This is a genomic window from Streptomyces sp. 5K101, from assembly GCF_046506645.1.
Lineage (GTDB): Bacteria > Actinomycetota > Actinomycetes > Streptomycetales > Streptomycetaceae > Streptomyces.
The window spans coordinates 455,772-568,027 of the sequence record NZ_JBKFFO010000001.1 but is presented as its reverse complement, the minus strand read 5'-3'; the positions used below and the strand labels follow the sequence as shown (position 1 = coordinate 568,027).

General features: G+C 71.8%; 101 protein-coding genes, 1 other RNA gene and 9 pseudogenes (2 of these 111 cut by a window edge). 61 read left to right on the top strand and 50 right to left on the bottom strand.

Annotated features, from left to right (window positions below):
• On the bottom strand, nt 1-1,029 hold the 5' portion of the coding sequence (locus tag ACLB9X_RS02575) for a hypothetical protein (RefSeq protein ID WP_410358516.1). Its footprint begins 186 nt before the window's first position; 1,029 of the gene's 1,215 nt are visible here — the first part of the coding sequence; it begins with the start codon at nt 1,027-1,029; its stop codon lies off the left edge, out of view.
• Nucleotides 1,030-1,212: 183 nt separating this feature from the next.
• Between ACLB9X_RS02575 and ACLB9X_RS02570 the strand changes: the two genes are divergently transcribed.
• From ACLB9X_RS02570 to ACLB9X_RS02550, 5 genes are all read left to right on the top strand, one after another.
• Complete coding sequence (locus ACLB9X_RS02570; protein WP_410358515.1) at nt 1,213-2,265, top strand: ABC transporter substrate-binding protein; 1,053 nt, start codon at nt 1,213-1,215, stop codon at nt 2,263-2,265.
• A gap of 182 nt (nt 2,266-2,447) precedes the next feature.
• Nucleotides 2,448-3,287: a Nif3-like dinuclear metal center hexameric protein gene (locus tag ACLB9X_RS02565; RefSeq protein ID WP_410358514.1), complete on the top strand. Its 840-nt coding sequence runs from the start codon at nt 2,448-2,450 to the stop codon at nt 3,285-3,287.
• Entirely contained in the window at nt 3,284-4,027 is a 744-nt protein-coding gene (locus ACLB9X_RS02560) for a zinc ribbon domain-containing protein (protein ID WP_410358614.1), read from the top strand. Before ACLB9X_RS02565 ends, ACLB9X_RS02560 begins: the two co-directional genes overlap by 4 nt.
• Nucleotides 4,028-4,035: 8 nt before the next feature.
• The gene (locus ACLB9X_RS02555; protein WP_410358513.1) at nt 4,036-5,331 is read left to right on the top strand and encodes a bifunctional RNase H/acid phosphatase; all 1,296 of its coding nucleotides are present in this window, start codon (nt 4,036-4,038) and stop codon (nt 5,329-5,331) included.
• Nucleotides 5,332-6,035: 704 nt separating this feature from the next.
• Nucleotides 6,036-6,887 carry a GNAT family N-acetyltransferase gene (locus tag ACLB9X_RS02550; RefSeq protein WP_410358512.1) on the top strand — a complete coding sequence of 284 codons (852 nt, stop codon included), beginning with the start codon at nt 6,036-6,038 and terminating at the stop codon, nt 6,885-6,887.
• Between the two features lie 16 nt (nt 6,888-6,903).
• On the opposite strand, the gene eda is transcribed toward ACLB9X_RS02550, so the two are convergent.
• Complete coding sequence (eda, locus tag ACLB9X_RS02545; RefSeq protein WP_410358511.1) at nt 6,904-7,554, bottom strand: bifunctional 4-hydroxy-2-oxoglutarate aldolase/2-dehydro-3-deoxy-phosphogluconate aldolase; 651 nt, start codon at nt 7,552-7,554, stop codon at nt 6,904-6,906.
• A 60-nt stretch (nt 7,555-7,614) separates the two neighbouring features.
• A complete protein-coding gene (gene yaaA / locus ACLB9X_RS02540) occupies nt 7,615-8,379 on the bottom strand; it encodes a peroxide stress protein YaaA (protein ID WP_410358510.1) in 765 nt (254 codons plus the stop codon).
• A 192-nt stretch (nt 8,380-8,571) separates the two neighbouring features.
• Between yaaA and ACLB9X_RS02535 the strand changes: the two genes are divergently transcribed.
• From ACLB9X_RS02535 to ACLB9X_RS02525, 3 genes and pseudogenes are all read left to right on the top strand, one after another.
• Nucleotides 8,572-10,017 carry an RNB domain-containing ribonuclease gene (locus tag ACLB9X_RS02535; RefSeq protein ID WP_410358509.1) on the top strand — a complete coding sequence of 482 codons (1,446 nt, stop codon included), beginning with the start codon at nt 8,572-8,574 and terminating at the stop codon, nt 10,015-10,017.
• Between the two features lie 143 nt (nt 10,018-10,160).
• Nucleotides 10,161-10,563, top strand: an RNA gene (gene rnpB / locus ACLB9X_RS02530) — RNase P RNA component class A.
• A 671-nt stretch (nt 10,564-11,234) separates the two neighbouring features.
• Nucleotides 11,235-11,594, top strand: a pseudogene (locus ACLB9X_RS02525) (alpha/beta hydrolase family protein); the annotation flags it as partial.
• Nucleotides 11,595-11,677: 83 nt separating this feature from the next.
• On the opposite strand, the pseudogene ACLB9X_RS02520 reads toward ACLB9X_RS02525, so the two are convergent.
• Nucleotides 11,678-12,280: pseudogene (locus ACLB9X_RS02520) on the bottom strand (DUF1360 domain-containing protein).
• Complete coding sequence (locus ACLB9X_RS02515) at nt 12,255-13,211, bottom strand: Rieske 2Fe-2S domain-containing protein (RefSeq protein ID WP_410358613.1); 957 nt, start codon at nt 13,209-13,211, stop codon at nt 12,255-12,257. The pseudogene ACLB9X_RS02520 and the gene ACLB9X_RS02515 overlap by 26 nt, the downstream one beginning before the upstream one ends.
• Before the next feature lie 403 nt (nt 13,212-13,614).
• Here ACLB9X_RS02515 and ACLB9X_RS02510 point away from each other — a divergent pair, with 403 nt between their 5' ends.
• The 4 genes from ACLB9X_RS02510 to ACLB9X_RS02495 all read left to right on the top strand — a co-directional run bounded on the left by ACLB9X_RS02510 (nt 13,615) and on the right by ACLB9X_RS02495 (nt 15,826).
• Nucleotides 13,615-13,872 carry a hypothetical protein gene (locus ACLB9X_RS02510; protein ID WP_410358508.1) on the top strand — a complete coding sequence of 86 codons (258 nt, stop codon included), beginning with the start codon at nt 13,615-13,617 and terminating at the stop codon, nt 13,870-13,872.
• Nucleotides 13,873-13,996: 124 nt separating this feature from the next.
• Nucleotides 13,997-14,731, top strand: a complete 735-nt coding sequence (locus ACLB9X_RS02505) for a YqjF family protein (protein ID WP_410358507.1) — start codon at nt 13,997-13,999, stop codon at nt 14,729-14,731.
• Between the two features lie 70 nt (nt 14,732-14,801).
• On the top strand, nt 14,802-15,374 hold the full coding sequence (locus tag ACLB9X_RS02500) for a hypothetical protein (protein ID WP_410358506.1): 573 nt from the start codon (nt 14,802-14,804) through the stop codon (nt 15,372-15,374).
• Between the two features lie 47 nt (nt 15,375-15,421).
• On the top strand, nt 15,422-15,826 hold the full coding sequence (locus ACLB9X_RS02495; RefSeq protein ID WP_410358505.1) for a hypothetical protein: 405 nt from the start codon (nt 15,422-15,424) through the stop codon (nt 15,824-15,826).
• 68 nt (nt 15,827-15,894) lie between these two features.
• On the opposite strand, the gene ACLB9X_RS02490 is transcribed toward ACLB9X_RS02495, so the two are convergent.
• On the bottom strand, nt 15,895-16,428 hold the full coding sequence (locus ACLB9X_RS02490; protein ID WP_410358504.1) for a hypothetical protein: 534 nt from the start codon (nt 16,426-16,428) through the stop codon (nt 15,895-15,897).
• Nucleotides 16,429-16,702: 274 nt separating this feature from the next.
• Between ACLB9X_RS02490 and ACLB9X_RS02485 the strand changes: the two genes are divergently transcribed.
• On the top strand, nt 16,703-17,362 hold the full coding sequence (locus ACLB9X_RS02485) for a Rho termination factor N-terminal domain-containing protein (protein ID WP_410358503.1): 660 nt from the start codon (nt 16,703-16,705) through the stop codon (nt 17,360-17,362).
• A gap of 203 nt (nt 17,363-17,565) precedes the next feature.
• Here ACLB9X_RS02485 and ACLB9X_RS02480 read toward each other — a convergent pair whose 3' ends face one another.
• Complete coding sequence (locus tag ACLB9X_RS02480) at nt 17,566-18,279, bottom strand: GAF and ANTAR domain-containing protein (protein WP_218516372.1); 714 nt, start codon at nt 18,277-18,279, stop codon at nt 17,566-17,568.
• Nucleotides 18,280-19,139: 860 nt separating this feature from the next.
• Here ACLB9X_RS02480 and ACLB9X_RS02475 point away from each other — a divergent pair.
• Nucleotides 19,140-20,519, top strand: coding sequence for a cytochrome ubiquinol oxidase subunit I (locus ACLB9X_RS02475; protein ID WP_410358502.1), 1,380 nt, complete (start codon nt 19,140-19,142; stop codon nt 20,517-20,519).
• Nucleotides 20,520-20,548: 29 nt separating this feature from the next.
• The gene (locus tag ACLB9X_RS02470; RefSeq protein WP_410358501.1) at nt 20,549-21,595 is read left to right on the top strand and encodes a cytochrome d ubiquinol oxidase subunit II; all 1,047 of its coding nucleotides are present in this window, start codon (nt 20,549-20,551) and stop codon (nt 21,593-21,595) included.
• A 161-nt stretch (nt 21,596-21,756) separates the two neighbouring features.
• Here ACLB9X_RS02470 and sdhB read toward each other — a convergent pair.
• The 8 genes and pseudogenes from sdhB to ACLB9X_RS02430 all read right to left on the bottom strand — a co-directional run.
• Nucleotides 21,757-22,215, bottom strand: a pseudogene (gene sdhB, locus ACLB9X_RS02465) (succinate dehydrogenase iron-sulfur subunit); the annotation flags it as partial.
• Nucleotides 22,121-22,702: pseudogene (locus tag ACLB9X_RS02460) on the bottom strand (cytochrome c oxidase subunit II); the annotation flags it as partial. The pseudogenes sdhB and ACLB9X_RS02460, both read right to left, overlap by 95 nt.
• 120 nt (nt 22,703-22,822) lie before the next feature.
• Complete coding sequence (locus ACLB9X_RS02455) at nt 22,823-23,200, bottom strand: hemerythrin domain-containing protein (protein WP_410358612.1); 378 nt, start codon at nt 23,198-23,200, stop codon at nt 22,823-22,825.
• Between the two features lie 61 nt (nt 23,201-23,261).
• A complete protein-coding gene (locus ACLB9X_RS02450) occupies nt 23,262-24,089 on the bottom strand; it encodes a cytochrome c oxidase assembly protein (RefSeq protein ID WP_410358500.1) in 828 nt (275 codons plus the stop codon).
• Complete coding sequence (locus ACLB9X_RS02445; RefSeq protein WP_410358499.1) at nt 24,086-24,577, bottom strand: DUF2243 domain-containing protein; 492 nt, start codon at nt 24,575-24,577, stop codon at nt 24,086-24,088. The genes ACLB9X_RS02450 and ACLB9X_RS02445 overlap by 4 nt, the downstream gene beginning before the upstream one ends.
• A gap of 306 nt (nt 24,578-24,883) precedes the next feature.
• Nucleotides 24,884-25,147, bottom strand: coding sequence for a hypothetical protein (locus ACLB9X_RS02440; RefSeq protein ID WP_410358498.1), 264 nt, complete (start codon nt 25,145-25,147; stop codon nt 24,884-24,886).
• 83 nt (nt 25,148-25,230) lie between these two features.
• A complete protein-coding gene (locus tag ACLB9X_RS02435; protein WP_410358497.1) occupies nt 25,231-25,905 on the bottom strand; it encodes a hemerythrin domain-containing protein in 675 nt (224 codons plus the stop codon).
• 158 nt (nt 25,906-26,063) lie between these two features.
• Entirely contained in the window at nt 26,064-26,720 is a 657-nt protein-coding gene (locus ACLB9X_RS02430; RefSeq protein ID WP_410358496.1) for a RecQ family zinc-binding domain-containing protein, read from the bottom strand.
• A 357-nt stretch (nt 26,721-27,077) separates the two neighbouring features.
• On the opposite strand from ACLB9X_RS02430, the gene ACLB9X_RS02425 reads away from it, so the two are divergent.
• The 4 genes from ACLB9X_RS02425 (at nt 27,078) to ACLB9X_RS02410 (ending at nt 30,011) form a co-directional block, all read left to right on the top strand.
• Nucleotides 27,078-27,653: a hemerythrin domain-containing protein gene (locus ACLB9X_RS02425; RefSeq protein ID WP_410358611.1), complete on the top strand. Its 576-nt coding sequence runs from the start codon at nt 27,078-27,080 to the stop codon at nt 27,651-27,653.
• A 275-nt stretch (nt 27,654-27,928) separates the two neighbouring features.
• Complete coding sequence (locus ACLB9X_RS02420) at nt 27,929-28,396, top strand: hypothetical protein (protein WP_410358495.1); 468 nt, start codon at nt 27,929-27,931, stop codon at nt 28,394-28,396.
• Complete coding sequence (locus ACLB9X_RS02415) at nt 28,393-29,568, top strand: zinc-dependent alcohol dehydrogenase (protein WP_410358494.1); 1,176 nt, start codon at nt 28,393-28,395, stop codon at nt 29,566-29,568. The genes ACLB9X_RS02420 and ACLB9X_RS02415 overlap by 4 nt, the downstream gene beginning before the upstream one ends.
• Before the next feature lie 149 nt (nt 29,569-29,717).
• On the top strand, nt 29,718-30,011 hold the full coding sequence (locus tag ACLB9X_RS02410) for a hypothetical protein (protein WP_410358493.1): 294 nt from the start codon (nt 29,718-29,720) through the stop codon (nt 30,009-30,011).
• 59 nt (nt 30,012-30,070) lie between these two features.
• On the opposite strand, the gene ACLB9X_RS02405 is transcribed toward ACLB9X_RS02410, so the two are convergent.
• The 5 genes from ACLB9X_RS02405 to ACLB9X_RS02385 all read right to left on the bottom strand — a co-directional run bounded on the left by ACLB9X_RS02405 (nt 30,071) and on the right by ACLB9X_RS02385 (nt 33,075).
• Nucleotides 30,071-30,565, bottom strand: coding sequence for a hypothetical protein (locus tag ACLB9X_RS02405; RefSeq protein WP_410358492.1), 495 nt, complete (start codon nt 30,563-30,565; stop codon nt 30,071-30,073).
• Nucleotides 30,566-31,149: 584 nt separating this feature from the next.
• Nucleotides 31,150-31,614, bottom strand: a complete 465-nt coding sequence (locus tag ACLB9X_RS02400; protein WP_410358491.1) for a ParA family protein — start codon at nt 31,612-31,614, stop codon at nt 31,150-31,152.
• Nucleotides 31,568-31,867, bottom strand: coding sequence for a hypothetical protein (locus ACLB9X_RS02395; protein WP_410358490.1), 300 nt, complete (start codon nt 31,865-31,867; stop codon nt 31,568-31,570). The genes ACLB9X_RS02400 and ACLB9X_RS02395 overlap by 47 nt, the downstream gene beginning before the upstream one ends.
• A gap of 183 nt (nt 31,868-32,050) precedes the next feature.
• Nucleotides 32,051-32,623 carry a helix-turn-helix domain-containing protein gene (locus tag ACLB9X_RS02390; RefSeq protein WP_410358489.1) on the bottom strand — a complete coding sequence of 191 codons (573 nt, stop codon included), beginning with the start codon at nt 32,621-32,623 and terminating at the stop codon, nt 32,051-32,053.
• A complete protein-coding gene (locus tag ACLB9X_RS02385) occupies nt 32,620-33,075 on the bottom strand; it encodes a hypothetical protein (protein ID WP_410358488.1) in 456 nt (151 codons plus the stop codon). The genes ACLB9X_RS02390 and ACLB9X_RS02385 overlap by 4 nt, the downstream gene beginning before the upstream one ends.
• Nucleotides 33,076-33,114: 39 nt before the next feature.
• Here ACLB9X_RS02385 and ACLB9X_RS02380 point away from each other — a divergent pair, with 39 nt between their 5' ends.
• Nucleotides 33,115-33,288 (top strand): hypothetical protein, encoded by a 174-nt coding sequence (locus tag ACLB9X_RS02380; RefSeq protein WP_410358487.1) that lies wholly within the window; start codon nt 33,115-33,117, stop codon nt 33,286-33,288.
• Between the two features lie 528 nt (nt 33,289-33,816).
• Nucleotides 33,817-33,942: pseudogene (locus ACLB9X_RS02375) on the top strand (osmotically inducible protein OsmC); the annotation flags it as partial.
• Between the two features lie 129 nt (nt 33,943-34,071).
• On the opposite strand, the gene ACLB9X_RS02370 reads toward ACLB9X_RS02375, so the two are convergent.
• From ACLB9X_RS02370 to ACLB9X_RS02355, 4 genes and pseudogenes are all read right to left on the bottom strand, one after another.
• Complete coding sequence (locus ACLB9X_RS02370) at nt 34,072-34,635, bottom strand: CGNR zinc finger domain-containing protein (protein WP_410358485.1); 564 nt, start codon at nt 34,633-34,635, stop codon at nt 34,072-34,074.
• Nucleotides 34,636-34,911: 276 nt separating this feature from the next.
• A pseudogene (locus ACLB9X_RS02365) lies at nt 34,912-35,308 on the bottom strand (ATP-binding cassette domain-containing protein); the annotation flags it as partial.
• Between the two features lie 79 nt (nt 35,309-35,387).
• A pseudogene (locus ACLB9X_RS02360) lies at nt 35,388-36,978 on the bottom strand (ABC-F family ATP-binding cassette domain-containing protein).
• Between the two features lie 408 nt (nt 36,979-37,386).
• Nucleotides 37,387-38,286 carry an Lrp/AsnC family transcriptional regulator gene (locus ACLB9X_RS02355; RefSeq protein ID WP_410358484.1) on the bottom strand — a complete coding sequence of 300 codons (900 nt, stop codon included), beginning with the start codon at nt 38,284-38,286 and terminating at the stop codon, nt 37,387-37,389.
• Between the two features lie 199 nt (nt 38,287-38,485).
• Between ACLB9X_RS02355 and ACLB9X_RS02350 the strand changes: the two genes are divergently transcribed.
• The 3 genes from ACLB9X_RS02350 (at nt 38,486) to ACLB9X_RS02340 (ending at nt 40,721) form a co-directional block, all read left to right on the top strand.
• Entirely contained in the window at nt 38,486-39,487 is a 1,002-nt protein-coding gene (locus tag ACLB9X_RS02350; RefSeq protein WP_410358483.1) for a C-terminal binding protein, read from the top strand.
• Complete coding sequence (locus ACLB9X_RS02345; protein ID WP_410358482.1) at nt 39,484-40,287, top strand: class II aldolase/adducin family protein; 804 nt, start codon at nt 39,484-39,486, stop codon at nt 40,285-40,287. Before ACLB9X_RS02350 ends, ACLB9X_RS02345 begins: the two co-directional genes overlap by 4 nt.
• Before the next feature lie 110 nt (nt 40,288-40,397).
• On the top strand, nt 40,398-40,721 hold the full coding sequence (locus tag ACLB9X_RS02340; protein WP_410358610.1) for a nuclear transport factor 2 family protein: 324 nt from the start codon (nt 40,398-40,400) through the stop codon (nt 40,719-40,721).
• 390 nt (nt 40,722-41,111) lie between these two features.
• Here ACLB9X_RS02340 and ACLB9X_RS02335 read toward each other — a convergent pair whose 3' ends face one another.
• Nucleotides 41,112-41,891, bottom strand: coding sequence for an SDR family oxidoreductase (locus tag ACLB9X_RS02335; RefSeq protein WP_410358481.1), 780 nt, complete (start codon nt 41,889-41,891; stop codon nt 41,112-41,114).
• Between the two features lie 132 nt (nt 41,892-42,023).
• Between ACLB9X_RS02335 and ACLB9X_RS02330 the strand changes: the two genes are divergently transcribed.
• Nucleotides 42,024-43,658 carry an alkaline phosphatase D family protein gene (locus tag ACLB9X_RS02330; RefSeq protein ID WP_410358480.1) on the top strand — a complete coding sequence of 545 codons (1,635 nt, stop codon included), beginning with the start codon at nt 42,024-42,026 and terminating at the stop codon, nt 43,656-43,658.
• A 3-nt stretch (nt 43,659-43,661) separates the two neighbouring features.
• Here ACLB9X_RS02330 and ACLB9X_RS02325 read toward each other — a convergent pair.
• Nucleotides 43,662-43,769: pseudogene (locus ACLB9X_RS02325) on the bottom strand (gfo/Idh/MocA family oxidoreductase); the annotation flags it as partial.
• A 110-nt stretch (nt 43,770-43,879) separates the two neighbouring features.
• Here ACLB9X_RS02325 and ACLB9X_RS02320 point away from each other — a divergent pair.
• The 3 genes from ACLB9X_RS02320 to ACLB9X_RS02310 all read left to right on the top strand — a co-directional run bounded on the left by ACLB9X_RS02320 (nt 43,880) and on the right by ACLB9X_RS02310 (nt 47,424).
• Nucleotides 43,880-45,205, top strand: a complete 1,326-nt coding sequence (locus tag ACLB9X_RS02320; RefSeq protein WP_410358609.1) for a multidrug effflux MFS transporter — start codon at nt 43,880-43,882, stop codon at nt 45,203-45,205.
• A gap of 128 nt (nt 45,206-45,333) precedes the next feature.
• Nucleotides 45,334-46,350 (top strand): small ribosomal subunit Rsm22 family protein, encoded by a 1,017-nt coding sequence (locus ACLB9X_RS02315; RefSeq protein ID WP_410358478.1) that lies wholly within the window; start codon nt 45,334-45,336, stop codon nt 46,348-46,350.
• 306 nt (nt 46,351-46,656) lie between these two features.
• The gene (locus ACLB9X_RS02310) at nt 46,657-47,424 is read left to right on the top strand and encodes a bifunctional DNA primase/polymerase (protein ID WP_410358477.1); all 768 of its coding nucleotides are present in this window, start codon (nt 46,657-46,659) and stop codon (nt 47,422-47,424) included.
• A gap of 120 nt (nt 47,425-47,544) precedes the next feature.
• On the opposite strand, the gene ACLB9X_RS02305 is transcribed toward ACLB9X_RS02310, so the two are convergent.
• On the bottom strand, nt 47,545-48,534 hold the full coding sequence (locus ACLB9X_RS02305; RefSeq protein ID WP_410358476.1) for a hypothetical protein: 990 nt from the start codon (nt 48,532-48,534) through the stop codon (nt 47,545-47,547).
• A 164-nt stretch (nt 48,535-48,698) separates the two neighbouring features.
• Here ACLB9X_RS02305 and ACLB9X_RS02300 point away from each other — a divergent pair, with 164 nt between their 5' ends.
• A complete protein-coding gene (locus ACLB9X_RS02300) occupies nt 48,699-49,463 on the top strand; it encodes a PhzF family phenazine biosynthesis protein (protein WP_410358475.1) in 765 nt (254 codons plus the stop codon).
• 73 nt (nt 49,464-49,536) lie between these two features.
• On the opposite strand, the gene ACLB9X_RS02295 is transcribed toward ACLB9X_RS02300, so the two are convergent.
• Together ACLB9X_RS02295 and map are read right to left on the bottom strand one after the other, a co-directional pair.
• Nucleotides 49,537-50,196: a heme oxygenase (biliverdin-producing) gene (locus ACLB9X_RS02295; RefSeq protein WP_410358474.1), complete on the bottom strand. Its 660-nt coding sequence runs from the start codon at nt 50,194-50,196 to the stop codon at nt 49,537-49,539.
• 92 nt (nt 50,197-50,288) lie between these two features.
• Nucleotides 50,289-51,146, bottom strand: a complete 858-nt coding sequence (gene map, locus ACLB9X_RS02290) for a type I methionyl aminopeptidase (RefSeq protein ID WP_410358473.1) — start codon at nt 51,144-51,146, stop codon at nt 50,289-50,291.
• A gap of 89 nt (nt 51,147-51,235) precedes the next feature.
• On the opposite strand from map, the gene ACLB9X_RS02285 reads away from it, so the two are divergent.
• Nucleotides 51,236-51,463, top strand: a complete 228-nt coding sequence (locus tag ACLB9X_RS02285; RefSeq protein ID WP_410358472.1) for a hypothetical protein — start codon at nt 51,236-51,238, stop codon at nt 51,461-51,463.
• Between the two features lie 47 nt (nt 51,464-51,510).
• Here the strand turns inward: ACLB9X_RS02285 and ACLB9X_RS02280 are convergent, their stop codons facing one another.
• Nucleotides 51,511-52,788: an MFS transporter gene (locus tag ACLB9X_RS02280; RefSeq protein ID WP_410358471.1), complete on the bottom strand. Its 1,278-nt coding sequence runs from the start codon at nt 52,786-52,788 to the stop codon at nt 51,511-51,513.
• An 84-nt stretch (nt 52,789-52,872) separates the two neighbouring features.
• A complete protein-coding gene (locus tag ACLB9X_RS02275) occupies nt 52,873-53,493 on the bottom strand; it encodes a hypothetical protein (protein ID WP_410358470.1) in 621 nt (206 codons plus the stop codon).
• Between the two features lie 95 nt (nt 53,494-53,588).
• Here ACLB9X_RS02275 and npdG point away from each other — a divergent pair, with 95 nt between their 5' ends.
• Nucleotides 53,589-54,302, top strand: a complete 714-nt coding sequence (gene npdG / locus ACLB9X_RS02270; RefSeq protein ID WP_410358469.1) for an NADPH-dependent F420 reductase — start codon at nt 53,589-53,591, stop codon at nt 54,300-54,302.
• A 109-nt stretch (nt 54,303-54,411) separates the two neighbouring features.
• The gene (locus ACLB9X_RS02265; protein ID WP_410358468.1) at nt 54,412-54,600 is read left to right on the top strand and encodes a hypothetical protein; all 189 of its coding nucleotides are present in this window, start codon (nt 54,412-54,414) and stop codon (nt 54,598-54,600) included.
• 57 nt (nt 54,601-54,657) lie between these two features.
• Here the strand turns inward: ACLB9X_RS02265 and ACLB9X_RS02260 are convergent, their stop codons facing one another.
• The 3 genes from ACLB9X_RS02260 to panB form a co-directional block, all read right to left on the bottom strand.
• Nucleotides 54,658-55,455 carry a site-2 protease family protein gene (locus ACLB9X_RS02260; protein ID WP_410358467.1) on the bottom strand — a complete coding sequence of 266 codons (798 nt, stop codon included), beginning with the start codon at nt 55,453-55,455 and terminating at the stop codon, nt 54,658-54,660.
• A gap of 283 nt (nt 55,456-55,738) precedes the next feature.
• On the bottom strand, nt 55,739-56,107 hold the full coding sequence (locus ACLB9X_RS02255) for a cupin domain-containing protein (protein WP_410358466.1): 369 nt from the start codon (nt 56,105-56,107) through the stop codon (nt 55,739-55,741).
• A gap of 145 nt (nt 56,108-56,252) precedes the next feature.
• Nucleotides 56,253-57,125 (bottom strand): 3-methyl-2-oxobutanoate hydroxymethyltransferase, encoded by an 873-nt coding sequence (gene panB / locus ACLB9X_RS02250; protein WP_410358465.1) that lies wholly within the window; start codon nt 57,123-57,125, stop codon nt 56,253-56,255.
• 156 nt (nt 57,126-57,281) lie between these two features.
• Between panB and ACLB9X_RS02245 the strand changes: the two genes are divergently transcribed.
• The 6 genes and pseudogenes from ACLB9X_RS02245 (at nt 57,282) to ACLB9X_RS02220 (ending at nt 64,160) form a co-directional block, all read left to right on the top strand.
• Nucleotides 57,282-58,889, top strand: a complete 1,608-nt coding sequence (locus ACLB9X_RS02245) for an MFS transporter (protein ID WP_410358464.1) — start codon at nt 57,282-57,284, stop codon at nt 58,887-58,889.
• 341 nt (nt 58,890-59,230) lie between these two features.
• The gene (locus ACLB9X_RS02240; protein WP_410358463.1) at nt 59,231-59,734 is read left to right on the top strand and encodes a TetR/AcrR family transcriptional regulator; all 504 of its coding nucleotides are present in this window, start codon (nt 59,231-59,233) and stop codon (nt 59,732-59,734) included.
• Between the two features lie 265 nt (nt 59,735-59,999).
• A complete protein-coding gene (locus tag ACLB9X_RS02235; RefSeq protein WP_410358462.1) occupies nt 60,000-61,025 on the top strand; it encodes an endonuclease/exonuclease/phosphatase family protein in 1,026 nt (341 codons plus the stop codon).
• A gap of 392 nt (nt 61,026-61,417) precedes the next feature.
• Nucleotides 61,418-62,041, top strand: a pseudogene (locus tag ACLB9X_RS02230) (MFS transporter); the annotation flags it as partial.
• Nucleotides 62,042-62,109: 68 nt separating this feature from the next.
• The gene (locus tag ACLB9X_RS02225; protein ID WP_410358461.1) at nt 62,110-63,501 is read left to right on the top strand and encodes a tyrosine-type recombinase/integrase; all 1,392 of its coding nucleotides are present in this window, start codon (nt 62,110-62,112) and stop codon (nt 63,499-63,501) included.
• A complete protein-coding gene (locus tag ACLB9X_RS02220; RefSeq protein WP_410358460.1) occupies nt 63,498-64,160 on the top strand; it encodes a hypothetical protein in 663 nt (220 codons plus the stop codon). Before ACLB9X_RS02225 ends, ACLB9X_RS02220 begins: the two co-directional genes overlap by 4 nt.
• Before the next feature lie 252 nt (nt 64,161-64,412).
• Here the strand turns inward: ACLB9X_RS02220 and ACLB9X_RS02215 are convergent, their stop codons facing one another.
• Together ACLB9X_RS02215 and ACLB9X_RS02210 are read right to left on the bottom strand one after the other, a co-directional pair.
• On the bottom strand, nt 64,413-65,864 hold the full coding sequence (locus ACLB9X_RS02215; RefSeq protein ID WP_410358459.1) for a hypothetical protein: 1,452 nt from the start codon (nt 65,862-65,864) through the stop codon (nt 64,413-64,415).
• Between the two features lie 493 nt (nt 65,865-66,357).
• Nucleotides 66,358-66,945 (bottom strand): hypothetical protein, encoded by a 588-nt coding sequence (locus tag ACLB9X_RS02210; protein WP_410358458.1) that lies wholly within the window; start codon nt 66,943-66,945, stop codon nt 66,358-66,360.
• A 1,450-nt stretch (nt 66,946-68,395) separates the two neighbouring features.
• Between ACLB9X_RS02210 and ACLB9X_RS02205 the strand changes: the two genes are divergently transcribed.
• The 19 genes from ACLB9X_RS02205 (at nt 68,396) to ACLB9X_RS02115 (ending at nt 91,996) form a co-directional block, all read left to right on the top strand.
• On the top strand, nt 68,396-70,648 hold the full coding sequence (locus ACLB9X_RS02205) for an endonuclease (protein ID WP_410358457.1): 2,253 nt from the start codon (nt 68,396-68,398) through the stop codon (nt 70,646-70,648).
• Nucleotides 70,649-70,662: 14 nt separating this feature from the next.
• Nucleotides 70,663-73,305 carry a DUF4157 domain-containing protein gene (locus tag ACLB9X_RS02200; RefSeq protein WP_410358456.1) on the top strand — a complete coding sequence of 881 codons (2,643 nt, stop codon included), beginning with the start codon at nt 70,663-70,665 and terminating at the stop codon, nt 73,303-73,305.
• Nucleotides 73,306-73,310: 5 nt separating this feature from the next.
• Nucleotides 73,311-75,425: an ATP-binding protein gene (locus tag ACLB9X_RS02195; RefSeq protein ID WP_410358455.1), complete on the top strand. Its 2,115-nt coding sequence runs from the start codon at nt 73,311-73,313 to the stop codon at nt 75,423-75,425.
• Nucleotides 75,426-75,428: 3 nt separating this feature from the next.
• Nucleotides 75,429-76,262 carry a Pvc16 family protein gene (locus ACLB9X_RS02190; protein ID WP_410358454.1) on the top strand — a complete coding sequence of 278 codons (834 nt, stop codon included), beginning with the start codon at nt 75,429-75,431 and terminating at the stop codon, nt 76,260-76,262.
• Between the two features lie 19 nt (nt 76,263-76,281).
• The gene (locus ACLB9X_RS02185; protein WP_410358453.1) at nt 76,282-77,433 is read left to right on the top strand and encodes a phage tail sheath subtilisin-like domain-containing protein; all 1,152 of its coding nucleotides are present in this window, start codon (nt 76,282-76,284) and stop codon (nt 77,431-77,433) included.
• Nucleotides 77,434-77,477: 44 nt separating this feature from the next.
• Nucleotides 77,478-77,918, top strand: coding sequence for a phage tail protein (locus ACLB9X_RS02180; protein WP_410358452.1), 441 nt, complete (start codon nt 77,478-77,480; stop codon nt 77,916-77,918).
• Nucleotides 77,919-77,923: 5 nt separating this feature from the next.
• Nucleotides 77,924-78,286: a hypothetical protein gene (locus ACLB9X_RS02175; protein WP_410358451.1), complete on the top strand. Its 363-nt coding sequence runs from the start codon at nt 77,924-77,926 to the stop codon at nt 78,284-78,286.
• 157 nt (nt 78,287-78,443) lie between these two features.
• Entirely contained in the window at nt 78,444-79,418 is a 975-nt protein-coding gene (locus ACLB9X_RS02170; protein ID WP_410358450.1) for a DUF4157 domain-containing protein, read from the top strand.
• 1 nt (nt 79,419) lies between these two features.
• On the top strand, nt 79,420-80,166 hold the full coding sequence (locus tag ACLB9X_RS02165) for a CIS tube protein (RefSeq protein ID WP_410358449.1): 747 nt from the start codon (nt 79,420-79,422) through the stop codon (nt 80,164-80,166).
• Complete coding sequence (locus ACLB9X_RS02160) at nt 80,163-81,881, top strand: phage baseplate assembly protein V (protein ID WP_410358448.1); 1,719 nt, start codon at nt 80,163-80,165, stop codon at nt 81,879-81,881. Before ACLB9X_RS02165 ends, ACLB9X_RS02160 begins: the two co-directional genes overlap by 4 nt.
• A 13-nt stretch (nt 81,882-81,894) precedes the next feature.
• Entirely contained in the window at nt 81,895-82,239 is a 345-nt protein-coding gene (locus ACLB9X_RS02155) for a hypothetical protein (RefSeq protein ID WP_410358447.1), read from the top strand.
• Nucleotides 82,240-82,251: 12 nt separating this feature from the next.
• Nucleotides 82,252-82,638: a GPW/gp25 family protein gene (locus ACLB9X_RS02150; protein WP_410358446.1), complete on the top strand. Its 387-nt coding sequence runs from the start codon at nt 82,252-82,254 to the stop codon at nt 82,636-82,638.
• On the top strand, nt 82,635-84,716 hold the full coding sequence (locus tag ACLB9X_RS02145) for a putative baseplate assembly protein (RefSeq protein WP_410358445.1): 2,082 nt from the start codon (nt 82,635-82,637) through the stop codon (nt 84,714-84,716). The genes ACLB9X_RS02150 and ACLB9X_RS02145 overlap by 4 nt, the downstream gene beginning before the upstream one ends.
• 37 nt (nt 84,717-84,753) lie before the next feature.
• Entirely contained in the window at nt 84,754-86,463 is a 1,710-nt protein-coding gene (locus tag ACLB9X_RS02140) for a phage tail protein (RefSeq protein ID WP_410358444.1), read from the top strand.
• A gap of 21 nt (nt 86,464-86,484) precedes the next feature.
• Nucleotides 86,485-88,704 carry a hypothetical protein gene (locus ACLB9X_RS02135; protein ID WP_410358443.1) on the top strand — a complete coding sequence of 740 codons (2,220 nt, stop codon included), beginning with the start codon at nt 86,485-86,487 and terminating at the stop codon, nt 88,702-88,704.
• Nucleotides 88,682-88,933: a hypothetical protein gene (locus ACLB9X_RS02130; RefSeq protein ID WP_410358442.1), complete on the top strand. Its 252-nt coding sequence runs from the start codon at nt 88,682-88,684 to the stop codon at nt 88,931-88,933. The genes ACLB9X_RS02135 and ACLB9X_RS02130 overlap by 23 nt, the downstream gene beginning before the upstream one ends.
• A 17-nt stretch (nt 88,934-88,950) precedes the next feature.
• On the top strand, nt 88,951-89,667 hold the full coding sequence (locus ACLB9X_RS02125) for a BTAD domain-containing putative transcriptional regulator (RefSeq protein WP_410358441.1): 717 nt from the start codon (nt 88,951-88,953) through the stop codon (nt 89,665-89,667).
• A gap of 82 nt (nt 89,668-89,749) precedes the next feature.
• Nucleotides 89,750-91,285, top strand: coding sequence for an esterase/lipase family protein (locus ACLB9X_RS02120; protein WP_410358440.1), 1,536 nt, complete (start codon nt 89,750-89,752; stop codon nt 91,283-91,285).
• Between the two features lie 342 nt (nt 91,286-91,627).
• Nucleotides 91,628-91,996, top strand: a complete 369-nt coding sequence (locus ACLB9X_RS02115) for an SAVMC3_10250 family protein (RefSeq protein WP_410358439.1) — start codon at nt 91,628-91,630, stop codon at nt 91,994-91,996.
• Here ACLB9X_RS02115 and ACLB9X_RS02110 read toward each other — a convergent pair.
• Entirely contained in the window at nt 91,965-93,722 is a 1,758-nt protein-coding gene (locus ACLB9X_RS02110) for an NAD+ synthase (RefSeq protein WP_410358438.1), read from the bottom strand. The two genes, ACLB9X_RS02115 and ACLB9X_RS02110, sit on opposite strands and share 32 nt — an antisense overlap.
• 379 nt (nt 93,723-94,101) lie before the next feature.
• The gene (locus ACLB9X_RS02105) at nt 94,102-94,533 is read right to left on the bottom strand and encodes a CBS domain-containing protein (RefSeq protein ID WP_410358437.1); all 432 of its coding nucleotides are present in this window, start codon (nt 94,531-94,533) and stop codon (nt 94,102-94,104) included.
• 217 nt (nt 94,534-94,750) lie between these two features.
• Here ACLB9X_RS02105 and ACLB9X_RS02100 point away from each other — a divergent pair, with 217 nt between their 5' ends.
• Nucleotides 94,751-95,413: a GOLPH3/VPS74 family protein gene (locus tag ACLB9X_RS02100; RefSeq protein WP_410358436.1), complete on the top strand. Its 663-nt coding sequence runs from the start codon at nt 94,751-94,753 to the stop codon at nt 95,411-95,413.
• 104 nt (nt 95,414-95,517) lie between these two features.
• On the opposite strand, the gene ACLB9X_RS02095 is transcribed toward ACLB9X_RS02100, so the two are convergent.
• The 3 genes from ACLB9X_RS02095 to ACLB9X_RS02085 form a co-directional block, all read right to left on the bottom strand.
• On the bottom strand, nt 95,518-96,201 hold the full coding sequence (locus tag ACLB9X_RS02095) for a DUF305 domain-containing protein (RefSeq protein ID WP_410358435.1): 684 nt from the start codon (nt 96,199-96,201) through the stop codon (nt 95,518-95,520).
• Nucleotides 96,202-96,206: 5 nt separating this feature from the next.
• Entirely contained in the window at nt 96,207-96,854 is a 648-nt protein-coding gene (locus tag ACLB9X_RS02090) for a DUF3105 domain-containing protein (RefSeq protein WP_410358434.1), read from the bottom strand.
• Between the two features lie 66 nt (nt 96,855-96,920).
• Nucleotides 96,921-97,325 (bottom strand): hypothetical protein, encoded by a 405-nt coding sequence (locus ACLB9X_RS02085; RefSeq protein WP_410358433.1) that lies wholly within the window; start codon nt 97,323-97,325, stop codon nt 96,921-96,923.
• Nucleotides 97,326-97,652: 327 nt separating this feature from the next.
• Between ACLB9X_RS02085 and ACLB9X_RS02080 the strand changes: the two genes are divergently transcribed.
• The gene (locus tag ACLB9X_RS02080) at nt 97,653-99,014 is read left to right on the top strand and encodes a glutamine synthetase family protein (RefSeq protein ID WP_392324861.1); all 1,362 of its coding nucleotides are present in this window, start codon (nt 97,653-97,655) and stop codon (nt 99,012-99,014) included.
• A gap of 355 nt (nt 99,015-99,369) precedes the next feature.
• Here ACLB9X_RS02080 and ACLB9X_RS02075 read toward each other — a convergent pair whose 3' ends face one another.
• Nucleotides 99,370-100,212, bottom strand: coding sequence for an endonuclease/exonuclease/phosphatase family protein (locus ACLB9X_RS02075; RefSeq protein ID WP_410358432.1), 843 nt, complete (start codon nt 100,210-100,212; stop codon nt 99,370-99,372).
• A 229-nt stretch (nt 100,213-100,441) separates the two neighbouring features.
• Here ACLB9X_RS02075 and ACLB9X_RS02070 point away from each other — a divergent pair, with 229 nt between their 5' ends.
• Nucleotides 100,442-100,666: an antitoxin gene (locus tag ACLB9X_RS02070; RefSeq protein WP_410358431.1), complete on the top strand. Its 225-nt coding sequence runs from the start codon at nt 100,442-100,444 to the stop codon at nt 100,664-100,666.
• Between the two features lie 72 nt (nt 100,667-100,738).
• Here the strand turns inward: ACLB9X_RS02070 and ACLB9X_RS02065 are convergent, their stop codons facing one another.
• From ACLB9X_RS02065 to ACLB9X_RS02045, 5 genes are all read right to left on the bottom strand, one after another.
• Complete coding sequence (locus ACLB9X_RS02065; protein WP_410358430.1) at nt 100,739-101,446, bottom strand: class I SAM-dependent DNA methyltransferase; 708 nt, start codon at nt 101,444-101,446, stop codon at nt 100,739-100,741.
• A gap of 60 nt (nt 101,447-101,506) precedes the next feature.
• The gene (locus ACLB9X_RS02060) at nt 101,507-102,238 is read right to left on the bottom strand and encodes a class I SAM-dependent methyltransferase (RefSeq protein WP_410358429.1); all 732 of its coding nucleotides are present in this window, start codon (nt 102,236-102,238) and stop codon (nt 101,507-101,509) included.
• A gap of 485 nt (nt 102,239-102,723) precedes the next feature.
• Nucleotides 102,724-103,155, bottom strand: a complete 432-nt coding sequence (locus ACLB9X_RS02055; protein ID WP_410358428.1) for a VOC family protein — start codon at nt 103,153-103,155, stop codon at nt 102,724-102,726.
• Nucleotides 103,156-103,172: 17 nt separating this feature from the next.
• Nucleotides 103,173-103,478 carry a hypothetical protein gene (locus ACLB9X_RS02050; protein WP_410358427.1) on the bottom strand — a complete coding sequence of 102 codons (306 nt, stop codon included), beginning with the start codon at nt 103,476-103,478 and terminating at the stop codon, nt 103,173-103,175.
• A gap of 6 nt (nt 103,479-103,484) precedes the next feature.
• Nucleotides 103,485-105,599: a PIG-L family deacetylase gene (locus ACLB9X_RS02045; protein WP_410358426.1), complete on the bottom strand. Its 2,115-nt coding sequence runs from the start codon at nt 105,597-105,599 to the stop codon at nt 103,485-103,487.
• Between the two features lie 395 nt (nt 105,600-105,994).
• On the opposite strand from ACLB9X_RS02045, the gene ACLB9X_RS02040 reads away from it, so the two are divergent.
• Entirely contained in the window at nt 105,995-108,982 is a 2,988-nt protein-coding gene (locus tag ACLB9X_RS02040) for a bifunctional [glutamine synthetase] adenylyltransferase/[glutamine synthetase]-adenylyl-L-tyrosine phosphorylase (RefSeq protein ID WP_410358425.1), read from the top strand.
• 250 nt (nt 108,983-109,232) lie between these two features.
• On the opposite strand, the gene ACLB9X_RS02035 is transcribed toward ACLB9X_RS02040, so the two are convergent.
• The 3 genes from ACLB9X_RS02035 to ACLB9X_RS02025 all read right to left on the bottom strand — a co-directional run.
• Nucleotides 109,233-110,690, bottom strand: coding sequence for a hypothetical protein (locus ACLB9X_RS02035; protein WP_410358424.1), 1,458 nt, complete (start codon nt 110,688-110,690; stop codon nt 109,233-109,235).
• Nucleotides 110,691-110,862: 172 nt separating this feature from the next.
• Nucleotides 110,863-111,759 (bottom strand): phosphatase PAP2 family protein, encoded by an 897-nt coding sequence (locus ACLB9X_RS02030; protein WP_410358423.1) that lies wholly within the window; start codon nt 111,757-111,759, stop codon nt 110,863-110,865.
• Between the two features lie 314 nt (nt 111,760-112,073).
• Nucleotides 112,074-112,256, bottom strand: the 3' portion of a protein-coding gene (locus ACLB9X_RS02025) for a TetR/AcrR family transcriptional regulator (RefSeq protein WP_410358422.1). Its footprint extends 540 nt past the window's final position; 183 of the gene's 723 nt are visible here — the last part of the coding sequence; its start codon lies beyond the right edge, outside the window; the stop codon is at nt 112,074-112,076.

Below are 112,256 nucleotides of genomic sequence, written 5' to 3'. Positions count from 1 at the left end.
TGCACTCCCGCAACCAGCGTCCCGCGGCACCTCCATCCGCACCACCCCGCACGGCACCTCGCCGGTCGCGTACGGCAGTCGGAGCACCCCCTCCCTGCTCCACGTCCCCGATCCCGCCAACCACCCGGGTGGTGGCGCGAGTTGGTGGAGGCGGCGGCCCGCCGCGCGCCACACGCCCAGCCAGCTGCCCGCCGCCCCGTCGATGCGCAGCGCCACCGCGCAGCTCTCCGGCGTCAGCATCTGCCCCGGCTGCACGGCGAACGGCGTCACCAGCGCGTCCGGCAGTCGCAGGCTCTCGGGGAACCGGACCGGTCGCAGGCTGCCGAGCACGCCCCAGCCGAGCCGGTCCCGGCCCTCGCCCGGCGCGTTCGAGCGGATCAGCAGCAGGCCGCTGTCGGCGTCCGCGAGCAGCAGCCGGTCGTCGCTCTCGTCGGTGATCTCCAGCAGCGGCGTCACCGCCCCGCCGCGTGCGAGATCCACCGCCACCGTCTTCACCGGCCCGCCGGGCGGCTGCCGGTCCAGGGCGAGCAGCCGTCCCGTACGGTCCAGCCACGCGCCGCCCGAGCAGCGGCCGGGCACGTCCGCGACGCGCTCGGGGCCGAACGCCCCGCCCGCGACGAGCCACACGGCCGTCGAGGTCTCCCCGGGAGCCAGGGCATAGGCGCACACGCCGTCGGGTGCGGGCGGCAACAGGGTGAGCTCCGATGCCTCCACGGCGCCCAGGGCCAGCTCGCCGGTCGCCGGGCCGGACGGGTACAGCAGCGAGAACGTGTGCCGCTCGCCCGCCCGGCGGCTGATCAGGACGCGCCCGTCGGCCAGCGGCAGCACCTCCGCGTCGCGTTCCTCGGGCTGGGCCAGCGGCAGCGGGACGGCGTACGGCTCGGGGCCGTCGAGCGTCCAGCGTTCCGGGAACAGGGCGTCGCCGGTTCCGGCGAGCCGGGCCGCGTACGTACCGTCCGCGGTGATCGTGAACCCCGTACGCGCCACCGCCTCTTCCTTCGCGGCGGTCTCGATGGCACAGGCAGTCATCGATACGTCACCTCCGCCCATCGACGCTAGGTATCGCACTTCCTGCCGAACACTGCGAGACGCGGCACTTCACACATAAGGGTGGCCATGCCCGGGTTTGCCTGAGACGGAGGGGGTGGTTGTGCTCGGTGACGGAGGGGCGCTTAAGGTAAGGCACCCCTAAGTTCGTCCGCAGGAGTCGTCATGTCCCTACGCCGCCGCGGCATCGCCGCAGCCGTCGCTCTCACCGCCGCACTGTCCCTCGCCGCCTGCGGCGCCGAAGGGGGCGCGGGCGACTCCGGAAAGGGGAAGGACAGCGGAAGCCAGGGCGACGCGGGCGGCAAGAAGTCCGTCGCGCAGGGCGGCGAGGACTTCTCCGACGCGGCGCAGAAGACGGCCGCCATGGGCACGGAGGCGAAGCCCGGCGAGTTCCCGCGCACCATCACCCACGCCCTCGGCACGACGGAACTGAAGGCCGCGCCGAAGCGGGTCGTGGTGCTCGACGTCGGCGAACTCGACAACGTCGCCTCCCTCGGCGTCGAGCCGGTCGGCTACGCGCCCACCGAGGGCGACGACGGCATCCCCGGCTACCTGAAGAAGCAGGCCGGCAGCCCGAAGAGCGTCGGCACGATCAACAGCCTCAATCTGGAGGCCATCGCCGCGCTGAAGCCCGACCTGATCCTCGGCAGCCAGCTGCGCGCGGCCGACAAGTACGACGAGCTGTCCAAGATCGCCCCCACGGTCTTCTCCATCCGCCCCGGCTTCACGTGGAAGGAGAACTACTTCCTCAACGCCGCCGCGCTCGACAAGACGGCCGAGGCGAAGGAGCAGCTCGGCGCGTACGAGAAGAAGGCGAAGCAGCTCGGCACGGACATCGGCGAGAAGAAGCCGGCCGTCACCATGCTGCGCTACATGCCGGGCAAGATCCGCCTGTACGCGCAGGCGTCCTTCATCGGCACGATCCTGCGCGACGCGGGCGTCCCGCGCCCCGCGAACCAGCAGGTCAACGACCTGGCGGTCGAGATCAGCCCGGAGAAGATGGACCAGGCCGACGCGGACTGGATCTTCACCGGCGTCTACGGCGACCCGGCCAAGACCCAGCGCGACACCGCCCGCTCCAACCCGCTGTGGAAGAACCTCGCGGCGGTCAAGGCGGGCCAGGCCAAGGACGTCCCGGACGAGACCTGGTACCTCGGGCTCGGCGTCACGGCGGCGAACGAGGTCCTGGACGACCTGCGCGGCTTCCTCGTCAAGTAGCCCGCGGCGGGGTGGCTCCGGCGCACTTCGTGGTGCCGGGTCGCCGGTCGGGCGCGGCGCACCTCGCGGTACCGCCCGCCCGGGCGGCCGCGGTGCACCCCGCCCGCGGCGTTCGCGGGCGGCGCCCGCCGGCGTCGCGGGCGCAGACCGGTGCCGGGGTCGGGGCAGGTAGCCTTTCCCCCGTGCCCCGTCTGTCTGAAGTCATCACCGCCCTCGACGCCCTCTGGCCGCCCGAGCGGGCCGAACAGTGGGACGCGGTCGGCACGGTCTGCGGTGAGCCCGACGCCGCGGTCACGCGCGTGCTGTTCGCCGTCGACCCCGTCCAGGACGTCGTCGACGAGGCGGTGCGGCTGGGTGCCGACCTGCTGGTCACCCACCACCCCCTCTACCTGCGCGGTACGACGACCGTCGCCGCCGGCCACTTCAAGGGCCGTGTCGTGCACACGTTGATCAAGAACGACATCGCCCTGCATGTCGCGCACACCAACGCCGACACCGCCGACCCCGGCGTCTCCGACGCCCTCGCGGGCGCTCTTGACCTGCGGGTCGTACGGCCGCTGGTGCCCGACGCCTCCGACGCGACCGGGCGCCGGGGCCTCGGCCGCATCTGCGAACTCGACCACCCCGAGACGCTGCGCGAGTTCGCCGCGCGCGCCGCGAAGCGGCTGCCCGCCACCGCGCAGGGCATCCGTGTCGCGGGGGACCCGGACGCCCTCGTACGGACCGTCGCGGTGAGCGGCGGTTCCGGCGACAGCCTCTTCGACCAGGTGCGGGCCGCCGGAGTGGACGCCTTCCTCACCGCCGACCTGCGCCACCACCCCGCGTCGGAGGCCACGCAGCACTCTCCGGTCGGACTCGTCGACGCCGCCCACTGGGCCACCGAGTGGCCCTGGTGCGAGCAGGCGGCGGCGCAGCTCGACGAGATCTCCGACCGGCACGGCTGGGACCTGCGGGTCCACGTCTCGACGACGGTCACCGACCCCTGGTCCGCCCACCACGATTCCCCTGGAGCCCCCAACTGAACGCCGCGCCCGCCGACCAGATCCGACTCCTCGACGTACAGGCCCTCGACATGCGCCTGTCGCAGCTGGCCCACAAGCGCAAGTCGCTGCCCGAGCACGCCGAGATCGAGTCGCTGAACAAGGACCTCACGCAGCTGCGCGACCTGCTCGTCGCCGCGCAGACCGAGGAGAGCGACACCGCCCGCGAGCAGACCAAGGCGGAGCAGGACGTCGACCAGGTACGCCAGCGTGCCACCCGCGACCAGCAGCGCCTCGACTCCGGCGCGGTCAGCTCGCCCAAGGACCTGGAGAACCTCCAGCGCGAGATCGTCTCGCTCGCCAAGCGCCAGGGCGACCTCGAGGACGTCGTCCTGGAGGTCATGGAGCGCCGCGAGTCCGCACAGGAGCGGGTCGCCGAGCTGACCGAGCGCGTCTCGTCCGTGCAGGGCAAGGTCGACGCGGCGACGGCCCGGCGGGACGCCGCGCAGGCGGAGCTGGACGATGAGGCCGCCTCGGTCTCCAAGGAGCGCGAGCTGGTGGCCGGTTCGGTGCCCGCCGACCTGCTGAAGCTGTACGAGAAGCTGCGCGTGCAGCAGGGCGGCGTCGGCGCGGCGCGGCTGTTCCAGCGCCGCTGCGAGGGCTGCCGGCTGGAGCTGAACATCACCGAGCTGAACGAGGTCCGCGCGGCCGCGCCCGACGCGGTGCTGCGCTGCGAGAACTGCCGCCGCATCCTCGTCCGCACGTCCGAGTCGGGGCTGTAGTGCCGGCAGTGCGCGAACTGGTCGTCGAGGCCGACGGCGGCTCACGGGGCAACCCGGGCCCGGCCGGTTACGGAGCGGTCGTGCTCGACCCGGTCACCGGTCTGACGCTGGCCGAGGCGGCCGAGTACATCGGTGTGGCGACCAACAACGTCGCCGAGTACAAGGGCCTGGTGGCCGGGCTCAAGGCGGCCCGGGAGCTCGACCCGGAGGCGGTCGTGCGCGTCCGGATGGACTCCAAGCTGGTCGTGGAACAGATGTCCGGGCGCTGGAAGATCAAGCACCCGGACATGCGGCCGCTGGCCGCCGAGGCCGCGGCCGTGTTCCCGTCGTCGCAGGTCACGTACGAGTGGATCCCGCGGGAGCGGAACAAGCACGCGGACCGGCTGGCCAACGAGGCGATGGACGCCGGACGCAGGGGCAGGCAGTGGGAGCCGTCGCGCTCCACGGCAGAGCTGGACACGCAGGCGGCGCGGGTCGTCGGCGACGCGGCGGCGGGCGCGGCGAAGGCGCGGGCGGCGCTGGCGACCGCGGGCGCGGCTCCGAGTGCGGGCGCGGCTCCCGGCGCGGGCGCGGTCGCGGCGCCGGTGGCCGCCGCGCCTGCCGCGCCTGTCGCGCCGAGGGTGGCCCAGGCGGCGGCCGCGCCCGTGACCGCGCCGGGCTGGGGCGCGTCCGCGGACCTCGGCACGCCGTCCACGTTCGTACTCCTGCGCCACGGCGAGACGGCGCTGACGCCCGAGAAGCGCTTCTCCGGCAGCGGGGGCAGTGACCCCGTCCTGTCGGAGGCGGGCCGCCGCCAGGCGGAGGCGGTCGCCACGGCGCTGGCCGCGCGCGGCACGATCCAGGTGGTCGTCACCTCCCCGCTGCGCCGCTGCCGCGAGACCGCCGAGGTGGTCGCGGCCCGGCTGGGGCTGGACGTGAGCGTCGACGAGGGGCTGCGGGAGACGGACTTCGGCGCGTGGGAGGGGCTGACGTTCGCGGAGGTCCGCGAGCGCTACCCCGACGACCTGGACGCGTGGCTGGCGTCCCCCAAGGCGGCCCCGACGGGCGGCGGCGAGAGCTTCGCGACGGTGACGCGGCGGGTGTCGGCGGCGCGGGACCGGCTGCTGGCGCGTCACCAGGGCCGTACGGTGCTGCTGGTCACGCACGTGACGCCGATCAAGACGCTGGCCCGCCTGGCGCTGGGCGCCCCGCCGGAGTCCCTGTTCCGCATGGAACTCTCGGCGGCGTCGCTGTCGGCGCTGGCGTACTACGCGGACGGCAACGCGTCGCTACGCCTCCTGAACGACACGTCCCATCTCCGCTGACCGTCGCCCCCGGGGGCTCCGCCCGGGCCGTTCCTCGTACGCGGCGCGCTTGTTGGGGCTCCGCCCTGAGCGCTTGTCGCGCGCGGCCCTCCCGGTGGGCTCCGCCTCGGCCCGCCTGTCGCGCGTGGCGCGCTTGTTGGGGCTCGCCCCAAGCCCCGCGCCTCAAACGCCGGCGGGGCTGGATGGCGCCGGGCGAGGATGGTGCCGGGCGGGGCTGGCGGTGCCCGCGGGCTGGATGCGCCCGGCGGGGCTGGATGGCGCCGGGCGGGGCTGGATGGTGCTGGGCGGGGCTGGCGGTGCTGGTGGGCTGATGGTGCCCGGCGGGCTGGTGGTGCTGGGCGGGGCTGGTGGTGCCCGGCGGGGCTGGATGGCGCCCAGTGGGGCGGGTTCGGGGTTGCGTCCTCGCGTACCTGTTCCCGGGCGGGACAGGCTGTGGCAGCGGGGCGTAGCCCCGTCTGAGGTGCCCACGGCCGCCAGGCCGTAGGGGACATGTCGCGAAGCGCGGGCCCGGGGCGGAGCCCCGGTTCAGGGAGTACCGCCCACGGCCCCAGGCCGTAGGGACACCGCGTGGAGCGCGGTAGGGCCCGGGGCGGAGCCCGGTTCGGGGGGCACCGCCCACGACCGCCAGGGCGTAGGGGACACCGCGCGGGGCCCGGGGCGGAGCCCCGGTTCGGGAAGGGGCGGGGTGGGGGAGATCACCGCCCATGACCTGGCAACTCACCCACCACGTCCACGAGTTCCTCCACCACGCCGGCCCCCACCTCGCCGCCGACCCCGTCCGCAACACCGGCCTGCTCACCGTCAGCGAGACCGTCCGGCGCCACGGACCGGACGCGTACGGCGACAGCGGCGGTCCGCCGCACCGCTTCGGCTGGTGGACAGACCGCGACGGCGTCACCGGCGCCTTTCTGCAGACGCCCCCGCACCCGCCCGTCCTCGGGCCGGTCACCCCCCACCAGGCTCGCCAACTCGCCCGCGTCCTACGGGCCGACGGGGCCGTGGTCACGGGCGTCAAGGGGCCCGACCGCAGCGGCCGGGCGTTCGCCGACGCGTGGGCCGGGCCGGGGCAGTGGTCCGTGGACGTACGGCTGCGGCTGTTCCGGCTCGGCGAGCTGTGCCCTCACGAGCCGCCGCCCCCGGGCCGTGCCCGCAAGGCGACCACGGCGGACGTGGCGCAGGCGGCCGCGTTCATGACGGGCTTCGCCGCCGACACGGGCGCGAGCACCGGTACGGACTACACCGCGAACGTCTCCCGCCGCATCGCCCACGGCGGCCTGTACCTCTGGGAGGTGGACGGCCGGCCCGTCTCCATGGCCGCCCACTCCCTGGTGCTCGCCGGCCAGGCACGGATCGCGCCCGTCTACACCCCGCCCGGAAGCCGCGGCCGGGGCTTCGCCGGCGCGGTGACGGCCGCGGCGAGCCAAGGGGCCCTGGACGCGGGCGCCGAGCAGGTGCTGCTCTTCGCCGACCTGGCCGACCCGATCGCCAACCGCTTGTACGAGCGCCTGGATTACCGCCCCCTCGCCCCCTACGTGGAGCTGACCTTCGGCCGGTAGGACACCGGGCGGGACGTCAGACCGACGCGCCCCCGGCGTCCGGCCCGCGCAGCGCCGCCGCCTCGCGCGCCAGCGTCTCGACCCGGGCCCAGTCCCGGGCCGCCAGCGCGTCGGCCGGCAGCATCCAGGTGCCGCCGACGCAGCCCACGTTCGGCAGCGCCAGATACGCCGGGGCCGACGCGAGCGAGACGCCGCCCGTCGGGCAGAAGCGGGCCCCGGGCAGCGGGCCGGCGAGGGAGCGCAGGTACGCCGTGCCGCCCGCCGCCTCGGCCGGGAAGAACTTCATCTCGTGCACGCCGCGCTCCAGCAGCGCCACGACCTCCGAGGCCGTCGAGACGCCCGGCAGGAACGGCATGCCCGACCCGCGCATCGCCTCCAGCAGCGGGTCCGTCCATCCGGGGCTGACCAGGAAGCGCGCCCCGGCCGCCACCGCTGCCTCGACGCCGTCCGGCGAGACGACGGTGCCCGCGCCGACGACGGCGTCCGGCACCTCCGCCGCAACGGCCAGGATCGCGTCGAGCGCGGCGGGCGTACGCAGCGTCACCTCGATCGCGGGCAGCCCGCCTGCGACGAGGGCGCGCGCGAGCGGCACGGCGTCGGCCGCGTCGTCGATCACGACGACGGGCAGGACGGGGGCGAGGTCCAGCACGGACGGGGCGGAGGTCATGCGCCCATCCTGCCCAGGGTGTGCATGAAGTGCAACGAGCGTTGCATTATGTGCAATGACTCAGTGGACCTCCGACACCAGCACGTCGAGCTTCCCCGCCGCCGGCGTCTCCACCACGTACCCCAGGTCCCGCAGCGCCTCGGCCAGTTCACCCGGCGACCCGGGCGCCGCCCCGGCCTCCAGTAGGCTCCTTACGATCCGGCCCTTCGTCGCCTTGTTGAAGTGGCTGACCACCTTCCGGGTCGGCGCGTGCAGCACCCGCACCGTCGCCGTACGGGTCGCGACCTCCCCCTTCGGCTTCCACGCGGCCGCGTACGCGGACGACCGCAGGTCCAGGACCAGTCCGTTCCCGGCCGCCTCCGGCAGCACCGACGCCATCGGGCCCCGCCAGTACGCACCGAGCGCGCCAAGGCCGGGCAGCTTCACGCCCATCGAGCAGCGGTAGGACGGAATCCGGTCGCCGAGACGCACCGCGCCCCACAGCCCGGAGAACACCAGCAGCGACTGCCGGGCCCGCCGACGGGCGACCGCGTCGAGCGTGGCCAGGCCCAGCGCGTCGTACAGCACACCCGTGTAGATCTCTCCGGCCGGACGCGTACCGGCCGTCCGTAGCCCGGCGTTCTTCGCGACCTCGCCGCGCAGTCCCTCGCTCAGCCCGAGGACCTCCCGCGCCTTCGTCTCGTCCGCGGCGCACAGCTCGACCAGCTCGTCCAGGACTGCGGCGCGCGCCTCGGCGAGCCCCGGCAGGGACAGCGACTCGGGCTTCAGGGGCACCCCGCGGCCGGAAGCGGCCTTCCCCTCCGACGGCGGCAACAGCACGAGCACGGCAGATCTCCTTCATGACGTACGGGGGGAGGGGGTGCGGCCCCCGAGTCAGCCTACAAAGCGCGCGGGCCGCCGAAATGCCACGGCCTCGCCCCGCCATGCTCCCGGGCTGCCGAAATGCCACGGCCTCGCCCCGCCATGCTCCCGGGCTGCCGACATGCCACGGCCCCGGCCCCGCCATACGCTCGGTCCATGCCCCGCCGCCCCATCCGTCTGCCCGGCGCAGCCGAGGCCCCGCCGCTGCGGGCCGCCCTGCGCGAACTGCGCGCGACGATCGGCGTCTCCGAGAACTTCCCGGCCGCGGTGCTCGCCGAGGCGGAGCAGGCCGCCCGCGCACCCCGCCTGCCCGGAGCCGACGAGACCGGTATCCCGTTCTTCACCATCGACCCGCCGGGCTCGGTCGACCTCGACCAGGCGATGCACCTGACCCGGCGCGAGGGCGGCGGCTTCCGCGTCCACTACGCGATCGCCGACGTCGCCGCGTTCGTCACGCCCGGCGGGGCGCTCGACGCCGAGGCCCACCGCCGCGTACAGACCCTGTACTTCCCCGACGGGAGGATCCCGCTGCACCCGCCGCTGCTGTCCGAGGGCGCCGCCAGCCTGCTCCCCGGCCAGGCCGCGCCCGCCCTGTTGTGGCGCATCGACCTCGACGCCGAGGGCCGCGCCGTGACGACGGACGTGCGCCGGGCCCTTGTCCGCAGCCGGGCCCGGCTCGACTACGCGGGCGCGCAGCAGCGGATCGACGCGGGCACGGCCGAGGAACCGCTCGCCCTGCTGAAGGAGATCGGCGCCCTGCGCGAGGCGCTGGAGGTAGAACGCGGCGGGATCTCCCTCAACGTCCCCGAGCAGGAGGTCGTCCAGCAGGACAGCACGTACGCCCTCGAATACCGGGCCCCGCTGCCCGCGGAGGCGTGGAACGCGCAGATCTCCCTGCTGACCGGCATGGCCGCGGCCGACCTGATGGTCGCCCACGGCACCGGCATCCTGCGCACGCTGCCCACCGCACCCGACGGCGCGGTGGCCCGGCTGCGCCGCTCGGCGACCGCGCTGCACATCGACTGGCCGCACCACGTCTCGTACGCGCAGCTCGTACGCTCCCTCGACCCGCACGACGGCCGGCACGCGGCCTTCCTCCAGGAGTGCACGACGCTGCTGCGGGGCGCGGGGTACACGGCGTTCACCGGAGGCGTGCTGCCCACGCCGGCCGTGCACGCGGCCGTCGCGGACGAGTACACGCACTGCACCGCGCCGTTGCGCCGCCTCGTGGACCGCTACGCCGGCGAGCTGTGCCTGGCGGCGGTGGCCGGGCAGGAGCCGCCGCCGTGGGTGAGCGGGGCGCTGGAGAAGCTGCCCAGGGAGATGGCCGAGGGGGCCCGGCGGGCGGGCACGGCGGAGCGCGGCTGCGTCGACATCGTGGAGGCGGCCGTGCTGCGCGACCGCGTCGGCGAGGTCTTCGACGCGGTGGTGGTCGACGTCAGGGAGAACGAGCCGGACATCGGCACCGTCCACCTGGAGGACCCGGCGGTGGTGGCCCGGGTGGAGGGCGACGGCGCGAGCCTGCCCCTGGGGGAGCGACTGCGCGTACGCCTCACCCAGGCCGACCCGGCCCGCGCGAAGGTCCTGTTCGCTCCCGCGTGACGGCTCGCTCCCGCGTGAGGCGGCTCGCTCCCGCGTGAGGGCCTCGCACACGGCCTTCCTTCGCCCTCCCCGAGCCCTTCGGCTTCGATCTGGAGACGGCCGACTTCCTGTGAAACGGCAGGTAGCATGGCCACCACGGCAGACGAGCCGGGCGGGCGGCCGCGTGGGGGTCCTGAGAAGGATCTTCCCGAGGAACGTCCGGGCTCCACAGGGCAGGGTGGTGGCTAACGGCCACCCGGGGTGACCCGCGGGACAGTGCCACAGAAAGCAGACCGCCGGGGATCTCGGTCCTCGGTAAGGGTGAAACGGTGGTGTAAGAGACCACCAGCGCCTGAGGTGACTCAGGCGGCTAGGTAAACCCCACCTGGAGCAAGGTCAAGAGGGGCCACTTCGGTGGCCCTGCGCGGACGTTTGAGGGCTGCCCGCCCGAGTCCGCGGGTAGACCGCACGAGGCCGGCGGCAACGCCGGTCCTAGATGGATGGCCGTCGCCCCGACGACCGCGAGGTCCCGGGGGACAGAACCCGGCGTACAGCCCGACTCGTCTGCCGCTCTCTTTCCGCAGTTCAGAGGGCATGTTTACTCGCTGAACAAACTGCTCGGGTCGAATCCGCGTCGAATTCGGGCCTTAAGTATTGTCGTCCCCGTCTACCATCCGTGCCGCATATCCGGGCATTCCGGGTGTCAAATGTGATCCAGTGCCGTTCTGGAGGAGACATCTCGGATTCGATGCACTCGGAAGTACATGTACGAGGTGTCCCCTTGTCGACCTGCTACAGCTGAACTTGAGCACCGATGGTGCGTCCCCCAGCGAGCCGTGCCGGGGCCGGGGTAGGTGACACTGCTCGCTGGCATGTCGAGACAGCTGCCAATAACGCCCTCACGGCGTCGCGGGACGCGCCGGACTGAACCCCCGTGTGCGGTGAAGGCTGCCGTGAATGGGCATCATCGCCGGTCATATGCGCATCTGATCTGGTGGGCGGTGAACCCGGCCGTTTTGAGGTTCTGCATGGTGAAGCAGCGGCAATACGACGGGCGGTCAGCGCCTCTCATGCGGACCGGGCACCTTGGAGGAGGCGGCGCGGTCGCTGGACCACGGCCCGGCGGACGGCCTGCTCGCCAGGGCGCCCGGCGGCCGACTGGGCGGACCGGGACGGTCACGCAACGCTCCTGGGTCCGGCCGCGTACGACGCCACGTCGAGGATGGCGCCGAACGGGACTCTTCCGCACCGGAGTCGCCGTCTGGGGCATGTCGGACTTGCGGACCTTCTTCGCCGGTACGGAGCCATGGCTCGCGGAGTCCGCGGCGCACAAGTACGGTCACCCGGAGCGCGAGCTCCTGCGAACCCCTGTCACCGATGAGCCGTATCGAAGCGCTTCATGTTCCGCTGCTCGCCGTCCATGGCGAACACGACACCAACGTGCCCGCCGGGGAGTCCCAGCAGTCCGTACGGGCGGCGCGGGAACGGGGCATCCCGCCGAGCTGCTGACCTGCGCGACGAAGGTCAGGACTTCCTGCGCCCGGACAACCGGTGCCCTGTTCCGCCGGGCCCCTGTGGACTGGATGGAACGGCACCTCCAGGTGTGTCCTCCGGGCCCTGTGCCGGTCGACGGTGCTCGGGGTCCGGGTGGGCCCGGCGGCGGTGACCGGTGCGGGCCCGGTCAGTCGTCCCTGGTGGTCCGGCTCACCAGTGCGCCGTACGCCAGTTGCAGCGCGTCTGCGCCAGCCAGTGCCGCGAGCGCGCCCATGGCGGTCCGGGTTGCCCGCGGCCACAGCAACTGGCCGGCGGTCAGGGTGGACACCACCCAGACGCTTGTGCAGAACGGGCAGGTCACCAGCTCGCCGACGGTGTCCCTGCCGCCTTCCGGCTCCGCCTCCTCGTGCAGCTCGGCGGGGCCCTGCGGGCCGACGTACCGCGTGAAGGGCGCGCGCAGCGGACTGGTGACGGACGCCTTGCTCAGGAGCCTGCTGAGCCGGAAGGTGGCGACCGAGGTCAGACCACGTCCCAGGGCTGGGGCCGGTCGGGCAGGGGGCACCCGCGCAGCCGTACCGCTGTGGCCCAGGCCGCCGTGTACGCCCCGAATCCCGTCATGGACGCGAGATAGCCGCCTCAGCGGCCGGTCGTGCCCTGCGGAGTACTGTCGTCCGGTGCGCCGGGCAAGCTCGCGCAGGCGTGGTGCGAGGCGGTTGTCAGCCGTCTTGTCAGCTGCGGCGTCACCTGTGGTGTCAGCCCTGTTGTCAGGTGTGGTGGCCAGGGGATCCATGGGTCACACCCTTCTCCGCGGCGCCCGGTTGCCGCTCTGTCTCCCGGCTGTTGTCCGTGTGCTTCGCCCGGTCGTCCTGGCGCAGGCGTATCTCGACGTGGCCGTCGGTGATCCGGGTGTCGAAGGCGGGCTGGGGAGCGGTGGCGGGGCCGCGTACGTTCCAGCCGTCGGAGAGGCGGAAGACGCTTCCGTGCCAGGGGCACTGGACGCATCCGTCGGCGATCGTGCCCTCGGACAGCGGTCCGGCGAGGTGGCTGCACCGGTCGGCCAGCGCGTGCAGGGTGCCGCCGGTTTCGCGCACGACCAGGACCGGTACGTCGTCCACACTGCGCCGCACGGGTCGGCCGGCCGGGAACTCGTCCACGGTCCCGATCCGGTGCCAGCCCTCTGTGACCACGTGCGGCACTTCTTCGGCGTGGTTGGCGCCGGATGCCAGGCGGAAGGCGAGGTGGCCGCCCAGCATGCCGCCGGCTCCGGCCGCCGTCAGTCCCAGCAGGCCGTAGGCTCGGCCGGCTGCGTGGCGTCCCTTGAGGCGGCAGGTGAGTGAGGTCGCGTAGAGCGCGACGGCTGTCACGTTGCTCAGGGCGTGCACCAGGCCGACGCGTTGTTGCTGGCGGTGCAGTTCCGCCCAGTCGGTCCAGCCTGCCAGGGCCGCGGGGGCGGCGGCGGTCAGGCCGACGCCGATGAGCAGTTCTGCTTCACGGGAGCGGCCGGGCCGTAGGTCGAGCAGGGCCGCGGACAGCCAGCTGCCGATCGGCACCTGCACCATCAGGGGATGCACGGGGTGGCCCAGCCACCTTCCGTGCAGGGCGTCCCGGCTGCGACCGAGCGGCAGGGCACGCACACCTCGGCCGATCGCGTCGATCACCGCATCGGCCCTGGGGTCTCGTTCCAGGCGGTCCAGCAGCCACAGGACCCGGTTCTGCCGCATCCGACGGCGTGGCGTCGTGGTCATGCGCAGCCGGGTCCCCACCTGCACATACCGCAAACGGCCGACCAGGCCGGATGAACGCCGGCAACGGCCCCACGTCAAGAGCAGGCGGGCGAGGACCCGCCGCGGCAGGGCGGCATGGACTGCCTGTTCCTGAGGGACGGCCACCCGGGCGCGGAGTGGGTCCGGTGCTGATGGGCCGTGCCGGCGGAAGCGTGCGCACTCGGCCTCAGCCAGGTGCGGTGGCAGACCGCGAGGAGAAGCGACGCTGCTTACTGTCTGTCGACCAGAAGGCCGTCGTCTGGCAGCCGGTCATCAGACGCGACTGGGATCCGATGACGGGTACCTGGGAGGGACGACCGGGCTGCTCGCCCTCGGCCTGAGCGGAACGAAGGAGGAAACCGTGCAGCGGCCTGATGAGGAACTGCTGGATTACGATACCGGCGAGCTGGAGGACTGGGACGAGGAGCGCACACGAGCGGCCCTCGGCGGCGAACATGGCACGCTCTACCGCAACCACCTCGACATCGCCCTGCACCTCGACCAATGGGCGGAGGACGAAGGCCGGCGCACCGACTCGGACGCGCGCTACAAGGCGGGCTATACCCAGGCCCTGCGGGACACGGCTGCGTTCCTGCGGCAGACCTACTACCTTCCGTGAGCCGGACGAGGCGTTTCGCCCGGACGCCCGGCGTCCTGGCCTCTTCTTGATCTGGCCGGCGCGCACGCCCGCCGTGCCGGGCGCCGTGGGTTTCCTTCGATCGTGCGCGGGGGACCCGACGCCCGTGGTGGCATACGGAGCAGAGCAGCAAGTGCGCCTGTCGGCGCTGCGGGCGGGCTGGCTGACGCAGACGTTCGTCCACTGGCCGTTCCGTCCTGAGGCGGTCCAGGCGCTCCTGCCCGGGGGACTGGTCGTGGACGAGTACGAGGGGGCCGCCTGGGTGGGGCTCACTCCCTTTGTCATGGCGGACGTGCGGCCACCCGGTGTTCCCGCCTCGCTGCCCGGCCTGCCGACGTTCGCAGAGACCAACCTGCGCACGTACGTACGGCACCGTGACGGCCGGGACGGGCTCTGGTTCCTGTCCATCGAGGTCGCCTTCCCCCCGATGGTGGCGGCCCGCGCCATCGGCGCACCGTACAACCCGGGCACCCTCCGCGTGTCCACGGACGGGGACACCGTCTCGTACTCCGGTTCCCGATGGATCGGTGACGCCTCCTACCGCCTGGTCGTCCGCCCGGGCGACCCGATCGAGCCGGCGGAGCGGGACGTGTGGCTGACCTCGCGCTGGCGGGCGTACACCCGCAGGCTCGGCATGCTCTGGGAGACGCCCGTCGAACACGAGCCGTGGCCGCTGGCCGACGCCGGCGTCGATGTACTGGAGGAGACGCTGACCGCCGCGGCGGGCCTGCGGGAAGCCCCCCTCGGTGAGCCCCTGGTGCACTTCTCGGAAGGAGTCAGGTATGTACGGCTCGGGCCCTCCAGGCCGTGCGTCCCGGAGCGCGTCTCCCGTTCTTCCTGACTCCCCTCGCCGGAATTCCGGCACCGTCACGCGACGCCCGCGCGTGCGCTTCGACGGCTGGATCGCGGGCATGGGCACCTCCTCCGGCACACGGATCGTGCTCGGACACTGGCAGGGCTCGCCCTTCGGAGCATTCAGCGACGTGATGCTGGAGAGGGCCGACGGGGACAGGCTGCTCCTGGCCCCCACGCGCGAGACAGCGGACTTCATCAGCGGCACCTACGTTTTCGACACGGTCCGTGTCGTCCCGGTCGAGGTGAGCGTCACGGACGACGCCTGGACCGTCACCGCCGGGCCACTCGCCCTGCGTTTCACCACCGGGCGGCGAGGGCTTCTGGGCTTCGCGCTGCGGACCGTGCCCGGCGCGCTCGCCCGCCGTCCGGCATGGAGCGCGCTGACGGACCGGCCCGCCCGCCTGCTGCTGCCCGGCGTGCGCACCCGCGGCAGCGCCGGCCGGGGCCGCCGGGAGTGGTACGGCGCCCGGGACCTGCTGCCGATCCGTGCCGTATCGGCGGACTACGAGGGCGCGGACCTCGGGGCGATGGCACCCGTCGAGCCGCCCGTGCGCTTCGGGTTCGGTTCGGCGTCGAGGACCCCCTCCGTCACCCAGGTCACGACGACGGTCGAACTCGGCCCGGAGTGAGGCGCCTGGGCATGGGTACCCGGCCGGAACCTACGGAGGGATGTCCCTTGAGCAGAACCGGAGTGCGGGAGCCCGCCCACACGCTCGCGGTCGCGCACGGTGCCTTCAACATCGTGGGCGGACTGTGGCCCCTGCTGCACCTGCGCAGCTTCGAGTGGGTCTTCGGCCCGAAGACCGACGTGTGGCTGCAGATGACGACGGGCGGACTGCTCGCCTCCGCCGGCGTCGCCCAGCTCGCTGCGGCCGGGGACGCGCAGGGCCCGGCCCACGCCCGCCGTGTCGGTCTGGGCACCGCCGTGACGCTGCTGGCCGTCGACCTGGTCTACGTACCCAAGGGGCGGATCCGGCCGACGTACCTCCTGGATGCCGCGATGCAGACCGGATGGATAGCCGCCTGGCTGCGTTCGTCCCCCGCGCGGAGTACGGGGGACGTCAGGAGCGGCCGACGGTGAACGAGCGGATCCCGTAATCACCGCCCGGACGGCTGCTCCGACGCGCCATTCGGTGACGACTGCCGGATTCATGCCCCGTAGGCATGCCTGCGGGGCAGCGGTCCGACGTGGGCGTGGCGCCCGGGGCGGGCGGCGGCGTGGCGCTGTCCGGGGCCGGGGCCGCCGCGGGCGGCCAGGGCGTCGGCGACGGCACCCGTGGCGAAGGCGTAGACGGCCTTGTGCAGCAGGTCCACGACGAGTTCCTTGCGGGGCCAGGTCTGCGGTGGGGCGCCGACGCCGGTCGCGTTCTCCAGGATCTGGTCGTTGGTGAGGCGGACGACGGCGAACTTGGCGGAGGCGACCGGTCCGCGCAGTCCGGCCTGGGCCATGACCGACCGGAGCACTCCGAGGAGGGCGGCCTGGCCGTAGTGCATGGCCCAGTTGGCCGGCAGCGGCTGGGGGCCGGGTCGTTCGGGCAGGCCGGTCAGCCGCTGCAGGACCCGCGCGGGCACATGAGAATCGGGCCGGCCGGTGACGGCCTGCTCGATCTTCTCGCCGAGAGTCATCACGACGCCTCCGGCGGTACCGGCGAGCAGTCCCTGCCACAGTGCGCGCTTGATCATGCCCTGGCGAGTACCCGGTGCGACCGCCTTCACCCACCGGTCGCGCGGCGGTCGGCGTCCCGGTGGGCGCCGATGGGCGGGGAGCACCCCGACTGTGCCGCCTATCTCTCCCATGTCGCCTGGGCCCGGCACATGGGCCGTGCAAAGGACCGGCGAGATCCGGGACCGGCTACAACGCCATCGGAGTGGGTGGCGAGCGCAGGTGCGGGCACCCGTGGCGCGAATCACGCGAAACGGATATTTCCGACCCCACCACTGATGTACGGAGGATGCCATGTCCTTGGTCGAGAAGTTGCTCGACGCCTACCCCGCCGAGACCGGGATGCCGCCCAAGATGCTGGGCGAGGCGGTCGACAAGCTGTACGAGTGCGCCGGCGTCTGTCTGTCCTGCGCCGACGCGGCAGCAGCGGAGCAGGACCCGGAAAAGATCGTGATGTCCATCAAGTGCGTGCGCCTGGACAACGACTGCGCCGACCTGTGTACGGTCGCGGCCCGGATCCTGGCCCGCCAGACGGGATACGACGCGCCGACGACGATGGCGATCATCGAGGCGACCCGCACTGTCCTGCGCGCGAGCGCGGACGCTGCCGAGGAGTTCAAGGGCACTCCGTACTTCGAGCTGTCCGCGAAGGAATGCCGCGAGACGGAACAGCTGCTGGGTCGGCTGGCCGAGCAGATGGGCTCGAGCGACGCCGGCGAGGGGTACCCCACGTCACCGCCCAGCGCGACGACGCCTGCCGGAGCCTCCATGGGCGGCGGCGAGGCAGAGACGTCTGGAACGTCCGAGGCGTCCCAGAAGGTCTCCGAGGAGCAACTCCGCGAGATGATCATGGACGAGCTGCGCGACATGGCCCGCGACAAGGGCCTCAGCGGTGTTCACGACATGCGCAAGGAAGAGCTCATCGACGCGATCAGCGGGAAGCGCGGGTCCTAGCGCGGCGAATCGGTGGCCAGGATGGACCGGCATGATCACGCCTTAACAGGTCAAGGCCCTGCTGGAGTCCAAAGAACCGACCTTGGTCGTCGTGTCCGGCGCCGCCGCCTCGAGCAGGTCGGCTCCAGGACGCTGTCCCTGGCAGCTGTCCGGGAGCACGACCTGCTGACGGGCGCCTGAGCAGTTGCTCTGGACCCGCGCGCCTACGACGTACCGGGCGGGTCGCGCAGGATGTCCGTGGTGATGTCCGGCAATGACCTGCCGGTGCGAAGGGCCTCGGCGCGCATGAGGGCGAGGGCATCCTCAGGGCTGATCCGCCGTCGGGCCGCCAGGGCTCCGACGGCACGCCAGGTGTCGAACCAGTGGGCACGGACCACCTGCTCCGGCTCCCACGCCGGGGCGTCATTCCCCGTGAGCAGCATCTCGCGGGTGGGCATGAGGGCTGCCGTCACCGCGTCGGCCACGTGGGACGCCTGCTCCAGGGCGTCCTCATCGAGAGCGCGGGGCCGTGTCGACAGCAGGTCTACCGACCCGAGGACGTAGTCGCCGAAGAACAGGGGGAGCGCGTACACCGAGCCCACTTCCGGGAGCTTCTCGCGCGCCATCGCCCCGAACAGCGGCCAGGGCGTCAGTTCCTGCCCCAGGTCGTCCACGGCCACGGGCTCGCCGGTCTGCGCCGCACTGATGCAGGGGCCCTCTAGCACCGTGAACTGGATCTCCTCCAGCAGCAGGGCGGCATCGTCCGACGCGGCGAGCAGCTGGCGGGAGGGTGTGTCGGTGAGCAACGACAAGGTGGCACCGTCCACGCCGAGTCCCTCGCACACCGCCGCGCACACCCGCCGGGGAACCTCCTCGCCGGGGGTGCCCGCCGCGGCTTCCGCGACCAGCCGCACCGCCTTCGTCGCCTCGGCCGTCATCCGGCCCTCCGCAGCCCTGACGCATGTGCCCCGATGCCCACCGTCACGTGTCTCCCTGTGTCATCCGAGCGGACGGCCACCGCCGACTCACCGCCCCTGTGCCCGCGGCGGACGCCGATCCGCGCATGTCGGGTGCCCTGTGTCGCCGCGTGCAAGCCACGAACGGCACATGAGACCCGGTCGACTCGGGGGAGGGCCGACCGGGGCAGCAAGCGGCGGGGCCGCCGCTCCCACGGCTGCCGCAGCCGCAGCAGATGCGGGGGAAACAAACGAGCTTGCCAGCTGGTGGTGCCCAAAAGAGGCAACAGACGACTCGCCGGACTCGCCTGCTCCGGACACCCCGGCACGACCGGACCTCCCGGATCTCCCGGACGAGCCTCCCGCTGGTGTCCCCGAGTGGACTGCTCAGGTCGCTCAGGCCCCGATTGGGGCGGCTCCCGACGACCAGGACCGCCTTGACCGGGACGGTGACGTCATCGGCTGCGAGGCCAAGTGATCCACCCTGTACTCCACCACTCCGCTGGCAGACGGCCAGCCCCGCCCGCGGTCGGTGCCGCGGCCTTGGCTTCGCCGGCCGGGACCTGACGGCTCTGCGGGCCTCGCTGCTCGGAGCCTGTGCCGATTGTGGCTGACGTCGCGTCGCTGCTGTGACATGCATGTCGGGTGCCATACCTTGGCGGCGTTGCCTGGCGGCGGCCAGCCGGTTCTACCCGGGTGTCGTGGGCGTGAGGTTCTCCACCGGGCGCGTTCCTGCACGTGGCGCGGAGGGCGGCCTGGTGGCTGCCGGGTTGCGGGCCATGGTGGTCTCATGTCCCGCGTGCCGGGTCTGCGCCCGATGTCTGCCGTGAGGAGGAATTCGGGTGAGCAGCACCGCGCTTGTGGGGGACGTGCTGTCCGCCGCCGAGGCAGGCGGCTTGGGGGCGGCGCGGTCCCAGATGGCGTTGTCGCTTGGCTGGCACATCATCGTCGCCTGCCTGGGGGTGGGGATGCCCGCGATCACCGTGTTCGCCGAGTGGCGCGGTCACCGCACAGGGGATGTGCACTACCGGCTGCTGGCGCGGCGGTGGGCGAAGGCGATGGGGGTGCTGTTCGCGGTCGGAGCGGTGTCCGGAACCATCCTGTCGTTCGAGATGGGCCTGCTGTGGCCCGGGATGATGGGCACCTACGGACAGGTCATCGGCCTGCCGTTCTCACTGGAGGGCATCGCCTTCTTCATCGAGGCGATCTTCCTCGGCATCTACCTGTACGCCTGGGACCGGCTGCCGCCCCGCCAGCACATGTTCACCGCACTGCCGATCCTCGTCGCGGGAGTGGCCAGCGCCTTCTTCGTGGTCGCCGCCAACGCCTGGATGCAGCAACCCGTGGGCTTCCAGATGCGGGGCGGCCGGGTCGCCGCCGTCGATCCCTGGGAGGCGATGTTCAATCCGGCGACCCCGCCGCAGACGGTGCACATGATCCTCGCCGCGTTCATGGTCGCCGGTTTCCTCATGGCCAGTGTGTACGCGGTCGCGATGCTGCGCGGCCGCCGCGACCGATACCACCGGCTCGGCTTCCTGGTGCCGTTCACGATCGCCGCCCTGGTGACCCCGGTGCAGATCGGGGTGGGTGACTGGGCGGCGCACTTCGTGGCGGACAACCAGCCCGTCAAACTCGCCGCCATGGAAGGCGTCTTCGATACCGCGCGCGGTGTTCCCCTGCATGTGGGCGGTATCGCCGCCGACGGCGAGATGCGCTACGCCCTGGAAATCCCCCGCGGGCTGTCCCTGCTGGCGCACTTCGACCCAGACGCGCAGGTCGCGGGGCTGAACGAGGTGCCGGCGCGTGACCGCCCACCCGTCAACATCACCCACTGGGCGTTCCAGATCATGGTGGGCTGCGGGTTCGCGCTGCTGGCCCTGTCCGGCTGGCTCGGCCTGGTGTGGCGGCGCCGCAAACGGCTTCCGGGCACCCGGTGGTTCCTGCGCGCCGCCGCGCTCTCCGGTCCGGCCGCGGTCCTGGCGCTGGAGTCCGGGTGGGTCGTCACGGAGGTGGGGCGCCAGCCCTGGATCGTCTACCGCGTCCTGCGGACCTCCGAGGCGGTCAACCCCGCATCCGGAGTGGTGTGGGGATTCGTGGTGGTCAGCGTCGTGTATCTGGTGCTGACCGTGGCCACGGTTTATGTGCTGCGCCGCCTGGCCCGTGACCAGCCGGTGCCGATCGCCCCGCAGGAGCGCGATGTCGCCGAGTTCAAGGTCGTCTGAGACGCCGAGCGGAAGGAAGGACACCGGTCATGTCGCTGCCCGAGACCATGCTGGCGGTGCTGTGGATCGGTCTGACCGCCTACGTGTTGTTCGGCGGCGCCGACTTCGGCGGCGGGGTATGGGACCTGCTCGCCGGAACCACCCGACGCGGCAGGCCCCAGCGCGACCTGGTGGAGCACTCCATCGGTCCCGTATGGGAGGCCAACCACGTCTGGCTGATCTTCGTCATCGTGCTGCTGTGGACCGGCATCCCGCCCGTCTTCGCCGCCATCGCCTCCACTCTCTACATTCCGCTGACCCTGGCCGCCCTGGGGATCATCGCCCGCGGTGCGGCCTTCGCCTTCCGCAAGGTCAGCGTCGAGATCTGGCAGCAACGCCTCTTCGGCGCCACCTTCGCCTTCTCCTCCCTGGCCACGCCCTTCTTCCTGGGCACCGTGGCGGGCGCGGTGGCCTCCGGCCGGGTCCCCGCAGGCATCACCCAAGGCGACACCGTATCCAGCTGGCTCAACCCCACCTCGCTGATCAGCGGGGCTCTCGCGGTGGGAACCGCCGCCTACCTCGCCGCGGTCTATCTCACCCGAGACGCCCAGCGAGCCGGTGATGCGCCGCTGACCGAAGCGTTCCGCCGCCGCGCACTGGTCACCGGCTTCGTCGTCGGTGTCCTGTCCGCGGCAGGGCTCGTCGTCCTGCACGCCGACGCACCCGCGCTCTACTCCGAACTCACCTCCGGCAGTGCCTTGCCCCTGTTGATCCTCTCCGTGGCATCGGGGCTGGTCTCCCTGGCGCTGCTGAGGTGGGGCCGGCACCTTTTGGCCGTGCGGCTGACAGCCGCCCTGGCCGTCGCCGGCCTGCTGTGGGGCTGGGGAATCGCCCAGTACCCCCGGCTGCTGCCCGGCGTCACACTCCAGGACGCCGCCGCCACCGACACCGTCCTGTCGGCCAGCCTGGTCTCGCTGGCCGTCGGAGCAGTCCTCCTGCTGCCGTCCCTGTGGTGGCTGTACGCCACCTTCCAACGCGACCATCCCCAGCCGGCCGAAGAGGCTGACGGACCGACCCACAGAGACAGCAGCACGTGACGGCGCTCATCGCCGGCTGCATCAACGGCAGCACGTGAAAGCGCCCGTCACCGGCCGTACGTACCGACACCGAGTCGGCTGGAAAGCCCCCAGCGCAGGTACCAGCGCAGCCGAATGGGTCCTCGCCCGGGCCCGAGCCGGCGGCGTCGGCGCGCTGCCGGTCAGATGCGGCGTGTGATCAGTGCCCGCTTCACTTCCTGGATCGCCTTCGTGATGGCGATGCCACGCGGACACACGTCGGTGCAGTTGAAGATTGTGCGGCAGCGCCACACGCCGTCATTTCCGTTCAGGATCTCCAGCCGCTGCTCACCGCCCTCGTCCCGGCTGTCGAAGATGAAGCGGTGCGCGTTGACGATCGCCGCCGGACCGAAGTACTGCCCGTCGGTCCAGAAGACCGGGCACGACGATGTGCACGCGGCGCACAGGATGCACTTGGTCGTGTCGTCGAAGCGCTCCCGATCCTTCGCGGACTGGATGCGCTCCCGTGTGGGCTCGTTGCCGGTCGTGATGAGGAACGGCATCACGTCCCGGTAGCCCTGGAAGAACGGCTCCATGTCCACGACCAGGTCCTTCAGCACGGTCAGGCCCTTGATGGGCTCGACTGTGATGGGCTTGCCCGGTGCTGTACCTGTCCGGAACGATCCTCAGGTCGGGATCGGCGTTCGCGTTGCCCGTATCTGCCTTGCCGTCCACGTTCTCGATGTAGTTGAAGCCCCAGCTCCACTGGAAGCCGACCACGCCGATCGTGTGGGCCGGCCGTTCGGAGAGCGCGAGGAGCTCGGCCTCGTCGCGGGCGGTGAAGTAGAAGAGGACCGAGACGATGATCAGCGGAACCGTGGTGTACAGCGCCTCGATCGGCATGTTGTACCGGGTCTGCGGGGGAACCTCGACCTTCGTCCTGCTGCGCCGGTGGAAGATCGCCGCCCACAGGGTCAGCCCCCAGACCACCACTCCCACGGCCAGCGCAGCCGCCCAGGACCCCTGCCACAGGGAAAGGATCCGCGGAGCGTCCTCCGTTACCGGGGTGGGCATCCCCAGGCGGGGGAAATCCTTGTACGTACAACTGGTGGCGGTCGCCAGGACCAAACCCGCAGTCAGTGCCTGCACGGGCGCCCAGCGCGCGGCGTGTGCCCTGCTTCCGTTTCGCTGTCTCTCCCAAAGGCGGCCAGCCAACGTTGCGACGCCGACGAAGCCGACTCCGGCCCGTCGGGGGAGTCGGCGGCCCCCTCAGCCCAACGTCCCGGGAGAGGTCCCCGCCGGCTGCAACACGGCGAATCCCGTGCCCCCGCACGGTAGAGCAGCCACCGGGACTCGGTGCCGCTCCTCGGCCCAGGCGTGCCGCATCACGTCGAGGCGCACCTGCAGCTCGGGCGGGAACTTCGGGCCGTCGGTATCCATCCCGTCCAGGCAGGACAACAGCTCCCTGGCCTCGCGTTCCTCACGCAGCCGTTCCTCAACCACCTTCTCGCCGCCCGGCCCTGCCCGGCGGGTGAAGGGATGGATCACCTCCTCCTCGGCCGTCTCGTGCACGGCGAGCATGCGGACGAGGCGGCGAAAGGCGGCCCGCCGCTCGTCCCCGGTGGTCTTCTCCACCTCGTCGAACAGATTGCGGATGTCGCCGTACTGGCGCCCTGCGGACGGTCACCGAGTGCCCCAGCTGCACTGGTCAACCTCTGTTTGGAGCCGGTCGGGCAGCTCCACGTCGGGTGCGACGGGCACGGGCACGTCCGCCGGCCGTGTACCAGCCCACCCCCAGCACCACCGCCAAGGCCGCATCCACCACATCGCCGCCGTAGTACATCCACTGGACGCCGCTGTGTAGGTCGGCAGCAGCGAAGTCGGTGCCGGGCGGCGGCGATGCGTACAGGGTCTTGGCGAGCACCGCGTGCGCGGCGCCGACGGCCAGCAAGGTGGCACCGCGTACGGCGACACTCCAGCGACGGCGCACCGGATCGAGTTGGCACACGGCGAAGGTGAACACGAGCCCTGCCGCCAGCATGTGCGGGTGCACCACACCGTGGAGCAACGGGTGCTGCCGCACGGCCGCAAACAGCTCCGTCCGATACAGCAGCCAGAGGCCGCCCACGTCCAGCAGAGCCGCCAGCGGTGGGAGGACGAGCCAGCCGACGGGACGGGACCGCGCGAGGACCAGCAGGCCCCGCCGGGCCCGGCCGGGCCCGAGGGCTCGCAGGGCGAGGGTGAGGGGGCGGGCCACGACGAACAGCAGCGGGGCGGCCATGCCCACGACGAGGTGCTGGATCATGTGCCCGGTGAACGGTCCTCCCGGCACGGCTCCCCACGACGCCCAGGCCGTACCGACGCCCCCGGCGGTGAACGACACATCCCGCCATCGGGGCCAGGCATCCCCGCGGCGCCGCAGACGCCCCGCGGACAGCAGATACGCCACCGCCACCAGCAGCGCGGCCACGACGGTGAGCAGCTGGCCCGTCCCAGGTCCGGTGGCCGGGCCGGGGTGGACGTGCGCGAGTGTCACGACGCCGACCCGGCCCCGCTGCGGCGGGCCGCACGCACGGCCAGGATCACGCCGATGAGCAGCAGGACCAGGCCGGCGATGTTCCACGCCCAGTCGTACGGAGTGACATCCACCCCGTAGCGGATCTGGTGCAGACGCAGCAGCTTGTGATCCACGATCCCGTCGAACAGCTGGAAGACGCCCAGCCCGAGGAAGAAGCCCGACCACGCGTGGGCCGGCACCAGGGCCCCGCGGCGGCGCAGATCGGCGTAGAGGAAGAACCCCGCGATCAGACCCAGCAGTTCGGCGGTGTGCAGCAGTCCGTCGGACAGCAGGCCCACGCCGGAGGTGGAACGATCGTAGAAGTGGTGCCACCCCAGGATCTGATGGAAGACGATCTCGTCGACCGAGGCCATCACCGCCGCCCCGATCAGCGCGCAGACGGCCATGGACCTGCGGGTCGCGGAGCCGGTGCCCGGTGCGGTGTCGGACCGGACGGAGTCGCTCATGGCTCTTCCTTCCCGCTGTACGACGACGTCGGCTGGGGATGCCCGGCGCCGGGTACCCGCCAGGGCAGGGCCAAGCACAAGTGCACCGGCCCTCAGGGGAGAGGAGAACACGCTTCAGGACAGGGACGGGGAACGCCGCCCATGCTCGACGTCGCAGGAGTGGGAGGCCGGTTCCCGCGCCAACCGGCATCGCGGCGGTCACTCGGCCGGCGGCACAGCGAGGACTGGGCGGATTCGGCACGCGGACGGCCAGTCGTCCGGCCGGGAAGCCTGCTGGGCGATCACCGTTGCCGGGCGGTGTCTTCCCTACGTCGATGTCGTGGTCTCGTCGCCCTCTCCGGTGTCCGGTTCGGCGCGCTTTTCGGCGCCCGTCTCCCAGTAGCCGGGGTCGTCGCCCGCGACCCGGCCCACGAAGACGTCGTTGGGCGTAGTCCCCGTCGTGCTGTGCCGGTCCGCCGCCTCGGTGTCCGGCTTACCGCCCGTGTCCTCCGACCGACCCGAACGGACGTCTGCGGAGGGCTCGGCCGTGCGACTCCCCAGGTGTTCGCGGACCCATGACCACACGGACATGATGCCTGCCGATCCAGAAGATGCGTGCGACGTCGACGGCGTGCCCGTGGTGCCCTCGGCACTCAGCGCCGCACGCGGGTGGTTCACCGTCGTTTGCGGCGCATCGCGACGGCCGCGAGCAGCACGAGAACCCCGGCGAGCCCGGTGAAGACTTTCTTGGCAGTGGCCATGGGCGTGCTCAGTCCGAACGCGTCGCGCATCCGGTCGTAGAGACCGAGCGGCACACCCAGGACCGCGTTGCCGGGCGGGCGCCGCGGGATGACGGGGTGGGGGTGGGTGGGCGCGCTGCGTCGCACCGTGTCCCATGCCGTGCCGAGCCGGCGCAGCTGCGCGGCGGGCAGCGCTTCCTGCAGCCGGGGCAGCACGAGGTCCTCCTCGTCGCGGATGTCCTGCCGTATCAGCGCGAAGACCCGCCGTACCTTCTCCTCACGCTCAGGAGAACCCGGACTCAGGCGTTCGATGTCGGCGACAAGATCGTTGATCTGCTGATGTTCCTCCTCGACCCGCAAGGTCAACTCGTGCCCGTCCTCGACCGAGCGCCGGACGGCCGGCCACAGCACGGTCTCCTCGGCGAAGGCATGGCTGAAGACCAGCTGGACGGTCTCCTGCAGGACCCGTTCGCGGTCCTTGCCGTCCGCCAGGGTCGAATAGCGGTCCATCAACCTGTCCATCTCGGCATGATCACGGCGTTGCCGGGCCAGCACGCTGCTCGGGCCGCCCAGTTGCTCAACCGTCTGCTCTTTGATCGTCTCGGGCATGGCTCTCTCTCCTCTGCGCAGACCGGCCGCGACGCCCGTCCGCCCGAGCGGCTGCCGACAGTGTCCAGTGGCGGGTACCCCGACGCGGCGCGGCCCACCGCTTGTGGTGTTTTCACCCTGCTCGGCCCGGTCACGGCCCGGCCCGGTCGCCGGGCACGTCAGGTGCCGGTCAGCAAGTCGCCCTCCTGTACTGCTGTCAGGGACAGCGTCTTGTAGCCGACCTGCTCGAACAGCACGACGAGGCGGTCCTCCTCCGTGCGCATCACGGTGCCCGCACCCCACTCCGCGTGGCGCACGCGGTCGTTCGCCGCATAGGGCCCGCCGTGCCCGGGCGGGGGAGCGGCGTCGCGGTGCCCGGCCCCGGTGGCGGGGTGCTCGTCCTCGCGGTCGCACACGTCGCACCGCCCGCACGGTGCGTCGAGCTGCTCGCCGAAGTAGCCCAGAAGGTACTGGCGGCGGCAGGTGGGCGTCTCCGCGTAGCCGCGCATCATCTCGATGCGCGACCGGTCGACGCGGCGCCGCCGCTCGAACACCCGTGCCGCCTCTTCGGCGGCCTCGTCCGCCATGCGGCCAGGCAGGGCCCGGACTGCACGGCGCCTGCCCTCGACGGTCACCGCTCCCGCCTCTTCCAGCAGGTTCAGCAGATCGCTGGTCTTCCGGCGCGACAGGCCGCACAGCTGCGCCGTGCGGCTACGGCTCTGCGGGGCGTCCTGGCCGAGCAGCGTGGTCATGATCCGGCGCAGTGCGTCGTCGTCCAGGGCCCGGGCGGTGAGGAACTTCTGCAGTCCCAGGTCCTCGGGGCGGTAGAACAGCACCGCGCGGGCCGGCTCCCCGTCCCGGCCGGCGCGCCCCCGAACCGCTCCCGGGCGACGCGGCGCAGCTCGCCGATCCGGTCGTGCACGCCCATCGCGACGCCCCCTTCACGGCCCGGCACTCCTGAGACCCGGCCCGGGTACCCCCGTGACCGGCCGCGATGCGGAGCGGCGCGCGGCAGCCGTGTGAGGTCGGGATCACGGCTGCTCAGTCCGGGTGATCACCTGCGCCGTTCGGCCCCGCTCGGTCGCGGCCGCCCATCACCAGGGAGAGCCTGGGACGGAGCCCAGCTGCCCGCTGTCCACGGGCCGACGCAGCTTCGGGACTGCACCCCAAGGGAGACTCTCTTGACCGACGCCATGCCCCACCTCGACGACACCGGCGAGAACGACGACGTCGTGGCACTGCTGAAGCAGCAGCACAACCACATCCGTAACCTCTTCGCCGAGGTCGAGAACGCCACCGCCGACGACCGGGCGGAGGCGTTCCGCAGACTCGTCCGCCTGCTGGCCGTCCACGAGACCGCCGAGGAGGAAGTGGTCCACCCCTCAGCCCGCCGTCTGCTGCAGGACGGTGAGCAGGTGGTCGACGACCGTCTCGAGGAGGAGCGGGCCGCGAAGGAGACGCTGAGCCGACTCGATGACATGGACCCCGACGACCCCGGGTTCATGCCCGCCTTGCGCGAACTGCGCGCGGACGTGCTCCAGCACGCGGCCTCGGAGGAACAGTACGAGTTCCCCGGGCTGCGCGAAAAGGCCGGAGCGCAACAGCTCGCCCTGATGGCCACGGCTGTCCGTGCCGCCGAGGCCATGGCGCCCACCCGCCCGCATCCGGGAGTCGAGACAGCGGCGGAGAACATCGCCGTCGGACCCGTGGCAGCCGTGATCGACCGGACTCGTGACGCCGTCCGCAAGGCGATGGGCCAGGACAGCTGATCAGGTCGGAACAGAGTGGCCCACACCGGCCCGCGCCTGAGCAGCTCAGCGTCGCGCTCGTCCCGGACGCCGGCCGGCGGATCGGCACGACGTGAGCATCGGACGTCGGGGAGATTGCACGCCTGAGTCGGGGTACTCGCCGCGCACCGCGGCACGCTACGAGGAAGAAGGCCCCCATGACCACGCGCACGCGCATGGGCCTGACCGCCCGGAGCGCTGCTCACCCGCCGTATCGATCATCCGTCGTACCTGATCATCTGAGGATGTGATTATCCATGACGCTCCGGAAATCACTGTGGGCAGCCGCCGCGGGGCTCACCGCGGGTGCCGTCCTCGCCCTGCGGCGCTCGATGGCACGTCCGGCGGACCCGGCCGCCGCGGACCGCTGGCTCACGGTGACGATCAACCGTTCACCTGCCGACATCCAGGCCGACAAGCTGCCGACGCCGCTGCAGGAGTACGGCGACCGGATCGAGACGCGGATCCGACCCGCGCCGGGCGACCGGGGCACCGAAGTGGCGGTGCGCCTGAAGGACGTGCCGTCGGATGCCTTGTCCGTGCCCGCACGGCTCACGGGCCAGGATCCTCGTCAGGATCTGCGCCGTTCCCTGCGTGAAGCGAAGGCGCTGCTGGAAGCGGGCGAGGTCCTGCTGCCGGACACACCGCCCACCACCCACGACACCCCCGGCGGGAAGCTCGTGGGGCTGCTGAGCCGCCGCGCGGGCGGGGAGGGAGTGCTGTGAAGGCGCTGTGCTGGGAAGGCGTCAACAAGCTCGCCGTGGAACAGGTGCCGGATCCCGTCCTGCGCAACGACCAGGACGTGATCGTACGGCTCATCGCCGGCACCACCTGCGGTTCGGATCTCCATCTCATCGGCGGCTACATCCCCTTCATGCGGTCCGGGGACGTCATCGGGCACGAGTTCCTGGGGGAGGTCGTCGAGGTCGGCTCCGGGGTACGCCGGCACAAGCTCGGGGACCGGGTGGTGGTCTGCTCGTTCGTCGGCTGCGGACGCTGCTGGTACTGCACCCACGACCTGTGGTCGCTGTGCGACAACACCAACACCAACCCCGGCATCGGCCAGGCCCTCTTCGGCGCCGACACCGGCGGCATCTTCGGCTACTCGCACGCCATGGGAGGACTGCGCGGCAGCCACGCCGAGTACGTACGCGTCCCCTTCGCCGACTACGGCGCCTTCCCCGTCCCGCAGGGCATCGACGACACCAGCGCCCTGTTCGTCTCCGACTCGGTCCCCACCGGATGGATGGGCGCCGACCTGGCAGGGGTGAAACCCGGCGACGTCGTCGCCGTGTGGGGCTGCGGGGCGGTCGGCCAGATGGCGGCGCGCGCTGCCATCCTGCTGGGCGCAGAACGCGTGATCTCCATCGACCGGATTCCCGAGCGCCTGGAGACGACCGAGCGGCACATCGGCAGCGAGGTCATCGACTACACGACCACCGACGTCGGCGCGGAACTGCGCGAGCGCACCGGAGGCCGCGGCCCCGACGTGTGCATCGAGGCGGTCGGCATGGAAGCCCACAGCGACAGCCCCGTCCACCTCTACGACCAGGCCAAGCAGCAGCTCCGGCTCCAGACGGACCGCCCCACCGCCGTACGGCAGGCCATCCACGCCTGCCGAAAGGGCGGCACGGTCTTCGTCCTCGGCGTCTTCGCCGGCGCCGTCGACAAGTTCCCCCTCGGCGCGGTGATCAACAAGGGCCTGACCGTGCGGGGCGCCCAGCAGCACGGCCAGCGCTACATCCCGATGCTGCTGGACCGGCTGGCGGCCGGAGAACTGAGCACGGCACACCTGGCGACCCATACCGTGCCTCTGGACGAGGCGCCGCGGGCATACGACATGTTCAAGGAGAAGAAGGACGGCTGCGTGCGCGCGGTGATCCGGCCGGGCGGCTGACCGTGGCCCACCGCAGGCGGCCCCTGTCCCGTCTGCGCAGGTGGGGATCCGGTCCACAATGAGCACGACGCCACGCCGCCGCCCCCGGATGCGGCAGCCGGGTGCTGTGACTGCTGGACCACCTGGAGCGTGAGCCCAGGGCTGGCGTGGTGATCTACGAGATCCGCAAGGGGGCGGCGCTGGTGCATCCGGCGCATCCGCTGACGGTGCAGGTGCCGATTGGCAGCTGGTTGTCGACGGCGGTACTGGACCTGTGCCCCGGCTCCTCCCGTGAGGCGGTCCTGCTGGTCTGCGTCGGTCTGGCCGCCGCCGCTGCCTCCGACGACGAGCTCGGCGAGGACCTGCTGGCGCGATACCGCGCCAGCAGGTCCTCGCCGAGCAATATTCCGCCCGGATGCTCCATGCTTCGATCGCTCGGTGGTGGCCCAGAGACTCACTTCTGACGCCGGCCCGTCCCCCCTTGGCGATCTCGAGGCGGCCGACTTGACGACTCCCGGGTATGTCAGCTCTTTCCCATCGCCTTGCGGACAGCGTCCTTCGTGCGGTCCATGAGTGCGGCCACCGGACCGAGGGCCACGTTGGCAGTGGCCGACTCGACACCGGGGTGCGGCCGGGTCGGAGCCATCGCCTCGGCGGCTTTGACGGCCTTGGCCACGGCGGCGAGGTTGGTGACGTCGGTGCTGCGGCGGATGTGGGCGAACTCGTAGCGTTCCTCCGCCCGCGCGTGCTCCTGCACCTCGGTGCACGGCTGCATCAGCCGGGGCATGAACTTGGGGTCGTCGGTGTCCATGTCGTCCAGGGCCGCCAGCGTTTCCTTCGCCGACTTCTCCTCCGCCAGGCGATCCCTGACGACCTGCTCGCCACCTTCGACCGCCCTGCGGACGAAGGGGTGGCGCGCGATGATGCGCTGGTTGAGAACGACGGCGGTCTCAGGAATGTCCTTGGGACGGCCGGATCCCTGAGCCCACGGTGTTCCTTCGCTGGGCGCTGCCTGCATTGCACGTCCTGTTCCTGGTGAGCCCGTGGAACATCGGTCCTCACGGGAAACCCGCTGCTGCCTGATGCCGGCGGAGCTGCCGGGCGAAGCGCCACCTCGGCGGCCGGGGCTGCGCCAGGAGCCCAGCCAGGGAGTGCTGGGGAACGGGCTCGGTCGGCTGCGTGGGCTGGACCGCATGTGCTGCGGGCTCGGGAGCCGCGAGCACATTCGGCACGTGCGTCTCCATTGTCTCCCCAGCGGATTCCATCCTGGCCCCCGGGGCGGCGACGCCCAGCTGACCGGCGTCTGGCTCCGGCACGGGGCCGCTCCGCGTGACCTCAACGGTCGGCTGGGCGGAGGTCTGTGCCACTTCGGGCACCGCCTCGGTCCGGCCCTGTGCCGATGCCTCGGCTGGAACGGCGGAAGGAGCGGGCTGCACCTGCGCCTCGCCCGCAGTGGGACGGTCTTCGCCCTGGGCGGCGGCCTGTTCGGCGGCGTACTGCTCGGGGGTGAGCTCGGCGGCCGGGGGAGGGGGCGGCGGGGCAGCCTTCTTGGCCCCGCCCAAAGTGGGCCGGCGCGGCGGGCCGGGGGCTTCTTACGCTCGCTCATGCCGTGAGCTCCTTCATCAGCTCGGCGTACTCGCTCAGCTCGGTCGGGATCTCGCCGAAGGCCTCCATGTAGTGCACCCAGGAGTGGATGACGGTCTCGGCGAGCGGGAACGGCTCGTCGCGGTCCGGGCCGATGCCCTCACCCTTCTCGGGCTCCAGCAGCTTGTCCCTTGCGTTGCGGGGCAGGCTGGTGCGGTCGTCCGCCTTGACCAGCACCACGTGGGCGGTGACGTCACGCTCGTTGCGTGCGGCGGCGCGCTCGGCCTCGTCGAAGGTGGCTACGAGCTTGCGGCGCTCGATCTTGGTGGGGGCGACTGGCACGAGCAGCAGGTTCGCCTCGGTAACAGCCTCGTGGAAGATGCGGGCGCTGCCGCCGCCGGCGTCGACCACGATCGCGCCGAACTCGGATCGCTTCTCACGGATGTACTCGGCGATGTCGTCGAACGGGTACCGCTCGACCACCAGGTTGGCCGGGATTTCGAAGCCCTCGGCCTGCCTGGGCGACCTTGAACCAGTCGTAGGCGGACTGGCTGGTGGCGTCGGCGTCCAGCAGCAGCGTCGGCAGGTTGAGGACGACGGCGTAGTAGAGGGCGATGAACCAGGCCGAGGTGGTCTTGCCGGTGCCGCCCTTGAGCATGCCGACGACGATCACGAAGGCGTCCCAGGTGCGGGCTGTGGCCGCCGCCAGGGTCTTGATACGGGTGTTCTCGTTCACGTGTGCTTGATCTCCTGAAACTGGAAAGGTGCGTTGACTTGCGGGAATCGACGACGTCGACGCAGGCTTCGGGCGTGGCGGCGTGTGGGGGAGCCCTCGCTGGGCAACTGCGGCCGGGATGGTGGATTGGCGGGTCGTTGGGCCGAGTGGCACGTCGGGGGATACATGCGAGGACGGACGCGCTCATGGCCGTTTCCTCATGTCGCGGGCCGAGCCGTGACTGTGCTGGGGCCGCATGCGGGTGCCCGCTTGGTGCAGGAGCCGGTAGACGGTGGCGACGGAGTAGTTGCACTCCTGGGCGAGTTCCGAAACCGTGGCGCCGGCCTCATACCGTGCCCGCAGGGACAGCGCGAGCTTCTGCCGCTCGGCGGCCCGCACTGCGGCGCGCATCCGCAGCGTCTGCTGCGTGGTGCGCACAGCGCCACCGGCTTCGATCAGCAGGCGCCGGGCAACACGCCTCGTCCCAGTCCCCGCCGCGGCGAGCTCGGTGAGGGTCGCGCCATGTTTCTCGTACAGGGTGCGCAGATGGGCCGCGAGACGCTGGCGCGCCTGCGGATCCTGGCGCATCCGACGGGTCTGCCACGACGTACGCATCTCGGTCCCGGCATCGTGCAGCCGGTTGAGGACCGTGCCGTACGACAAGCCACTGGCGGCGATGAGTTCGTCGACCGTGGCGCCGGACTCGTACTGCTTGCGCAAGGCCTCGGGCGTCACCGCCTCGCTCGCATCGGATGTGACTGGGGGCTCTGGGTTCATGCGGCGGACTCCCATTCACTGAGGGCTTCGGCATGGGCGGCGGCCAGCTCGTCGTAACTGCGCTGGTCCGATGGGGTGATGAGGATCAGCCGACCGTCGGTGGCCACGCGCCGTTCGGAGTCAGGGCGGCCCGTGACCGGGTCGAGGACGCGACCGCCCGCGACGTGCCAGGCGGAGGGGATCTCGTCGGGGCGGGGCGCCGGGACGGGAGCCTCCTCGGCGGTCTGCCGCTCACTGGCGTGGTGCAGGGGCCCGCCCGCGATCTCGGCGAAGTTCAGATGCGCCCGCAGCACGCGCAGTGCGGTCCGTCCTCGCTCCCCGCGCCAGGGCGTCGTCTCGATCCGGTCGCGCAGTGCAGCGAGAACCTCGTACGCCTCGTGCCGGGAGCCCAGCACCTTGGTGCTGTCGACCGCGGCCCAGGCGCTGGCCCACACCCGGCGGATGTACTCCACGGCACGCGACTGCCCGGAGCGCAGCGCGATGTGCCGGGCGTGACGTCCGCCCTCGTGGTCGGGGTGCAGCAGCAGCCGGATCAGCTCATCGACGGTTCCACCGGCGCGCGCGACGTGGCAGGCGATGGCCGCAGTGATCCGGTGCCCGTGCTCGGCCGCGCCCTGACGGTCCGCGCCCGGATCACGTTCCGGCCGTCGGAGCCGAGGCTGTAGCTCCCCACCGCGTAGCGGCCGGTGAGGTCTCCGAGCAGGATGAGGTCAGCCGCGGCTCGGGGCAGCCGGTGAAGTCCCAGTCGCTCGCTTGGGTGAAATGTCCGTCGGGATGGGTCTGCCTGGTAGGTGTTCTGTGGCACTGTGGGGTCGTCTCGCAAGGACGTGGACGCCACCCAGGCCCGCTAAAACCACGGGTGGTGCCCGGAACCGACCTCCAATCGGTGCCAGGCGAAGCCTCCAGGATGGCCGTCCTGGAGGCCTTCGTATGCCTGGCTCCTCAGCGGAGGCAGGCGTCCCCATCGCGGCTCGACCGAGGAATACCCGGCGTACAGCCCGACTCGTCTGCCATCAGGCCCTGGGCCGGTCTTTCCGATCGGTCGGGGCCCGTTTTTCGTGGCACCGACAAGACGCTCGGCTCGGCGCCCCAACGGCCCGACGACATCACCACCTTGACTGGTGACGCACACACCTGCCATCATCGCGTCACCGACTTAACCGGTGATGCCAAAGCGTCCCGGTCGGCAGCGCGTTCTCGGCGGTGTCGACCAGGCCACCGCCGAGGAACTCGCGCACGCCGCCCACCAGATCTGCCCGTACTCCAAGGCCACGCGCGACAACATCCCGGTCACCATCAACGCCGGCGTCGCCGCCTGATCCGTCCCCCCTTGACCGCGGGTCCCGTGTTCCCCCACACGGGACCCGCACCCGCGCGACGACGGGCTCGTCCTGCGACTGCCCGGGCCGGCGGGACGCGACCGCGAGGCCCCTCGCCCAGGCGGGAGGTCAGCGCGCGGTCGCCGAGGGCTCGGTCTTCTTGCGGGCGCGGTACGCGGCGGCCTTGATCTTGTTGCCGCAGGACTCCATGCCGCACCACTGGCGCCGCATGCCCCGGGAGCGGTCGATGTAGACCCGGGTGCACTCGGGGTTGCCGCACTCCTTCATCAAGGGGACGTCCGGGCCGCTGAGCAGTTCCACGGCCTGGCGGGCCACGGTCGCCAGCGCCTGCTCGGGCGTCGCCTCGCTGTGCCGGCCCGTCAGTGTGAGCTGCGGCGTCACGGGGGTCTTGCGGGCGGCGGCGTTGACCACGGCGAGCGCCTCGCGGTCGAACTCCTCGTCGAGGCGACGGTTGGTGACGAGCCGGTATATGGCCTCGCGCACCGTCGTCGCCTCCCGGACGTCGTCCTCCTCGCCGGGAGTGATCGCGTCCACCAGCCCGGACTCCAGGTACCAGGCATTCAGACGCTCCGGCGTCACGAACATCTCGAACCGGGCCGAGCGCCGGGCCCGGAGGGTGGCCGCGAAGTCGAGGGCCGGGTTCCCGCACACGAATACATGGTCAAGATTCACATCACCATCTTGACAGGTGACTCCTGGTCAAGCAAAGAAGCGTCACCGTTTCAGGTGGTGCCCCTGGCGGGAGCGGGGTCGAGAGCGTACGGCGTCAGGACCGTGATGGGTCGGCGTCATCTCCTCCCTTCGGTCACGGCCCGGTTCCAGACGCAGTTCCCGGCCCTGCCACCGTCGGCGCAGCCAGCGGTCGTGGCTGGCCACGACGATCGCGCCGGGGCCCGCGCCCAGCGCGTCCTCCAGCTCGTCGCACAGCCGGGGAGACAGGTGGTTGGCCTGGGCGTGTTCCAGCCGCCTGCCGTAGGCGTCGAGGAGTTCCTGATGGCCGGGGCCGTCCTCGGGGACGAGGGCCAGCCGCTCGCCGAGCCGTTCCAGCTCCGCGAGGTCGTCGCGGGCCTCGCGCAGCGCCTCGTCCAGCACCGTGGCGATGGTCGCGGTGGCGTCGAAGGGCATCTCCTGGCGCAGGAAGCCCAGTGCGGGAGGGCGGGAGACGCTTCCGGCGTCGGGTTCGTCCACGCCTGCGAGCACGCGCAGCAGGGTGGACTTGCCGACGCCGTTCTCCCCGATCAGGCCGGCGGTGGCCGGGGGAGGCGGTCAGGGAGACGCCGTCGAGGACGCGGCGGCCGCCCAGATGGCGGACGAGGTCGTGGGCGAGCAGAGCGGGCTGGGGCACGGAGAACCGTCCAAAGGTGATCGGTGGTCGGCCGGCCGCGTACGGCCTCCGGACGCGGGCCACTGCACGCATCGGCGGCTCACACCGCGGGAGCTCCCGTTTCCGTGAGTGTGCCGTCGGCCAGCCGGAGCCGGCGGTTCACGCCGATCTCGGCGAGGAACCGCTCGTCGTGGCTGACCACCCATGAAGGCGCCCTGGTAGGAGTTGAGCGCGCTCTCCAGCTGGCCCGCGCCGACCAGGTCGAGGTTGTTGGTCGGCTCGTCGAGCAGCAGCAGGTGGGGGGCCGGTTCGGCGCACAGCACGCAGGCGAGGGTGGCGCGCAGGCGTTCGCCGCCGGACAGGACGCCGACCGGCAGGTGTGCCCGCGCGCCGCGGAAGAGGAAGCGGGCGAGCAGGTTCATCCGCTCCGCCTCGACCCGCTCCGGCGCGAACGCGGCGAAGTTCTCCGCCACCGTGCGGTCCGGGTCGAGCAGGTCCAGACGCTGCGAGAGGTAGGCGATCCGGCCGTCGTTGCGCCTGATCTCCCCGCCGTCCGGGGCGATTTCGCCGGTGATCAGACGCAACAGGGTGGTCTTTCCCGCGCCGTTGGGTCCGGTCAGCGCGATGCGCTCGGGGCCCCGGACGGTCAGGTCGCCTTGCCGAGGAAGAGGTTGCGCCCGGCGGGCACCTGGGTGGCGGGCAGGTCCAGGGTGATGCGCTGCTCGTCGCGCAGCGCGCGTCCGGCTTCGCTGAGCCGGGCCTTCGCCTCGCTGACCCGGGCCGCGTGCATCTGGCCGGCCCGGCCCGCGGACTCCTGCGCACCCCGCTTCATGTTTCCGGCGAAGATACGGGGCAGGCCGGCGCTCTTGAGGTTGCGCGCGGCGTTGCTCGCGCGGCGCTCGGCGCGTTCACGGGCCTGCTGCATCTCCCGCTTCTCGCGCTTCAGCTCCTGCTCGGCGTTGCGGACGTTCTTCTCGGCGACCTCCTGCTCGGCGCGTACGGCCTCCTCGTACTCGGTGAAGTTGCCGCCGTAGAAGCGCAGTTCGTCGTTGCTGAGTTCGGCGATGCGTTCCATGCGGTCCAGCAGTGCGCGGTCGTGGCTGACCAGCAGCAGGCAGCCGGTGAAGTCCGACAGCACGTCGTAGAGCTTGTGCCGGGCCTGAAGATCCGGGTTGTTGGTGGGCTCGTCGAGCAGCAGCACGTCGGGACGCCTGAGCAGCTGGGCGGCGAGGCCGAGCGAGACGACCTGGCCGCCGCTGAGCGTGCTCAGGCTGCGGTCCAGGGCGATCTCCGTCAGGCCGAGACGGTCGAGCTGGGCGCGGGTGCGCTCCTCGATGTCCCAGTCGTCACCGATGGTGGTGAAGTGCTCCTCGCTGACGTCCCCGGACTCCACGGCGTCCAGGGCCCGGACCACCGCTGCCACCCCGAGCACCTCGGCGACCGTGAGATCGCCGGTCAGGGGGAGGCTCTGGGGGAGATGGCCGAGCGTGCCGGCGACGGACACCGAGCCGGTGGCGGGCTTCAGTTCGCCGGCGATCAGCTTGAGGAGGGTGGTCTTGCCCGAGCCGTTGGGGGAGACGAGGCCCGTACGGCCGGTGGTCACGGTGAAGGACAGGTCGTGGAAGACCGGGGTGTCGGTCGTCGGGCCAGGCGAAGGACAGGTTCGAGCAGACGACGGACGCGTCGGACATGGAGATGACCTCGAAGGGTGAGGGCAGAGAGCAGACTCCTGCCCTGGCAGACAGGGGAAAGGGGGGTACGACGAAACGGACCACATCGCCGGCGCTCCTGAGCACCGGCCGGTGGCCGTCAGATCCGGATCTCACCCGGAGATGTCGTCTTCACCCGCCATGTCTGCGACTCCTCGATACCCGTGGATACACGTTCCAGGTCGCTCGCAGCCTAGCAGTCGTCGTCCCGTGCCACGTCGGCAAAGGGGCGGAGGTGTGTGCACACCGAAGCATCGTCACTGTTTGAACAAGTGAAAATATCCAGGCGGCTCGACAGTGTTCACGCGCGTGGGCTCGCCTGGTCGGTGGCCGGCGACCCGGGCGCCGCTTCCAGCTTCCGGTGCGTCTCCCCGTCCCGGCACTGACGGATCAGGCGGCCGGGCCGCCCAGGTCGTACCGTTCCTTGACCAGCTCCAGGTGCACCCAGCTCTCCACCCCGCGCACGCCCGCGCGGCCCCGCATCTCGTCGAGGGTCGCGCGCACCGTCGCGAGCGACTCGGCGGTGATCGTGCCGACGAGCTCCGCCCGGCCGACGCACGCCGACAGGAACGACACCCGCTCCAGGCCGGCCAGCGCGTCGGCCACCGGCTCCCGCGCGCCCTCGACCCGTACGGCGAAGCCGCAGAGGTAGCCCATGCCCAGCAGTTCGGGACGCACCAGGGCCAGCACCTTCACCACGCCGCCGTCCAGCAGCCGCAGGGTGCGCGAGCGGGTGGCCCCCGGGGACAGGCCGACGCGTTCGGCGAGGTCCGCGAAGGGCAGGCGGCCGTCCCGTTCGAGTTCGTCGAGGATCTGCCGGTCCGTCTCATCGAGCTCGGGTACGTCGGTCAAGGCCGCGAGCAGGTAGGGGTCCTTGAGGTGCTCGATGCCGATCAGCGGGTCGACGACCGACACATCCGCCAGCGACCGGACCCGCTCGATGGCCCGGTCCAGTGCGTCGAAGCCCTCGGTGCGCAGCTCGGCCATGACGGCGCGCTGCCCGGCCGTGAGGGAGACGAAGGGGGCCTCGGGCATCGCCGCGATCTCGCGGGCGACGGTCTCCGCCGGCCCGCGGGTGTCGATCGACAGGTGCGCGGATGCCGTCAGCCCGCGCACGGCCGGATGGACCACGGCGACGACCCGTACGGCCCCGGACTCGAGCAGCCGCTGCACGCGTGCGCGGGTCGCCGGCCTCGACAGGCCCACGCGCTGCGCCAGCGTCTCGTAGGCGAGGCGGCCGTCGGTCTGCAGTTCGCGGACGACGGCCAGGTCGATGCGGTCCAGATCCACCTGGGCTGATCCCCTCGGCTCAGTGGCCCCGCCGCGTGTCGCGCCGGGGTCCGCTGACATTCTCGGGCACCGTGCGCGCCGTGCGCCCCGTCGGTGACCGGCCGCACCGACTTTCGTGGCGGGCAGAAGTAGACAATCGAAGGAGACGAATCGTAAGTTCAATCCATCACTGACCGACGAATCATCTGCGGAGGATCGTATGTGGCGGCCCGTCGTCGTCTTCACCGACACCGAGGACCTCGATCCAGGACCCGGTGCCCGGCTGCTGGCCGACGCCGGCTTCGACGTACGCCTTGCCGACAGCCGCAACCCCGATGTCATCGCGCGGGCCGGAGCGGACGCCGTGGCGCTGATCGTCGGCTACGCGTGCATCGACGCCGCGCTGCTCGACCGCCTGCCCCGGCTGCGGATCCTGGCCACCATGTCGGCCGGCTTCGACATGGTCGACACCGCGGAGGCCCGGCGCCGCGGCCTGTGGGTGGCCAACCTGCCGGACGCGGCCACCGAGGACGTGGCCGTCCACGCCCTCGCGAGCGCCCTGTCACTGGTGCGCCGGCTCCCGCAGGCCGACGCCGTCGTCCGGTCCGGTGGCTGGAACGGGGAGTTCGTGGCCGTCGAACTGCCGCGCCGAACCAGCGATCTGACCCTGGGGCTGGTCGGTCTCGGCCGCATCGCCCGCCACCTGGCCGCTCTCGCCGCACCGGTCTTCGGCGGCATCGCCGCGTACGACCCGCACGCGGCGGACGAGCACTGGCCGGCCGGCATCCGGCGGTACGCCGACCTCGACGCCCTCGCGGCGAACTCCGACGTGCTGTCCCTGCACGTCCCGCTCACACCGCGGACGCAGGGGCTGGCCGACGCGCGGCTGCTGGGCCGGATGCGGCCGGGCAGCTTCCTCGTCAACGTCGCCCGCGGCGAACTCGTCGACCCGGCCGGCCTGCTGGACGCCCTCGACAGCGGGCGGCTCGCCGGTGCCGCGCTCGACGTCTTCCCCGTCGAACCGCCGCCGGCGGACGACGCGCTGCGCCGTCACCCGCGCATCCAGCTGTCGCCGCACAGCGCCTACCTCTCCGACACCTCGCGCCGCGCGTACGTGTGCAAGCCCGCCGAGAACGTCATCGCCTGGCTGCGCACCGGCCGCCCGCTGACCCCCGTGGTCGACCCGTCGACCACCGTCCCCGCCCAAGGAGCCACCGCATGACCGCCGACCTGGCGACGACCGCCGCCGCCTCCGCCGCTGCCGCTGCCTCCGCCGCTGCCGCCGAGGAACTGCGGCTGCGCCGCGAACTCGCGGCCGTGTACCGGCTCCTGGCGCACTTCCGGATGACCGACCTGATCTTCACCCACATCTCGCTGCGGCTGCCGGGCCCCGAGCACCACTTCCTCATCAACCCCTACGGGCTCCTCTTCGAGGAGATCACCGCCTCCAACCTGGTGAAGATCGACCTGGCGGGCAACCCCGTCGAGCCCACCCCGTACCGGGTGAACCCGGCCGGATTCGTCATCCACAGCGCCATCCACGCCGCCCGCGCGGACGCCCACTGCGTCCTGCACACCCACACCAAGGCGGGCTGCGCCGTCGCCGCGCAGGAGGGCGGGCTGCTGCCGCTCAACCAGATGTCGATGGAGTTCCACAACCGCGTCGGCTACCACGACTACGAAGGCGTCGCCCTCAACCTCGACGAGCAGCGGCGGCTCGTCGCGGACATCGGCGGGCACCCGGCGCTGATCCTGCGCAACCACGGCCTGCTGACGGTGGGTGAGAGCGCGGCCCAGGCGTTCCTGCGCATGTACTACCTGGAGAAGGCGTGCGAGATCCAGGTCACCGCGCAGGCCGGTGGCGGACCGCTGGTCCTGCCGCCCGCCGACGTGTGCGAGTACACCGCGCGGCAGCTCGCCGGCGAGGCGGACGCGGACTTCCAGGACGGGGACGCGTACGACCTGGCGTGGGCGGCGATGCTGCGGCTCCTCGACCGGATCGCCCCCGACTACAAGGACTGACCCGCCCGGACGAGCGGGCCGACGCCCGGGTGGCCGCCGCCGGAAGGTGGCGCGCGGCGGGGCGGTGTACCGATGAAGGCGACCCACCCGTGAGCGGAAGGACCACCGCCGTGCCCATCGCCGTCAGCAAACTCACCGAGCCCGCCGTCCGCGCCTTCGTCGCCGCCGTCAACGCGCACGACCGCGCGAGCTTCCGTGCCGCGCTCACGCCCGGTGCCACCATGTCCGACGACGGCAGTGAGCGGGACGTCGACGAGTGGACCGAGAGTGAGATCTTCTCGTCGAACGGCCACATGGACATCGAGAAGCAGACGGCCGACGGGCTCGGCCTGGTCGCCCGCTACCGCAACGACACGTGGGGCGAGATGCGCACCACGTGGCGTTTCACCGTCGAGGACGGGAAGGTGGGCCGCTTCGAAACGGGCCAGGCCTGATCCGTCGCTCCTCGGCGCGTCCCCCTGGGTCCGAGGCGCGCCCTTGGCCGTCGGACCTGCGCCGCCGAGGTCGTGACCGGCTCCCGGCCCCCGGCCGGCCCTCGGCTGCGGCTCCGCCGCCCCGGCCTTGGCCACCGGGCTTGTGTTGCGGGGTCCTCGGTACCGCCCTCCGGCCGTCGGGCCTGTGCCGCCGGTTCCCCCCAACCGGCCCCGGCCGCCGGACCTGAGCCGCGCGACCCTCGGCCGTGGCCCACGGCCCGCCCCCCGGGCCTGCCCATGGCCCGGGCCAAACCGCGGCCCGGGCCCAGCCGCCGCCCCAGGCCCCCCGGGCCCAACCCAGGCCCCCCGGGCCCAACCCAGGCCCCCGAGCCTAACTCAGCCCCCGGGGGCCTAGCCGCGGCCGATGAACGGCATCTTCGTCGCCAGCACCGTCGCGAACTGGACGTTCGCCTCCAGGGGGAGCTCCGCCATGTGGCGTACGGTACGGGCCACATCGGCCGCGTCCATCACCGGCTCGGCCGCCAGTTCGCCGTTCGCCTGGAGGATGCCCGTCTGCATCGCCTGGGTCATCTCCGTCCCCGCGTTGCCGATGTCGATCTGGCCGCAGGCGATCGAGTACGGGCGCCCGTCCAGTGAGATGGACTTCGTCAGCCCGGTCAGCGCGTGCTTCGTCGCCGTGTACGGCGCCGAGTGCGGGCGCGGGACCTGCGCCGAGATCGAGCCGTTGTTGATGATCCGGCCGCCCTGCGGGTCCTGGTCCTTCATCTGGCGGAACGCCGCCTGCGCGCACAGGAAAGCACCCGTCAGATTGACGTCCACCACCTTGCGCCACGCGGAGTACGGCACGTCCTCGAAGGGGATGCCGCCGGGGCCGAACGTGCCCGCGTTGTTGAACAGCAGATCCACCCGGCCGTAGCGCTCGCGGACCGCCGCGAACAGCGCGTCCACCGCGGCCGGGTCGGTCACGTCCGTCGGCACGCACAGCACGTCGGCGCCCGGGCCCGCCAGCGCCGCCGTCTCCTCCAGGGCCTCGGCGCGCCGGCCTGCCAGCGCCACCGCCCACCCGGGGTGCGCGCCCGTGCCATGCGCGGCGGCCGCCAACTCCAGTGCCACGCTGCGGCCGATGCCCGAGCCCGCGCCCGTCACCACCGCGATCCTCACAGCGTTCATGGGGCGCAGCGTACGCGCCTGTGCCCGGCACGGATCTCATCCGACCGCCATGCGGATGTTGTGTCCTCGACAACGCCGATTCGTCACCGGCCACTCCAATGCGACGGACAACAGCCGTCAGGGGAGGGCCATATGACACCCGCTTCGCACCGGAGCCACGCACCCGAGCTCAGGGCGGCGGCCGCACGGCACCTGGGCCGCCGCATCTTCCTCACCGTCAGCTCCGCGGCCGTCGCGCTGGCCTTCAGCGTGGGCCTGCCCGGCACCGCGCACGCCGCCGAGGGCGACGCCCGGAAGATCACCGCGGACCCGTTCACCCTCGGCGTCGCCTCCGGCGACCCCCAGCCCTCCTCCGTCGTGCTGTGGACGCGTCTCGCGCCCAGCCCGCTGGAGCCCGGCAGCGGCCTGCCGCAGGTCCGCTTCCCGGTCCGCTGGGAACTCGCGCACGACGCGCGCTTCGCCCGCATCGCCAAGCGCGGCAGCGCCACCGCCCACCCGGAGTTCCACCACAGCGTCCACGTGGAGGCCACCGGCCTCGACCCGGACCGCGTCTACTACTACCGCTTCCGCGCCGGGAACTGGATCAGCCCGGCCGGCCGCACCCGCACCGCGCCCGCCCGCGGCGCCCGGATCGGCGAGCTGAAGCTGGCCGCCGTGTCCTGCCAGGCGTACCACGACGGCTACTTCACCGCGTACCGGCACCTCGCCGACGAGGACCTCGACGTCGTCTTCCACCTCGGCGACTACCTCTACGAGTACGCCGTCAACGCCGTCGGCGGCGCCCGCAACTACACCGACCGCAGGCTGCCCGCCCACCTCAACCGCGAGACGGTCACGCTGGAGGACTACCGGCTGCGCTACGGCCTCTACAAGTCCGACCCCGACCTCATGGCCGCCCACGCGGCCCACCCCTTCGTCGTCACCTGGGACGACCACGAGACCGAGAACAACTACGCGGACGAGACCCCCGAGAACGGCGTGCCGCCGGAGGAGTTCCTGCTGCGCCGGGCCGCCGCCTACCGCGCGTACTGGGAGAACCAGCCGCTGCGCGCCCCCCAGCAGCCCACCGGCCCGGACATGACGCTCTACCGCCGGCTGCACTTCGGCCGGCTCGCGCAGTTCGACGTCCTCGACACCCGCCAGTACCGCTCCGACCAGGCGTACGGGGACAAGGCGCACGTCCCCGGCCCCGAGTCCGAGGACCCGTCGCGCACCATGATCGGCGCGACGCAGGAGCGCTGGCTCATCGACGGCTGGCGCGCCTCCGACGCCGTGTGGAACGTCGTGCCGCAGCAGGTCAACTTCTCGCAGCGCAAGCTGGACCTGACGGAGCCGGCCAGGGTCAGCATGGACGCCTGGGACGGCTACCCGGCCTCCCGCGACCGCGTCCTGGACGGCGCCGAGGCCGCCGGCGTCGAGAACCTGATGGTCCTCACCGGCGACGTCCACGTCGCGTACGCCTACGACATCAAGCGCGACTACGGGACGCCCGGCGCGAGGACCGTCGGCACCGAGATCGTCGCCACGTCCGTCGCCAGCGGCAAGGACGGCGCCGACCGGCCGGCCACCTGGGAGACCTACACCAGGGCCAACCCGCACATGCGCTTCTACAACGGGCGGCGCGGCTATGTGACCGTCACCCTCGACGAGCAGCAGGCGCGCGCGGACTTCCGCTCGATGGACTTCGTCACCAGGCCGGGCGGGTCGATCGCTACGTCCGCGTCGTTCGTGACCGAGGCCGGCAACCCCGGTCTGCAGCAGGTCTGACGCTCACTCACCCCGGAAGCGGACGCCGATGCGGTCACGCACCGCGTCGGGCGTCCGCAGTACGGCGAGAGTGCCGTCCGGCCGGACCGGCGGCGACTGGGTCCGTCCGGCGGTTCAGGACCGGGCACGGAGTGTCCCAGTGACGAAGTCCACGCTTCCGGATTCGCTTCGAACGGGGGAGCTGAGAGCATGATGCGTTGAATCAAGGAACGGAGCTGTCGATGCCGGAGAGCGGTCAGAGCCCCCAAGGACCCGTCCCCGAAGCCGATCCGGCACCTTCCTCCTCCGTCACCGTGCCCGGTCCGGCCGCCGTGGCCACCCGCCGCACCGGTCTGCTGGTCACGCTGGTGCTGGGCGGCCTCACCGCGCTCGCACCGCTGTCCATGGACATGTACCTCCCGGCGCTGCCGCAGGTCACCGACTCCCTGCACGCGCCCGCCGCGACCGTGCAGCTCACGCTGACCGCGTGCCTCGCCGGCATGGCCCTGGGCCAGCTCGTCGTCGGCCCGATGAGCGACAAGTGGGGACGCAGACGGCCGCTGCTCATCGGCATGACCGTGTACGTCGTCGCCACCGTGGTCTGTGCGCTCGCCCCCAGCACCGGACTCCTCATCGGCTTCCGCCTGGTGCAGGGGCTCGCGGGCGCCGCCGGCATCGTCATCGCGCGCGCCGTGGTCCGGGACCTCTACGACGGCATCGAGATGGCCCGGTTCTTCTCGACCCTGATGCTGATCTCCGGGGCGGCGCCCATCGTCGCGCCGCTGATCGGCGGTCAGGTGCTGCGGCTGACCGACTGGCGCGGCATCTTCGTCGTCCTCGCCGCCGTCGGCCTCGTGCTCACCCTCGTCGCGGTGAGGTGGCTGGACGAGACGCTGCCCGTCGAACGGCGTCACGGGGGAGGGGTCGGCGAGGCGCTGCGCACGATGCGCGGACTGCTCGGGGACCCTGCCTTCACCGGCTACATGCTGGTGGGCGGGCTCGCCTTCGCCGCCCTGTTCGCGTACATCTCGGCCTCCCCGTTCGTGATGCAGGAGATCTACGGCGCCTCGCCCCAGCTGTTCAGCCTGCTCTTCGGCATCAACGCGGTCGGACTGATCACGGCCGGCCAGATCAACGGCAAGGTGCTCGTCGGACGGGTCAGCCTCGACAAGGTGGTCGCCGTGGCGCTGACGGTGCTCACGCTCGCGGCGACGGTCCTGCTGCTGATGACGGCGGGCGTGTTCGGCGAGGTGGGCCTGGTGTCGGTCGCCGCGGGCCTGTTCGTGCTCTCGGCGGCGATGGGCTTCGCCTCGCCCAACACCACCGCGCTGGCGCTGCTGCGCACTCCGCACGCGGCCGGCTCGGCCTCGGCCCTGATCGGCACGTCGTCGTTCCTCGTCGGCGCGGTCGCATCCCCCCTGGTGGGCATCGCGGGCGAGGCGACGGCGGTCCCGATGGCCGTGGTCCAGCTGTGCTGCGGGGTGGCGGCGCTGGCGTGCTTCGCGGGCCTGTGCCGCCCCTGGCAGCGCGACCGCTCCGGCCCCGTTGCGGCTGCCGCCGAGGGCTGAAGCTCCGGGCAGGGACCGTTCCGGGCCCGTACCGGCTGCCGGGCGGTTCGCCGCAGGGCGCACGGAGGTGCCGTCCGGGGCGTCAGTGTGCTCCGTTCCGGTAGTCCGGACATGCCTAGAATCTTCCGGTGAACGCCTCCGCCCCCACCGCCGAGACCCTGCGCGGCGCCCTCGCCGGGCTGCTGGACGGGCTGCCGCCCCGGCAGGCCGCGCAGGCCGTCGAGCGGCTGATCGCCCACTACCGAGGCACCGTCCCGACCGACGCCCCCGTGCTCCGCGACCGCTCCGACGTCGCCGCCTACGCCGCGTACCGGATGCCCGCGACCTTCGAGGCCGTACGGTCCGCGCTCGCGGCGCTGCGCCGGGCGGCGCCCGGGTGGACGCCGGCCACGCACACCGACATCGGCGGCGGCACGGGCGCGGCGAGCTGGGCGGTGGCCGACGCCTGGGAGGAGTCGGCGCCCGAGACGACGGTGCTCGACTGGGCGGAGCCCGCGCTGGCGCTGGGCCGCGAGCTGGCGCTCGCCTCGCCTTTGCCCTCGCTGCGGGCCGCGCGCTGGCAGCGGGCCCGGATCAGCTCGGCGCTCCGCATCGAGAGCACCGACCTCGTGACGGTGTCGTACGTGCTGAACGAGCTGTCCGAGGCCGACCGCTCCGCCGTCGTCGCCGAGGCGGCGCGTGCGGCGCAGGCCGTGGTGATCGTCGAGCCCGGGACGCCCGACGGCTACGAGCGGATCATCGAGGCCCGCGACGCGCTGATCGCGGCCGGCCTCACGGTCGCCGCCCCCTGCCCCCACAACGCGGCGTGCCCCATCGAGCCCGGTGCCGACTGGTGCCACTTCTCGGCCCGCGTCTCCCGCTCGTCCCTGCACCGGCAGGTCAAGGGCGGCTCGCTGGCCTACGAGGACGAGAAGTTCAGTTATGTCGCGGCCGTGCGCTTCCCCGCCGCTCCGGCGGACGCGCGGGTGATCCGAAAGCCGCAGATCCGCAAGGGCCTGGTCCTGCTGGACCTGTGCACGCGGGACGAGGGGCTGCGCCGCGAGACGGTCACCAAGCGGCACGGCGACCGCTACCGCGCGGCCCGTGACGCATACTGGGGCGACACCTGGCCGCCCCGGAGCGGCGACGACGGCTTGGGGGCGTAGCTCCTGGACTTGGGGGCGTAGCTCCTGGACGCAGTACCTGACGCTGCCGCGGCCCGGGCCAGCACCGCGCGTGCCGGGCGAGGGCACCGACGTCCCTGAAGCGCCGCGCCCGCGGAACGCCGTACGCCAAAAGCACCCCTGAGCCGCCGTACGCCGCCGTGCGCCGCGGTCCCGCACCGGTGCGCCCGGTGCGCGCCGGGAACACATGAGGAGGCACCCCGGTTGGGGACAGTGGCCACCGGCAGCGCAGGATGGTGGGACCATGGCATTGTCCGCACGGGGCGAGCGTGAGGTGTGAGGGGATAGATGGGCGACGGTATCGGCCGCTTCCGCGGCACGGAGGGCAGGACGTCCCGGGAGAGCAGGCTGGCGCAGTGGCTGCGCCGCCGCACCGGGGCCGCGGAGGCGGAGGGCTCGCAGCGCGAGGCCCTGCTCCTGGCCACCGCCGATGCCGGACTGCCGCTCGCGCCCGCCGCGTATCCCGTAGGTCCCAGCTGTTCCTGCGAGCGCATCGGCTGTCCCATCCCGGCCACGCATCCCGTGTCCTTCGCCTGGCAGACGCAGTCCACCACCGACCGGGCACAGATCGAACGCTGGGCCCGCAACCAGCCCGAGGCCAACTTCATCACCGCGACCGGCATGGTCCACGACGTCCTGGACGTTCCGTTGGAGGCCGGTCGCAGTGCTCTGGAGCGGCTGTTGGCGCAGGGTGTCGACGTCGGCCCCGTGGCCGAGTCCGGCGGCGCGGGCGAGCGGGGCCGGATGCTGTTCTTCACGGCGACGCGCGGCACGCCGGAGGACGAGGACGAGTGGTGGCCCTGCGAGCTGGACTGCCACCCCGAGACCATGGACGAACACCCGGGCCTGCGCTGGCACTGCCGCGGCAGTTACGTCCTCGTGCCGCCGGCCCGCCTGCCGGGCGAGGCCGAAGTGGCCTGGGTGCGCGGGGTGGAGCACCCGTTGCCCGACCCGCTGACCCTCCTGGAGACCCTGACGGACGCGTGCGTGCGGTACGCGGCGGGCGAGGACGCGCACGCCGGCCGCCACGAGGCCGCCTGGCCACTGGGCCGCTGACCTCAGGACCGCCGTGCGGGCGCCCCTGCGTGAGGCGCCCGACTGCCGTGCTGTTCAGGTCCCGTTGACGTGGGGGCGCCGCGCAGCTGTCGCGTCACCCCGCCGCCAACCGACCCGCCCCTACGACCCCTTGGCCGCCGTCAGGCCGGTCAGTCTGCCCAGTATGTCCGGCTGTCCGCCGCCGCTGCCCACGGGCACAGTGACCACCTGGCTGGAGACCCGCTCCTTGGTGATCGTGGACTTCACCTCGCCGGTGAGCAGCGCCTTCACATCCGGGACGACTCTGATCCGCACGCCCTTGGCGGCGGTCTGCCGCTCGAAGTTCTTCACCGAGAAGAACACCAGCGCACCGCCGTCCTGGGTGACGAGCCCCAGCGGCGCGAAGGCGCCGATGTCCAGGGGCTGGTCGATGTACTGGGTGGACAGGCCCGGCAAGGACGTGTTCTTCTTGCGCGTCTCGCGCCAGCCCGTCGTGTGCGGGCCCGCCTTGAAGTGCTCCGGCGTGCCGTTCTGGAGGTACGAGGCGTAGTCCTCGCTCATGTTGCGCGGCGCGACCGCGAGCGAGGCGTCGTCCGGCGCGACCGGCGCCGCGTGGCCGTCCTGGTCCCGCTTGAAGGCCGGGATCTCCTTCGGCGACATGATCGCCAGGTACGCGGCCTTCCACGTGTCCCGGGCCCCGGCCTTCACGAAGACGACGAGCCAGCGGTTGTCCCGGTCGCCGCCGTTGTCCTGGTCGCGGTTGGAGTCCGTGTTCGCGACGAACCAGCGCGGCCAGCCCGCCTTCTTCGGGATGACGTACGTGGCGTCCGTGAGCTCCAGCGGGACGTGCTGGGGATTGCCGTCGGGGAAGTTGACCTGCCGGGCCTTGAGGCCCGCCTGGTTGATGGCGCCGAGCGCTCCCGTGACGTGCTGCGCGTCGAGGGCGGGATCGTATGCCTTGTCCGCTTTGTTGTAGGCCGTGGTGAAGTCCGCGAGCGCCTTCGCGGCCTCGGCCTCCGTCGCCGACGGGACGACTTCCAGCTCCCCGTGGATTGTCACGCACGCACTCGCCGTCAGGGACAGCACCACTGTCGCCGCGAGCCCCGTCGCCGCCCGACCCAGCCTTGTCATCGGTTGCCTTCTGCTCCTCGCCCCGCACTGACCGTCCGAACCCTACCGGGGCCGGTGACCGGCCGGGCGCCGGGACCGGATACAACACCCCCACGGTGACCGGACCGTGGCGCGGGGGGAGAACGCGGACGACGTCCCGCGGGCCGGGATGCTTGAATGCCCGCGTGAACCAACGCGACGTGCCCGACGTCATCGACGTGCTCCAGGTCTTCTGTGCCGGCGACGGCCGGTTCGGCAACGCACTCGGCGTCGTTCGCGACGCGCGCCGCTACCCGGACCAGGCGTCCCGGCAGGCGCTCGCCGCCGAACTCGGCTACAGCGAGACCGTGTTCGTGGACGACGAGGAGCGCGGCGTCGTCGACATCCACACGCCGGGTCTGCGGCTGCCGTTCGCCGGTCACCCCCTCGTCGGCACGGCCTGGCTGCTGGACCTCGACGCCGTCCGCCCGCCGGCCGGCGAGGTGTGGGCGCGCCACGACGGCGAGTTCACCTGGATCACCGCGCGTGCCGACTGGGCGCCGCCGCGGCAGCTCGTGCAGTACGCGTCCCCCGCCGAGGTCGACGCCCTGCCGGCGCCGCCGCCCGGAGAGGGGTGGCTCTATGCCTGGGCGTGGGAGGACGAGGCGGCCGGACGGGTCCGGGCACGGGCCTTCCCGAGGCGGGACGACACCATCGTGGAGGACGAGGCGACGGGCGCGGCGGCCCTGTTGCTCACCGACCGGCTGGGCCGGGCGCTGAACATCACCCAGGGCAGGGGCTCGCAGATCCTGACCGCGCCGGGTCCTGACGGCATCGTCGAGATCGGCGGGCGCGTACGCCTCGTACGGCCCGCGCGGAAGGCGGAGCCGGCGCGCGGGAGCGTGGGCCGCATAGCGCCGCTGCGGCGCGACGAGCGGACCCGTCTGCCGCACGCGGTGACGATGACCTGACCGTGGCCCGGTCGCTCATGCGCGAACCCGCCTGCCGCACGCGGTGACGATTCCCCGACCGCGCCCCGGGAGGTCACGCGCTGAGCGGGAACTCCGCGTCGAGCTCGTGGAACACCGCGCTGTTGTGCTCGTACGCCCGCCGGCACTCCTCCACGACCCGCTGCTTCTCCAGGTCGTCCACGTCGACAGCGTCCAGCAGCGCCCGGTAGGTCCGCTTGAACGCCGCCGGGTTGGGGACCCCCTCGAAGACGTAGAACCGGACGCCGTCGCCCTTGCGCGCGAAGCCCCACGCCTTCTCGGCCCGGTCGCGGACGACCTGCCCGCCGGACAGATCCCCCATGTAGCGGGTGTAGTGGTGGGCGACGTACCCCGCGGGCCAGTCGCGGGCGCACTCGGTGATCCGCGCCGCGTACGCGGCGGTCGCGGGCATGGCGCGCACGCCCGAGCGCCAGCCGGGGCCCCGCAGATGTGCGAGATCGCGCTCCAGCTCCGGGGCGCGCATCAGCTCGGGCCGGATGAAGGGCCCCGCGACGGGATCGTCCCGCAGCGTCCCGGCCGCGTCCTCCAGTGCCCGGTAGACGAACCACAGCTGCTCGGTGTAGCGGGCGTACGCCGCGACCCCGAGCCGGCCGCCGAGCAGGCCGCTCATGAACGCGGAGGTCCCGACCCGGCCGTGGTGCTCGTGCGAGGCGTCGCGGATGAGCGTCGAGAAGGGTGTGCCGGTCGCGTCCATGGCGGGCCTCCGGGCTCAGCGGATTGCTCAGGTCTTACCTGGGTCAACCTGTTCCCGACATCCTGTCGGTAAAAACGTACCCGCCCGACGGGTCACGGCAACGTGAGGATCTCCGCGCCCGTCTCCGTCACCACCAGCGTGTGCTCGAACTGCGCCGTGCGCTTGCGGTCCTTCGTGACGACCGTCCAGCCGTCCGCCCACATGTCGTACTCGTACGTCCCCAGCGTCAGCATCGGCTCGATCGTGAACGTCATCCCCGGCTGGATGACCGTCGTCGCGTGCGCCGCGTCGTAGTGCGGGATGATCAGCCCGGAGTGGAACGACGAATTGATGCCGTGGCCGGTGAAGTCGCGGACCACGCCGTAGCCGAAGCGCTTCGCGTACGACTCGATGACCCGGCCGATGACGTTGATCTGCCGGCCCGGCTTGACGGCCTTGATCGCGCGGTTGAGCGACTCCCGGGTCCGCTCCACCAGCAGCCGCGACTCCTCGTCGACGTCACCGCACAGGTAGGTGGCGTTGTTGTCTCCGTGCACGCCGTTGATGTAGGCGGTCACGTCCAGGTTCACGATGTCGCCGTCGCGTAGGACCGTGGAGTCCGGAATCCCGTGGCAGATCACCTCGTTGAGCGAGGAGCACAGCGACTTGGGGAAGCCGCGGTAGCCGAGCGTGGACGGGTAGGCGCCGTGGTCGCACATGAACTCGTGTGCCACGCGGTCGAGTTCGTCCGTCGTCACACCCGGCGCGATGTGCTTGGCGGCCTCCTCCATCGCCTGCGCGGCGATGCGCCCCGCGATGCGCATCCGCTCGATGGTGTCGGAGTCCTGGACCTCCGGTCCGGTGTACGGCGTCGGCGCGGGCTTGCCGACGTACTCGGGGCGGGGAATGGAGGCGGGGACGGAACGGGTGGGGGAGACCACCCCGGGAACGAGCAGCGACTGGCCAGACATGCCGCGAGTCTAACCGGGTGGGCCGTGCCCGCCGCCGGGCGTAGGAGCAGGCCCATGGGGCAGCATGGCCCTGGAGGAAGGAGCCGACGATGGCCCTGTTCAAGAAGCGTACGGTGGGCAAACCGGGCGAATGGTACTACTGCCTGGAGCACAAGAAGGTCGAGGAAGGCCCGGAGTGCCCGGCGAAGGACCGCTTCGGGCCCTACGGGAGCCGCGTGGAGGCGGAGCACGCGATGGAGACGGCGCGGGAGCGGAACCTGGAGTGGGAGAACGATCCCCGCTGGCACGACGGCGCGTCCCGCCCGGAGGGCGGGTAGTCCCCAGGCGCGGGGGTGCGCGGGCGGAGCCCCCGCGCAGCCCCGTGTCACACCCCCGCCGCCTCCTTCTGGGCGCGGCGGCGTGCCGCGTCCTCGTCCGTGTGTGCGTCGTACGTCACCAGCTTCGGCAGCACCGCCGCCAGCACCCCCACCGACACCACGCACGCCAGACCGCCCGCCCAGATCGCCGGACGCGTGCCCGTCCAGCCCGCCATCGCGCCCGCGCGGACCTGGCCCAGCTGCGGGCCCACGCTGTACGAGAGCACCTCTATGCCCGCGAGGCGGCCGCGCAGCTCCTCGGGGATCGTCTGGTTCCAGATCGTCGAGCGGCCGAGCCCGCTCAGCATGTCGCCCGCGCCCGCGAAGGCCAGGCACAGCAGCACCAGCCACACGTTGGAGAACCAGCCCGCCGCCGCGATCGCGAGGCCCCAGCCCGCCGCGCCGAACACCACGAACAGCCCGTGCCGCCGCACCCGTGACGTCCAGCCGCTGGTGAGGCTCAGCACCACCGACCCGACCGACCCCGCCGCATACATCAGGCCCAGCGACCACTCCGCGTCCAGGTCGTCGGCGAGGAAGGGGAAGATCGTGTTCGGGAACGCGAAGAACATCGCCGCGAGGTCGATCGCGTACGTCCCCAGCAGCACCGGCCTGCTCCACGCGTACCGGGCGCCTTCCGCGATACCCCGCAGCGAGGGCTTGTCCGCGTCGTGCGCGGGCGGAGCCGGGGCGAGCCGCAGGCACAGCACCACGGAGACGGCGAACCCGGCGACGGTGATCCCGTACGCCGTCGGATGCCCCGCGTAGGCCACCACGATGCCCGCCAGCGCCGGGCCGGCGATCGCGCCGAGCTGCCAGCGCAGGGCGTTGAGCGCGGCGGCGGCGGTGAGCTGGTCGTGCGGCACGATCCGGGCCATCAGCGAGTCCAGGGCCGGGCGCTGGAGTCCCGCGAGGGCGGAGACGCCGGCCGCGACGACGTACAGCGGCCAGAGCATCGGCTCCGGCAGCATCGCGTTCACCAGCAGCACCACGGCGAGGAACCCGAGCGCGGCCTCGGTGCCCAGGATGAGCCTGCGCCGGTCGACCGCGTCGGCGAGCGCGCCTCCGTACAGCCCGAACACGACCAGCGGCACCAGCTCGACCGCGCCCATCGCGCCGACCGCGAGCGGAGAGTCGGTGAGGTCCTTGATCTGCAGCGGCAGCGCGATCATGGCCATGAAGCTGCCGAAGTAGGTGACCAGGCCCTGGACCCACAGGAGCCGGAAGTCGGGCGAGGACCGCCAGGGCGAGAGGTCGGGCAGTACGGCGGAGAGCTTGGAGGTCACGGCAGCCCATGCTCCGTCCCACCGGTGCTCGGGGCAACCGGATTACCTGCGCACCCCCGCCCCGCTCCGCCCCGCTCCGCTCCGCTACCAGCGCGCCGGCGGTGGCTCCGTCAGCTGGTCCGCCAGCCGTGACAGCCGGTCGCGGAAGCGCAGGCGGCCCCGGCGTACGGGCCCGCCGTTCTCCCCGGCCGCCGCACTCACCAGGTGCTGCACCGTGTCGATGTCGATCTCGGCGGTCGTGTCCCGCGGCCCGTCCGCCGGGACCGTCAGCGCCTCGTGCGCCAGGCCGTGCACCTCCGGCTCGCCGCCGTCCAGCGCGAGCACCGTCGCACCCGCCCGACGGGCGTCGTGCACCCGCTCCAGCAGGCCCGCGTCGGGCAGCTCCGGCGCCACGACCAGCAGCGTCTCTCCCCGGCGGGCCGCCGCCAGCCTGCCGAGCCCGACGGCCAGATGAACCGGGTCGCCGGGGCGCACATGATGGCGTACGAGCGTCGGCTCCAGCTCCGGCAGACCCGACCAGGCCGCCTCGTCCACCAGGTGCGCGGCCAGGTGCCACGGCTCGTACTCCCGCGTCCCCACGAGCAGCAGCCCGCCGCCGCGCCGCACCACCGACGTGCGCAGCACCCCGGCGAAGTGCCGGGTCGCGGCCGGCCACTCGGTCCCGGCGAGGACTTCGCGCAGCAGCGCGACGCGTACGGCATCCATGGAGCCGCATCCTGCACCACGGGCCCACGGCCGCGGGGGCGGTCGGGCCGGGCTCACCCGTTCGGGAGCCGTGTACCAGGAAGTAGGGTCGGGCCATGACTTCGAATGACAGCACCGGCACCGCGCCGAAGGCCGCCGCCAAGGACCCCTGGGACCTCCCCGACGTCTCCGGCCTCGTCGTCGGTGTCCTCGGCGGCACCGGCGACCAGGGCCGCGGGCTCGCCTACCGGCTGGCCAAGGCGGGCCAGCGCGTGATCATCGGCTCCCGGTCCGCCGAGCGCGCCGAGACCGCCGCGGCGGAGCTCGGCCTCGGCATCGAGGGCGCCGACAACGCCGAGTGCGCCCGGCGCAGCGACATCGTGATCGTGGCCGTGCCGTGGGAGGGCCACGCCAAGACGCTGGAGACGCTGCAGAAGGAGCTCGTGGGCAAGCTCGTCGTCGACTGCGTCAACCCGCTCGGCTTCGACAAGAAGGGCGCGTACGCGCTGAAGCCGGAGGAGGGCAGCGCCGCCGAGCAGGCAGCCGCGCTGCTGCCGGACTCGCGGGTGACGGCGGCCTTCCACCATCTGTCGGCCGTGCTGCTCCAGGACGAGTCGATCGACGAGATCGACACCGACGTGATGGTGCTCGGCGAGTCTCGCGCGGACACCGACATCGTCCAGGCGCTCGCCGCCCGCATCCCCGGGATGCGCGGAGTGTTCGCCGGCCGGTTGCGAGGCGCGCACCAGGTCGAGTCGCTCGTCGCCAACCTGATCTCGGTGAACCGCCGCTACAAGGCACACGCGGGGCTGCGCGTCACCGACGTGTGACCGGCGACGCCAACCGCGTCCCGGACACGACCGGCGTCCGCGAGCCGCGGGCATGGGGGACACTGGGGGGACCCACCCCCTCCGAAGGACCCGACAGGAGCCGCACCCCATGCCCCGCCTCGCCCTCTACTCCCTCGTCGTCTGCGTGCTCTCCGTCACCGCGGCGGTGCTGTCCTTCACGCAGGGCATGTGGCTCGGGATCGTCTGGGTGCTGCTCGCCGGCCTGTCGTCGAACATGGCCTGGTACTACATCCGCCGCGCGAGGTCGCAGCGCGGGGCCGACGCACCCTCCGCCTGACGCGCCCGGCGCCCGCCGGATGCCGGATGCCGGCGGGCCGCCTGGCTGACGCGTCTGTCAGTCGGCGACGCAGAAGTCGTTCTCGCCGTCCCAGAAGGTGAACAGGTCCCGGCCGCAGTAGATCTCGATCCGCTGCACGCCGAGTGCGTCCATCACGCCGTAAATAGCGTCGAAGAACACCCCGTTGACCTCGGGGATCCACAGGATCACGAAGACGGCGAGCAGGCCGAACGGCGCGAACGGCTCCACCTGGCGGCGCACCTTGTACGACAGCCAGGGCTCGATCACCCCGTAGCCGTCGAGGCCGGGCACCGGCAGGAAGTTCAGGATCGCGGCCGTGACCTGGAGCATCGCGAGGAACGCCAGCGCGAGCCGGAAGGGCAGGGGAACGCCGTCGAGCGCGCCCAGCCAGAACGGGGCCGTGCACACGACGGCGAACAGCACGTTCGTCAGCGGCCCCGCCGCGGAGACCAGGCTGTGCTTCCAGCGCTGCCGGATGCGGTGCATCTCGATGAAGACGGCCCCGCCGGGCAGGCCGATGCCGCCCAGGACCACGAAGACGACGGGCAGCACGATGCTCAGCAGGACGTGCGTGTACTTCAGCGGATTGAGCGTCAGATAGCCCTTCGCGCCGACCGAGATGTCACCGCCGTGCAGCGCGGTGCGGGCGTGCGCGTACTCGTGCAGACAGAGCGAGACGATCCACGCCGAGACCACGAACAGGAAGATCGCGAGACCGGGGCTCGCCGCGAAGTCCGTCCACACGGCCCAGCCCGTCACCGCCGTCACCGCTGCGATCCCGATGAACACCGGACTGATCCTGCGTTCGCTGTGGCGCCTGGCAGCGATGCTCATGGGTGCGGCTCCTGGGGGCGGGGCGGTGCGGGACCGGGGACGGGGAGAGGTACGGAGTAGACCGTACCGGTGACATGGGTGACAACGTCGCCGGGGCCCTGTCCGGTTGCTGCCCACGCCCCGCCTCGGCCGGCGCTCCTGCCCTGCCGGTCAGTTGGGCCGCCGGGTCAGACGTCCTGACCCGAGGACACCGCGGTCCACGGTGCCGGGGCGCACGGACAGACCGCCGGCAGGACAGCCGGCACGTGGCCGGCGTACCGCCGACGGTCGGTGTGCGTGCAGGTCAGGCGCCGGACTTCGCGTAGTCGCCGAAGCCGACCCAGTCGAGCATGACGCACGGCTCGTCGCCGACGACGTAGGCGTCGTGCCCCGGGGCGATGGTGAGGAACTGGCCCGGTTCCGCGTCGGTCGTCTCGCCGTCGTCCATGACGATCTTCATCCGGCCGCTGACGACGTAACCCACGTGGGACGCCATGCAGCTGTCCGTCCCGGCGATGGGCTTGACGTGGGAGGACCAGCGCCATCCGGGCTCGAAGACCGCCCGGCCGACCGGCCCCTGGTCCGTGTTGAGCAGGTCGAGCCGTCCCTTGCCCTCCGTGAACTCCCGTGTCTCATCAGCCTTGTCGAACGTTCTGCTCACAATTCCGGCCATAATGATCCACCTCTTGGCGGCGTGTGGCACACCCCCGAGTCCATCTCTCACACTACGCGCCGACCCCTGCCGACGGCCCGCGCGCGGACAGCCGACAGCCCGCCGACGGGGGAAGATCGGCGGGCTGTCGTCGTACCGGCAGTGGTCAGTGGAAGGTGTGCTCCTCGGCGGGGAACGCCCCGCCCCGGACGTCCTCGGCGAACGCCTTCGCCGCGTCGCCCAGCGTGCGGCGCAGGTCCGCGTACTGCTTGGTGAAGCGCGGCACCTTGCCGCCCGTCAGGCCCGCCATGTCGGTCCACACGAGGACCTGCGCGTCCGTGTCCGGTCCGGCGCCGATGCCGATGGTCGGGATGTGCAGGGAGCGGGTGACCTCGGCGGCGACCTCGGCCGGTACCAGCTCCAGCACGACGGCGAACGCGCCCGCGTCCTGCGCCGCCTTGGCGTCGCGGATCAGCCGGTGGGCGGCCTCGTCGCCGCGGCCCTGCACGCGGTAGCCCATGGTGTTCACAGACTGCGGGGTCAGGCCCAGGTGGGAGACGACCGGGATGCCGGACTCGACGATCAGCTCGGTCTGCGCGAGCGAGCGCTCGCCGCCCTCCAGCTTGACCGCGCCGACGCCCGCCTCCTTGACGAGCCGGGTCGCGTTGCGCAGGGCCTGGACCGGGCCCTCCTGGTACGAGCCGAACGGCAGGTCGCCGACGATCAGGGCGCGCTTGGTGCCCCGGACGACCGCGGCGGAGAGCAGCGTCATCTCGGCCATCGTCACGGGGACGGTGGTCTCGTAACCGAGGTGGCAGTTGCCCATCGAGTCGCCGACGAGCATGACCGGGATGCCGGCCTCGTCGAAGACGGACGCGGTCATCGCGTCGTACGCGGTGAGCATGGCCCACTTCTCGCCGCGCTCCTTGGCGGCGGTGATGTCGTGGACGGTGATGCGCCGCCGCTGCGAGCCGCCGTAGAGCGCCTTGCTGTCGGAGGGGCGGGCGGCGGGCTGGGTCTGCGCAGCCTGAAGCGTCATGGCTGATCCGGCTCCTTGTTGTCATCTCGAGGCGCCCTGACGGCGTCCCCGGACCGCCTCCATGGTGGCACTACGTGCCGCCCGGACGGAAGAGGACCTCGTGTCGCGGAGTTTCTTTACGAGACGGTTTCGTATCGAAATGGTTAGGCTGGGTCCATGACCAGCCCCTCCGGGGCCGCCACGGCGCCCCGCGTACCCGAGGTCGTCCACCGCAGACGCTGGGCGACCCTCGCCGTCCTGATGCTCAGCCTGCTGATCGTGGTCCTGGACAACTCGATCCTGAACGTGGCGGTGCGGACGATCGCCGCGCCGCCGCCCACCGGCCTCGGCGCCACCCAGGGACAGCTGGAGTGGGCGATCAACGCGTACACGCTCGTCTTCGCCGGACTGCTCTTCACCGCGGGACTGGTCGGCGACCGCATCGGCCGCAAGAAGGCGCTGCTCTTCGGCGTCGCCGTCTTCGGCGTGGGGTCGGCGCTCGCCGCGTTCTCCGCCTCTCCCGTCGAGCTGATCGCCTACCGGGCCATGATGGGCCTCGGCTCGGCCTTCGTCATGCCGGCCACGCTGGCCGTCCTGATGAACGTCTTCGAGCGCGACGAACAGCCCAAGGCGATCGGCATCTGGACCGGCAGCGTCGGCGTCGCCGTCGCGATCGGCCCGATCACCGGAGGACTGCTGCTGGACCACTTCTGGTGGGGCTCGATCTTCCTGGTCAACGTGCCGGTCGTGATCATCGCCCTGGTGGCGATGGTCCTGCTGGTCCCCGAGTCGAGGGACCCGGATCCGGGCCGTATGGACCCGCTCGGCGTCGTCCTGTCCATCGTCGGCCTCGTCCTGCTGGTGTCCGGCATCATCCACGGCGGCGAGCTCGCCGACTTCACCGACCCCTCCGTGGTCCTCCCGCTCCTGGCCGGCGTGGTGGTGCTGGCCGGCTTCGTGCTGCACGAGAAGCGGAGCGACCACCCGGCGATCGACATGTCGTACTTCGGCAGGCCGGCGTTCGCCGCCTCCATCGCCGCGGGCACCCTGGGCTTCTTCGCGCTCATGGGCGTGACCTTCATCTCCGCGTTCTACCTGCAGAGCGTGCGGGGCCACAGCGCGCTGGAGGCCGGGCTGCTGATGATGCCGCTTGCGGTGACGCAGGTGATCTTCGCCCCGCGGGCCCGCGTGGTCGTGGACCGCTTCGGCGCACGGACCGTGTGCGCGGTGGGCATGCTGATGGTCGCGGCGGGACTCGGCTCGTTCGGGTTCTTCGACACGTCGACGCCGCTGTGGGTGCTGGAGGCCGTCTTCTTCGTCCAGGGCACGGGCATGGCGCACGTCATGACGCCGGTGACGGTGTCCGTGATGCAGACGCTGCCGAGGGAGAAGGCCGGTTCGGGCTCGGCGATCAACAACACCTTCCGGCAGGTGGGCGGCGCCCTGGGCGTCGCGGTGCTCGGCGCGGTGCTGTCCGCGCGCTACCGGGGCGAGATCGAGTCCCACCTCACCCGCCTGCCGGCCGGGGTGCGGGAGGCGGCGGGCGAGTCGGTCGAGGCGACGCTCGGCGCGGCGCAGCGCCTGGGGCCCGCCGGCAAGACGCTGACGGACCCGGCGTACGAGGCGTTCCTGAGCGCGATGCACCTCACGGCGCTGGGGTCGGCGTGCGTGGCGGTGGTGGGTGCGGTCGTGGTGGGGCTGTTCCTGCCCGGCCGGGTCGGGCCGCCGGCGGGGTCGCCGGCGCCCGAGCGGGTGTCCGCGCGTGCCAAGCCACCGGGGGCATGAGCGGTGTGAGGACGCTGCGGGAGAATGGCCGGATGGCGGCGAGAGGCGGAGCGACGGGGCCCCGGGGGCAACAGCACGGGCCACAGACGCGCGGGTCGGGTCCGGGGGCGGCGCAGGTCCACGGGGCTGGTTCCGAGGCTCACCGGGGGGACCCGCGGGAGCCGGATCCCGCGCGGGTCCACGGGGCCGGTGCGGAGGCGCACCGGGGGCAGGCGGGGGAGCCGGGCGGTCAGGCGCATGTCCGCCGGCCCGCACGGCCGCCGGCCCGGCGCGGGCGGCCCCGCAGCGAGGCCGTCGAGCGGTCCGTCATCGACGCCGTCGTACGCCTCCTCGAAGAGGGCGTGGCCATCTCCGACCTCTCCATCGAGCGCATCGCCCGCACCGCCGGGGTCGGCAAGGCCACCATCTACCGCCGCTGGGAGGGCAAGGAGTCCCTCCTCGTCGACGTCGTTCGCTCCATGGAGCCCGTCGACCCGCCCCTCCCGGGCACCTCCGTACGCGACGACCTCGTGGCCCTCGTCGAGATGCTGCGCCGGCGCGGCCTCGCCAAGCGCTCCTCCGCCCTCCTGCACAACGTCTTCGCGCAGATGCAGAGCTATCCCCAGCTCTGGGAGATGTACCAGCGCCTCGCGGTCACCCCCCGCCGCGAGCGCATGGACGCCGTTCTGCGGCGCGGCGTGGAGACCGGGGAGATACGCGGCGACGTCGACTTCGAGCTGCTCGGCGACATGTTCGTGGGCCCCATGCTCGTACGCACCGTGCTGCGGCCCGAGTCCACGCCCGGCCCGGGCAGCGCCGAGCGGATCGTGGACACCGTGCTGCGCGGGGTGCGGCCGCCCGGCTGAACGCGGCGCGTGAATGTGCGCGTTCTGTCACAGCCGTCCCACCTGTGCCGATACCAGGAACCCGGGGTGGCGGGCCCGTCGTCATCGTGGCAGTAGGGCCGTCCGTGGACGGCGGAATGACGACCGGTCATCCCCTAGGGTGCCGAGGGGTCCGCCGGACCCCGGACCGCCCGACGGCCTAGGGTCCTTCGAGGAAGGGGCCGGAGGCCCGGGGGAGCGGCGCGGCACGCCACCGGTGTGACAGCAAGGCAGTGAGGACAGCTTTATGGCGCAGGCGTACACGGCGGAGACGGGGAGCGGTACGGCGGGGACGCGGCCATCCCGACCCCGCTTCCGCAGCCTGCTGGAGCGCTGGCGCGGCGACCGTGGCATCTGGCGACGGGGCATCCTGCTCGCGCTGCTGGCCGTGCTGGTGGCGTTCCTGATGATCCTGCACGCGCAGATCCCCAACCGGATCGGCAACCTCGGCAGCCTCACCGAGACGTTCCTGCCCTGGCTCGGCCTGTTCGTGCCGCTGATCCTCGTCGGCGCGCTGGTGCGCCGCTCGGCCACGGCGCTGGTCGCGCTGCTCCTGCCCCTGGTGGTCTGGCTCAACCTGTTCGGCGGTCTGCTCACGGGCAAGTCGGCGGCGAGCGGCGGCGATCTGACGGTGGCCACGCACAACGTGAACGCCGGCAACCCCGACCCCGCCGGCACCGCCCTGGAGGTCGCGGCTTCGGGCGCGGACGTGCTCGCGCTGCAGGAGCTGCCGGGCGGGCAGGTGGCGGCGTACGAGAAGGCGCTGGCGGAGACGTACCCGTACCACGCGGTCGAGGGCACGGTCGGGCTGTGGAGCAAGTACCCGATCTCCGGTGCGGCGCCGGTGGACATCCGGCTGGGCTGGACCCGCGCGATGCGCGCGACGGTGGCGGCCCCGGGCGGCGGGGTGGCCGTGTACGTGGCGCACCTGCCGTCGGTGCGCGTGAAGATGAACGCCGGCTTCACGGCCAACCAGCGGGACAACAGCGCGGACGCGCTGGGGGAGGCGATCGCCCGGGAGGGCCTGGACCGCGTGGTGCTGCTGGGTGACCTCAACGGCACGATGAACGACCGCTCCCTGAACGCGGTCACGTCCCAGATGCGCTCGACGCAGGGGGCGGCGGGGGACGGCTTCGGCTTCAGCTGGCCGGCGTCGTTCCCGATGGCGAGGATCGACCAGATCATGGTGCGGGGGGTGGAGCCGGTGTCGTCCTGGACCCTGCCGAGGACTGCCAGCGACCATTTGCCGATCGCGGCGCGCGTCACGCTGTAACCCGCGCTCTGCCGCGCGCGGCGCGCTCGTCGGGGCGCTGCCCCGAGCCCCGCGCCTCAATCGCCGGCGGGGCTGGGTTTGGCGGCCTTGTCGGGGCGCTGCCCCGAACCCCGCGCCTCAATCGCCGGCGGGGCTGGATTTGGCGCGCCTGTCGGGCTCCGCCCCCGAACCCCCGCGCCTCAGGCGCCGGCGGGGCTGGATTTCGCGGAGCGAAATCAGCCCGTCTGGGGGCACCTCCCACGGCCGCCAGGCCGTTGGGGGAGTTTGAGGACACCGCGCGAAGCGCGGTACGGGTCCGGGCGGAGCCCGGTTACGGGAAGGGGCGGGGTGGGGGAAAGCCACCGCAACCCACCGTTCACCGGCGGGAACAAAACGTCTGCAACCATTTGTTACTGCGCGCACTCGGCAACCGGCAGGTCGTCCTCGGGCTGCTGACCGCCGTCTTCGGGTTCGCCGGCGTCTTCGCCGTGTACGCGTACCTGGCCTCGATGACCACCGAGGCCATGGGCCTCGGGGAGGCGTCCGTCACCCTCGTGCTCGCCCTGTTCGGCATCGGCATGACGCTCGGCGCGCTCGTCGCGGGGCCGCTCACCGACCGGGCGCTGCGCCCGACCCTGTACGGCTCCCTCGCCGCGCTCGCCCTCGTCCTGGTCGCGTTCCCGTTCACCGTGCACACCACGTGGCTCGCGCTCACGGCCGTCGTCGTCCTCGGCGCGGTCGGCTTCCTGACCACCACCCCGCTGCAGATGCTGGTGATGCGCAAGGCGCAGGACGCCCCGACGCTCGCCTCCGCCTCCAACCACTCGGCGTTCAACCTCGCCAACGCGGGCGGCGCCTGGCTCGGCGGCGCCGCCATCGCGGCCGGCTGGGGCTGGACCTCGCCGGCGTTCGTCGGCGCCGTCCTCGCCGTGGTGGGCCTGGCCGTCGCCGCGACGGCCGGAGTGCTGGACCGGGGCCGGGGCCGGGGCCGTACGGCACAGGGTGCCTCCCGGACACCAGCGACTACCAACTCCTCAACGACGACGACCCGGTACGGCAGGTCGTCGCCGAGCGCCTCCTGCCATCCCGCCGAGGCGCCGGGCCTTTGCTGGTCACACCGGTACGCCACTACGAGCTGGTCAAGGTACTGCGTGAGGTCCTCGAACACGGCCGGGCATGGCTCGCGGACAACCATGCGGCGGACGTCCATCTGCTGGAGATGGACGTGCCGCCGTACCCGGAACGGGACGACACGGCCAGCGAGCTGGAGGGCCGCTCCCAGGACGCCCTGCCCGAACAGGTCTTCCTCCAACTCATGGACGAACGCAATCTCGCCCTGCTGCCGGCCGGTACCCGCCGCAACTACGTCGAGCTGGCCATGCGCGTGGGCCGGCGGCCCTGGGAGCTCCGCCACCTGGAGTTCGACTGCCTCCAGTGGCACGACATCGACGTGGAGGACCAGGACGGGACGGTGCGCCGCCGGTCCTACCCCTTCCTCGCCTACTGGATGCAGAAAGTCTGCCGGCGGCACAAACTCCCGCTCCATCCCAGCGACGCCGAGGTCATCACCCTCCAGCAGGACCACCTTCGGCACGAAGCCCCGCACCTGTTCCACGAAGACGGCCGGCCCCGCTCCACCCGCATGCTGCTGTTCCCCACCCCTCGCCGCTCCCGTGCCAACGCACTCGGCGAGCGACCGTACGACAGCGGCACAATCGGCTATTGGCTTCAGACCTGGCTCGACCAGTTCGCCGTAACCGACGAACACGGCAAGCCCTTCGACCCGGCACGGGTGTTCCCCTACGCCTTCCGGCACACCTACGCCCAACTCCGCGCCGACGCCGGCGTCCCGCTCGACATCCTGCAAGTCCTCATGGCCCATCAAGACCCCTCCACCACACAGGTCTACTACCGGCCCTCGCACCCCCGGCGAGTGGAAGCGGTACGCGCCATCGCCGCCAAGTACCGGTTCGACCTCACCGGCGGCCGGCTCCGCGCCCGCACCCCCGACGACGACCTTGCCGACCGGATCCGCGCGGGCGTCGGCTCGGTGCCCGTCCCCGCGGGACGCTGCCACGAAATGAACAACGTCCGCGCCGACGGACACGGCTGCCCGGTATACAACCGCTGCTTCTCCTGCACCTTCTACACCACCGACTTCACCCACCTGCCCGAACTGCGCCAACTACGCGCCGGAAAGGCGGAACAGCTCGCCGCGCTGGAGAGCGCCTACGGCACCGTACTCACCACAGGACCCTTGAGCGCGGCAAACCTGGAGCTGCTCCGCCAGGAGATCCAGCAGATCGACGAACTCGTCGGCAAATGCGAAGCCGACATCGGCTCCCTCACACCCGAGGAACGAACCACGGTGGAGTCCTGGCTCCACACCAAGGACCGATTCCTCACCGTCATCCCCGTAGCGGCAGTTCTGGCCGGACGGCAGAGCCTGGACCAGCCGACCGTCGACCCGATCCTCACCGAAAGGACAACCGGATGACGCGCCCGGCCGCCCCACGCAAGCAGCCTGGCCAGGCAACGATCCCCGCCGCTCGGGCCGAGGCCCTCGATGCCGGCAGGGCGGCCGCCGTGCAACGGCGCCGTGCCGACAGCGAACAGTGCCGACAGCGGGTCCTTGACGTCCTGGCCGCAATGCGCAAGAGCCGCCAGGTCCTCTCCGACGCGGAGATCACCCGGCGGGCCGCCGTCAACCCGCAGTACCTTCAACGCCACCGCGACCTCAAAGCGGAAGCCGAGACAGTCCGCGCCCACCTCGCCCAAGACGCGCCGCGGGCGGCGGCAGCAGCGACCGCACGCAAGGAGGCAGCCCTCGAAGTCGAAAACCGCATGCTCCTGGAACAGAACGCCGCCCTGCAAAGAACCCTTCACGAAGTCCAGAACGAGCTGCGCACGCTACGCGCCCACGAACTAGGCGACCGCCTCCGCGACGGCCTGGGCGCCCGCTCGCTGCGCGACACGGAGATGGAGGAACTGCGCGAGCAACGAGACGTAGCACTCGCAGCCAGCCACCAGGCAGAGACCGCCATGCAGGCGCTCCGCAACGTCAACCAGCGGCTGATGGTCGAGAACAGCCGGCTGATCGGCGCAGACGCTCCGGCACCAACCCGGGGAACCGACGAAAAGCGGCTCCAGAGGTGACGGAATGCGCGGAGCAGGGTTCAGCGCGCTGTACGGCTGCTTCGTGTCCTGCTTCCGTCGCAACGAACCTGAATGCTCTCACCGAAACCTGATCGGCGGGCGTCTCTTTCATGAGCGGAAGCACGCTGGGCGTCACATGGCCTGCTTCTTGTCACTAAGATCGACTGCTCACAGTCGATCCCTACGGCCCCGAGGATGGCGCTGTGGGCCGCACCCACCCGTCGCGTCGTGACACTCACGGACGTGTCCGCATTACTGCGGCTGACGCTGCCTCGCAGCGGCTGCCTGGCGCATTACGTCGAAGATGACGGGGTCGACGGTGCTGTCAGCGGCTGATCTGGAGCCAGCAGCACCGGCAGCGGCCGAGAGAGTAAAACCGACTCCGCCCGCCGCCACCGCCACCAGGAAAGTTCCCCCAGAGATGACCGTGGTCACGACGCCAGTGATCAAACCCGCAGTTCCCCAGATGCCGGCCTGCTGGAGCCGTGCTCGCAAAGTTGCACACGAGGTTTGTTGGAGGCAATGGTCTGCTGCGCTCGCGATTCTGCCCAGTTGAGCGCGGCACTCCTGGAGTACGACTTCGGGATCGTCCCCTCGGGCCGCGGCGAAAGCCACCTGGTTCATGTCTGAGGTAAGCCAGTGCCGCAGGGAGCTGGCGGTACCCTCGCGTCGGAGTTCACACGCAGCCTGCAGGTCCAGGAAGCGGGCAGCAGGGCCGAGTCCGATGAGGAGCTCGTCGTACCAATGCCCGCGCTCGACCTCACCGCCGCCAGCCACTACTAGTCTGCGGGACGGATACCAATCGCCGACCAACACGCCGCCGTATGGCAGGGAGGTATAGAAGCGGCTCGTTAGTGCAATGAGTTCCTTAGTTTCCGGTGCGCCGGGGAACGTGACGACGTGCTCGCGGCCCAGGCAGTGGGCCAGCCCGGTCGCCTTCATGAGTTGGCGCCAGGCCTCCTTTGCGCTCACGCCCCAGGGCGCGCTCCACTCGGGCAGCTCGGCTCGGAACTCAGGGTCGCGGCAGATGTCTTTGATGTTGTCCGTGCTAAGCAGCCCGCCCCCGACGACGTGCAGCCAGCCCTCCGCCAAAGGCTCCCGTACCTCCCACCAGTACTTCAGCAGGTCCTGCGCCACCTCCGACAGCCGTGACTCGAGCGTTGCACCTGCACGCGCAAAGTCTTCGTCGATTCGGGCGTCTATTGCGTCGATCTCGTCGAGAATCTCGTCGATGTCGTTCTTGGCGTCCCCTGCCGGAGTTGGGACCTCGGGCGGCGGCACGATAGTTCGGGATGGCGCTGCAGCCGACGGCTCCGGGAGGGTGTGTCGTAGCACGTCCGCGGGGCCACTGGGCAAGAGAAATTCCCCGATAGGCCACGTTGGTAGTCTCGGCGGTTCGACCAGTAGGCGGTCGGTATAAAGCGCAGCGTGCGTCATCCGGCTGCGCATCCGAGGGCCCGCCGGGACGTACGCCGGAGCTTCGCCCTCCCCGAGCGGTGGCAGATCCCAGTAGATGTTGTGCCGGGTGCGGGTCAGGACTACGTCGAGGAGCTCGTCAAAGTCCAAGATCAGCTGGCGGAGCCGAGCTGTGTCCAGCCCCCTGACGACACTCTCGACATCGAAGGGTTCCTTCCCACGCATGACGTCACGCGGCAGCCACTGAGCAAGCACGGCATCCACCGGACTTGACGAGCTGAGCTTCATGCTGACCGCTCCTCAGTTGATCGAGCGTGGGCTCTGCCGGGAAGCATAGGGACAACGTGGTCTCTCGACGGGTATCAACTGTGAAGAACCGCCGAAATGCCGCTCGTGGGGTGACGGAATGCACGGTGCGCGTCAGCGAGCCGGACGGCCGCTGCGTGTTCGTCGGCGCTCGCGGCCGTGACCACCCGTATCGATGACGCGGCGTCGACGGCTCACCGGGAATCTCCACACCACTGCGCGGGATCCTCACGCGGCGGCTGCTGCATTTCAGCAGGTCAACGCATTCCGTCGGTTGGCCAACCCAGACAGCCGCAGCCGTCCGCAAGTCCCCCGGCCTTTGAGAAGCCCGCGGCCAACCGCCCTCTGCCCGACACTCCAGGCCGAGAACGAGGGCAGATACAGCGAATGTCCCGGATATAACGGGTGAGGGGCCAGGCACTTCACGACCGCAAGATGTCCTCAGCGCCCGTTCGGTACGGCTGAGTCACACCCTTCAGCCGTCGGTCTTGCGGGGGAACTTCTCTTTCACTTTTACGTCGACCAGCGAGTGCGTAAGTCGGTAGAAGCTGGGGTCTCCGTCTACCAGGAGCGTGTACGTGATTGCCTCTCCTGTTCCCAGGCGGCCAGGGCGGATGGTCATTCCGTGGTCGCCCCAGCCGTCGGGGCTCAGGCCCAAGGCGCTGGGCGGCTCTGCCGCCATCGAGACCAGCTCCACAACAGGCAGGCCAAGGTCGATGCGCAACGGCTCACCCTGGTCGAACTGGGCGCTGGAGATGTCGCGGCGGCCGGTGTTCTCCAGGCGCAGGCCCACCAGGCGCGGATTGTGCAACTCACGCTCTCCGAGGCGGATGTGCAGCACGTTAGCCGAGATGTTGCGCTGATGACGCTGCACGAGTGATGAGGAGCTGAAGGAGTACACGAGGCGGCGCTTAGGGAAGGCGGCGCGGTGCGTGGCGTACATGCCGCCAGCTGCGGCGCCGGCACCGACGACGACCCCGGCGGCTGCCCAGAACGTTTCGTTGGACCAGAAGGGACCGGCGGCGGTCACAACGTCTATCGCGGCGGCGAGAGTTGGGGTCATACGGGTGATCTAAGCAGATTTCACGCGGCTGCCCTGGCGTACGTCCGGGGGTCCCGGTAGTTCTCGCCCGAGAAAACAACGCTCGGCCGGTCGTGAGTCTCTGGCCTGGTGCTTCTCTCAGATGACCCCTGGCCTGTCGCCGATCTTGGCGAACGCATGCCAACGTGCCAGTGAGTCAGCACTTCCACCCACAGGTTAAATGCCCTGTGAACTGCGACGACGAGCTGGTTCGGTGCGCAGAAGCGCCCGTATACGGAGGCGTTGGAAATGTCGAGGGTGTGCCTGTCCCCCTCGGTGGCGAGCAACGGGGAGAGTTTCACGGTCGCTGCGGCTCTGCGTCTTGCCGCGGGCCACGGGGTGCGGGGAGTGGTCACCTATGCGGACCCCGTCGCACGGCTTCGGACCTTGCCGGATGGGCGCACGGCCGGCTCGCCCCGAGGGCACCTGGGTGTTATCTACCAGGCCCTTTCCGCAACTTTTACGGGCCGCAGCACGGCGAGGACGGTCATCGTGCTGCCGGACGGCCAGGTGCTCCCGGCCCGGTCGATCGCCAAGTTCGTCACCGGAGACCGTGGTGCTGACGGGTTCGAGCGGCGCATCGTGGCGCTGGGCGCCTCGCAGCGCCCTGCGGGGGCCGACCGGCGAGCCTGGCTGCGCACCGCGTTGGAGCAGATCGGGGCCAGGCGCCAGCGGCACCCGGGGACATATAGGTTCTGCAGACGGTTGCCGCGTGTTGCCGCTCAGCTGACGACGCTACCAGGGCGACGGGCTCGCGGCTGATGACTACCGTCCAAGGCCAGGGTCTTTGAGAAGTGCCGAGGTGGGCGATTCGCCTGCTGAGTGCTGGATGTGACGGCTTGCCGACTTCCGTGGGCGGCCACCCTGGAAGCAGAACAGGCATGGCCGCTGGTGATCATGTGGGTGTCGAGTCCGTATGAGCACCGAGCGAGTCCAAGCCTGCGCACCCATCTTTCCGCATGCCCTCATGTCTCCGGCAACTGGGGGACGCCTCCGGCCCAGCCCCGCTGGAGACAGCCGTCTGCCTGCGGACATATCTGGCCACGGTGCCCGACCCACGGGCCAGGGCATCCGTCGGCTGCCCTTATGTCGGCATGCCGCGCTCGGGTTCGCAGCTCCTGCAGATCGGCACAGGCCCGCGTCCCTCGGCGGATGCCCGGCAGGTGCCCGCAAAGTAGCGCTGGGGAACCGCACGGCACCGTGGCCTGACCCGGTGAACCTTCAACCACGAGGCTGCTGGGCTCTTTTGCGCAAGTTCCCCATGTCTGTAAGCATCGGTAGTAGGAAAACCTGTGCGAGAAGCGGCCCGCGGAATAACTGCCGCCCCTCCGCACCCCGGCAGAGCTGACGCGTTCATCCGACGCCGCCCCGCCTGTCACGCATCGTGTCCCGGACACGACCGCCACATTTTGATCAGGCCAGGAGGTGGATCATGGCCACGGCGGAACTCGCTTCCGAACGGGAGTCGGACTATCTGTCGCAACTGACGATGGCCGCGGCACGCTACGAGAACCGGACCGCACAGCGGGAGAGAAACCGGACCGTTCTCGAGACGCGCGGCGTGTTGTACGCCGACGCCCCCGAGCGGGTCGAGAAGCGGCTGGCGCGGCTCGGCGCCGACTGGGCGATGGCGCGGGCGATCGAGCGGACGCCGACGGAGCCCCCCAGCAGCGCGGGAAGCACCCTGCAACTGCCCCCGGAGGCCTTCACCGGTGAGGTGCTGGGCCTGGAGCGCATCATCGGGCGCAACAACCTCGCCCCGGTGGCGTTCCTTGAGGAGGGCTTCCAGGTCTCCCGCTCGGTCGGCCGGGTCACCATCACCGGACCGGGCGGCGGACACGGCACCGGCTTCATGGTGTCCCCGTCCCTGCTGCTCACCAACAACCATGTGCTGCGCACCCCCGAGGACGCGAACCGCAGCAGGGTCGCCTTCGCGTTCCAGGACGGCGTCGACGGTGGCCCGCTGGTGCCGGCGGTCTTCGCGCTGGAGCCGCAGCGGTTCTTCGTCACCGACCGTGCGCTGGACTACAGCCTCGTCGCGGTGGCCCCGCGCGGCACGCAGGGCGAGGCGCTGTCGTCGTTCGGCCGGCTGGTCCTCAGCGAGGCGCAGGGGAAAGTCATCATCGGGGAGTTCGTCAACATCATCCAGCACCCGCGGGGCGAGCCGAAGCAGATCGCGCTGCGCGACAACCAGATCGTCGACGTGCTGGAGCGGTTCCTGCACTACGAGTCCGACACCCGTGAGGGCTCGTCGGGTTCGCCCGTCTTCAACGACCAGTGGGAGGTCGTCGCCCTGCACCACTCGGCCGTCCCGAAGACCGACGACCAGGGCCGGCCGCTGAGCGTCGACGGCTCGGTGTGGCGCCCGGACATGGGCGACCAGCAACTGGCGTGGCGGGCCAACGAGGGCGTGCGGATCAGCCGGGTGCTGAGCGCGCTGCACGAGGTCAGCCTGACCGGTGAGGCGGCCCGGCTGCGGGACGAGGTCTTCACCACCGGACTCACGCCGGCGCCCGTGGAGAGCGCCCCGCCGATGCCCATGCCCACGGCGGACGGCGACTCCTCCCAGGTGGGTGCCGACGGGTCACGGGCCCAGGCGCGCGCGAAGGCGCAGGAACAGGCACAGGGCCTGCTGTCGCCGGTGGCCGACGGGGCCGCGCAGCTCACCATCCCGCTGCGGATCACCGTTGGCTTCGGCATCCCCTCGGTCTCATCGGCCGCGTCGGTCTCCTCTGCGGGCCTCCTCGCCTCCGTGCCCACGCTCGCCCCGACGCCGACGGCAGCGCCGCAGCCCTCGGCCGGCAGGACGGACGTCGTGTCGGCGGTCGAGAAGGACGTCGACGCCGCGCTGATCAACCACCGGCTCGCGCGGGAGCGTCCGTACCACGACCGGGCCGCCGACGCGGCGGCACGCGAGGCGTACTACGCGAGCGTGGACACCGGCGACGGCGACGCGCTGCGCCGTGCGCTGACCGCGCTGCTGGAGGAGACCCACACCCCGCAGCCCCGCTACAAGCCGATGCGGCTGGTCTACCCCTGGGTCGACCTGCACAAGGACGGCCGGCTGCGCAGCATCTACTCGGGCAAGGACTTCTCCCCCGAGGAGCTGATACGGGCGGACGCGGCCGTCGCCGAGGCGCGACTGGCCAGGGTGCAGGAACTGCTGCTCCAGGAGAGCACGGCGGGTCCGGCCGAGTTCGAGGCGGAGTTCGACGCGCTGGAGGCGTCGATGCCGTTCAACTGCGAACACGTGGTGCCGCAGTCGTGGTTCGCCAAGCAGGAGCCGATGCGGGGCGACCTTCACCACCTGTTCGCGTGCGAGGTCGGCTGCAACAGTTTCCGCGGCAACTTCCCGTATTTCGACTTCCCTGACTTCGAGGAGGCGGTCCGGGACGACTGCGGGATGCGCGAGAGCGTGGGATTCGAGCCGGTGAATGGCAAGGGAGCGGTCTCCCGGGCCACCCTGTACTTCCTGCTCCGTTATCCGGCCCAGGTCGGCGACGCCGCGCGCGAGTTCCCCGAGGACCGGCTGCCCGTCCTGCTGCAGTGGCACGAGAGCGAGCCGGTCACCGAGTACGAGCTGCACCGCAACGCCGCCATAGCGGAGATCCAGGGCAACCGCAATCCGCTGATAGACCATCCGGAGTGGGCCCGCGAGATCGACTTCTCCGGAGTCTGGCCCTGAGGGGATCCGGCGTCATGGCGGACAGAGCTGAAAGAGCCGAGAAGGCCGCAAACGCCGAGACGGGCGTACGTCTCGGACGGAGCACGCAGGGCAAGGGCCGGGCCGTGGGGCCGCCGGGGACGGGACGGTCGCCGGTCGACGGCACCGCGGTACCGACGGCGGTCCGGGACCAGGGGAACCGTGCGGTGGGTGCCTTCCTGCGCAGGGAGGCCCGCCGCGGGCAGCCCCTGCCGCCCTCCCTGCGCGCCGGGATGGAGTCGTACTTCGGCACGGACCTGTCCGGGGTGCGGCTGCACCTGTCCGGCGACGCCACCCGGTCGGCGAACGCGGTGCGGGCGAGGGCCTACACGGTCGGCCAGGACATCGTCTTCGGAGCCGGCGAGTACCGTCCGCACGATGCCGCCGGGCGGCGGCTGATCGCCCATGAGGTGACGCACACGGTCCAGCAGGCGCGCGGCGGGCCGGTGCCGGCCGGATCGGACCGTACCGAGCGGGCCGCGGCCGGGCACGCCGGCCGGTGGGCCTCCGGGGCCCGACCGGCCGGGGCCGTGGTGGAGGGTTCGGGAGTGGGGATCGCCCGGGAGGCCGCCGGGGCGGCGCCGGCCGAGGAACCGGACACCGTCGGCGCCCTGGGCACCTTCCTGATCGGCACCGTCACCGAGAAGGTCACGGGGCCGGGACCGCAGCGGGAGATGCTGCGGGCGGCCCTGACCGGCTTCTTCGCCGAGCTGAAGCGACAGTGGCAGGATCCGAAGGTCCGCGCCGAGGTGTACGCCAACTTCGAGGAGCTGAAGACGAGCAAGAGCGTCGGCGAGCTGGCGGGCGGCTACTCGGCGGGGGCGGTGACGGGCCTCGTCAGCCCGCTGACGGATCTCTTCGAACTGGTCGTGCTGCAGGAGCACCTCAACCACTTCGCCCGGAGTCTCGCCCTGGGCGCGCTGAAGGGCGAGACCCATCTGATCGAAGAGGCACAGGCGCTGGCCCGGGACTTCCTCACGCTGCGGGATTCCCTCGTCGACGCGGTGACCGACCTGCTGATGAACCATCCGGAGGGCCTCTCCGCACTGTACGAGCACTTCGCGAACGAGGCGGTGCGCAGGTCGGGCGAGCACGGACGGCTCGCCGCACGCAAGGTCGTCGAGTCCCTCCGCGCGAAGGAGGAGAGCAAGCCGCCGGAAAGTGCCGGGCAGATCCTCACCCAGCACACCGAGTCCGAGAAGATGGGCGTGGCGAGCGCGATCAGTTCGAAGATGGGACGGCTTCAGCGGTCGGTGTTCCACACCCGTCCGGCGCGCTTCGGCTACGACGTCGGGTCGGCCGTGGGAACGGTCATCGCCAATCTGCTCCTGATGGCCTTCACCGAAGGGGTGGGCACGGCGATCACGGAGATCGCGGGCGCCCTCGGGCGGGCCGCTCCGATGCTGGCCCGCGCCGCGGAGTTCCTGGCCGAGGTCGGCAAGGTGATCGCGACGGTGGAAACCTCGATCGGGACGCTGGTGGAGCTGCTGCTGAAGAAGGTGAAATTCCTCGGCGCCGTCTCCAAGCCGTTCCTCGACCTGATGCTCCGCCTCCAGCTCTTCCTGCGGAGACTGAGCGGGGTGGCGCACCGCATGGAGACGGCCGTCGCGCACGGTGCCGTCACGGCCGCGCGCGAGGCGGCTCCCGCCGCCGGAAGCGCCGGGGCGCGTGCCGCGGAGAGCGCGGCGCCCAAGGCCGCCGCCGGCCAGGGAGAGGTCGTGAGCATCCGGCCCGCCCAGGCCGAGGGGGCCGCCGCCAAGGGTGGGACGCCCAAGGTTCCCGAGGAGAGCGGCGTCTTCCCCGTGGCGAAGCCGGGCGAACACGCCACCGCACCGGCCGAGGGCGTGGTCGAGCACCGGCTGGAGGCGTCGACCGGGCAGCCGGTCGAGGTGGCCCCCGGTGCTACGGCACCGGGCGGGGTGACCGCCTCGCAGGGACCTGGGCCGCACCCCAAGAGACGCATAGTCACCATCGTCCGCCCCGGGCCCGCAGCGCCCGCGGCCCCGGTTCCGAAAGGCCCGGCCGGGCCGGGGCCGGGAAAGACCGGTGGGAAGACCAGTGGAAAGCCCGCGCGACCGAAGAAGGCTCCCGCCCAGCCCGCGCCCAAGGGCCCGCACAAGCCGACGCTGTGCAGTCCCGACGAGTTGGGCACCCCCGGAGTGACCCCGATGTCACGCGGCATCCACCACGTCCGGGGCGCACCCGGCGACTTCGATCACCGGCTCATGCAGATGACACGTGAACTCCGGGCGAGCCGGGCCGGTGTCAGCCTGCACGACTTCTCCTGCACCAACATCGCCGCCGCGAAATTCCGGTACGGAGTGGACGGCCCGGTCGAATACCTCGTCTCCCCGAACATTCCCGGCAGCGCGCTGGGACTCGAAAGGGGCTTCGACTCCGAACGGTTGATCATCGAGCGCGCCATGAAGATCCGCAGGAAACAGCCGAACCTCATACTCGATCAGTTGTACACGGAGCGGATTCCCTGCAAGGACTGCACCATCGCGCTGGCGCAGCACGGCTTCTCCGAAGCGAAGATCTTCTACACCGTGCCGACGACCGGCCAGTTGCGCATCTATGGGGACCCCCACAGGGGCCGCGCGCTGATGCGGGCATACGGAATGCTCAAGGAACGGTAGTCGACATGCCCGAAGCCCTCGCCCCGCCACGCCCCGTGCCGGACACCCCGCAACTACTGGCTCTCTCCCGGCTGGACGACCTGCTGGCGCAGGCGGTCGAGGCGGTCACGGACCGCTGGGAGGCGGAGAGCGCGGCCGACACCTTCCCGGGCCTGCACATCAGCGCCTCCCAGGCCCGGCGCCTGCTCCGACTCCCCCGCGCCGGCCCGCCGCTCGAGCCCCGGCCCGGCTGGGACCGCATCACGGACGATCACGTCGGCTGGTCCTGGCTGCGGACCCGCCACGCCCTCGTCGACCTCGAACTCGACCTGGTACTGATGGCGCTGGCGCCCGAGGTGGACCTCCGCTACGAGCGGATCTACGGCTATCTCCAGGACGACCTGAGCCGGGGCCGCCCTCTGGTCGGGCTCGTCCTGGACCTGCTGGCGGCCACTCCCGAGGAGCGGACGGCGGTCCGTGGGGTCCTGGCGCCCGACGCGCCGCTGCTCGGACAGCGCATCCTCACGCTGGTCCCCGACCCCCGGCCCGTGGCCCCTTCGTTCCTCGCGCACTTCCTGGTGCCGGACGAGCAGATCACCGACGTGCTCCTCGGGCAGAGCGGCCTGGACCGCAGACTCGCCGGGTGCTGCCGGCTGGAAGCCCCACCGGCCCCCGACGCGGACCTCACCCGCATAGCCGGGTGGGCCGACGGGCGCCGCCCGGTGCGCATGTACGCCCAAGGGCCTGCCGGGTCCCCCCGGGGCCGGCTAGCCCACGACCTCGCTGCGAGCCTGGGCCTGGCGCTGCTGACCCTGGACCCCGCCGGACTCCCGGACGACGACATCGACGCGGCGGCGCACGTGCTGGCCCTGGCCTTCCGGGAGGCGTCGCTGCTGGGCGCGCTCCTGCGCGTCGACGGCGTCGAGCACCTCCGGCTCCCGGAACGGGTCCTCGGTGACCTCCTCGCGGAGCACGACGGCCCCGTCGTCATCGAAGGGGAGCACGACTGGACTCCCCCGGCCCGGCACGCCCTCGGCGTCGTGCCCGTGCCCGTGCCCCGCTGCAACCTCGCCACGAGGCGGGCGCTGTGGGAGCGGGAACTGGCCGCCCACGGCGTCACCGCCGCTCCCGCCGACCTGCGCGATGTCGCCGCCCGCTTCCACCTCGGCCCGGACCGGATCGCCGACGCCGCCCTGACCGCCGTCGGCGAGGCAGGCCGGCGCGCGGCACGGGCCGGGGCGCAGGAGACAGTCGCCGATGCGGCACCGACCCGGTCGGAGCTGTTCGCCGCCGCCCGGGCCCAGAACCGTCACCGCCTGGCGGGCCTGGCGCAGCGCGTGGAGACCGTCCACGGATGGGACGACATCGTGCTGCCGCCCGACTGCGCCGCCCAGCTCACCGAAGTGTGCGAGCGGGTGGCACACGGCGGGCAGGTCATGGACGCCTGGGGCTTCGAGCACACGCTGTCGCGCGGAAAGGGCGTCAGCTGTCTGTTCACCGGCCCGCCGGGCACGGGCAAGACCATGGCGGCGGAGGTCATCGCCCATGAACTGGGGCTCGACCTGGCCAGGATCGACCTCGCCACGGTGGTCAGCAAGTACATCGGGGAGACGGAGAAGAACCTCGACCGCATCTTCCGGGCCGCGGCCGACACCGACGCCGTGCTGCTCTTCGACGAGGCCGACGCGCTGTTCGGCAGACGCTCGGAGGTACGGGACGCGCACGACCGTTACGCCAACATCGAGATCGCGTATCTGCTGCAACGCATCGAGGAGTACGAGGGCCTGGTCGTCCTGACCACCAATCTGCGCCGCAACCTGGACGAGGCGTTCACCCGGCGGCTGCAGTTCATCGTCGAGTTCCCCGTCCCGGGCCCGGCCGACCGGGAACGGATCTGGCGGGTGTGCTTCCCGCCCGAGGCCCCGCGCGACCCGGCGCTGGACTTCGCCCGGCTGGCCCGGGACTTCCCGCTGACCGGCGGCAGCATCCGCAACGTCGTGCTGCACGCCGCGTTCCTGGCCGCCTCCGCGGGCACGCCGATCGGGCTGCCGCACCTGCTGCGGGCCACCCGGCGGGAGTTCCAGAAGCTGGACCAGGTGATGCCGGGGTCCGGGCGGCCCGACGGCGGAGAGCTGGGCTGAGCCGTGCTCCAGGATCTGGACGCCACGCTCCGGGCGATGCTGGGCGACGACGAGGCACCCGAGAGCCTGCGCGCCGCCGATGTCAGCTTCGTGACGCCCGACAAGGACTTCAAGCCCGCCCAGAACACGGTCGACCTCTTCCTCCACGACGTCCAGGAGAACCGGTCCCTCAGGGATCAGGCTCCCCTCCTGGAGGAAGCCGGCGACGACGGCTTCACCGTCCGGCGCCCGCCGCTGCGGGTCGACTGCACCTACCTCGTCACCGTCTGGTCGCACAAGACGGGCGCGGTCAGGATCGAGGAGGAGCACCGTCTGCTCGGCGAACTGCTGCTGTGGCTCAGCCGCTTCCCGCTGCTCGACGAACGCTTCCTGCGCGGGCGGATTGCCCAGCCTCCCCCCGCGTACCCGATACCGGCCTCCGTGGGCCGGCCGAGGGAGGGCACGGGCGCCAGCCAGTTCTGGACGGCCCTCGGCACGCCGCCCCGGCCCGCGCTGTCGTTCACGGTGACCCTCGCGGTCGGCTCCCCCGAGCCACCCGCGCCCGTCCCGCGGGTCCGGGAGGTCCGCATCGAGCCCACGGCCGCGCACCCGAGGCTCAGGGGCCGGCTGCTGGAGGACGTGGACGGCACGCGGCAGCCAGTGCCCGGGGCGCGCGTCGACGTGGTCGAGGCCGGTCGCGGCACCGTGGTGGGCGGCTCCGGGGAGTTCACCTTCGAGCGCCTGGACTTCGGCACCTACACCCTGCTCGTCCGGCGGCCCGACCGTCCGGACTCCCGCACCCAGGTGGAGCATCTGTCCGGCCGGGACGTGCACACCGTCGTACTCCCCCCACCATGACCAGGCCAAGGAGGCTTCGATGAGCGACATCGACACCAGGGCACCAGGCATCTATCTCCAGGAGGTCGAGACCGCCGGGCCGATCGCGGGGGCCGGCACCAGCACGGCGGCCCTGATCGGCACGGCGCAGACGCTCGGCGACAAGGTCGTGCCGGGCGAGCCGAAACTGGTCACCAACTGGACGTCGTATGTGAAGAGTTTCGGCGGGTTCGACCGGCAGCTCGCCCTGCCCTACGCCGTCCGCGGATTCTTCGAGAACGGTGGCACGCTGGCCTACGTCGTACCGGTGGCCGACATGACCGGCCTGCCGGACGCCCTCGACGCGCTCACCCACACCCTCGACGTCAGCCTCGTCTGTCTGCCCGGGCACACGGAGTTCGCGGACCAGCAGAAGGTGATCCAGCACTGCGAGGCCATGGGCGACCGCTTCGCCGTCCTCGACGGTGCCCGCAGCACCGACGACCCCGGAGACACGACGGCGCTGGAGGCCCAGCGCGACGGATTGATGACCGACCGCGGGTTCGGCGCGTTGTACTGGCCGTGGATCTCCGTCGACGATCCCGGTCCGCGGACGGACGGCGCCGAGCCGGACGAGCTGCGCGTGGGCCCCTCCGGGCACATTGCCGGCGTGATGGCCCGCAGCGACGCACGACGCGGAGTGCACAAGGCGCCCGCCAACGAGGTCGTACGGGGAGCCCTCGACCTGGCGCATCACCTCAACGACGCCGAACAGGGACGGCTCAACAACCTCAACATCAACGCGCTGCGCGTCTTCCCCGGCGGCCGGCCCATGGTGTGGGGCGCCCGGGCGCTGGCCAACCGGACCGAATGGCAATACGTCAATGTGCGCCGGCTGGTGGCGTTCATCTCGGACTCCCTGCTGCAAGGCCTGCGCTGGGCCGTGTTCGAGCCGAACAACACCGGGCTGTGGAAGGCCCTGGAACGCACCGTCACGGAGTTCCTGACCCGGGTGTGGCAGGCAGGCGCGCTGTTCGGGCGGACGGCCGAGGAGGCCTTCTACGTCAAGATCGACGAGGAGCTGAATCCCGCTCCGGTGCGTGAACTCGGCCAGGTGTTCATCGAGGTCGGTATCGCGCCCACCCGGCCCGCGGAGAAGGTCGTGATCCGGCTCGGCCTGTGGTCCGGAGGCGGCGGAATCAGCGAGGCGTAGGACGCGCGGGAACATGTGGAAAGCGCAGAAAGAAGGACTGGGACATGGCACAGACTGGTCAGCGGGTCGATCCCTTCCGCAACTTCAACTTCCTCGTCGAGCTGGACGGCATCGCCCAGGCCAGCTTCAGCGAGTGCAGCGGCCTCGGATCGACCACGGAGGTCATCGAGAACCGCGAGGGCGGCGACAACACGACGGTGCGCAAGCTGCCCGGCAAGACGAGCTTTTCGGACATCACCCTGAAGTGGGGCATCAGCCCGTCACGGGAACTGTGGGCCTGGCGGCAGCAGGTCGTCGACGGCAACGTGGTCCGCAAGAACGGCTCGATCGTCGTGTTCGACCTGAGCAACCACAGCGAGGTGGCGCGCTGGAACTTCGTCAGCGCCTGGCCCTCGAAGTGGGAAGGAGCGTCGTTCAACGCCAAGGGCACGGACGTGGCCGTCGACACGCTCGTCCTCGCCCACGAGGGCCTGACCCGGGTGTGACGGCGATGCTGGTCACCGAGGTCGAGTTCGAACTGCCCAAGGGCTATGTGGACGATGCCGGAAACCTGCACCGCAACGGCGTGATGAGGCTGGCCACCGCCGCGGACGAGATCTACCCCCTGAAGGATCCGCGCGTGCAGGGCTGGCCCGCGTATCTCATCGTGGTGCTGCTCTCCCGCGTCGTGACCAAGCTGGGCGGGGTCCCGGAGGTCACGCCGGGGGTGATCGAGGGCCTGTACTCGGAGGACCTGGCGTATCTGCAGGACCTCTACAACCGCATCAACGGGCTTGCCCCCGGCACGGTCGTCGCCACCTGTCCCCACTGCGGCCGGGAGCACGAGGCGGAGGTGCCGCCGCTGGGGGGATAAGAGGCTACCCCGTGGCCCGGATCCGCCGGGAGGTGGCCTTTCTGGGACGCCAAGTCCACTGGCCGCTCGCCGAGTTGCTCACCCTCGACCACTCCGAACGACTGCACTGGATCCGTGAGATCGCCGACGCGAGCGCACGGGAAGGAGATGGCTCGCCATGACAGAGGACTCCGCCCGTCCGACCCTGGGCGAACGTCTCGACGCCCAAGGGCGGCTCATTGCCGCCCGGTTGCTGACGACGCTGCCGTGGGCGGGTCCGCTGCGCGTGTTCATCGACCACGCGGCCGGGCTGGTGGTGGGCGCGGGCCGGTTCGACCGGATCGAGGGCGCCGCCGACCGTCCGCCCCGGCTCACCGCGACGGCGGTCCGGCGCCGGCCGTGGACCGGCGACGGCTCGCCGGCTGCCGCCCCTCCGACGCCTCCGGTCTCCGTGGTCGCCCCGGTTTCCGAAACCCCCATGGTGCGCCGGCCGCCGACCGCGGCATCGGCGCCCTACAGCACGGGTGACGCCCTGCCCGCCGAGGTCAGATCGCGGCTGCGGCCTGCCGTCGGCCCCGCAGCCGACGCGATGCGCGTGCATCACGACGACCGGTCCGACGCGCTCGCCCGGCAACAGCGGGCGGATGCCGTCACCGTGGGGCGGGACGTCTACTTCCGCCACGGCCGGCTCCAGCCCGCTGATCGGCGCGGCTTCGGGCTGCTCGTGCACGAGGCCACGCACGTCCTGGCCCTGCTGCGACCCGGCGCGTCCTGGCACCGGGCGACCGGAACCGGCGCGGAGACGGAGGAGGCGAAGGCCCTGGCCAACGAGCGCGCGGTCGCCTTCGGCGGAAGGCCCGGCACCGGCCTGCCAGCACCGTCGACCGACGCCGGACACGCGGCCGGTCTCCGCCCGCAGGCCCCGGCACGTACCCCGGCGCCCGCTCCGGCCCCCGTGCCGACTCCGGCGCCCGCTCCGGCCCCGGTGCCCGCCTCCTTCGCCGCACCGGCCGCCCGCCTCCAGCGGGCCGCCACCGACCGTCACACCGACGTCACCGCCGCGCCGCCGCCCCTGGACGTGCAGGCGTTGCGCAGACAGCTGATCGACGACGTCATGCGCCAGTTGCGCACCGAGTTCGAGCGCGGAGGCTGACATGGCGAACGCCCTCTTCCGGCTGTCCCCGCCCCGCCCCGCGGCGGTCAGCGCGGCCCTGACCAAGGCCGAGATCATCGACACCACGTCCGGCGAGAGCCACCCGGTGATGTTCAACCCGGAGGAGTTGAAGCTCGACCAGGGCAACAGCTTCGCCGAGATCGGCATCCCGGGGTTGAACGCGCCGCCTCTGCAGTACGTCCGCGGCCGGGCGCGCACGCTCTCCATGGACCTCTTCTTCGACACGTACGAGACCGAGGAGGACGTCCGCGCGCACACGGGTCCGATCGTGCGGCTGCTGGACAAGCAGCCAGGCACCCAGGCTCCGCCGGTGCTGCTCTTCTCCCTCGGCGGCTTCCAGTTCCGCTGTGTCCTGGTCGACGCCAATCAGCGCTTCACCATGTTCCTGCGCAACGGCACCCCGGTGCGCTCCAGTCTCTCGGTGCGCTTCCAGGAGTACGTGCCGGTGGAGGTCGAGGTGCGCCGCGGAGTCTTCTTCGCGTCGCCGACGGCCTCGGCGGTCGTGGGCAGGGCCGTGTCGGCCGCCGAGTCGGTCCTGGCGCGGGAGCCGGTGGTGCATGTCGTCGTGGAGGGCGACACGCTGAGCGGCCTCGCCGGCGCCTATCTGGGCGATCCCGCTCTGTGGCGCGAGATCGCCCGGGCCAACGCCATCGTCGACCCGCTCCACCTCGCGCCCAACACCCGCCTGATCGTGCCGCCCCGGCGGCAAGGAGGCGCACGGCCATGAGTACCTCCTCGTACGCGCCGCGCTTCGACATCCGGGTCGCCGGGCTCACCATGGCCGCCGAACTCGCCGACCAGGCGGTGTCCCTGACCGTCGAGACCAGCCTCGACCTCGCTGGCACCTTCGGCTTCGTACTGCGCAACCCCGACAACCGGCTGCTCGACTCCCCCCTGCTGGACCCCGGCAAGACGGTGGAGATCCACCTCGGCTACGGCAACGACCTGAAGCCGGCCTTCCTCGGGGAGATCGCCGCCGTCGAGCCGTCGTTCCCCCAGGGCGGCGCGCCGACCGTGCAGGTGTCCGGCTACGACAAGTCGTACCGCATGCGCGGTGGCGAGCAGGAGCCCACCGAGTACACCTTCACGAACGACAGCATGGTGGCCGCGCAGATCGCCGTGGAGAACGGCCTGATCCCCGTGGTGGACCCGACCCCTGGTCTCAAGGAGAAGATCCCCCGGGTCGGAAACGACATGGCGTTCCTCAAAGAACGCGCCCGGCGCTACCACTTCGACGTGTACGTCGAGTGGGACCGGCTGCACTTCCAGTTCCCCCGTCCACAGGCCGCCGCCCAGGTCCTGGAGTGGGGTCGGAACCTTTCGAGCTTCAGCCCGCGCATCTCGGCCTCGGGCGCCGCCGGACTCCAGGCCGTGCGCGGCTACAACCAGGAACTCGCGCAGACCATTCAAGGCCTGGCGCTCGCCGCCGACCTCGGTCCGGAGCAGCTCACCGAGCGGCTCGGCAGCTCCGCGGCCGATCTCGTCCTCACCCTGGCCCGCAAAGGCATCCGCCGGCACGTCCTGGACAACCCGCTGGACGCGAAGATCCTCGCGGAGTCCCTGCTGACGGGCCTGCTGGAGGGCATGTACGAGGGCACCGGCTCGTGTATCGGCATTCCCGCGCTGACGGCTGGCAGGTTCATCGAGATCCGCGGCGTCGGCAAGCGCTTCAGCGGCACCTACCGGCTGCGCAAGGTCACCCACCGGATCGACGAGGGCGGCTTCATGACCGACTTCTCGATCAGCCAGCAGGGTCACTCGAGCCTGCTCGGCATGCTGCGCAAGCAGATCACGGAGACTCCGCCGCCCAACCGCACGGAGCCCTTCTACGGCGTGATACCTGCGGTGGTGGAGGACAACCACGAGGTGAGGGCCATACCGCCGAAGGCCCCGATCGGCCGCGTCAAGGTGTCCTTCCCCGGTCTGTCCGACCGCTTCACCAGTGAATGGGCACCGTGCGCCCGTCCCATGGCCGGCCAGGACATGGGGTTCTACTGGCTGCCCGAGGTCGGCGACCAGGTGCTGGTCGCCTTCGAGCACGGCGATCTGAGCAAGCCGTACGTCCTCGGCGGCCTGTGGAACGCCGACCAGACGCCCCCGGAGACCAACACCGACGGCACGAACAGCACCCGCGTCATCAAGAGCCGGGCCGGTCACACCATTACGTTCGACGACGACAAGGCCGGTGGCGAACTGGTCATCGAGGACGGCGGGCGCGGCAGCCGGATCACCCTGAACGCCGCCGACGGCTCGCTGACCCTCAGCGCCGCCGGTGACCTGAACATCAGCGCGGCCGGCGCCTTGAACATCGATGCGGCCGCTGCCCTGAACATCAACGCGGCCGGCGACCTGAAGATCGCGGCCGACGGGTCCGTCACGCTGGCGGCGGCACGGGACGCCACAAAGGTCACCGTGGACGAGACAGCAGTCGACATCACCTGAGGAGGGACCGCGGATGGGGAACGTACTCACCACAGCCAGCACCGTGACCTGCCAGCACACGCCGAGCCCGCTGCCCGCGCCCCCCGTGCCCGGCATGGTCGCCGTCTCCAGTGAGGCGAAGCTGAAGGTCGAGGGCAAGCCGGTGCTCGTCGAGACGAGCGTCGTCAAAAGCATTTCAGGCTGCCCCAACACCGCGGCGGGAACCCCCTGTACGCAGGTCACCGCCGTGCAGGCCGGCAGGGCGCAGAAGCTGCGGGCCGGCGGCGTCCCCGTCCTGCTCGACACGCTCAAGGCCACGACGAACGCCGGGACGCTCGCGAAGCCGGCGCCCCACCAGACCAAGCTCACCTCGGTGTGACCGGAGGCTCTCATGGACCCGGACATCCACGACCGCGGCCTCGCCTTCCCGGTGCGGCTGGGCACCTCGGGACCGGCCGAGTCGGCGGGCCCCCGCAGGATCCAGGAGTCGATCCGCATCATCCTCGAGACACAGCACGGCGAGCGGGTGATGCGCCCCGACTTCGGCTGCGACCTCAAGCGCCTGCTGTTCGCACCCAACAACGAGTCGACGGCCAGCCTCGCCCGCTACTACGTCGAGGAAGGGCTGACCAGGTGGGAGCCGCGCATCGAACTCCTCGACGTCACCGTCACCAACGACGGCGCGGCGACGCTGCTGATCGACATCAGTTACCGGGTCCGCGCGACCGGCGCCGCCGACCGACTCGTCCATCCCTTCTCGCTGGAGCGGTCGCCATGACCCCGAAATCGAAGCGCGGGCGTATCCAGCCCCCCGACCTTGACGACCGAACCTGGCAGGACCTGTCCGACCAGATGCGCGCCCTGAGAACGTCGTACGCGCCGCAGTGGACGGACGACCGGCCGAGCGATATCGGCATCACGCTCATCGAACTGTTCGCCTGGCTCGGCGAAGGGCTGATCTACCGGCTGAACCAGGTGCCCGAGAAGCACTACATCGCTTTCCTCAACCTGATGGGCATCACCCGCGACCCCGCCACCCCCGCGGCCACGCATCTGTCGTTCGGCGTCAAAGGGCCGGCACCGGTGCACGTGCCGGCGGGCACCCAGGCGCACACCCTGCCCGAGGAGGGGGAGGCGCCCATCGTCTTCGAGACGGACGAGGACGTCACCGTCCTGCCCACCGCCCTCACCACCGCCCTGCTGCTCACCCCCGATCCCGATGACGACTCCCAGCTGCTCTACGAAGATGTCACCGCCGATTTGGTCGGCTCGGGGACCGGGCGGCGGCCGATCGGCGTCCCGCCGGGTCTGACGGCTCATCTCTGCCTGGGCTTCGAGAAGGCTGTCGAGGGGGAGATCGTGCTCCGGCCGCGCCTGTTCCGGCCCGCGCCCGGGGCACCGTCCGGATCGGTGACCTGGGCCGCCTCCGTGCCCGACGAACAGCCCGGCGACTGGCCGGAGGTGGGACCCGTCGGTACCACGAGCGGCATGCACGACCGGCCGGCCACCCTGTCCGTGCCGCAGTCGTGGGCGGCGCAGATCCCGGCGGAGGCCTGGGCCGACGCGCGGCCGGTGCCCGACGCCGCCGACTTTGACGCGGAGCGCTTCTGGATCGGCCTGCGCATCGGCAACTCGTCCGACGCCCCGCTGGAGATCGGCCTGGAGCGGGTGCTGTTCAACGCCGCTCCCGCGCATACGGCGCTCACCCCGCGCTCCCCCGAGATGCTGGGCGAGAGCGACGGCGGGCCCTTCCAGACGTTCCCGCTGCGCCATCGTCCGCTGTACCGGGGGCCGGACGCCAAGGCCCCGTACGCGCACGTGGACATCCAGGTCGGTCAGGGGACGCCGCCCGCCTGGGAGAGCTGGCAGCAGGTCCCCGAGCTGCTGCCGGGGCCGGGCAAGGTGTACCGGCTGAACCCGGTGACCGGGGAGATCGGCTTCGGAAGTCACGACGAGCGCCACAGCGAGGGCCACGGCAGCATCCCGCCGACCGGCAGCCTGATCCGGGCGAGGACCTACCGGCATGTCGCGTCGGGCTCGGCCGGCAATGTCTCGCCCGACCGGATCGTGGTGATCGGGACCGCTCCGGACGGAACGGTTCCCGGCGGGCTGGAGGTGACCAACCCGACGGCGGCCAACGACGGCAGCGACGAGGAGCCCATCGAGGACACCCTGCGCCGGGCCCCGGAAGAGCTGAAGATCCGTGATCGCGCGGTGACGGCCGACGACTACGTGTACCTCGCGCGGGAGGCGACCAGCGACGTCCGGATCAGCGCCTGCCTGGCGCCTCCTCCGCCGCGCACTGCCCCGGGGACATTCGGCGGCATCGACCGCGCCCCCGGGAACGTCTCCGTCATCGTCGTACCGGACCAGGGCGTCGCGGTGGCGAAGCCGGAGCCGCCGCCCGAACTGATCGACGCGGTACGGACCTACCTGGACGAGCGCCGGGATCTGACCGTCCGGCTGTTCGTCCACGGCCCACGGTATCTGCCGATCGTGGCGAAGGTGTCCGTGGTCGTGTGGCGGGAGGCGGCCCTCGCAGGGGTCGACACGAAGGAGGTCAAAGCCGAGGTCGAGCGGGAGATCACCGCTTTTCTGCACCCGACCCGCGGCGGACCGGCCGGGCAGGGGTGGGAGGTGGGCCAGCACGTCTTCAGCTCCGATCTGTTCCGGGCGGTCATGCCACCCGACGACATCGGATACATCGAGCAGATCACCGTCGCCGCCGGCCCGCACGACTATCCCGGCGAGCGGCCCTTCCCCCCGGCGCCGCCGGGGGCGTCGGTCCAGGTGGCCGACTACGAGCTGGTCTGCGCGGGCGCACCCGACGTGCCCATCAGGCAGTCGACCTCCTGACGGAGTACGCACAGAGACAAGAGAGGAAAGAGCGGCCATGCCCGAGAGCAGCTATCTGCGGTATCTGCCACCGGTGCTGTGGAAGGACGCGCCGCAGGACCCAGGTTTCTCCCTGGGCAGTGCCCTCTGCGTCTTCGAGAAGATCCTCACCGGCATCGACGACGACGCGCGGGTCGTCCACACCAGCCACACCCAGGCGGGGGACGACAGCCACACCCACCGGTCGATCGCGGAGCGGATCGCGCTGCTGGACCGGCTGTTCGACCCTTGGACGACACCGCCCGAGTTCCTGCCGTGGCTGGCGTCCTGGGTGTCGCTGCGCTTCCCCGAGCTGCAGGGCCGGCAGCTGTGGGACGAGTACCAGCGGCGCAAGGCGACCGCCGCGATCAGCGGGGTCCACCGGCGGCGCGGTCTGCGTTCGGGGCTCACCACGTTCCTCGACCTGTACTCCGTGGGCAAGGTACGGCCCCGGGTGGCCGTGGACGACGGCTCCTCCCTGTTCGTGGCGCACGTCGCGGCCGGTGTGCCGGCGCCGGTCTCCGCGCTGTCGCCCTTCCGGCCGCTGTTCAACGAGTCCGGCGGCGGGCTCGTAGCGTCGCGTGAGGGGCTGCTGCGTCCCTGGTGCCTTGCGCGAGGTCCCGACGGCAGTCTGTTCGCCGGCGACCGCGGGCTGCCGGCGGATCTCGCCCCCGGGGTCCGGCGGCGGGTGTGGCGGCTCGACGCGACGACGGGGCAGCCGGACCTCACCGGCGGTCAGCCGCTCCCCCGCCCGCTCGCGCCCAAGCAGACGTTCGGTCAGATCATCGCTGTGGCCGTGGCCCCGGCCCGGGACGGGCGACCGGAGACGCTGTTCGTGCTGGACGGCACCGGCCGGATCTTCGCCCTGCCGACCCCGTACACGGCCGAGACCGCGACGGAGCTGACCAGGTTCTCGCCGGGCTCGGGGTTCCGGCTGGCGATGGTCGTCGACGGCCGGGGCGACCTGCTGGTCCTGGACCGTGGGCTCCAGCCGGAGGAGGTGGCGCGGCCCAAGGTGTTCGTGATCCGGCCCGCCCCCCTGAGCGTGACCGTCAAGGATCTCGACCCGGCCTTCGTCAAGGAACCCCTGTCGCTGTTCGTCGATCACGACGGCTCGCTCGTCGTCGGCGACGGAGGGGACCGCGAGGCGCCGCCACTGGAGGATTCGGGCGGCGGCAATCTGGTGCGGATCGTCCGCGGCGAGACCGTCGACGGGGAGTGGACGCACACCCGGCTGCTGCCGCCGCAGAACCCGCTCGTGGCGCCCACGGCGGTCGCCCGCACGGACGCCGACGGGCTTTACGTGCTCGACGCGGGGCTCCGTCCCTTCTGGCCCGAGGTCACCGAGGACCCGTTCATCCGGCACACCGCCCGTCCGGCCGTCGTCGTCCGCGTGGAGACGGCACCCGGGGCAACGGGCGGCACGCTCCGGGTCACCGAGCCCGGGCACTTCGTCAATCCCACCGGGATGACGGCGCACGGCAGGCAACTGATCATCTGTGACCCCGGCCAGATCGAGTCACCGGGAGTCGGCCTCGACGGCTACCTGTCCCGGTTCGGGTCCTTCGACATCAACGTGGTCATCCACTTCTCGAGATCACAGCTCTCGGCGGACCCCATGGAGCAGCGACGCGAGCTCAGCCAGGCGGTGGGCACCATCAAGTCCATCGTCCGTGAGCATATGCCCGCCCACTGCCGCTTCAGCGAAGTGACCATGACCGATCTCTAACAGCGATGAGCGGTGAGCAGCATGGCAGTCAAGCGCACGGAGTACTTCAACTTCGACACCGGCAGTGCCCGCAGCGGCGGCACGGTCCGGGCGGAGACGCTGGTGGACACGGACGACTACTACCGGCCGCTGGACGAGGCACGCGGGTCCTCCCTCCACTCCTGGGGCGTCTGCGGGGGCCTGGAGGTGGAGGCGACGCCGGGACAGCCGGGTGTGACCGTCCGGCCCGGCACCGCACTCGACTCCGCGGGCCGTACGACCGTGCTCTCGGCGGGCGGGGTAGCCGTGGTGGACCGGGCCTCCGGTCCGGACCAGGTGCTGGACGTCCCCACCGTGGACGTGGGCGCCGACGGTCTGCGGCTGGACACCGCGTCGGTCGCCGAGGGCACCCATTGGCTGACCCTGACGTGGCGTGAGGTCGTCGGTGAGACCCGTCTGTTCCGGCTGCACGCCCCGTGGCTGCGGCTGCTGCCGGTCGACGGCTTCGAGGGCCTGGGCCGGCAGGTGGTGCTCGCCGAGGTCTCCCTCGACGCCGCCGGCGCCGTCACGGCCCTGGGGCCCGGGCCGCGCCGGGCGGTGGGCGTACCCGCGGAACGAGTGCGGCTGGACTGCCCGCAGGTGACGTCGGAGGACGCTACGAGGGTCGGCCAGGGGGCGGCCGCGGAGCTGCGCGCCCGGAGCGGTGGGGGCCTGGACCTCACGGTGTCCGGGACGGACGGCGGCGAGCGCACCGCGCTCTCGGTGACGGCGACCGGGCGGGTCGGGATCGGTACGGAGACACCCAACGCGACGCTGGAGATCGACACGCGCGGGCTGAGCGGGCACGGGCTGAGGATCAACGCGCCCAGCGCGGGCTCGGGCATTCAGCTGGAGAACGAGGACGTCGGGCCGGCGTACGACATGTTCATCGGCGACGACGGTTCATGGCGTCTCACCAACAACTCCGAGGAAGCCGACCTGCTGGTGATCGATCGCGACGGCGCCGTAGCCGTCCCGGGTGACCTGACTGTCTCGGGTGGCCTGGCCGTCTCGGGCGAGGCGGCCGTCGAGGGCACCCTGATCAGCACAACTCTGGTCGCCGGCGACGCAAGCATCACGAGCCTCGCCGTCGCGACCGACGACGGCCCGCACGCGGCCCTCCATGTGGACGGATTGGGGCTCCACACGGGCGGCGACGCGGGCGGTTACTCTTTCGCGGACCGGGCTGACGGCGGCTTCGTCGAGAACCCCGGTGCCGGGGAGCGCTGGGTCTGGTACGCCTTCGACGGATCCGCACGACTGTGGTCGGGCGAGGACCGGATCTCGATCGGGCTCAACTCGGGCGAGGCGCTGGACGTCCGGGGGCGGATGCGGGTGCGGGAGAGGACCGGTGACAGCTCGGCGGGCATCTGGTTCCACCAGATGGTGCCGGACAGTGACCAGGCATTCGTCGGGATGGAGACCAGTACGAGCGTCGGCTTCTGGGGCAACACCGGTGCCGCATGGGGTCTGGTGATGAACACCGACAACGGCAATGTGTCGTGCCGAGGCGGGTTGCAGGTCGCAGGGGAAACGGTCCTCGGCACCCACTTCGGCCGCCGTGCCGCGCCAGCCACTCTCCATCTGGCCGGTTCGGTCGTCAGGGACATCGGTGACGGCATCCTCAACCTCCGGAGCGGCGGCAACGTGGTCGCCATAAGCGGCGGCAACGACTCGCTCGGACTGGGCACGATCACCCCGCAGGCCAAGCTCGACGTGAACGGCAGTGTGCGGGTCTCGGGCCGGGTAGACAAGGGCGGAGGCGGCTTCCGGATCGACCACCCGCTCGACCCCGGTGACAAGTACTTGTGCCACTCCTTCGTCGAGTCCCCCGACATGGCGAACCTCTACCACGGAGTGGTGGAGACCGACGAGGAGGGCGAAGCGACCGTCGTACTCCCCGAATACTTCGAGACCCTCAACCGCGACGTCCGCTACCAGCTCACCCCCGTCGGCACCCTGGCGCAGGCCGCGGTGACGGAGGAGATCAAGGAGAACCGCTTCACGCTGCGCACCGACCAGCCGGGCGTCAAGGTCTGCTGGCAGGTCACGGGAGTGCGGCAGGACGCGTGGGCGGAGGCCAACCGCATCGCCGTCGAGGAGGACAAGCCGCCGGTGGACCGCGGCTACTACCTGCACCCTGCGGAACACGGCAGTCCGGAGAGCGCCGGTCTCGTGAAGCACAGAGAGAGGCTGCACCATGAGCGATCAGCAGACGAGTGACGTACAGGAGAAGATGCGCGGGCGGCTCGCCGAGCTCAGGCGGGACTACCAGCGGGGCGAGGCACAGCTGCAACAGTTGATGCGGGACGAGGCGGCGACACGGGACGGGCTGCTGCGGGCCGGCGGGGCGATCCGGATCCTGGAGGAAATGCTGGCGTCCGCCGCCCCGGAACCGACCACCCGCCGGGACCACGTCGTCGACGGCGTCGCACCCGGCGCTGCTCCCTGACCCCAGAGGACGCAGCGATGCTGCCCCCTTCTCCCCGGCTCCGGCTCCTCGGCCGCTTCCAACTGGAATACGGGCCCGGGCCCGTCGAGCTGGGCCGCAACGGCCAACGCCTGCTGGCACTCATCGGGCTGCGCGGGTACACCCCCCGCACGGTCGTCGCCGGCACCCTCTGGCCCGAGGTGACCGAAGAGCACGCCCGGGGCAGCCTGCGCACCACTCTGTGGAAACTGCCGCGCGGTGACCAGCCGCTGATCCAGTGCTGCGGCGACTCACTGACGGCGGTCTCCGCCCTTCGCGTGGACGTGCACGACTTCACCGCGGCGGCACTGAGGATCATCCAGGGCTGCGGACCGCCACCCGACGCCCCGCCGGCGCTGCTCGACGGCGAGGACCTGCTGCCCGGCTGGGACGAGGACTGGGTGCTGCTGGAGCGTGAACGCCTGCGCCAGTTGCGGCTGCAAGCACTCGACGCGCTGGCCGAGACGCTGGTACGGCGGGGCCGGCCGGCCCTGGCGCTGGAGGCGGCCTGGGCGAGCGTACGCACCGAACCGATGCGGGAGAGCGCGCACCGGGCCGTCGTAGCGGCGCATCTGGCGGAGGGCAACCTCTGTGAGGCGGTGCGTCACTACCGGGCGTTCCGCCGGCGGCTGCGGGAGGAACTGGGCGTCGAGCCGTCGCCCCGGTTCACGCGGATGCTGACCGACGCCGGGATCGCGCTCGCCCGGGCCCGGTGACGCCTGGGTGACGCCGGGCTGACGGCACGGACGTAGCGTCGGTCATGGGGCATCGGTGAGTGCTGATCGGGAGGAGAACCTGATGGCAGGGGCGGAGAAGCTCCCGATTGTCTACGTCCGGGGCTTCGCCGGCGACACCGCCGGCATCGACAAGGTGGTGACGGACCCCTTCTACGGCTTCAACGAGGGCTCCACCCACATCCGTATCGGCCCGGAGAACGAGCCGTACTTCTACCAGTTCGAGAGCCCGTTGCTGCGGCTGCACCTGGACGAGGGCTACCAGATCCTGGTCGACGGCGGGCAAGAGGCCTATCTGGCCACCCACGACACGGTCCCGCCGGACAGCATCTGGGTCCACCGCTTCTACGACACCTCGGCCACCACCTGGGGCCGTAAGCCCCGCGAGTTCCGGCTGGAGACAGCCGCGCAGGATCTGCTGAGACTGATCGAGACGCTCCGGGCGAAGTCGGGGGCGCCGCGCGTCCATCTGGTGGCCCACTCCATGGGCGGGCTGGTGTGCCGCTGTCTCATCCAGAAGGTCCTCCCCGGCCTCGGCCGGGATCCGGCCGACTGGGTGGGCAAGTTCTTCACCTATGGCACGCCTCACGGCGGCATCGCCTTCGACGCGGGCTTCGGACTGCTGGAGCGGCTGCGCGATCTGACCGGCATCAACGGCGCCGACGTCTTCGGCCCGGAGCGGATGTACGCGTATCTGACGCCCACGGATCTGCGCGACCCGGACGGCCCGCCGGGCGACTGGGATCCCCGTGCCATGCCGACCGACCGGCCGTTGGCCTTCCCGCTCGAGCGTGTCTTCTGCCTGATCGGGACCAATCCGACCGACTACGACGTGGCGCGGGGTCTGTCGTCGGCGGCGGTCGGTCCGCGCAGCGACGGTCTGGTGCAGATCGACAACGCGTATGTCCCCGGCGCGCATGTGGCGTACGTGCACCGCAGCCACAGCGGCCGCTACGGGCTGGTCAACTCCGAGGAGGGCTACCAGAACCTGCGGCGGTTCCTGTTCGGCGACCGCAGGGTGGAGGCCGCGCTGGTCGGCCACCGGCTGTCCCGGACCTCGGACACGACCTGGCAGGCGGAGATCCGTCTCTCGGTGCGCGGCCTGCACATCGTCACGCACGAGCGGACGAGCGACCAGTGGTGCCCGATCCAGCTGCCGGACGGAACGGGCGGCCGGATCGAAGAAGGCCCGGACGGAGACGGGTCCGTGCCCCTGGTGGACACCTTCCTGTGCTCGGGACTGCGCACCGGCGGGTCGGACACCCTGCGGTACGCGCTGCACCTACGGGTGCTTTCGCTGCGCCGACGCGACGGGCTGCTGAGCTTCCGTGACCACCTGGAGCAGACCGCCGACTTCGACGACATCCTCATCGTGGACGTCGGCGCCGAGGCTACGGCGGCCACGCCCGCGCTGTCGGCCGCCTGGAACTCCGACATCACCGGTCCGATCAGCGACCACCGGCCGACCGGCGAACGCGGCCTCGCAGACGAGGAACCCGCCGCCGGAATCTGGGTCACCCACATCGATCTGCCCACGACCGCCGGCCCCATTCTCGGGGAGAGCGCCCGCATCCGGCTCACCGTGACCCCCTGGCAATAGACAGGAAGCGAGCCTCCAGGGTGGCCCTGCCCAACGTCCGGTTCGTGTGCGACCAGCTTCTTCGGCGGGCAGACCAAGGCCGCCTACCGTGCCGAGTAACGCGCCCAGAGCTACAAGGGAAGGGATGCCAACGGCCTCCCCGGCTGCGCCTCGCTCACCACCCTCGGCCAGCACGCCGGCTTCAAGGTCGACTGCGGCGGCACCAAGCCGGCGGCGACTACCCGTGGAAGCAGAGTCTTTGAGAAGAGGGACTCTCTCCTTGTAACGGTGTCGAACGACACCGGCGTAGCAGGCACGAGGGGGGCTCAACCCGATGTACGGCGAGATTAGATGAGAGAACTCGTGTATCTGTCGGACCGTAAACTCAGACAGTTCGTCCCTGAGCATGGCAGAAATTGGATCGGTCGCCGTCTGACGGCGTTCCGTGCCACCACCCCAGTGGGCGAATTTGAACTAGAGGCAGCAGCTGATTCTGACAGTACAGGCCAGAAGCTAAAGCACCTCGCCTCGGTAATCCGCCATGTCGAGGAACAGGCTCTATGGTTTCAGGACCCAGACGTCAGAGCGGGGCAATGGGTCTACTTCGAGGCCCCTCTGAACATCTTCGTCGTTGACATTGCACCCGACACCGTCCTGTTCATCCGCGTCGTCGCGGGCAGCACCCCGGCCCGGGCGTCGGTCAGCTCGTCGTCTCGCGCCACCGGTTCGTGATCGGCAGCCGCCGGTCCTTGCCGAAGACCTTGGCCGAGATCTTGGTGCCCGGCGGATACTGGCGGCGCTTGTACTCCGCCGTGTCCACCATCCGCAGCGTCCTCGCCACCAGCTCCTCGTCGAAGCCCGCCGCGACGATCGCGTCCTTGCCCTGGTCACGGTCGACGTACAGCTCGAGGAGGCGGTCCAGCACCTCGTAGTCGGGCAGCGAGTCGGAGTCCACCTGGCCCGGGCGCAGCTCAGCGCTCGGCGGCTTGGAGATCGACGCCTCCGGGATCGGCGGGATCTGGCCGCGCTCCTCCGCGGCGCGGTTGCGCCACTTCGCGAGCCGGAAGACGGCCGTCTTGTAGACGTCCTTGATCGGCCCGTACGCCCCGACCGAGTCGCCGTACAGCGTCGAATACCCCACCGCCAGCTCGGACTTGTTGCCCGGCGCGAGCACGATGTGGCCCTCCTGGTTGGAGATGGCCATCAGCATCGTGCCGCGCAGCCGCGACTGGAGGTTCTCCTCGGCCAGCCCGGTGAGCCCGAGCGAGCCCATGTACGCCTCGAACATCGGCTCGATCGGCACGGTCCGGAAGTTCAGCCCGGTCCGGCGCGCCAGCTCGGCGGCGTCGCCCTTGGAGTGGTCGGAGCTGTACCTGGACGGCATCGAGACGCCGTACACGTTCTGCGCGCCGAGCGCGTCGCAGGCGATGGCCGCGACGAGCGCGGAGTCGATGCCGCCGGAGAGACCGACGAGGACGGACCGGAAGCCGTTCTTGGCGGCGTACGCGCGCAGGCCGACGACCAGCGCGGAGTACACCTCCTCGTCGTCGTCGAGCCGGTCGGCGTACCCGCCGCCGACCTCGGCCTCGTACGCGGGCAGCGGCTCCTCGGACAGCACGACGCGGTCGATGGCCAGGCCGTCGTCCACGACCCCGGTGGGCGCGTCGGCCGCCGCCGCGGGCAGCTCCAGGTCCAGGACGACACACCCCTCGGCGAACTGCGGGGCGCGGGCGATCACTTCGCCGTCGGCGCCCACCACGATGGAGTCGCCGTCGAAGACGAGCTCGTCCTGCCCGCCGATCATCGCCAGGTACGCGGTGGTGCAGCCGGCCTCCTGGGCGCGCTTGCGCACCAGCTCCAGGCGGGTGTCGTCCTTCTCGCGCTCGTACGGCGAGGCGTTGATCGAGACCAGCAGACCGGCCTTCGCACTGCGGGCCGCCGGCACGCGGCCGCCGTCCTGCCACAGGTCCTCGCAGATCGCGAGCGCGACGTCGACGCCGTGGAGGCGGAGGACCGGCATGGTGTCGCCCGGCACGAAGTACCGGAACTCGTCGAACACGCCGTAGTTGGGCAGGTGGTGCTTGGCGAAGGTCAGCACCACCTCGCCGCCGTGCAGCACGGCACCGGCGTTCTGCGGAGCGCCGGCGGGCTGGCCGTACTTGGGCTGGGCCGTCTCCGCGCGGTCCAGGTAGCCGACGACGACCGGCAGGTCCCCGAACCCCTCGGCGGCGAGCCGTGCGGCGAGCGCCCGCAGCGCGGCGCGGGACGCCTCGACGAACGACGAGCGCAGGGCCAGGTCCTCGACGGGGTACCCGGTCAGCACCATCTCGGGGAACGCGACGAGGTGCGCCCCCTGCCCGGCCGCGTGCCGGGTCCAGTGGACGATTGCCTCGGCGTTGCCGGCGAGGTCGCCGACGGTCGAGTCGATCTGGTTCAGAGCGATGCGTAGTTGAGGCACGCGGCTCAGTGTAATCGTCTTTCTGACGCGATGTCTCGGGACCGGAGGGACCGGAGGGACGGGAGGGACGCGAGGGACGGGAGGGACGGGAGGGACGGGAGGGACGCGAGGGACGGGAGGGACGGGAGGGACAGGAGGGACGGGAGGGAACGGCGGTGAGCGGCTCCCGCCCCCACCGCACCGCCGCCTGCGCCCGCCCCCACGTACCGCACCCGCACCCGCGCCTGCGGGCCGGCGCCCGGGCCGGGCCGCAGGCGCGGGTGGTTTTCCGGCCGCCGGACTGCACCCCGCGCCGTGTCCGGCGGCCGGGACCCGTGGCGCGCAGCGCACGCACGGGCCGGAAGTCGGCGCGGCACCTGTGCGCCGCGCCGACAGGCAGCTACGAACGCGGTCCGGTCTCCGAGTAGACCCGTTCCGCCCAGCCCGCGATCTGGTCCTCGTTGAGGTGCTGCGCCAGATCGGCCTCGCTGATCATGCCGACGAGGCGCTTGTTCTCGATCACCGGCAGCCGGCGGATCTGGCGGCCCTGCATCTCGCGCAGCACCTCCTCGACGTCCGCGTTCGCGTCGATCCAGCGCGGCGTGCCCTTGGCCATCTCGCCCGCCGTCACCTTCGACGGGTCGTGCCCCATGGCCACGCAGCCCACGACGATGTCACGGTCGGTGAGGATGCCGCAGAGCCGTTCGTCGGCGTCCGCGATGGGCAGGGCGCCCACGTCCATGTCGCGCATCATCTGTGCGGCGCGGTCGAGGGTCTCGTGCGCGGGGATCCACTGGGCGCCCGCGTGCATGATGTCTTTGGCGGTGGTCATCGAACGTGCCTCCTGGATGCCGAAAGGCCCGAGCCATCCCATTGTGGTTGCGCCGTTCGGGGTACGCGACCGCTGCGGGCACCGGCCCGTACGGCCCGGGGGAACCCGCTGCCCCGGCACGGCGTCGTTCCTGATGACGCGCGGCGCAGGCACGTGCCGCGCGACGGGCCCCTGACCAGGGCCGGCCGGGCAACGCAACGAACGAGGGGAACCACGCATGACCGCCACGCTGGCCGAGGAGATCATGCTGCTGTCGCTGGACGACGAGTCCGGCGCCGCCAAGGAGAGGACGGCCGCCGCCTGGGCGGTGGCGGGCGGCATCCTGCTGGATCTGGCGTTGGCGGGCCGCGTCTCGGTCGCCGACAAGGCCCTGCGGACGGTCGACCCGACCCCGACCGGCGTCCCCCTGCTGGACGGACGGCTGCGGACGATCATGGACTGGTCGGCGAAGCGCCGCTCGGCCAAGGTCACGGCCTGGCTCACCAAGGACCGGTCCAAGGCCCCGCGCGCGACGCTCGACAGCCTCGTGTCCCGCGGACTCGTCACCGAGCAGCGCCACCACGCCCTCGGCCTCTTCCCGGTCCGGCGCTACCCCGAGGCGGACGCCTCCGTGGAACGTGAGCTGCGCGGGCGGCTGTCCGGTGCGGTCCTCGGCGACGGCCGGCCCGACGACCGCACCGCCGGGCTGATCGCGCTGCTGCACGGCGCGAAGCTCCACCGGATCGCGTTCCCGGACGTGCCGCCCAAAACGGTCGAGGGCCGGATGGCGAAGATCGCCGACGCGCAGTGGGCGGGCGAGGGCGTGCGCGAGGCCATCCGGAACATGCAGGCGGCGATGGTCGCGGCGACCGTCGCCACCGTCACGGCCACGGTCGCCTGACACACCGCACGGCCGGCCGCACACCGTACGGACGGTTCTGGCGCGCCGTACGGAAGAGGCTCGGCCCGTCACCACGCGGTGACGGGCCGGGCCTCTTGTACGGGTCAGGCGAGCGGCTGGGCGCCGCGCTTCCGCAACAGGCCGACCATCAGCTCGACCTCCGAGCGCTGCGCGTCCACCATGCCCTGCGCCAGATCGCGCTCCGTGCCGACGGCGCACAGATCCACGCAGCCCTGGGCCATGGCCACACCGCCGTTGTGGTGGTTGATCATCAGCTGGAGGTAGAGGACCTCCGCCTGGCGGCCGCTGAGCCCGCGCAGCCGCTCCAGCTCGTCCTTCGTCGCCATGCCGGGCATCAGCCGGCCGTCCTCGGCCGTGCCGCCGGCGTGCCCCGAGCCGTGTCCCCCGTGTCCGGAGCCGTGTCCGGACGAGGCGTCCGCGCCCTGCTCCATCCACTCCATCGGCTCGCGGCCGGCCACGACCTTGGGCAGTTCCCACAGGTCGAGCCAGCCCAGCATCATGCCGCGCTGGTTGGCCTGCGTGTTGGCGATGTCGTACGCGAGCCCGCGCACCTCCTCGTCCTTCGTCCGGTCTCGGACGGTGAACGACATCTCCACCGCCTGCTGATGGTGGACCGACATGTCCCGGGCGAAGCCGGCGTCCGCCGAATCGCCCGTGGGCGTACGGGACGCGGACGTGTCCCCGCCCGCGGAGGCCACCGTCGCGGCCCCGGCGAACAGCAGCGCGAGCACGACCGCGGTGATCGCGGCCCAGTGCGTACGCGTCATGCCGCTCACTTCCCGCTCAGCCCGCCCGTGCAGGCCGCACCGGGCTCGGGCGTCTGCGGGCCCTGGACGTACTTGGTGAAGAACTGGTTCACGCGCGGGTCGTCGGCCGAGTCGACCGTGACCTGCTTGCCCCAGGCGCTCAGCATGATCGCGCCCTTCTGGTCCTTGTACGGGCTCATCAGCGAGTACGGGGTCTTCTCGACCTTCTCGCCGAGCTTCTTCACATCGGCCTCGGCGGCCTTGTCGGTGTACGTCACCCACACCGCGCCGTGCTCCAGCGAGTGGACGGCGTTCACGTCGGGGACGGGCTCGGTGTAGACGTCGCCGTTGCAGTTCATCCACACCTGGTGGTGGTCGCCGCCGACCGGCGGGGCCATCTCGTACTTCACCTGGGTCTCGACGTGGTTGCGGCCCAGCTTCTTGGCGTCCCAGGTCTGCTCGCCGGTGACCGGGGCCTTGGCCATCGCGACCTCCTGGTCCTTCTCGTCGGACTTCTTGTTGAGCACGAAGGCGCCGAAGCCGACGAGCGCGGTGACGACGACGGTGCTGACGGCGATCGTGATGATGCGGTTGCGGCGCTCGCGGGCCTGCTCGGCGCGGCGCATCTGCTCTATTCGGGCCCGGCGCTCATTGGTCGTGTTACGGGAAACCATCGTGGGGTCGTCCTTCGTGGGATCTGCGGGGGTGTCGGTCGGTGCGCGGGAAGCGAGCGGGCGGATCTACGCCCGCAGCACTTGAAGGACGTGCAGGTCGGGGGCCCGGGGCAGGGCGCCGGTCCGCGGCGGCCCGGCCCGGCCGGCCGGCGCCGTCGGGTACGGGATCTCGGCGGCCGCGGCCGGGGGAGCGTCGGGCGGGGGCGCGGTGAGCACGGCCGGACTCAGCACCGGCAGCAGGCCGCAGTCGCCGCGGTCGTACGGGCAGCTGAACGCGGCCGAGGGCTCGGCGCCGCCGGCGGCGGCACCGGGTGCCCGCAGGGCCGCCGCCCCGTGCGCCGCCCCCGGGTGGGGCGCGGGCGCCGACGGGCCCAGGCAGATGAAGAGCGCGCCCAGCAGCGTCGCCACGGAGCTCAGCAGAGCCGTGGGACGCGCACTGCGCGAGACGCGGTCGCTCCGCGAACCCCTCATGGCCCGAGATCGTAGTAGGCGCACGGGCTGCGCAGGCCGGATGGGGAGGGAAACCTCACCGCTCCGACGGCGACAAGCGGCGCGAACCGCCCGAAGGCCCCGTCGCACCGGGGCGACGGCGCCCTCGGCCCTGCGTGAGAGCCTTCACAACAGGCCCGGGAGTGGCGAGGCACCCCCTCAGGGTCGTCTCCGGATGTGCCCTGGCCCACAATGGGCACAGCCGCTCGCGCAACCTGCCCGAAACCCGTGAATGGGATGCTCGGGGAGGGCGGGCAGGCAGGCGGCAGACAGGCGGCGGGACCGGCAAGGATGGGTAGGAACGCAGACATGGACAAGCAGCAGGAATTCGTGCTCCGTACGCTCGAGGAGCGCGACATCCGCTTCGTGCGCCTGTGGTTCACCGACGTGCTCGGCTTCCTCAAGTCCGTCGCCGTGGCCCCCGCCGAACTGGAGCAGGCCTTCGACGAGGGCATCGGCTTCGACGGCTCCGCGATCGAGGGCTTCGCGCGCGTCTACGAGTCGGACATGATCGCCAAGCCCGACCCGGGCACCTTCCAGATCCTGCCCTGGCGCGCCGAGGCCCCCGGCACCGCCCGGATGTTCTGCGACATCCTGATGCCCGACGGGTCGCCGTCCTTCGCGGACCCGCGCTTCGTGCTCAAGCGCATCCTCGCCAAGACCTCCGACCTGGGCTTCACCTTCTACACCCACCCGGAGATCGAGTTCTTCCTGCTGAAGGACAAGCCGGTCGACGGCACCCGCCCCACCCCCGCCGACAGCTCCGGCTACTTCGACCACACCCCGCAGAACGTGGGCATGGACTTCCGCCGCCAGGCGATCACGATGCTGGAGTCCATGGGCATCTCGGTGGAGTTCAGCCACCACGAGGGCGCGCCGGGCCAGCAGGAGATCGACCTGCGCTACGCGGACGCGCTGTCGACGGCCGACAACATCATGACGTTCCGCCTGGTCATGAAGCAGGTCGCGCTGGAGCAGGGCGTCCAGGCGACGTTCATGCCGAAGCCGTTCTCGGAGTACCCCGGCTCCGGCATGCACACCCACCTGTCCCTCTTCGAGGGCGACCGCAACGCCTTCTACGAGTCGGGCGCCGAGTACCAGCTCTCCAAGGTCGGCCGCTCGTTCATCGCGGGCCTGCTGCGGCACGCCGCCGAGATCTCGGCCGTCACCAACCAGTGGGTCAACTCCTACAAGCGCATCTGGGGCGGCTCGGCCCGTACCGCAGGCTCGGGCGGCGAGGCCCCCTCGTACATCTGCTGGGGCCACAACAACCGCTCGGCCCTGATCCGCGTTCCGATGTACAAGCCGGGCAAGACCGGCTCGGCCCGCATCGAGGTGCGCTCGCTGGACTCCGGCTGCAATCCCTACCTGGCGTACGCGGTCCTGCTCGCGGCGGGCCTGAAGGGCATCGAGGAGGGCTACGAGCTCCCCGCGGGCGCGGACGACGACGTGTGGGCGCTGTCGGACGCGGAGCGCCGCGCCATGGGCATCGCCCCGCTCCCGCAGAACCTGGGCGAGGCGATCGACCTGATGGAGCGCAGCGAGCTGGTGGCGGAGACGCTGGGCGAGCACGTCTTCGACTTCTTCCTGCGCAACAAGAAGCAGGAGTGGGAGGAGTACCGCTCCGAGGTCACGGCCTTCGAGCTGCGGAAGTCGCTGCCGGTGCTGTAACCGCAGATCAGGGGGGCGACGCTGATCGAAGCCTGGGGCTGATGGTTGTGGACCATCGGCCCCAGCGCTGTGTCATCGCTTCTGGGCCGCCTCCGGGCCGTCGCACGAGTGTTCGGCTCCGTTGACGGCACGGGTTCTCTGCTCCTGCGCGCTGGGCAGTTCTATGCCGCCGGTGTCGTGGACGGTGGGCGCACGCCGGCGGGCGGTGAAGCCGGCTCCAGGCGGACGCAGTCATCGGCTCAACCGCCCGCGCAGCCGAGCGCCCGGCTCGCTGGACCGGCTTCGCCCGTCTCGATGCCGCGCCGGGCGGGCGCCTCGGCACCGCTTGCGACGGAGCATGGCGTGCCGGCCGCCATCACCCCCGGGGGTCCAGGTCGGCGTGCAGCAGGTGGTGGTCGGAGTACGGGGTGGGATGCACACGGTGGTCGAGCGGGGCGATGCCTCGCAGGAAGATGTAATCGAACGTGCTGTGCCAGTCGGTGGTCGGTCGGCACCTGCCGGCGGGCGCGGGGTGACACTGTGGGTCCGTGTCCGTGGCCAGAGCCCAGATCCCGGAGAGCTCCGGAGCGTACGGCACGGCGTTGAAGTCGCCGAGAACGATCGCGTGTTCGTGCCGGGCGACGTCTGCGGCGAGTACGCCGATCTGGTCTGCTCGGACTGCTTCCTGACGTCGTTGGGCGAGGTGTGTGTTGAAGATCCGGACGGACCGGCCGCCCACCATGGTGGTGACCGCGACGTACCCGCGGTCCTCGGATCCTCCGTCGGGGTATTCCACGTTGACGCGGTCGGTCATCGGTGCCGCCGAGAGGACCGCCTGACCGAAGGCGCCCGGACTCCACGGCGCCCCACCGCAGCGGCCCCAGTTCCTCAGGACCATCCCGTATGCGACGTGGTAGACCAGCCCGTACGTGCTTTCCAGATGGTCCCGGATCCTCTCGACGTCACGGACGCACGCTTCCTGCAGGCCGATGACCTGGGGCGCGTAGGTGGCGATCTCCGCGGCCCGGTCGACGTTGCTCTCCTCGCAGGGGTTGCAGATGTTCCACGTCATGACCCGGTTCGGTACGACATCCCTGACGGCGTCGACGGGCAGTGACCTGGCGAAGAGGTCACCGCTCGGTGCACTGGGGCCGACGAGCATCAAGCACGCCACGACCATGGCGCCCGCGAGCAACCACGTGCCTCTTCCGAGCACCATCGCCTCCTCACGGCGGACAATGACGGCATCCGTCGTCTCCCTGCACGAGGTTAGGGGACGCCATTACCCGATCGGCCGGTCCAACGCCGTCGGCTGACTGCGGCGCGCTTCTTGACGTCACGGCCGGTGGGGCCTGCGGGGACCGGTCCGTCCGTCCTGCGGATGCGAACTCCGCAGGGTGCCGTGACCCTGGAGGGACGGGGGACCCTGCGTCGAGGAGGAAAGCCCCATGTCCATGATGGACAAGCTCAAGAACATGCTCAAAGGCCACCCTGAGCGGACGAACCAGGGCATCGAGAAGGCCGGCGACTACGTGGACGAGAGGACTCAGGGCAGGCACCGCCGCCACGTGGACACGGCCCAGGACAAGATGAGGGAGCAGTTCGGCGGCGGTCGCGCGGAGGGTCAGCAGCCCGGCGTGGACCGCGGCCCGGACGAGCCGCCGCGGGCCTGACGGCGACCGGCCGGCCCGGGCCGGGGGTGTACGCCCCCGGTCCGGGCCGCCGTACGCCAGGGGGGACCGTCGTCAGGCCGTCACGTCAGGCCGGCGGCGGGCGAGGAGATGGGCCTGCGGCGTCTTCTCGCCCGGATCCGCCTCCCGCACCATCCGTGCCCGTACCTCGAATCCGGCCGACTCCAGCTGCTCGGCGACCTGTTCGGGCCTCAGCCGGTGGAAGTCGAGCGAGATCCGGTGCCCGAACCCCTCGGTGTGGCGCACGGTCTCGTCACCGACCTGGAAGCCGAGGAGCAGGTGCCCGCCCGGAGCCAGGACCCGGTGGAACTCCGCGTAGACGGCGGGCCGTTGGGCGGGCGGGACGTGGATGACGGAGTACCAGGCGACGAGCCCGCCGAGGGACCCGTCCGCGACGTCGAGCGCCGTCATCGACCCCTCCTCGAAGCGCAGTCCGGGGAACGTGCGCCGGGCGAGAGCGACCATGGCGGGCGACAGGTCGACACCGGAGACGTCCACCCCGAGCTCGTCGAGATGCGCGGTCACCCGACCCGGCCCCGACCCGACCTCGACGACCCGCCCCTCGACCATCTCGGCGAACGCGCCGAGCACGGCCCGGTCCAGCGGCTGAGCGTCCAGCACGGTACGGAAGACGTCCGCGTAGTCGGCGGCGATGGCGTCGTAGGAGGCGCGGGTGCGGGTGAGGAAGTCCGGTTCGGCGGTGGTGGTCCCGGCTTGGGTGGTGGTCCGGGCTTCGGCGGTCGTTCCTGGCTCGGTCGTCATGGGCAGGGACGGTAGCGGGCGGGACCGACAATGGCGGCCCCGCCGGCCGCGGCTGCCGGATCACGCCGCGGCTCGCCGGAACAGCCCCGTCCAGAGGAATGCCTCGCCGAAGTACGGGGATTCAGGCGGCTGTTCGCGCATCCGGCGCAGCTCGACCTCCTCCAGGTCCGAGAAGATCCACCGCAACTCCTCGGCCGTGTAGGCCAGTCCGCCACGGAGGCCGGCCCCTTCGTAGAAGTCGGCGTCCGGCAGTTCCGACCCCATCTCGCCGGCCGCGAAGCAGGTGAGCGCGAAACGACCGCCGGGCGCGAGGACACGGTCCAGCAGGGCGAGATAGCTGATGCGGCGGTGCGGCGGCAGGTGGTGGAAGCACCCGGAGTCGACGACCAGGTCGTACGGTCCCGTCAGCTCGGCCGTCGTGAACGCGTCCCCGCAGACGAACCGGACGTCCACCCCCGCCTCCCGCGCCCGCTCCTCGCCCCACGCGACAGCGGTCGGCGACAGGTCGACGGCGTCGACCTGGAACCCCGCGGCGGCGAGCCGGACGGCGTTGCGCCCCGGCCCGCACCCCAGATCGAGGGCCCGGCCGCGCGCCGGTACGAGCCCCCCGTCGAGGTACGCGACCAGGCTTTCGTCCGGCTTGGAGACGAAGAACGGCACTGCTTTGGAACGGTCGGCGTAGAAGCCGTCCCACCAGTCGGCCCCCTTGGCGGTCCACCGATCGGCCTCGGGCGCGAACAGGCCGTCCAGGAGCGTGAGTACGTCGTCGACGGTGCGGATGCTGCGGTGCATCTGGTCCCCTTCCCTCGGGGGCAACGCTATGCCGGATGGGCATGAACTCCCAGGTCAGGCGGGGTGCGGTGGAAGCGGCCGACGGCCGTGTACGGGCCGCCCACGACCCCTCGGACCCGGCCGGTCCACTGGCGCCTGTGCCGCCGCGCGAGATCCCGTGAAGGCCCGTGCCGAGGCGGTTCCGGGCGGACCCGGAGCCGGTTTCCGCGGCGATTTCGCCGCCTCAGCGGGCTGCGTACGCGACGAACTGTCCGCGCCCCGCCGAGGCGCGCGGCTCGCCCGCGGACTCAGTGGGGCCCGGCCCCTGTCGGGCCCGGTCATGCGGTCAGTAGTGGTCGCAGGCCTGGACGATCTCCAGCCCGTCAGCGCCGGTGACGCGGTAGACCGGACGGTGTTTGCTGTGGGGTCTTTTCCTGTGGGGTCCAAGCTCACCCGGCAGCGGTCCGGGCCGCGCGTGTACGCGCCACGGTGCCCGGCGTGGGCCGTCAGCGTTCCGACAGCGGGGACGGTGCCTCCTGGACGCACCAGGTGTTGCCGTCCGGGTCCTTGAAGAACATGAAGGAGTTCCACTCCTCGCCCGGGCCGTCCTCCCAGCCCCGCGCGCCCACGTGCTGGATCGGCGTCACCGGGACACCGCGCGACATCAGCTCCGAGTGCGCCTTCGCGATGTCCGTGACGCACATCTGGAGCGCGTGCAGCGAGCCCGGCGCCATCTCGGGCTGCTCCGGGTGGTGGGGCATGCCGCTCATCAGCGCGATGGAGCACCGCGAGCCGGGCGGCGTCAGCTGCACGATGCGCATGCCCGGAGCGACTTCGGAGTCCAGGTCGACCTTGAAGCCCACGGCCTCCCCGTAGAACGTCTTCGCACGGTCCAGGTCCGCGACCGGGACCGTGACGACTTCGAGGGTCATTTCCATGGCGGATCCTTACGTGGTCAAAGGAGCGAGGAGCCGGGAACGCGGGTCAGCCGGTGAAACTCCGGCGCGGGTCTGGCTGTACGGCTCCCCCTGGGGAAACCGAACGCCTTCCGCGGCGCCACCCGGAATACCAAAGCTTCGCCCACCGCGTGCGCGAACACGCCGTCACGGACCTCGAATGTCCAGTTCTCGCCGTACTTCTCGACCCGCAGCCGCGCAAGCGTGCGCAGCGCGGCCTCGTCCGTGACGCGGACCGCCTCGCCCTCGACCACCACGTCGTCGCCCTCGCCGAGCGCGTTCGTCGACTCGGCCGTGAGGACCACGAACCCTCAGCGCACCGGCCGCCACGTCTCCGGCGCCCCGGGGCGGGACCAGTACAGCCGCCCGTCCTGGCCGATCGCGCCCACGCCCGTCTCCGCGCCCGCCGGAGCGCCCACGAACAGCGGCCCGCCCGACCGCCACCCCGGTGTGCCGGCCGACCGGCCCGCCGTGCCCGTGCCGCCCGGTGCCGGCAGGTACGTGCCCGGTACGCCCGTCCCGGAGCGGACCGTCAGCAGCGCGTGACCGGGGCCCGACGCGCTGACCGGGCCGAAGCCCGTGACGCCGCCGAGCTCGGTCACCGGCGAGGCCACCGGGCCCGAGAAGCGGACCGTGCGGACCGCGCCGGACGCGGGCCTGCGGAACCAGAGCCGTACGCCGTCGCCGTCGGGTGCCGCGCTCAGCGTCAGCGTCGTCGGCGGCAGCCCCGTCGCCGTGGGGCCGCTCAGCGGTGCGCCCGGCCTCGCCTGGGTCCAGGACACCACCGACCGCGGTGTGCCGACGAAGACGTGCTGGCGGCCGCTCGCGTCGGACGCCACGGCCGGGTCGCCGTGCAGGTCGCGGCCGCCGCGCTCGCGCCAGGACGACCAGGAGCCGTCGAGGCGCTGGGAGACCGAACTGAGCGAGTAGTGGCCGTTGCGCAGGTAGACCGTGATCCGGCCCGCCTTGTCGACCGTCGCCGCCGGGGCGGAGATGTCGGAGAGCCCGGACGCGTCGTCCCTCTCCGGCGTGCCGAGCGAGTGCCACGGGCCGAACGCGCCGCCCGGTGTGCGCTGCACCGCCGTGACCACCACACGGCGGTAGTCGGCGGGGCCCGCGCCGAGGTGCGTACGGGTCGCGAACACCGCGATCCGGCCGTCCGCGAGGCGGACGGACGTGACACCGCTGTCCAGACCCGTGCCGGGCAGCAGCTCGGGACCGGTCCAGTCGCCCCGCGCGTCGCGGTGCCAGACCGCGAGCCGTGTGTCGAGGACCGAGAAGGCCCACAGTTCGCGCCCGCGTCCGGGCTGCACCCAGGACGTCGACTCGCCGCGGGTGTAGCGGATGGACTGCGTCCAGCCGTGGCCGCCGGGCCGTGCCGCCACCTTGCGGTCGCCGCAGCCCGCCTCGGCACCGCAGTAGTTCCGGTCGTCCATCCACGCGTACGTGTGCATCGTGCGCAGCTTGGCGGCCGCCGATTCCGGGTCGAGCGTGCGCGGCAGACCGCTGGTGAAGTAGCCGAGGTAGTTCTGGACGCTGAACGCCGGATGGCCGGGCGTCGCCGCGTACTGAGCGAGCGCCGCCTGCGCGAACCGCGCGCCGAAGAGGTGGTCCTGGTGGTCGGTGGGCCGGTCCGTCCCGGCAACCAGGCCCGGCGTCGGGTCCTGCATCCGTACATGCGTGGGTGCGAACCGCTTCAGCAGCCCCGCGACCGTGTCGACGACCTCCGCCTTGCTGTACGCGAAGTCCCGCTTCACCGGCGAGCCCGACGCCAGCTGCGAGGGCAGCTCGGAGATCCGGCCGTCCCACAGCCCGTGCAGGCTGACGGGCCGGTCGCCGGTGATGGAGCCCGCCTCCCGCAGCTGGACCCACACCAGGGACATCTCCGGACGGGCCACGAGCATGTCCAGCTCGGCGGTGCCGCCGCCCGCGGTCGGTATCGCGGTACGCCGCCACGGGCTGGTCCGGTCGCCGGTCGCCATCTCCGCGTACGCGGCGCGTATGCCGTTCTGCCGCGCCTCCGCGTACCGGGCCTTGTCGGCGGCGGGCCGGGCGGACGGGGCGAACGGGCCGGTGCGGGCCGCGTTGACGCCGTCGGACTCGCCCGCCGTCAGGTAGACGGACGTCAGCCGGGAACGGGAGTCGACCGACTGGCGGGTGTCGGGGTTCATGAAGAACAGGTCGTCGTCGGGGTGCGCGACGATCTGCACCACGGACGTGGGGGCGGGCCCCGCGGGCGGCGGGGTCTCCTGGACGGTCGCCGGCCGGGACGTCTGCACCCTCGGTGCGTTGCGCGTCCCGCCGGAGCCGGCGGCATCGGCACCGTGGAGCCAGCCGGCCACGGCGATCGGGGCGATCAGCAGGGCTGCCGTCGGGCCTCGACGGGAGAGCAGGGTGAAGCGGCGGCGGGGCCCGGACGAGCGCATTGCGGTGGTGCCTTCGGTGTTCAGGATTCCAGCGGACAAGGTTCCGGCCGGCGCGCGTCGTGCGGCCCGTCGCGTACGGGCACGAAGATCGGCCCGTTGCGTACGGGCAAGAAGGTCGGCCCGTCGCACAAGGGCACGAAGATCGGCACCGGCCTGCCGTGAAGACGGGAATACCGAGCATGCGGTTCATCGCGCGTGTTGTGGCCGGAACATGGCGTATCTCACGCGCCTCGTACGTCACATTCCGCAGGTTCTGTTGCGCACGTCCTGCTTCGCGCCGTTTCGTTCCGCGCCACGCCGGACCCCGCGCGGTCCGCCGGGCCGGGGTCCGGCGGTGGGGGCTAGGCTCGAACCGGCACGCCGAGCAGGGCGAGGGGCGACGACAGGAGACCGGGATGACGGCGCCGGGGCGCAGAAGCAGCACCTTCACGCGACTCCTTCGGCACGGATTCACCGACCCCTCCGCCGCCGAGCGGCTGCTCGACCTCCCCGACATGGCACCCGTCCGCGCCGACCCCGTGCTGCTCGACGCGTTCGGCGCCACCGCCGACCCCGACCTCGCCCTGCGCGGCCTCGTGCGCGTGGTGGAGGCCCAGCAGGACGGCGAACGCCGCCGCTTCCTCGACACCCTCGTCACCGCCAAGCCCCTGCGCGACCGGCTGCTCGGCGTCCTCGGCGCGTCCGAGGCGCTCGGCGACCACCTGGCCCGCCACCCCCGCGACTGGCAGGCGCTGTTCACGTACGAGTCCGCCGACCTGCACCCGGGCGTGGCCGAGTTCGAGGCCGGGCTCGCCGGGGCGGACGACCCCGTGTCGCTGCGCGTCGCCTACCGCCGCTGCCTGCTCGCCATAGCGGCCCGCGACGTGTGCGGCACCACCGACGTCGCCGAGGCCGCCGCCGAACTCGCCGACCTCGCCACCGCCACCCTGCGCGCCGCGCTCGCCATCGCCCGCGCCGCCGCACCCGAGGACGCCGCCGTCTGCCGCCTCGCCGTCATCGCCATGGGCAAGTGCGGCGGCCACGAGCTGAACTACGTCTCCGACGTCGACGTGATCTTCGTGGGTGAACCGGCGAACGGCACCGACGAGGGCAAGGCCCTCCAGGCCGCCACCCGCCTCGCCTCGCACCTGATGCGCATCTGCTCCGAGACCACCGTCGAGGGCACCATCTGGCCCGTCGACGCCAACCTGCGCCCCGAGGGACGCAACGGTCCGCTGGTGCGCACGCTGTCCAGCCACCTTGCCTACTACCAGCGCTGGGCCAAGACCTGGGAGTTCCAGGCGCTGCTCAAGGCGCGGCCCGTCGCCGGGGACCTGGCACTGGGCGAGGAGTACGTCGACGCCGTGTCCCCGCTCGTGTGGCAGGCCGCCGAACGCGAGAACTTCGTCGCCGACGTGCAGAAGATGCGCCGCCGCGTCGTCGACAACATCCCCGCGGCCCAGATCGAGCGCGAGCTCAAGCTCGGACCCGGCGGGCTGCGCGACGTCGAGTTCGCCGTCCAGCTGCTCCAGCTCGTCCACGGCCGCAGCGACGCCTCCCTGCACAGCGGCAAGACCCTGGAGGCGCTCCAGGCGCTCGCCGCCGGCGGATACGTCGGCCGGGCCGACGCCGCCCAGCTCGACGACGCGTACCGCTTCCTGCGCGCCATGGAGCACCGCATCCAGCTCTACCGGCTGCGGCGCACCCACCTTGTACCCGAGCAGGAGGCCGACCTGCGCCGCCTCGGCCGTTCCCTCGGGCTGCGCACCGACCCGGTCGCCGACCTCAACCGGGAGTGGAAGCGGCACGCCTCGGTCGTACGGCGGCTCCACGAGAAGCTGTTCTACCGGCCGCTGCTCGACGCCGTCGCCCAACTCGCGCCCGGCGAGACCCGGCTCAGCCCCAAGGCCGCCGGACAGCGCCTCGAAGCCCTCGGCTACGCCGACCCCGCCGCTGCCCTGCGCCACCTGGAGGCACTGTCGTCGGGGGTGTCCCGCAAGGCCGCCATCCAGCGCACGCTGCTGCCGGTGCTGCTCGGCTGGTTCGCCGACTCCGCCGACCCCGACGCGGGCCTGCTCGGCTTCCGCAAGGTCTCCGACGCGCTCGGCAAGACGCCCTGGTACCTGCGGCTGCTGCGCGACGAGGGCGCCGCCGCCGAGAACCTGGCCCGCGTGCTGTCCGCCGGCCGCCTCGCGCCCGACCTGCTGCTGCGCGCCCCCGAGGCCGTCGCGATCCTCGGGGACCCCGAGGGCCTCGGGTCACGCGGGCGCGACCACCTCGAACAGGAGGTGCTCGCCGCCGTCGGACGCGCGGACAGCGCCGAGGCCGCCGTCGCCGCGGCCCGCGGGGTGCGCCGCCGGGAGCTGTTCCGTACGGTCGCCGCCGACCTCGTCGCCTCGTACGGCACTGAGGACAGCCCCGCCGAGGCGGACCCCGGAGCCCTCGTCGACCGGGTCGGCACGGCGGTCACGGACCTGACCGCGGCGACGATCGCGGGCGCGCTCAGGGCCGCCGTGCGCGAGCAGTGGGGCGACACGCTGCCCACCCGGTTCGCGGTCATCGGCATGGGCCGCTTCGGCGGCCGTGAGCTGGGCTACGGCTCCGACGCCGACGTCCTGTTCGTGCACGAGCCGCGCGAGGGCGTGGACGAACAGGAGGCGGCGCGCGCCGCGAACACGGTCGTCACCGAGATGCGGCGGCTGCTCCAGCTGCCCACCGCCGACCCGCCCCTGCTGATCGACGCCGACCTGCGGCCGGAGGGCAAGAGCGGGCCCATGGTGCGCACGCTCGCCTCCTACGAGGCGTACTACCGCCGTTGGGGCCTCGTGTGGGAGAGCCAGGCCCTGCTGCGCGCGCGTCCCATGGCCGGCGACGCGGATCTGGGCGCCCGGTTCGTCGAACTGGCCGATCCGCTGCGGTACCCGGAGAACGGACTCGGCGAGGACGCCGTACGGGAGATCCGCCGGCTCAAGGCGCGCATGGAGTCCGAACGCCTGCCGCGCGGCGCCGACCCGACACTCCACACCAAGCTGGGCCGCGGCGGCCTGAGCGACGTCGAGTGGACGGTCCAGCTGCTCCAGATGCGCCACGGCAGCAAGGAGCCGGGGCTGCGCACCACCCGTACCCGCGAGGCCCTGGCGGCGGCGCGGGAGGCCGGCCTGATCTCCGCCGTTGACGCGGCGACGCTCGACGAGGCGTGGGTGCTCGCCACCCGGGTGCGCAACGGCGTGATGGTGGTGCGGGGCCGGGCGGGCGACACGTTCCCCTCCGACGGCCGGGAACTGGCAGCGGTGGGCCGGTACCTGGGCTACGGGCCGGGCCACGTGGGCGACATGCTGGACGACTACCGCCGGGTGACGCGGCGGGCGCGGGGTGTGGTGGAGCAGCTGTTCTACGGCGGGTAGCCCGATTCCGACGGCGACGGTGAGGCCGACGGCGTCTGCTGAGCGCTGATCGCGACTGCCCGATGCCGGCCACGGGCCGGCGGCCTGCAGGGGACGTCGGCCGGCCGGCCCGGCGGCCCGGAGGCGCCGGCGGCCGGCAGGGGATGCCGATCGATTCGGCGGCCGGGCGGCTGCCACGAGGGGGCCGGCCGGCACGGAGAGGGGCCCGCGCGCAGGCGCGCGGGCCCCGACTCGTCGACGCGGTTACCCGTTACTGCACCGCGGACGGGCGGCGGTGGCGGCCGGTGCCGGCGACCAGGGCGGCGCCCATCGCGACGGCGATGCCGGCGCCGCCGAGGGCCCACGAGGTGGCCGCGTCGGTGCCGGTCTCGGCGAGCTGCGCGCCGCTGCCGCCCCCGTCGACGACCGTCCCGGTGCCGCCCTGCGGGGCCGGCTCGTTGGTGTCGTCGTCCTCGCCGCCGCCCGGCTGGGTGCCGGCCGCGACGATCTTGGTGCGGTACGTGTGGGGCTCGGACGACATCCACTCGCCGGACTCGGACTCCGGGGCCCAGCCGAAGGTCGAGAGGCTGACCGGCCCCGCCGCGGTGTCCTTCGTGAAGCGCATCCGCAGCTGGATGTCGGTCTTCTCGCCGGCCTCCAGGGACACGGTGCCGATGGCACCGCCGTGCATCTCCTCGGAGCCCTCGATGTCGACCGGGTACCAGCCCTCCTGGTCGTTCTCGTCCAGGCCGTACGCCTCCAGCTGGATCTGCGTGCTCTTGAGCCAGGCGCCCTGGCCCGGACCGCGGCCGATGTTCATGGCCAGGGTGTACTCGTCGACGTCGCCGATGCCGGTGTTGTCGACGTGGAGCGTCATCTCGTGCCAGTCGCCACCGGCGGTGAAGCCGCCCGCCGGGACGCCTTCGAGGGAGACGTCGGGACCCTCGACGTACACCGGGTCCTCGTCCCCGCCGTCCCCGCCGCCGTCCTCACCGGAACCGATCGCGGTGTCGTACCACGAGGCGGCGGACAGCACCTGCCCCTCGGCGTCCCGGCCCTCGCCGAGAACGTAGATCTCGAGCGGCACCTGCGGGGCGTCGGCGGCGAAGCTGACGCGCACGTCGGTGCGGAACACCTGCTCCGCCTCGACGGTCCGGGAACCGAGCTCGAACTCGAAGACGCCGGGGCCCCGGTCGAGACGCAGTGCGACGGGCTTCCAGGTCCCGTCGGCGCCGCGGACCTCGGCCGTGATCTGGGACGCCTTCAGCTTGCCCTGGGCGTCGGAGATGCCGACGGCGGGCACGTAGTCGGTGACCCGGCCGAGGCCCGTGTTGCCGACGGCGACGGTGAAGTCACCGGGGGCGCCTCCGGGCTCGAAGGAGTCCGGGATGCCCGACGCGTAGATCGCCGGGCCCTCGCGGAAGTCCTTCGTGCTGCTCGGCGGGGCCTGCTCGGCCGGCTTCTCCACGGCGGGCTTCCCGGGGGCCGGAGCCGGCGCCGGGGCCGCCGGGTCCTCCTCGGCCGGAGGCTGCGTCACCGGGGCCTCGTCCTCGGGAGCCTCCGTCACGGGAGCCTCGGGCTCCTTCGTGACCGGGGCCGAGTCGTCCTTCGGAGCGGTGTCCGGGACCGTGACGGCCGGGTTGTCCTGGGCCATCGCGGGCGTCGCTGTGAGAACGGTCGGCCCCACGACCGCGGCGGCCGCGACGACGGCCATACGCCTGAGCTTCACGTGCTGTCCCTCCCTGTTTCCGGACGCACGGCGTCCGGCCCTCCCCAAACCCACCACTGGGTTCTGCGCATGCTCGGGACCCACCACGGGTTCTGAGCACGCTCAGGGTAAAAGCCGGGTAAGGCAGGCAGGCCGGAGGGACGGTGTTGCGCTCGGGGGAGGGACGCGGGCGTCAGGCCCGCAGGCGGCCCAGGCGGGCGGAGACGGGGGTGCGGGGCCTGTTGAGGTCAGCCGGGACGAGCCGCGGCAGACCCTGCGGCAGTGCCCGGTACCAGGCGTACGACACCCCGTAGCCGAACGCCAGGCAGATCATGCCGCCCACCGCGTCCAGCCAGAAGTGGTTCGCCGTGGCCACGATGACGACCAGCGTCAGGGTCGGGTACAGCGCGCCGAGGATCCTCGCCCACGGGGCCGTCGCCAGCGCGCAGATGACCAGGCCGCACCACAGCGACCAGCCGATGTGCATCGAGGGCATGGCCGCGTACTGGTTCGACATGTTCTTGAAGTTGCCCGACGCCATCGAGCCCCAGGTCTGGTGGACCAGGACGGTGTCGATGAAGTGCTGCCCGTTCATCAAGCGCGGCGGCGCGAGCGGATACAGGTAGTAACCGACCAGCGCCACACCGGTGGTGGAGAACAGGACGAGCCGGGCGGCGGCGTAACGGCCGGGGTGTCCGCGGTACAGCCACACCAGCACACCGATGGTGACCACGAAGTGCAGTGTCGCGTAGTAGTAATTCATGGACACGATCAGCCATGTCACCGAGTTCACGGCGTGGTTGACCGACTGCTCCACTGCTATGCCGAGGGTCCTCTCGGCCTCCCAGATCCAGTCCGCGTTGCGCAGGGCCTGGGTGCGCTGCTCGGGTACGGCGTTGCGGATGAGCGAGTACGTCCAGTAACTCACCGCGATCAGCAGGATTTCGAACCAGATGCGGGGGCGGCGCGGCGACCGGGGAGCGCGCCGGACTTGTGTGGTATGGGTCGATTCGGCCGTGGCCTCGTCGTCCGCTATGGGTGACGGGGTCGCCGTCCGGCTGTCCAGAGTCTTCACGGTCGCTTCACCCATGGGACGAGAGTCTGCCAGATAAACGGCCCACACTGATCATCCCTCGGACGGGTTCGCGTCACACGGGGTACACCTTGTGGATGAGCGGCCCGTCAGGGTGACGCAGGAGCGCCCCGGGGTGCGCGCCTCAGGCGCCCGGCAGGTGCTACCCGGTGATCACGGAGTCATGATGCCGGCCGACCCCGGTCGCACATGGCCCCAGTCCGCCCCCAGGGAGGCCGGGGGCAACCGTCAACGGGCACGGCCCCGGTCGGACACGGCCCGGGTCCGCCCCCAGGGAGGCCGGCGGCAACCGTCAGCGGACGCCGCTGCGGTCAGCGGGAGCGCTGGGCGGGGACCTGCGCCGGCGCGGGCGCGAGTGACAGCAGGCGGGCGACGAGGTCGCCGAACGGGCCGTCGGCCGGCTCGTCCGCCAGCATGTCCGTCAGGACCCGCGCCATCTCCTCGTCGTACGCCGCGCTCACCGCGGCCAGCGCCGCGAAGTCGTGCACGAGCTG

Excerpts from the sequence above, each read along its gene's own strand:
- ACLB9X_RS02175 (WP_410358451.1), top strand. The coding sequence starts at position 77,924 with ATGCTGGTCACCGAGGTCGAGTTCGAACTGCCCAAGGGCTATGTGGAC.
- ACLB9X_RS02535 (WP_410358509.1), top strand. The coding sequence starts at position 8,572 with ATGCCCCGCCGCCCCATCCGTCTGCCCGGCGCAGCCGAGGCCCCGCCG.
- ACLB9X_RS02095 (WP_410358435.1), bottom strand. The coding sequence starts at position 96,201 with ATGACGCGTACGCACTGGGCCGCGATCACCGCGGTCGTGCTCGCGCTG.
- ACLB9X_RS02320 (WP_410358609.1), top strand. The coding sequence starts at position 43,880 with ATGCCGGAGAGCGGTCAGAGCCCCCAAGGACCCGTCCCCGAAGCCGAT.
- ACLB9X_RS02420 (WP_410358495.1), top strand. The coding sequence starts at position 27,929 with ATGACGCTCCGGAAATCACTGTGGGCAGCCGCCGCGGGGCTCACCGCG.
- ACLB9X_RS02140 (WP_410358444.1), top strand. The coding sequence starts at position 84,754 with ATGCCCGAGAGCAGCTATCTGCGGTATCTGCCACCGGTGCTGTGGAAG.
- ACLB9X_RS02215 (WP_410358459.1), bottom strand. The coding sequence starts at position 65,864 with ATGAAGCTCAGCTCGTCAAGTCCGGTGGATGCCGTGCTTGCTCAGTGG.
- ACLB9X_RS02180 (WP_410358452.1), top strand. The coding sequence starts at position 77,478 with ATGGCACAGACTGGTCAGCGGGTCGATCCCTTCCGCAACTTCAACTTC.
- ACLB9X_RS02500 (WP_410358506.1), top strand. The coding sequence starts at position 14,802 with ATGGGCACCTCCTCCGGCACACGGATCGTGCTCGGACACTGGCAGGGC.
- ACLB9X_RS02105 (WP_410358437.1), bottom strand. The coding sequence starts at position 94,533 with ATGACCACCGCCAAAGACATCATGCACGCGGGCGCCCAGTGGATCCCC.
- ACLB9X_RS02040 (WP_410358425.1), top strand. The coding sequence starts at position 105,995 with ATGACGGCGCCGGGGCGCAGAAGCAGCACCTTCACGCGACTCCTTCGG.
- ACLB9X_RS02255 (WP_410358466.1), bottom strand. The coding sequence starts at position 56,107 with ATGGCCGGAATTGTGAGCAGAACGTTCGACAAGGCTGATGAGACACGG.
- ACLB9X_RS02220 (WP_410358460.1), top strand. The coding sequence starts at position 63,498 with ATGACGCGCCCGGCCGCCCCACGCAAGCAGCCTGGCCAGGCAACGATC.
- ACLB9X_RS02130 (WP_410358442.1), top strand. The coding sequence starts at position 88,682 with ATGAGCGATCAGCAGACGAGTGACGTACAGGAGAAGATGCGCGGGCGG.
- ACLB9X_RS02065 (WP_410358430.1), bottom strand. The coding sequence starts at position 101,446 with ATGACGACCGAGCCAGGAACGACCGCCGAAGCCCGGACCACCACCCAA.
- ACLB9X_RS02490 (WP_410358504.1), bottom strand. The coding sequence starts at position 16,428 with ATGATCAAGCGCGCACTGTGGCAGGGACTGCTCGCCGGTACCGCCGGA.
- ACLB9X_RS02330 (WP_410358480.1), top strand. The coding sequence starts at position 42,024 with ATGACACCCGCTTCGCACCGGAGCCACGCACCCGAGCTCAGGGCGGCG.
- ACLB9X_RS02205 (WP_410358457.1), top strand. The coding sequence starts at position 68,396 with ATGGCCACGGCGGAACTCGCTTCCGAACGGGAGTCGGACTATCTGTCG.
- ACLB9X_RS02085 (WP_410358433.1), bottom strand. The coding sequence starts at position 97,325 with ATGAGGGGTTCGCGGAGCGACCGCGTCTCGCGCAGTGCGCGTCCCACG.
- ACLB9X_RS02310 (WP_410358477.1), top strand. The coding sequence starts at position 46,657 with ATGGGCGACGGTATCGGCCGCTTCCGCGGCACGGAGGGCAGGACGTCC.
- ACLB9X_RS02055 (WP_410358428.1), bottom strand. The coding sequence starts at position 103,155 with ATGGAAATGACCCTCGAAGTCGTCACGGTCCCGGTCGCGGACCTGGAC.
- ACLB9X_RS02570 (WP_410358515.1), top strand. The coding sequence starts at position 1,213 with ATGTCCCTACGCCGCCGCGGCATCGCCGCAGCCGTCGCTCTCACCGCC.
- ACLB9X_RS02070 (WP_410358431.1), top strand. The coding sequence starts at position 100,442 with ATGTCCATGATGGACAAGCTCAAGAACATGCTCAAAGGCCACCCTGAG.
- ACLB9X_RS02160 (WP_410358448.1), top strand. The coding sequence starts at position 80,163 with ATGAGTACCTCCTCGTACGCGCCGCGCTTCGACATCCGGGTCGCCGGG.
- ACLB9X_RS02440 (WP_410358498.1), bottom strand. The coding sequence starts at position 25,147 with ATGTCCGTGTGGTCATGGGTCCGCGAACACCTGGGGAGTCGCACGGCC.
- ACLB9X_RS02470 (WP_410358501.1), top strand. The coding sequence starts at position 20,549 with ATGTCGCTGCCCGAGACCATGCTGGCGGTGCTGTGGATCGGTCTGACC.
- ACLB9X_RS02445 (WP_410358499.1), bottom strand. The coding sequence starts at position 24,577 with ATGAGCGACTCCGTCCGGTCCGACACCGCACCGGGCACCGGCTCCGCG.
- map (WP_410358473.1), bottom strand. The coding sequence starts at position 51,146 with ATGTCTGGCCAGTCGCTGCTCGTTCCCGGGGTGGTCTCCCCCACCCGT.
- ACLB9X_RS02550 (WP_410358512.1), top strand. The coding sequence starts at position 6,036 with ATGACCTGGCAACTCACCCACCACGTCCACGAGTTCCTCCACCACGCC.
- ACLB9X_RS02170 (WP_410358450.1), top strand. The coding sequence starts at position 78,444 with ATGACAGAGGACTCCGCCCGTCCGACCCTGGGCGAACGTCTCGACGCC.
- ACLB9X_RS02345 (WP_410358482.1), top strand. The coding sequence starts at position 39,484 with ATGACCGCCGACCTGGCGACGACCGCCGCCGCCTCCGCCGCTGCCGCT.
- panB (WP_410358465.1), bottom strand. The coding sequence starts at position 57,125 with ATGACGCTTCAGGCTGCGCAGACCCAGCCCGCCGCCCGCCCCTCCGAC.
- ACLB9X_RS02135 (WP_410358443.1), top strand. The coding sequence starts at position 86,485 with ATGGCAGTCAAGCGCACGGAGTACTTCAACTTCGACACCGGCAGTGCC.
- ACLB9X_RS02045 (WP_410358426.1), bottom strand. The coding sequence starts at position 105,599 with ATGCGCTCGTCCGGGCCCCGCCGCCGCTTCACCCTGCTCTCCCGTCGA.
- npdG (WP_410358469.1), top strand. The coding sequence starts at position 53,589 with ATGACTTCGAATGACAGCACCGGCACCGCGCCGAAGGCCGCCGCCAAG.
- ACLB9X_RS02120 (WP_410358440.1), top strand. The coding sequence starts at position 89,750 with ATGGCAGGGGCGGAGAAGCTCCCGATTGTCTACGTCCGGGGCTTCGCC.
- ACLB9X_RS02235 (WP_410358462.1), top strand. The coding sequence starts at position 60,000 with ATGGCGCAGGCGTACACGGCGGAGACGGGGAGCGGTACGGCGGGGACG.
- ACLB9X_RS02275 (WP_410358470.1), bottom strand. The coding sequence starts at position 53,493 with ATGGATGCCGTACGCGTCGCGCTGCTGCGCGAAGTCCTCGCCGGGACC.
- ACLB9X_RS02390 (WP_410358489.1), bottom strand. The coding sequence starts at position 32,623 with ATGAACCCAGAGCCCCCAGTCACATCCGATGCGAGCGAGGCGGTGACG.
- ACLB9X_RS02405 (WP_410358492.1), bottom strand. The coding sequence starts at position 30,565 with ATGCAGGCAGCGCCCAGCGAAGGAACACCGTGGGCTCAGGGATCCGGC.
- ACLB9X_RS02425 (WP_410358611.1), top strand. The coding sequence starts at position 27,078 with ATGCCCCACCTCGACGACACCGGCGAGAACGACGACGTCGTGGCACTG.
- ACLB9X_RS02515 (WP_410358613.1), bottom strand. The coding sequence starts at position 13,211 with ATGCGGCAGAACCGGGTCCTGTGGCTGCTGGACCGCCTGGAACGAGAC.
- ACLB9X_RS02305 (WP_410358476.1), bottom strand. The coding sequence starts at position 48,534 with ATGACAAGGCTGGGTCGGGCGGCGACGGGGCTCGCGGCGACAGTGGTG.
- ACLB9X_RS02295 (WP_410358474.1), bottom strand. The coding sequence starts at position 50,196 with ATGGACGCGACCGGCACACCCTTCTCGACGCTCATCCGCGACGCCTCG.
- ACLB9X_RS02145 (WP_410358445.1), top strand. The coding sequence starts at position 82,635 with ATGACCCCGAAATCGAAGCGCGGGCGTATCCAGCCCCCCGACCTTGAC.
- ACLB9X_RS02030 (WP_410358423.1), bottom strand. The coding sequence starts at position 111,759 with ATGGGTGAAGCGACCGTGAAGACTCTGGACAGCCGGACGGCGACCCCG.
- ACLB9X_RS02285 (WP_410358472.1), top strand. The coding sequence starts at position 51,236 with ATGGCCCTGTTCAAGAAGCGTACGGTGGGCAAACCGGGCGAATGGTAC.
- ACLB9X_RS02200 (WP_410358456.1), top strand. The coding sequence starts at position 70,663 with ATGGCGGACAGAGCTGAAAGAGCCGAGAAGGCCGCAAACGCCGAGACG.
- ACLB9X_RS02210 (WP_410358458.1), bottom strand. The coding sequence starts at position 66,945 with ATGACCCCAACTCTCGCCGCCGCGATAGACGTTGTGACCGCCGCCGGT.
- ACLB9X_RS02090 (WP_410358434.1), bottom strand. The coding sequence starts at position 96,854 with ATGGTTTCCCGTAACACGACCAATGAGCGCCGGGCCCGAATAGAGCAG.
- ACLB9X_RS02485 (WP_410358503.1), top strand. The coding sequence starts at position 16,703 with ATGTCCTTGGTCGAGAAGTTGCTCGACGCCTACCCCGCCGAGACCGGG.
- ACLB9X_RS02100 (WP_410358436.1), top strand. The coding sequence starts at position 94,751 with ATGACCGCCACGCTGGCCGAGGAGATCATGCTGCTGTCGCTGGACGAC.
- ACLB9X_RS02335 (WP_410358481.1), bottom strand. The coding sequence starts at position 41,891 with ATGAACGCTGTGAGGATCGCGGTGGTGACGGGCGCGGGCTCGGGCATC.
- ACLB9X_RS02260 (WP_410358467.1), bottom strand. The coding sequence starts at position 55,455 with ATGAGCATCGCTGCCAGGCGCCACAGCGAACGCAGGATCAGTCCGGTG.
- ACLB9X_RS02195 (WP_410358455.1), top strand. The coding sequence starts at position 73,311 with ATGCCCGAAGCCCTCGCCCCGCCACGCCCCGTGCCGGACACCCCGCAA.
- ACLB9X_RS02435 (WP_410358497.1), bottom strand. The coding sequence starts at position 25,905 with ATGCCCGAGACGATCAAAGAGCAGACGGTTGAGCAACTGGGCGGCCCG.
- ACLB9X_RS02155 (WP_410358447.1), top strand. The coding sequence starts at position 81,895 with ATGGGGAACGTACTCACCACAGCCAGCACCGTGACCTGCCAGCACACG.
- ACLB9X_RS02080 (WP_392324861.1), top strand. The coding sequence starts at position 97,653 with ATGGACAAGCAGCAGGAATTCGTGCTCCGTACGCTCGAGGAGCGCGAC.
- ACLB9X_RS02480 (WP_218516372.1), bottom strand. The coding sequence starts at position 18,279 with ATGACGGCCGAGGCGACGAAGGCGGTGCGGCTGGTCGCGGAAGCCGCG.
- ACLB9X_RS02265 (WP_410358468.1), top strand. The coding sequence starts at position 54,412 with ATGCCCCGCCTCGCCCTCTACTCCCTCGTCGTCTGCGTGCTCTCCGTC.
- ACLB9X_RS02075 (WP_410358432.1), bottom strand. The coding sequence starts at position 100,212 with ATGGTGCTCGGAAGAGGCACGTGGTTGCTCGCGGGCGCCATGGTCGTG.
- ACLB9X_RS02245 (WP_410358464.1), top strand. The coding sequence starts at position 57,282 with ATGACCAGCCCCTCCGGGGCCGCCACGGCGCCCCGCGTACCCGAGGTC.
- ACLB9X_RS02350 (WP_410358483.1), top strand. The coding sequence starts at position 38,486 with ATGTGGCGGCCCGTCGTCGTCTTCACCGACACCGAGGACCTCGATCCA.
- ACLB9X_RS02185 (WP_410358453.1), top strand. The coding sequence starts at position 76,282 with ATGAGCGACATCGACACCAGGGCACCAGGCATCTATCTCCAGGAGGTC.
- ACLB9X_RS02165 (WP_410358449.1), top strand. The coding sequence starts at position 79,420 with ATGGCGAACGCCCTCTTCCGGCTGTCCCCGCCCCGCCCCGCGGCGGTC.
- eda (WP_410358511.1), bottom strand. The coding sequence starts at position 7,554 with ATGACCTCCGCCCCGTCCGTGCTGGACCTCGCCCCCGTCCTGCCCGTC.
- ACLB9X_RS02060 (WP_410358429.1), bottom strand. The coding sequence starts at position 102,238 with ATGCACCGCAGCATCCGCACCGTCGACGACGTACTCACGCTCCTGGAC.
- ACLB9X_RS02150 (WP_410358446.1), top strand. The coding sequence starts at position 82,252 with ATGGACCCGGACATCCACGACCGCGGCCTCGCCTTCCCGGTGCGGCTG.
- ACLB9X_RS02125 (WP_410358441.1), top strand. The coding sequence starts at position 88,951 with ATGCTGCCCCCTTCTCCCCGGCTCCGGCTCCTCGGCCGCTTCCAACTG.